General features: G+C 61.7%; 104 protein-coding genes and 3 pseudogenes. 52 read left to right on the top strand and 55 right to left on the bottom strand.

The genetic code is table 11. From position 1 onward, the window contains the following. Positions 1-240: 240 nt before the first annotated feature. From P3T25_RS24375 to P3T25_RS24360, 4 genes are all read right to left on the bottom strand, one after another. Positions 241-1,347 (bottom strand): 4-oxalomesaconate tautomerase, encoded by a 1,107-nt coding sequence (locus P3T25_RS24375; protein ID WP_429359126.1) that lies wholly within the window; start codon positions 1,345-1,347, stop codon positions 241-243. Between the two features lie 15 nt (positions 1,348-1,362). Then, entirely contained in the window at positions 1,363-2,058 is a 696-nt protein-coding gene (locus tag P3T25_RS24370) for a 4-carboxy-4-hydroxy-2-oxoadipate aldolase/oxaloacetate decarboxylase (protein WP_429359125.1), read from the bottom strand. Further along, positions 2,055-2,783 carry a PIG-L deacetylase family protein gene (locus tag P3T25_RS24365; protein WP_266259331.1) on the bottom strand — a complete coding sequence of 243 codons (729 nt, stop codon included), beginning with the start codon at positions 2,781-2,783 and terminating at the stop codon, positions 2,055-2,057. Before P3T25_RS24365 ends, P3T25_RS24370 begins: the two co-directional genes overlap by 4 nt. A 240-nt stretch (positions 2,784-3,023) precedes the next feature. Further along, positions 3,024-5,195, bottom strand: coding sequence for a tetratricopeptide repeat protein (locus tag P3T25_RS24360; RefSeq protein ID WP_429359124.1), 2,172 nt, complete (start codon positions 5,193-5,195; stop codon positions 3,024-3,026). 274 nt (positions 5,196-5,469) lie between these two features. Between P3T25_RS24360 and P3T25_RS24355 the strand changes: the two genes are divergently transcribed. The 9 genes from P3T25_RS24355 to P3T25_RS24315 all read left to right on the top strand — a co-directional run bounded on the left by P3T25_RS24355 (position 5,470) and on the right by P3T25_RS24315 (position 14,749). After that, a complete protein-coding gene (locus P3T25_RS24355) occupies positions 5,470-5,871 on the top strand; it encodes a DUF2946 domain-containing protein (RefSeq protein WP_429359123.1) in 402 nt (133 codons plus the stop codon). 83 nt (positions 5,872-5,954) lie between these two features. Continuing rightward, the gene (locus tag P3T25_RS24350) at positions 5,955-8,330 is read left to right on the top strand and encodes a TonB-dependent receptor (protein ID WP_429359122.1); all 2,376 of its coding nucleotides are present in this window, start codon (positions 5,955-5,957) and stop codon (positions 8,328-8,330) included. Between the two features lie 100 nt (positions 8,331-8,430). Beyond that, entirely contained in the window at positions 8,431-9,951 is a 1,521-nt protein-coding gene (locus tag P3T25_RS24345; protein WP_429359121.1) for a PepSY-associated TM helix domain-containing protein, read from the top strand. Positions 9,952-9,987: 36 nt separating this feature from the next. Next, complete coding sequence (locus tag P3T25_RS24340) at positions 9,988-10,437, top strand: copper chaperone PCu(A)C (protein WP_429359120.1); 450 nt, start codon at positions 9,988-9,990, stop codon at positions 10,435-10,437. Positions 10,438-10,596: 159 nt separating this feature from the next. Next, entirely contained in the window at positions 10,597-10,860 is a 264-nt protein-coding gene (locus P3T25_RS24335; RefSeq protein ID WP_429359119.1) for a BufA1 family periplasmic bufferin-type metallophore, read from the top strand. Positions 10,861-10,894: 34 nt separating this feature from the next. Then, positions 10,895-11,794 carry an MNIO family bufferin maturase gene (bufB, locus tag P3T25_RS24330; protein WP_429359118.1) on the top strand — a complete coding sequence of 300 codons (900 nt, stop codon included), beginning with the start codon at positions 10,895-10,897 and terminating at the stop codon, positions 11,792-11,794. Continuing rightward, complete coding sequence (locus P3T25_RS24325) at positions 11,778-12,665, top strand: DNA-binding domain-containing protein (RefSeq protein WP_166618146.1); 888 nt, start codon at positions 11,778-11,780, stop codon at positions 12,663-12,665. Before bufB ends, P3T25_RS24325 begins: the two co-directional genes overlap by 17 nt. 114 nt (positions 12,666-12,779) lie before the next feature. Further along, positions 12,780-13,574: a DeoR/GlpR family DNA-binding transcription regulator gene (locus P3T25_RS24320; RefSeq protein ID WP_154558481.1), complete on the top strand. Its 795-nt coding sequence runs from the start codon at positions 12,780-12,782 to the stop codon at positions 13,572-13,574. After that, positions 13,571-14,749, top strand: a complete 1,179-nt coding sequence (locus P3T25_RS24315; protein WP_429359117.1) for an MFS transporter — start codon at positions 13,571-13,573, stop codon at positions 14,747-14,749. Before P3T25_RS24320 ends, P3T25_RS24315 begins: the two co-directional genes overlap by 4 nt. Here the strand turns inward: P3T25_RS24315 and P3T25_RS24310 are convergent. The 8 genes and pseudogenes from P3T25_RS24310 to gltP all read right to left on the bottom strand — a co-directional run bounded on the left by P3T25_RS24310 (position 14,672) and on the right by gltP (position 21,565). After that, on the bottom strand, positions 14,672-15,421 hold the full coding sequence (locus P3T25_RS24310; RefSeq protein WP_429359116.1) for a sterol desaturase family protein: 750 nt from the start codon (positions 15,419-15,421) through the stop codon (positions 14,672-14,674). The two genes, P3T25_RS24315 and P3T25_RS24310, sit on opposite strands and share 78 nt — an antisense overlap. Then, complete coding sequence (locus P3T25_RS24305) at positions 15,411-15,554, bottom strand: hypothetical protein (protein WP_429359115.1); 144 nt, start codon at positions 15,552-15,554, stop codon at positions 15,411-15,413. Before P3T25_RS24305 ends, P3T25_RS24310 begins: the two co-directional genes overlap by 11 nt. 34 nt (positions 15,555-15,588) lie before the next feature. After that, positions 15,589-15,768, bottom strand: a pseudogene (locus P3T25_RS24300) (type II secretion system F family protein); the annotation flags it as partial. Continuing rightward, complete coding sequence (locus P3T25_RS24295; RefSeq protein WP_429359114.1) at positions 15,762-16,472, bottom strand: OmpA family protein; 711 nt, start codon at positions 16,470-16,472, stop codon at positions 15,762-15,764. The gene P3T25_RS24295 and the pseudogene P3T25_RS24300, both read right to left, overlap by 7 nt. A 117-nt stretch (positions 16,473-16,589) precedes the next feature. Further along, positions 16,590-17,354 (bottom strand): flagellar motor protein, encoded by a 765-nt coding sequence (locus P3T25_RS24290; RefSeq protein WP_429359113.1) that lies wholly within the window; start codon positions 17,352-17,354, stop codon positions 16,590-16,592. 70 nt (positions 17,355-17,424) lie between these two features. Next, positions 17,425-18,663 carry a Crp/Fnr family transcriptional regulator gene (locus tag P3T25_RS24285; protein ID WP_429359112.1) on the bottom strand — a complete coding sequence of 413 codons (1,239 nt, stop codon included), beginning with the start codon at positions 18,661-18,663 and terminating at the stop codon, positions 17,425-17,427. Between the two features lie 246 nt (positions 18,664-18,909). Then, the gene (locus P3T25_RS24280; protein WP_154558487.1) at positions 18,910-20,184 is read right to left on the bottom strand and encodes an aminotransferase class V-fold PLP-dependent enzyme; all 1,275 of its coding nucleotides are present in this window, start codon (positions 20,182-20,184) and stop codon (positions 18,910-18,912) included. Positions 20,185-20,239: 55 nt separating this feature from the next. Further along, on the bottom strand, positions 20,240-21,565 hold the full coding sequence (gene gltP, locus P3T25_RS24275; RefSeq protein ID WP_154558488.1) for a glutamate/aspartate:proton symporter GltP: 1,326 nt from the start codon (positions 21,563-21,565) through the stop codon (positions 20,240-20,242). Positions 21,566-21,681: 116 nt separating this feature from the next. Here gltP and P3T25_RS24270 point away from each other — a divergent pair, with 116 nt between their 5' ends. Next, entirely contained in the window at positions 21,682-22,593 is a 912-nt protein-coding gene (locus P3T25_RS24270; protein ID WP_429359111.1) for a LysR family transcriptional regulator, read from the top strand. A gap of 52 nt (positions 22,594-22,645) precedes the next feature. Here P3T25_RS24270 and P3T25_RS24265 read toward each other — a convergent pair whose 3' ends face one another. From P3T25_RS24265 to P3T25_RS24245, 5 genes are all read right to left on the bottom strand, one after another. Next, complete coding sequence (locus P3T25_RS24265) at positions 22,646-23,749, bottom strand: nucleoside hydrolase (protein ID WP_171927377.1); 1,104 nt, start codon at positions 23,747-23,749, stop codon at positions 22,646-22,648. Between the two features lie 133 nt (positions 23,750-23,882). Then, complete coding sequence (rbsK, locus tag P3T25_RS24260; RefSeq protein WP_154558583.1) at positions 23,883-24,836, bottom strand: ribokinase; 954 nt, start codon at positions 24,834-24,836, stop codon at positions 23,883-23,885. A gap of 37 nt (positions 24,837-24,873) precedes the next feature. Continuing rightward, the gene (locus tag P3T25_RS24255) at positions 24,874-25,875 is read right to left on the bottom strand and encodes an ABC transporter permease (protein ID WP_097396088.1); all 1,002 of its coding nucleotides are present in this window, start codon (positions 25,873-25,875) and stop codon (positions 24,874-24,876) included. Positions 25,876-25,878: 3 nt separating this feature from the next. Beyond that, positions 25,879-27,504, bottom strand: coding sequence for a sugar ABC transporter ATP-binding protein (locus P3T25_RS24250; protein WP_429359110.1), 1,626 nt, complete (start codon positions 27,502-27,504; stop codon positions 25,879-25,881). 72 nt (positions 27,505-27,576) lie between these two features. After that, positions 27,577-28,539, bottom strand: a complete 963-nt coding sequence (locus P3T25_RS24245) for a sugar ABC transporter substrate-binding protein (RefSeq protein WP_154558492.1) — start codon at positions 28,537-28,539, stop codon at positions 27,577-27,579. A gap of 205 nt (positions 28,540-28,744) precedes the next feature. Here P3T25_RS24245 and P3T25_RS24240 point away from each other — a divergent pair, with 205 nt between their 5' ends. The 4 genes from P3T25_RS24240 (at position 28,745) to P3T25_RS24225 (ending at position 32,642) form a co-directional block, all read left to right on the top strand. Next, on the top strand, positions 28,745-29,617 hold the full coding sequence (locus P3T25_RS24240; protein ID WP_054038995.1) for a LysR family transcriptional regulator: 873 nt from the start codon (positions 28,745-28,747) through the stop codon (positions 29,615-29,617). Positions 29,618-29,861: 244 nt separating this feature from the next. Then, complete coding sequence (locus tag P3T25_RS24235; RefSeq protein WP_429359109.1) at positions 29,862-31,151, top strand: NRAMP family divalent metal transporter; 1,290 nt, start codon at positions 29,862-29,864, stop codon at positions 31,149-31,151. Positions 31,152-31,354: 203 nt separating this feature from the next. Continuing rightward, entirely contained in the window at positions 31,355-32,074 is a 720-nt protein-coding gene (locus tag P3T25_RS24230; RefSeq protein WP_171927380.1) for a Crp/Fnr family transcriptional regulator, read from the top strand. 40 nt (positions 32,075-32,114) lie between these two features. Next, entirely contained in the window at positions 32,115-32,642 is a 528-nt protein-coding gene (locus tag P3T25_RS24225; protein WP_154558495.1) for a universal stress protein, read from the top strand. Between the two features lie 46 nt (positions 32,643-32,688). Here P3T25_RS24225 and P3T25_RS24220 read toward each other — a convergent pair whose 3' ends face one another. The 3 genes from P3T25_RS24220 to acs form a co-directional block, all read right to left on the bottom strand. Next, positions 32,689-32,928, bottom strand: coding sequence for a UDP-glucose 4-epimerase (locus P3T25_RS24220; protein WP_154558496.1), 240 nt, complete (start codon positions 32,926-32,928; stop codon positions 32,689-32,691). A gap of 81 nt (positions 32,929-33,009) precedes the next feature. After that, positions 33,010-33,609: an acetate uptake transporter gene (locus P3T25_RS24215; protein WP_154558497.1), complete on the bottom strand. Its 600-nt coding sequence runs from the start codon at positions 33,607-33,609 to the stop codon at positions 33,010-33,012. Positions 33,610-33,664: 55 nt separating this feature from the next. After that, positions 33,665-35,638: an acetate--CoA ligase gene (acs, locus tag P3T25_RS24210; protein WP_154558498.1), complete on the bottom strand. Its 1,974-nt coding sequence runs from the start codon at positions 35,636-35,638 to the stop codon at positions 33,665-33,667. A gap of 520 nt (positions 35,639-36,158) precedes the next feature. Here acs and P3T25_RS24205 point away from each other — a divergent pair. From P3T25_RS24205 to P3T25_RS24180, 6 genes are all read left to right on the top strand, one after another. Next, positions 36,159-36,509, top strand: coding sequence for a DUF4148 domain-containing protein (locus P3T25_RS24205; protein ID WP_171927381.1), 351 nt, complete (start codon positions 36,159-36,161; stop codon positions 36,507-36,509). 622 nt (positions 36,510-37,131) lie between these two features. Further along, positions 37,132-38,895 carry a S53 family peptidase gene (locus tag P3T25_RS24200; protein ID WP_429359108.1) on the top strand — a complete coding sequence of 588 codons (1,764 nt, stop codon included), beginning with the start codon at positions 37,132-37,134 and terminating at the stop codon, positions 38,893-38,895. 392 nt (positions 38,896-39,287) lie between these two features. Next, positions 39,288-41,633, top strand: a complete 2,346-nt coding sequence (locus P3T25_RS24195) for a TonB-dependent receptor (protein WP_429359107.1) — start codon at positions 39,288-39,290, stop codon at positions 41,631-41,633. Between the two features lie 27 nt (positions 41,634-41,660). Then, positions 41,661-42,314, top strand: a complete 654-nt coding sequence (locus tag P3T25_RS24190; RefSeq protein WP_171927384.1) for a MotA/TolQ/ExbB proton channel family protein — start codon at positions 41,661-41,663, stop codon at positions 42,312-42,314. Continuing rightward, complete coding sequence (locus P3T25_RS24185; protein ID WP_054039016.1) at positions 42,311-42,709, top strand: ExbD/TolR family protein; 399 nt, start codon at positions 42,311-42,313, stop codon at positions 42,707-42,709. The genes P3T25_RS24190 and P3T25_RS24185 overlap by 4 nt, the downstream gene beginning before the upstream one ends. 394 nt (positions 42,710-43,103) lie before the next feature. Then, entirely contained in the window at positions 43,104-43,454 is a 351-nt protein-coding gene (locus P3T25_RS24180; RefSeq protein WP_325099793.1) for an energy transducer TonB, read from the top strand. Between the two features lie 62 nt (positions 43,455-43,516). On the opposite strand, the gene P3T25_RS24175 is transcribed toward P3T25_RS24180, so the two are convergent. After that, on the bottom strand, positions 43,517-44,470 hold the full coding sequence (locus P3T25_RS24175; RefSeq protein ID WP_266239693.1) for a LysR substrate-binding domain-containing protein: 954 nt from the start codon (positions 44,468-44,470) through the stop codon (positions 43,517-43,519). Between the two features lie 165 nt (positions 44,471-44,635). Here P3T25_RS24175 and P3T25_RS24170 point away from each other — a divergent pair, with 165 nt between their 5' ends. From P3T25_RS24170 to P3T25_RS24150, 5 genes are all read left to right on the top strand, one after another. Then, on the top strand, positions 44,636-45,862 hold the full coding sequence (locus tag P3T25_RS24170) for a M20 aminoacylase family protein (RefSeq protein ID WP_154558505.1): 1,227 nt from the start codon (positions 44,636-44,638) through the stop codon (positions 45,860-45,862). Then, a complete protein-coding gene (locus P3T25_RS24165; protein ID WP_168435562.1) occupies positions 45,859-46,647 on the top strand; it encodes an ABC transporter substrate-binding protein in 789 nt (262 codons plus the stop codon). The genes P3T25_RS24170 and P3T25_RS24165 overlap by 4 nt, the downstream gene beginning before the upstream one ends. 32 nt (positions 46,648-46,679) lie before the next feature. Continuing rightward, entirely contained in the window at positions 46,680-47,369 is a 690-nt protein-coding gene (locus tag P3T25_RS24160) for an ABC transporter permease (protein WP_154558506.1), read from the top strand. Beyond that, positions 47,366-48,079 carry an ABC transporter permease gene (locus tag P3T25_RS24155; RefSeq protein WP_154558507.1) on the top strand — a complete coding sequence of 238 codons (714 nt, stop codon included), beginning with the start codon at positions 47,366-47,368 and terminating at the stop codon, positions 48,077-48,079. The genes P3T25_RS24160 and P3T25_RS24155 overlap by 4 nt, the downstream gene beginning before the upstream one ends. 92 nt (positions 48,080-48,171) lie before the next feature. Further along, on the top strand, positions 48,172-49,359 hold the full coding sequence (locus P3T25_RS24150) for a porin (protein WP_429359106.1): 1,188 nt from the start codon (positions 48,172-48,174) through the stop codon (positions 49,357-49,359). Between the two features lie 37 nt (positions 49,360-49,396). Here P3T25_RS24150 and P3T25_RS24145 read toward each other — a convergent pair whose 3' ends face one another. The 5 genes from P3T25_RS24145 to P3T25_RS24125 form a co-directional block, all read right to left on the bottom strand. Continuing rightward, the gene (locus P3T25_RS24145) at positions 49,397-50,248 is read right to left on the bottom strand and encodes a carbohydrate ABC transporter permease (protein WP_054039020.1); all 852 of its coding nucleotides are present in this window, start codon (positions 50,246-50,248) and stop codon (positions 49,397-49,399) included. A gap of 10 nt (positions 50,249-50,258) precedes the next feature. Further along, complete coding sequence (locus P3T25_RS24140) at positions 50,259-51,248, bottom strand: carbohydrate ABC transporter permease (RefSeq protein ID WP_429359105.1); 990 nt, start codon at positions 51,246-51,248, stop codon at positions 50,259-50,261. Between the two features lie 116 nt (positions 51,249-51,364). Next, complete coding sequence (locus P3T25_RS24135; RefSeq protein ID WP_429359104.1) at positions 51,365-52,618, bottom strand: ABC transporter substrate-binding protein; 1,254 nt, start codon at positions 52,616-52,618, stop codon at positions 51,365-51,367. A gap of 74 nt (positions 52,619-52,692) precedes the next feature. After that, the gene (locus P3T25_RS24130) at positions 52,693-54,687 is read right to left on the bottom strand and encodes a beta-galactosidase (protein WP_429359103.1); all 1,995 of its coding nucleotides are present in this window, start codon (positions 54,685-54,687) and stop codon (positions 52,693-52,695) included. A gap of 11 nt (positions 54,688-54,698) precedes the next feature. Then, complete coding sequence (locus tag P3T25_RS24125; protein WP_429359102.1) at positions 54,699-55,856, bottom strand: ABC transporter ATP-binding protein; 1,158 nt, start codon at positions 55,854-55,856, stop codon at positions 54,699-54,701. Positions 55,857-56,050: 194 nt separating this feature from the next. On the opposite strand from P3T25_RS24125, the gene P3T25_RS24120 reads away from it, so the two are divergent. Then, positions 56,051-57,085 carry a LacI family DNA-binding transcriptional regulator gene (locus P3T25_RS24120; RefSeq protein ID WP_429359101.1) on the top strand — a complete coding sequence of 345 codons (1,035 nt, stop codon included), beginning with the start codon at positions 56,051-56,053 and terminating at the stop codon, positions 57,083-57,085. A gap of 252 nt (positions 57,086-57,337) precedes the next feature. After that, complete coding sequence (locus P3T25_RS24115; protein WP_429359100.1) at positions 57,338-58,102, top strand: flagellar brake protein; 765 nt, start codon at positions 57,338-57,340, stop codon at positions 58,100-58,102. A gap of 83 nt (positions 58,103-58,185) precedes the next feature. On the opposite strand, the gene P3T25_RS24110 is transcribed toward P3T25_RS24115, so the two are convergent. Together P3T25_RS24110 and P3T25_RS24105 are read right to left on the bottom strand one after the other, a co-directional pair. After that, positions 58,186-58,752 (bottom strand): ureidoglycolate lyase, encoded by a 567-nt coding sequence (locus tag P3T25_RS24110; RefSeq protein ID WP_429359099.1) that lies wholly within the window; start codon positions 58,750-58,752, stop codon positions 58,186-58,188. A 48-nt stretch (positions 58,753-58,800) separates the two neighbouring features. Continuing rightward, positions 58,801-59,745 (bottom strand): LysR family transcriptional regulator, encoded by a 945-nt coding sequence (locus P3T25_RS24105; protein WP_154558517.1) that lies wholly within the window; start codon positions 59,743-59,745, stop codon positions 58,801-58,803. 299 nt (positions 59,746-60,044) lie between these two features. Between P3T25_RS24105 and P3T25_RS24100 the strand changes: the two genes are divergently transcribed. The 5 genes from P3T25_RS24100 to P3T25_RS24080 all read left to right on the top strand — a co-directional run bounded on the left by P3T25_RS24100 (position 60,045) and on the right by P3T25_RS24080 (position 65,863). Then, positions 60,045-61,202 (top strand): branched-chain amino acid ABC transporter substrate-binding protein, encoded by a 1,158-nt coding sequence (locus tag P3T25_RS24100; RefSeq protein WP_429359098.1) that lies wholly within the window; start codon positions 60,045-60,047, stop codon positions 61,200-61,202. A 434-nt stretch (positions 61,203-61,636) separates the two neighbouring features. Beyond that, entirely contained in the window at positions 61,637-62,641 is a 1,005-nt protein-coding gene (locus tag P3T25_RS24095; RefSeq protein WP_429359097.1) for a sugar ABC transporter substrate-binding protein, read from the top strand. Between the two features lie 161 nt (positions 62,642-62,802). After that, positions 62,803-63,789 carry an ABC transporter permease gene (locus P3T25_RS24090; protein ID WP_171927394.1) on the top strand — a complete coding sequence of 329 codons (987 nt, stop codon included), beginning with the start codon at positions 62,803-62,805 and terminating at the stop codon, positions 63,787-63,789. A gap of 19 nt (positions 63,790-63,808) precedes the next feature. Next, positions 63,809-64,606: an ATP-binding cassette domain-containing protein gene (locus tag P3T25_RS24085; RefSeq protein WP_054039035.1), complete on the top strand. Its 798-nt coding sequence runs from the start codon at positions 63,809-63,811 to the stop codon at positions 64,604-64,606. Positions 64,607-64,636: 30 nt separating this feature from the next. Beyond that, entirely contained in the window at positions 64,637-65,863 is a 1,227-nt protein-coding gene (locus P3T25_RS24080; protein WP_429359096.1) for an ROK family transcriptional regulator, read from the top strand. A gap of 10 nt (positions 65,864-65,873) precedes the next feature. Here the strand turns inward: P3T25_RS24080 and P3T25_RS24075 are convergent, their stop codons facing one another. Together P3T25_RS24075 and P3T25_RS24070 are read right to left on the bottom strand one after the other, a co-directional pair. Beyond that, positions 65,874-68,954, bottom strand: a complete 3,081-nt coding sequence (locus P3T25_RS24075) for a transglycosylase domain-containing protein (protein ID WP_429359095.1) — start codon at positions 68,952-68,954, stop codon at positions 65,874-65,876. Positions 68,955-69,133: 179 nt separating this feature from the next. Then, complete coding sequence (locus P3T25_RS24070) at positions 69,134-70,117, bottom strand: LysR family transcriptional regulator (RefSeq protein ID WP_429359094.1); 984 nt, start codon at positions 70,115-70,117, stop codon at positions 69,134-69,136. A 164-nt stretch (positions 70,118-70,281) separates the two neighbouring features. Between P3T25_RS24070 and P3T25_RS24065 the strand changes: the two genes are divergently transcribed. The 5 genes from P3T25_RS24065 to P3T25_RS24045 all read left to right on the top strand — a co-directional run bounded on the left by P3T25_RS24065 (position 70,282) and on the right by P3T25_RS24045 (position 74,885). Next, a complete protein-coding gene (locus tag P3T25_RS24065) occupies positions 70,282-71,214 on the top strand; it encodes a dihydrodipicolinate synthase family protein (protein WP_154558523.1) in 933 nt (310 codons plus the stop codon). Positions 71,215-71,402: 188 nt separating this feature from the next. Further along, positions 71,403-71,972, top strand: coding sequence for an RNA polymerase sigma factor (locus tag P3T25_RS24060; protein ID WP_097396066.1), 570 nt, complete (start codon positions 71,403-71,405; stop codon positions 71,970-71,972). After that, on the top strand, positions 71,972-72,766 hold the full coding sequence (locus P3T25_RS24055) for an anti-sigma factor (protein WP_429359093.1): 795 nt from the start codon (positions 71,972-71,974) through the stop codon (positions 72,764-72,766). The genes P3T25_RS24060 and P3T25_RS24055 overlap by 1 nt, the downstream gene beginning before the upstream one ends. 15 nt (positions 72,767-72,781) lie before the next feature. Beyond that, entirely contained in the window at positions 72,782-74,098 is a 1,317-nt protein-coding gene (locus P3T25_RS24050; protein WP_429359092.1) for an NAD(P)/FAD-dependent oxidoreductase, read from the top strand. A 106-nt stretch (positions 74,099-74,204) separates the two neighbouring features. Further along, positions 74,205-74,885 (top strand): TetR family transcriptional regulator, encoded by a 681-nt coding sequence (locus P3T25_RS24045; RefSeq protein WP_097396063.1) that lies wholly within the window; start codon positions 74,205-74,207, stop codon positions 74,883-74,885. 88 nt (positions 74,886-74,973) lie between these two features. Here P3T25_RS24045 and P3T25_RS24040 read toward each other — a convergent pair whose 3' ends face one another. From P3T25_RS24040 to aroQ, 3 genes are read right to left on the bottom strand one after another with little or no spacing between them, the layout of a single operon-like run. Then, entirely contained in the window at positions 74,974-76,344 is a 1,371-nt protein-coding gene (locus P3T25_RS24040; RefSeq protein WP_154558527.1) for an MFS transporter, read from the bottom strand. Between the two features lie 46 nt (positions 76,345-76,390). Beyond that, on the bottom strand, positions 76,391-77,296 hold the full coding sequence (locus P3T25_RS24035; RefSeq protein ID WP_429359091.1) for a shikimate dehydrogenase: 906 nt from the start codon (positions 77,294-77,296) through the stop codon (positions 76,391-76,393). After that, the gene (gene aroQ / locus P3T25_RS24030; RefSeq protein ID WP_154558529.1) at positions 77,293-77,748 is read right to left on the bottom strand and encodes a type II 3-dehydroquinate dehydratase; all 456 of its coding nucleotides are present in this window, start codon (positions 77,746-77,748) and stop codon (positions 77,293-77,295) included. The genes P3T25_RS24035 and aroQ overlap by 4 nt, the downstream gene beginning before the upstream one ends. Positions 77,749-78,068: 320 nt before the next feature. Between aroQ and P3T25_RS24025 the strand changes: the two genes are divergently transcribed. From P3T25_RS24025 to P3T25_RS24015, 3 genes are all read left to right on the top strand, one after another. After that, positions 78,069-79,952 (top strand): bifunctional sugar phosphate isomerase/epimerase/4-hydroxyphenylpyruvate dioxygenase family protein, encoded by a 1,884-nt coding sequence (locus P3T25_RS24025; protein WP_429359090.1) that lies wholly within the window; start codon positions 78,069-78,071, stop codon positions 79,950-79,952. A gap of 207 nt (positions 79,953-80,159) precedes the next feature. Continuing rightward, positions 80,160-80,492, top strand: coding sequence for a hypothetical protein (locus P3T25_RS24020; protein ID WP_097396058.1), 333 nt, complete (start codon positions 80,160-80,162; stop codon positions 80,490-80,492). 156 nt (positions 80,493-80,648) lie between these two features. After that, positions 80,649-80,909: a hypothetical protein gene (locus tag P3T25_RS24015; protein ID WP_154558531.1), complete on the top strand. Its 261-nt coding sequence runs from the start codon at positions 80,649-80,651 to the stop codon at positions 80,907-80,909. Positions 80,910-80,928: 19 nt separating this feature from the next. Here the strand turns inward: P3T25_RS24015 and P3T25_RS24010 are convergent, their stop codons facing one another. The 6 genes and pseudogenes from P3T25_RS24010 to P3T25_RS23985 form a co-directional block, all read right to left on the bottom strand. Then, complete coding sequence (locus P3T25_RS24010) at positions 80,929-81,258, bottom strand: hypothetical protein (protein ID WP_093645319.1); 330 nt, start codon at positions 81,256-81,258, stop codon at positions 80,929-80,931. Between the two features lie 12 nt (positions 81,259-81,270). Next, complete coding sequence (locus P3T25_RS24005) at positions 81,271-82,038, bottom strand: AraC family transcriptional regulator (RefSeq protein ID WP_154558532.1); 768 nt, start codon at positions 82,036-82,038, stop codon at positions 81,271-81,273. 132 nt (positions 82,039-82,170) lie between these two features. Next, entirely contained in the window at positions 82,171-83,466 is a 1,296-nt protein-coding gene (locus P3T25_RS24000) for an FAD-dependent oxidoreductase (RefSeq protein WP_429359089.1), read from the bottom strand. Positions 83,467-83,588: 122 nt separating this feature from the next. Further along, positions 83,589-83,858 (bottom strand): annotated as a pseudogene (locus P3T25_RS23995) ((2Fe-2S)-binding protein); the annotation flags it as partial. Beyond that, entirely contained in the window at positions 83,851-84,978 is a 1,128-nt protein-coding gene (locus P3T25_RS23990) for an NAD(P)/FAD-dependent oxidoreductase (protein ID WP_171927414.1), read from the bottom strand. The pseudogene P3T25_RS23995 and the gene P3T25_RS23990, both read right to left, overlap by 8 nt. Then, a complete protein-coding gene (locus tag P3T25_RS23985) occupies positions 84,975-85,931 on the bottom strand; it encodes a 4-hydroxyproline epimerase (RefSeq protein WP_429359142.1) in 957 nt (318 codons plus the stop codon). The genes P3T25_RS23990 and P3T25_RS23985 overlap by 4 nt, the downstream gene beginning before the upstream one ends. A 347-nt stretch (positions 85,932-86,278) precedes the next feature. On the opposite strand from P3T25_RS23985, the gene P3T25_RS23980 reads away from it, so the two are divergent. After that, the gene (locus P3T25_RS23980; RefSeq protein WP_168435563.1) at positions 86,279-87,184 is read left to right on the top strand and encodes a dihydrodipicolinate synthase family protein; all 906 of its coding nucleotides are present in this window, start codon (positions 86,279-86,281) and stop codon (positions 87,182-87,184) included. Between the two features lie 62 nt (positions 87,185-87,246). On the opposite strand, the gene P3T25_RS23975 is transcribed toward P3T25_RS23980, so the two are convergent. After that, positions 87,247-87,966 carry a response regulator transcription factor gene (locus P3T25_RS23975; protein WP_171927409.1) on the bottom strand — a complete coding sequence of 240 codons (720 nt, stop codon included), beginning with the start codon at positions 87,964-87,966 and terminating at the stop codon, positions 87,247-87,249. A gap of 409 nt (positions 87,967-88,375) precedes the next feature. Here P3T25_RS23975 and P3T25_RS23970 point away from each other — a divergent pair, with 409 nt between their 5' ends. Both P3T25_RS23970 and P3T25_RS23965 read left to right on the top strand, forming a co-directional pair. Further along, entirely contained in the window at positions 88,376-89,677 is a 1,302-nt protein-coding gene (locus P3T25_RS23970; RefSeq protein ID WP_429359088.1) for an MFS transporter, read from the top strand. Positions 89,678-89,820: 143 nt separating this feature from the next. Beyond that, the gene (locus tag P3T25_RS23965; RefSeq protein ID WP_429359087.1) at positions 89,821-91,413 is read left to right on the top strand and encodes an MFS transporter; all 1,593 of its coding nucleotides are present in this window, start codon (positions 89,821-89,823) and stop codon (positions 91,411-91,413) included. Between the two features lie 211 nt (positions 91,414-91,624). Here P3T25_RS23965 and P3T25_RS23960 read toward each other — a convergent pair whose 3' ends face one another. The 5 genes from P3T25_RS23960 to P3T25_RS23940 form a co-directional block, all read right to left on the bottom strand. Beyond that, the gene (locus P3T25_RS23960; protein WP_154566769.1) at positions 91,625-91,897 is read right to left on the bottom strand and encodes a hypothetical protein; all 273 of its coding nucleotides are present in this window, start codon (positions 91,895-91,897) and stop codon (positions 91,625-91,627) included. A 64-nt stretch (positions 91,898-91,961) separates the two neighbouring features. Next, the gene (locus tag P3T25_RS23955; protein WP_154566770.1) at positions 91,962-92,393 is read right to left on the bottom strand and encodes a DoxX family protein; all 432 of its coding nucleotides are present in this window, start codon (positions 92,391-92,393) and stop codon (positions 91,962-91,964) included. Between the two features lie 253 nt (positions 92,394-92,646). After that, the gene (locus P3T25_RS23950) at positions 92,647-93,111 is read right to left on the bottom strand and encodes an RbsD/FucU family protein (protein WP_168435985.1); all 465 of its coding nucleotides are present in this window, start codon (positions 93,109-93,111) and stop codon (positions 92,647-92,649) included. 133 nt (positions 93,112-93,244) lie between these two features. Then, positions 93,245-93,505, bottom strand: coding sequence for a hypothetical protein (locus tag P3T25_RS23945; RefSeq protein ID WP_429359086.1), 261 nt, complete (start codon positions 93,503-93,505; stop codon positions 93,245-93,247). A 29-nt stretch (positions 93,506-93,534) separates the two neighbouring features. Continuing rightward, complete coding sequence (locus P3T25_RS23940; protein WP_429359085.1) at positions 93,535-93,903, bottom strand: nuclear transport factor 2 family protein; 369 nt, start codon at positions 93,901-93,903, stop codon at positions 93,535-93,537. 292 nt (positions 93,904-94,195) lie between these two features. Here P3T25_RS23940 and P3T25_RS23935 point away from each other — a divergent pair, with 292 nt between their 5' ends. The 7 genes and pseudogenes from P3T25_RS23935 to flhC all read left to right on the top strand — a co-directional run bounded on the left by P3T25_RS23935 (position 94,196) and on the right by flhC (position 98,231). Next, complete coding sequence (locus P3T25_RS23935) at positions 94,196-94,567, top strand: type II toxin-antitoxin system RelE/ParE family toxin (RefSeq protein ID WP_429359141.1); 372 nt, start codon at positions 94,196-94,198, stop codon at positions 94,565-94,567. After that, positions 94,564-94,866, top strand: coding sequence for an addiction module antidote protein (locus tag P3T25_RS23930; RefSeq protein ID WP_054039070.1), 303 nt, complete (start codon positions 94,564-94,566; stop codon positions 94,864-94,866). The genes P3T25_RS23935 and P3T25_RS23930 overlap by 4 nt, the downstream gene beginning before the upstream one ends. A gap of 176 nt (positions 94,867-95,042) precedes the next feature. Further along, positions 95,043-95,921 (top strand): helix-turn-helix domain-containing protein, encoded by an 879-nt coding sequence (locus P3T25_RS23925; protein ID WP_429359084.1) that lies wholly within the window; start codon positions 95,043-95,045, stop codon positions 95,919-95,921. Between the two features lie 93 nt (positions 95,922-96,014). Then, positions 96,015-96,545, top strand: coding sequence for a GNAT family N-acetyltransferase (locus P3T25_RS23920; RefSeq protein WP_154566773.1), 531 nt, complete (start codon positions 96,015-96,017; stop codon positions 96,543-96,545). Positions 96,546-96,579: 34 nt separating this feature from the next. Continuing rightward, positions 96,580-96,803, top strand: a pseudogene (locus P3T25_RS23915) (YeeE/YedE thiosulfate transporter family protein); the annotation flags it as partial. A gap of 523 nt (positions 96,804-97,326) precedes the next feature. Next, positions 97,327-97,647 (top strand): flagellar transcriptional regulator FlhD, encoded by a 321-nt coding sequence (gene flhD / locus P3T25_RS23910; protein WP_028194930.1) that lies wholly within the window; start codon positions 97,327-97,329, stop codon positions 97,645-97,647. 14 nt (positions 97,648-97,661) lie between these two features. Then, positions 97,662-98,231 (top strand): flagellar transcriptional regulator FlhC, encoded by a 570-nt coding sequence (gene flhC, locus P3T25_RS23905; protein WP_054039111.1) that lies wholly within the window; start codon positions 97,662-97,664, stop codon positions 98,229-98,231. Between the two features lie 166 nt (positions 98,232-98,397). Here the strand turns inward: flhC and P3T25_RS23900 are convergent, their stop codons facing one another. The 10 genes from P3T25_RS23900 to P3T25_RS23855 form a co-directional block, all read right to left on the bottom strand. After that, positions 98,398-99,726: an Nramp family divalent metal transporter gene (locus tag P3T25_RS23900; RefSeq protein ID WP_429359083.1), complete on the bottom strand. Its 1,329-nt coding sequence runs from the start codon at positions 99,724-99,726 to the stop codon at positions 98,398-98,400. 60 nt (positions 99,727-99,786) lie between these two features. Further along, on the bottom strand, positions 99,787-100,989 hold the full coding sequence (locus tag P3T25_RS23895) for an acyl-CoA dehydrogenase family protein (RefSeq protein WP_429359082.1): 1,203 nt from the start codon (positions 100,987-100,989) through the stop codon (positions 99,787-99,789). Positions 100,990-101,180: 191 nt separating this feature from the next. Continuing rightward, positions 101,181-101,837: a methionine ABC transporter permease gene (locus P3T25_RS23890; RefSeq protein ID WP_429359081.1), complete on the bottom strand. Its 657-nt coding sequence runs from the start codon at positions 101,835-101,837 to the stop codon at positions 101,181-101,183. Further along, positions 101,830-102,987, bottom strand: a complete 1,158-nt coding sequence (locus P3T25_RS23885) for a methionine ABC transporter ATP-binding protein (protein ID WP_429359080.1) — start codon at positions 102,985-102,987, stop codon at positions 101,830-101,832. The genes P3T25_RS23890 and P3T25_RS23885 overlap by 8 nt, the downstream gene beginning before the upstream one ends. 13 nt (positions 102,988-103,000) lie before the next feature. Next, positions 103,001-104,407 (bottom strand): LLM class flavin-dependent oxidoreductase, encoded by a 1,407-nt coding sequence (locus tag P3T25_RS23880; RefSeq protein ID WP_429359079.1) that lies wholly within the window; start codon positions 104,405-104,407, stop codon positions 103,001-103,003. A gap of 42 nt (positions 104,408-104,449) precedes the next feature. Then, on the bottom strand, positions 104,450-105,289 hold the full coding sequence (locus tag P3T25_RS23875; protein WP_154566778.1) for a MetQ/NlpA family ABC transporter substrate-binding protein: 840 nt from the start codon (positions 105,287-105,289) through the stop codon (positions 104,450-104,452). A 383-nt stretch (positions 105,290-105,672) separates the two neighbouring features. After that, a complete protein-coding gene (locus P3T25_RS23870) occupies positions 105,673-107,286 on the bottom strand; it encodes an efflux transporter outer membrane subunit (protein WP_429359078.1) in 1,614 nt (537 codons plus the stop codon). A gap of 13 nt (positions 107,287-107,299) precedes the next feature. Then, a complete protein-coding gene (locus tag P3T25_RS23865; RefSeq protein ID WP_429359077.1) occupies positions 107,300-110,485 on the bottom strand; it encodes an efflux RND transporter permease subunit in 3,186 nt (1,061 codons plus the stop codon). 74 nt (positions 110,486-110,559) lie between these two features. Next, the gene (locus P3T25_RS23860) at positions 110,560-111,771 is read right to left on the bottom strand and encodes an efflux RND transporter periplasmic adaptor subunit (protein ID WP_154566781.1); all 1,212 of its coding nucleotides are present in this window, start codon (positions 111,769-111,771) and stop codon (positions 110,560-110,562) included. A gap of 45 nt (positions 111,772-111,816) precedes the next feature. Next, complete coding sequence (locus P3T25_RS23855) at positions 111,817-112,671, bottom strand: alpha/beta hydrolase (protein ID WP_093634909.1); 855 nt, start codon at positions 112,669-112,671, stop codon at positions 111,817-111,819. 174 nt (positions 112,672-112,845) lie between these two features. On the opposite strand from P3T25_RS23855, the gene P3T25_RS23850 reads away from it, so the two are divergent. Further along, positions 112,846-113,850, top strand: coding sequence for a LysR family transcriptional regulator (locus P3T25_RS23850; protein WP_154566782.1), 1,005 nt, complete (start codon positions 112,846-112,848; stop codon positions 113,848-113,850). A 223-nt stretch (positions 113,851-114,073) separates the two neighbouring features. Continuing rightward, positions 114,074-114,382: a DUF4148 domain-containing protein gene (locus tag P3T25_RS23845; protein WP_154566783.1), complete on the top strand. Its 309-nt coding sequence runs from the start codon at positions 114,074-114,076 to the stop codon at positions 114,380-114,382. Positions 114,383-114,767: the final 385 nt, after the last annotated feature.

The raw sequence follows: 114,767 nt of genomic DNA, 5'->3' as shown, positions 1-114,767 counted from the left end.
ACCGTGATTTCATGGAGCCTGTTTATATTTGAATATTGTATTTATAGAGCGGCACTTTATCGCGGCGACCATCCATACCTCGACATTGCGAAATATTTATTACAACGCGCATCAATTTTAAAAATAGCCGGAATTTCAATCAGCGCGAAGGCCTCTGACTTATTTATCGGGTTGAACTCCACAACCCGCAATACCGCTAACCGCGCAGAAACCAACGGAGGCGATTCGCCTGAAGTCCGCTCAGGTCCGTGCCGGCCAGACTGCCGAAGGAATGCCGACTGCTCCGTCGAATAGCCACCTCGCTGTGCGCAACAGCGCCGCGCTCAGCACTTCAGGCTGGCCGGGGCTTCCGCCGAAAACGAGTTCCACCGTAAACTCGCCTGTCGGGTGTTCCACCGACACGCGTTTTCGCATGCCGTCAGCGTCCACATCGGCCAGGCCCGCGCAGACCGTACCCGGCAGCACCGCGGCCGTGGCCACGCTCACCGCACCGAGTACACCGATCGACGCGTGGCAGCGATGCGGAATAAAGCTGCGCGTACTGATCGTGCCGCCCTGGCGAGGCGCCGCCACCAGACACATCTTCGGGACCGTGCGCGCGCCCACATCGCCGAGATTCATCATCGGTCCCACCGCAAGCCGGATCTTTTCGATGCGCGCTTTCAGTTCTTCATCCGCGTCGAGTTGCTCGCGCGTTTCGTAGCCGGTTCGCCCGAGATCGCGCGCTCGCATGAGCACGAGGGGCATGCCGTTGTCGATGCACGTCACGTCGATACCGTCGACCGTATCCTTGAGATGCCCCGTAGGCAGCAGCGTGCCGCAGGTGGAACCAGCCGTGTCCCGGAACTCGAGCGGAATCGGCGCTGCGAGGCCTGGCACGCCGTCAATGCGGGCATCGCCTTCGTAGGTGACCTGGCGTCCCGGCGTGCTGACCGTCGCCACCGCAATCTGCCCGGTGTTGACCATGTGAATCGCGACCCGTGTGCTGCCATCGCGCGCATCCACGAGACCGCGTTCGATCGCAAACGGGCCGACGCCCGCGAGAATGTTGCCGCAGTTCTGTCCGAGATCGACCCGCGCCTCGTTCACGACGACTTGTGCAAACAGATAGTCGACGTCGGCATCGTCGCGTGTGGAGGACGAGATGATCGCCACCTTGCTCGTCAACGGATCGGCGCCGCCGATACCGTCGATCTGACGCGGATCAGGCGAACCCATCACGGCAAGCAGAACACGGTCTCGCTCAGCGGGATCGGCCGGCAAATCCGACGCCATGAAATAGGCGCCTTTCGACGTGCCGCCGCGCATCATCATGCACGGAATACGCGTTTGTGCGCGACTGGGCATGACCTCGCCACTCCGTCAAAGATCTTCGGCCGAGACGACGTAGCGTAGGCCTTTTTGCGCGAGTTTCTCGCGCATCGCGTAGTAGTCGAGACCGAGCGCGCCGCCGGCCAGCGCAGCACGCGTCCTCTCTTCCTTCGCCATACGTGCTTGCGACGCCTGCGCGACACTCGCCACGGTATCGAGCGGTACGACGACCACGCCGTCATCATCCGCAACGATGACATCGCCGGGATTCACGATCTGCTGCGCGCATACCACCGGAATATTCACCGAACCGAGCGTTTCCTTGACCGTGCCTTGCGCGGATACGGCCTTCGACCAGACTGGGAATTTCATTTCCCTGAGCGAGGCGACATCGCGACATCCCGCGTCGATGATCAGTCCGCGCACGCCGCGCGCCGCGAGCGAGGTCGCCAGCAGGTCGCCGAAATAGCCGTCCTCGCAGGGCGAAGTCGGCGCCACGACGAGAACGTCACCCTCGCGGCATTGCTCGACGGCAACATGCAGCATCCAGTTGTCCGACGGCGGCACCAGCACCGTCACCGCCGACCCCGCGATAGCCGGCCCCGAGTAGATCGGCCGCATGTAGGACGCAAGCAGGCCGAGACGGCTCTGCGCCTCGTGAACGGTGGCGGCGCCCGCATGCTGCAGCACGGCCACGTCGCGCGGATCGGCGCGGCGGATAGTCGTCACCACGACGCCCCGCTTCATGCCAGATCTCCCGTCACGGCCGGCGTGATGCGCTGATAGCCTTCCGCGTATTGAATATCGCGCGTGGCCGTGATGCCGATATTGCGCTTGGCCTGCACGCCGCGTTGCAAGGCGACCCGGGTGTAGTAGTCCCACAGGTGCTCCTGGCCGGCCATGCACTCGATCGCGCGGCGTTTGGTGTCCCAGACCTCGGTGATATCGAGAAACGTATTGGGCATCCATTCGCATTGTTCCGTCTGATGCGGTTCGAACGCGTAGACGGGCGGCGCACCGACCACCTTCTGCCCGGGATTGTGACCTTCGGCCTGGGCGATGATCCGCGCTTCCTGCGCCACGTGCATAGCGAGCGGATGATCGAAGTTGTATGGGTCTTTCTGCGAATGACTCAACACGAACGCCGGCTGCAGTTCGCGGTATACATCGACAAGGCGCATCAGGGCCTCGTCCGACACGCGCAATGGGTAATCGCCGAGGTCGAAAAAATCGACTTCCGCACCGAGGATGTCCGCGGCCCGCTCGGCCTCCTCCCTGCGCGCCGCCTTGACCTTCCCGATCGTCATTTCGCCTTTGCGCCAGAGTTTGGCCGACTCTCCGCGCTCACCGAATGAGAGACACACGACCTTCGTACGGTATCCGTTTTTTTTGTGGAGAGCGATTGCGCCACCTGCTCGCCACACGAAATCGGCGCTATGCGCGCTTACCACCAACATCGCCTTGTCTGCCATTTCCAACCCGCCCGTGTTCACTATGTGATGGGCACTATTGTAGGATTCGAAGGTGACGAGGAAGCACCTAAAGGAGCGTGCAATGCTATCTAATCTGTTTATCGGTATGTATCGGAACCGCGCTGGCCCGGCATTTTTCCGCCAGAACGGGGCAGGAAGATTTCTTGACCCACATCCACCCGGACGCGCACCGTTTTTATGAAAAACTCTGCTTCGTTGCCAGTCACGAGGGTTGCAAGATCATTTTCTGGTGCTGCAGAGTTCGGTAGCCTTCTCAGCGGAAAACCGCTCCGCACACGCCCGCCGCACCCTCTCGACCGTCACGGACCAGCCTTCGCCCGCTGCCCGGCGGAACAGCCGCAGCGTGTGCGGATACCACGGCGAATCGTTGCGCTCGTGCATCCAGCGCCAGTCGATGTCTTTCTCCGGCAGCATCACCCAGCACGGTTTGCCCAGCGACGCAGCCAGATGCGCCGTGGACGTGTCCACGCAGATCACCAGATCGAGTTGCTCGATGATCGCGGCGCTGTCCGCGAAATCGTTCACCGCCGAGCCGAGTTCGAGCAGCGGTTGACCGGCCGGCGGGTTTTGCGCCTCATCCTCGCCCTGGCCTTTTTGCAGGCTGACGAAGCTCAGACCCGGCACGCTCCAGAGCGGCGCGAGCGTGGCCAACGTTGGAATCGACCGGTTTGCATCGTTATGGTGTTTCGCATTGCCTTTCCAGACCAGCCCAACCTTGCGGCCGGGCGGCAGGGTCTCGAGTATCGGCCGCCACTTTTCGACCAGCGACGGCTCAGCCGCAAGACGAACCGCGCGCGGAATCATGTCCACCGTCGTACGCAAATGCAGCGGCGCGCTCAACAGGCTCGTCCAGCAGTCGTATGTCGATGCGGCAACGCGGGCCAATGCCGTATCGTGATCGAGCACGGCATCGACGCCGTCCACCGCAGCCATCAGCCGGTGCAAGGCAGGCACGCACGCAAAGGCGATATGCGCGGCCCCTTGCGCCTTGAGCAAGGCGAAATAGCGGCTGAATTGGACCATGTCGCCGAGTCCGTCTTCCTGCCAGACCAGCAAGGACTTGCCGGCGAGCGTGTCGCCTTGCCACTGCGGACAGCTCAACATGGCGCGCGTCTTGTGATGCACGAAACCCGGCTGTTCATAGCGGCACTCATACAACCGCCAACCCTCTTCGAAGCGGCCCATACCGAGCACCAGCACAGCCAGACCGAACCTGGCGTCGCCGTAATCAGGGCGTAGAGCGAGCGCCCGCAGGTAAGCGGCTTCGGTTTCGGGCAGCCGTTTGAGTTGTGCCAGCGCGGTCCCGACGTTGTAGTGAGCTTCGGCCAGATCGGGACGGAGCACGAGCGCTTGTGCGAATGCCTCGACAGCTTCCGGCAAACGGTCGAGCTGACGAAGCACGCAGCCCAGGTTGTTGTGCGCGTGAACGATGTCGGGCCGGCAGCGAATCGCCTCGCGGTAAGCCATTTCGGCCTCGGGCAAACGCTCCAGGCTGGCTAGCGCGAGGCCGAGGTTGTAGTGCGCCTCGGCATAGTCCGGGCGAAGCGCGATTGCCTCCCGGTACGCAGCCTCAGCCTCGGGCAGACGCTTGAGATCAGCCAGCACCGCACCGAGGTTGAGGTGCGCCTCCGCGTAATCCGGGCGAATCGCCAGCGCGAGCCGGCAAGCCAACTCGGCCTCGGGTAGGCGGTACGTCGCCTTCAGCACACCGCCGAGGTTATTGAGCGCTTCAGGATACTGGGGCTTGATGGTCAGCGCCTGCCGGTACGCGGCGTCCGCCTCGGCAACGCGGCCGAGTTCCATCAGCACGTTGCCCAGGTTGTTGTGCGCCTCGGCGTGTTCCGGCAGCCCGATCAGCGCCTCGCGATAGGCCACTTCCGCCTCATGCAGGCGGCGCAGTTCGTGCAATACGATAGCCCGGTTGTAGTGCGCCTCCGCGTAGTCGGGGCGGATCGCGACCGCCTGACGATATGACGCCTCCGCCTCGTCCCTGTAGCCCATCCCGTAGAGCACGGTGCCGAGATTGTTGTGCGCGTCGGCCTGGCCGGGACGCAACGCGACCAGTTGCCGATAGACCGCCTTGGCTGCCGACAGGCGGCCGTGCGATTTGAGCAGCATGCCGAGACTGCTGTACACCTCGGCATAGTCGGGTTTTGCGCGCAGACACTGGCGCCAGTAGGTTTCCGCGTCAGACAGGTTGCCCATACCGTACCAACAGGCGCCCGCGATATTCAACGCGTCGGCCCGCGCGTCTTCCGCCACCTCGTCGTGCGGTTCGAGGATCGGCTTCACCAACGACCAGGCATCGGCGAATTGCCCGTTTTTGCAGAGCAATGCCGCCTGCTGATTGATGTCGGCTATCGAGGAGGCGCGCGTCTGCGTGGCGGTCATGAGTCGTGGTTACTGGTTGCGGCTGCGGTCGGGCCGGGTCAATCGTGTTTTGTGCACCCTGTCCGGCGTTTCGCGTTTCTGCGCGTCCGCGCGGGGGGGCGAAGCGCCGACAGGGAGAGCGGAACATTTACCACGCAGCTTAAGGGAAACGGTCAGGCTGTAACGCCCCGAAATGAGCGGGATTCGGCCTTCTAATCCAACGCTATAAACGGAATCACACGAGAAAAGACCGTGTGGCAGTGCTAGAATCGCCCGCGTCTTTACGTTCACCACCATGACTCCACGCTCCCATAACCGCATGACCGCATGGCTTGGCCTGATCGCCATGTGGCTTGTCGTGTTCGCGCCGGTCGTGAGTCAGATGCTGGTATCGAATCGCGCGAACGAACCCTTCGCGGCGCTCTGTTCGGCGCTACAGCCGGCCAATCAGAGCCTGGCGAGCCAATCCACGCAGGCCAGCCCGGCACCCGTCCATCTCAGCCATGACGACGCCTTCGGCGCATGCGGCTACTGCCACCTGCTCCAGCATCACGTCGCCCTGCCGAGCGTCGCGGCCGTCGAACCGCCGGCCGCGCTCGCGCTTGCCGGCATTGTGCCGCCCGCCCTCTCCACCCGCTTCACGCCGCTCGGCGCGTTCCCGTCCGGACGCCCAAGAGGCCCACCCGCCGTTTCCTGATCGCTGTTGTTCCTGATCGCGCATCTTGTCGCACCCGTTGAGGGGGCGCGCGATCGCCTGTTCAATGCATCAAGGAAACGTTCATGCTCAACTTCGCTCTGCGAAGGCTGCCCTTTTGCGCCCGCCGCGGCGCTCGGCGCATTCCATCCGGCCGGCGGCCGCTGTCGTCGCTGTCGTCTTTCCCAGCGCTAATTCCGGCGTTCGCGCCGGCATTTATCGCCTCCCCAGCTCACGCGGATAGCGCGCCCGCCGACGCCACGCTGCCTGCTGTTAGCGTCACCGGCAATGCCATCGCCGCCCCGCGCGCCGTCGACCCTGACCTGCCGGCCTCGGTCGAGACCGTGACGCGCGAACAGTTCGACAACTGGAACGTCGTCAACACCGAAGACGTGTTGAAGTACATGCCGAACCTTGCCGTGCGCAAGCGCTTTATCGGCGATCTGAACTCGATCATCGCCGTACGCGGCACCAGCAATACGCAGAGCGCACGCGGCCTCGTCTACGCGGACGGTCTGCTGCTCAGCAATCTGCTGGGCAACAGTTATTCGTTCCCGCCGCGCTGGTCGATGGTGTTTCCCGACGAGATCCAGCAGGTCGACGTGATCTACGGGCCGTTTTCCGCGCTCTATCCGGGCAATTCGCTAGGCGCCACGGTACTCGTCAGCACCCGCATGCCGAAGAAGTTCGAAGCCGACGCGGACGTCAAAGCCTTCACCCAGCACTTCAGCCTGTTCGGTGTGAATCAGAATTTCAACGGCAGCGAGGCGAGCGCGTCGATCGGCGATCAGATCGGGAAGTTCTCGTATCGGTTGGGCGTGAATCACCTTGAGAACACGAGCCAGCCGCTGCAATTCGCCACGCTGGCGAATGCGAGTACGCCCGCGAAGGCCGGCGACACGCCGGTGACCGGCGCTTACTTCTACAACAACCAGACCAACACGCCGACCGCGGTGCTCGGCGTGAACGGTGAAGGAATCGAACACACGGTGCAGAACCAGTTCAAGCTGAAGATGCAGTACGACTTCACGCCGACACTGCAGGCCGCCTTCACGCTCGGCTACTGGCACCAGACCTATAACAGCACGACGTCGAGTTTCCTGCGCGATGCGAACGGCAACCCGGTATACAGCGGCAAGGTCGCGATCGGCGGCTACGAGTACACGATTCCGGCTGCCGCTCTCGCCCCGAGTCTCGGCCACAGCGAGAACTGGCTATACGGGCTCACGCTGAAAACCCGCAACGCCACCGGCTGGAACGGCGAAGCGATCGCTTCGTACTACGACGTCGGCAATAGCGTGGCGCGCACCGCGAATTCGGGTGCACCGGGCAACGGCCCCGGCACGGTGATCTTTGGCGACGGTACCGGCTGGAAAACGCTCGATCTGCGCACCACCTACACACCCGTCACGCCGCAAGCGGGTCTGACGAGTCACGCGCTGAGCTTCGGCTATCACTACGACAACTATTTCCTCGACAACGAGAGCTACAACACGCTGAACTGGCGCGACGGCGCGGCGACGTCGTTTGCCAATGCATTCAAGGGCAAGACGCAGACCCAGGCGCTGTACGCCCAGGATGCATGGCACTTTCTGCCGCGCTGGAAGCTGGTCTACGGGGTACGGTACGAAGACTGGCAAGCCTATGGCGGCTCACAGGCGCTGCCTGGCAAAGCCTTCACGTACAACGACGCGAACCAGCATCATTTTTCGCCGAAAGCCTCGTTGTCGTTCGATGTCACCGACGATCTGAGCTTGCGCGCTTCCATTGGCCGCGCCTATCGGTTTCCGACGGTGGGCGAGATGTTCCAGGGGCAGATCAACGGCTCCTCGATCATCAACAACAATCCGAATCTGAAGCCCGAAGACGATCTCTCGAAGGAGTTGACCGCTGAATGGGCTCACTGGAATGGCGTGTTCCGTTTCTCGCTGTTTCAGGACGACGTGAAGAACACGATCTTCAGTCAGACCGATACGACCGTGATTCCGAACGTGACGAATTTCCAGAACATCGGCAAGGTGCGCTCGCGTGGCGTCGAAACCAGCTACTCAGGACAGGATGTATTCGTGCGCGGTCTCGATCTGCTGGCGAGCGTGGCGTACACGCAGTCGAAGATCATCGCCAATGCGCAGAACCCGGCGACCGTCGGCAAGTACTTCTATCGGATTCCGCTGTGGCGCGCGAATCTCGCGGCGACGTATCACATCGACGAACGTGCGGCGCTCACGCTCGCCGCGCGCTACTCCGGCCGCGAATACAACACGCTCACCAATACCGACACGAATCCCGATGTATTCGGCGGCACCAGTTCGTACACGGTGGCGGACGCGAAGTTCACGTTCAAGCCGACCAGGCTGAGTGAAGTCGGCATCGGCGTCGACAACCTGTTTGACGCGCGCTATTTCGTCTATCACCCGTATCCGGGCCGCACGTTCTACGTCGAAGCAAAGTTGCGTATGTGAACACGCGATTGGCATGCGCGGTTTGCGCTCGCGAGTTGCAAACCAGCGCATGCATCGCTGCGCAAACCGATCGACCCATTTTTTGCTTCAGGAGGATTGAATGTCCACCATCATCGCTCAACGCGCGACCTCGGCAACTGGCGCCGCGAACGCCGGCTATCGGACGCTCTGGCGCTGGCACTTTTACGCGGGTCTCTTTGTGATGCCGTTTCTGGTGGTGCTTGCGATCACCGGCACGCTATATTGCTTCCAGCCACAAATCGAGCCGCTGCTTTACCCGCACCGCCTGATCGTCGAACCGCAATCCACACCCAGGCTGACTGAAGACGCATTGCTTGCCAAAGCCCGCGCGGCGATGCCGGCCGATGCGCGCGCGGTGACGGCGCCTATCGCGAGCGCGTCGGACCGCAGCACGGAGTTCATCTTTCGCCTAGCCGATGGCGAAAAACAGAGCGTCTATCTGAACCCATACAGCGGCGAAGTATTGGGCACGCTGAGCGTCGAGCGTCGCTTCATGCAGGTGGACCGCATGCTTCACCGTAAGCTGCTGCTCGGCAAACCAGGCGAGTTGCTGATGGAGTTGGCCGCGTGCTGGACGCTGGTGATGATCGGCACCGGCATCGCACTTTGGTGGCCGCGCGAGAAGACCACCGCACGCGCGGCGCTGGTGCCGCGTTTCTCGCTGCAAGGACGCGCGCTTTGGAAGAATCTTCATGCCGTGATGGGTGTCTGGCTCGCGCTCGGCGCGCTCATCTTCGTGCTGAGCGGTCTGCCGTGGACAGGCTCGTGGGGTAAGCAGTTCAAGGCGCTCGCGAGCGCCGCCAATCTTGGCGCGCCGCCGGGTTCGTGGGGCGGCTTGCCGTTGCGTTCCGCGATGCCGGGGATGAGCGCCGGTGAGCATGCGGGTGTTACCGATACACGCGCTGAAACGCACACGGCTCACGGAGCGAACGGAGCCCACGCATCAAGCAATGAACACGGCGCGCACGAAGCGAACATGGACTCGATGCCGGGCATGGTGATGGACGATCTGCCGTTGCCGCTCACGCCATGGGCCATCGGCAACACGCCGGTGCCGCAATCCGCCGATGCACACGCGGCGCAAGCGCTGCCGCTCGGACGCATCGTTGCTCTCGTCGCATCGCTCGGCGTCCCGGGCGGTTACGACATCGTGCTGCCTGCATCCGCTGCAGGCGTCTACACCGTCTCGTACTTTCCCGCCGATCCGAAAGACGAGCGCACGCTGTACATCGACCAATACAGCGGCACGGTGCTGAAAGACATCCGCTACGGCGACTACGGCGCGGTGTCGAAGGCCGTGTCGTACGGCACGTCGTTGCATATGGGCCGCTATTTCGGCGTCGCCAATCAGATTCTCTGTGCCGCGATTTCGCTTGGGCTCGCGGGAATGGCCGTGACCGGCTGCGTGATGTGGTGGAAACGTCGGCCGCAACGCTCGCTCGGCGCACCCTCGCGCGAGCGCGCCGCGCCACCGATGCGTAGCTGGAAAACCGGCCTCGTTCTGCTCGGCATCGTCTTCCCATTGATGGGCGCCACGCTGCTCGCGGTGTGGCTCGCCGATCGCACGATTTTTGGCCGCGCGACGCGGCAACCTGCTTAACGCTTCATTTCCGCCGTTAAAAACAAGGAGCACATCATGAAGACATCACGCAAACTTTTACTCGCCGCGTTGCTGTGCGGATCATCCATTCAGGCCTTTGCCGGCACAGTTGCAACCGCAAGCGTATCGGACTGCTGGATCCGAGCGCTGCCGGGTGACCTGCCATCGGGTGGCTATTTCAAGGCCAGTAATACGGGTGATCAACTGGTCAATCTCGTCGGTATCAGCACTGAAGCTTTCGGCATGGCCATGCTGCATCAGACGCAAAGTCAGGGCAGCACGTCTTCGATGGCGATGGTCGAACAGGTAGCGGTGCCCGCGCACGGCTCGCTCGTCTTTGCACCGGGCAACTATCACGTGATGCTGGAGCATCCGAAACAGCCGCTCAAGATCGGCACGACGATCCCGCTGACGTTCTCGTTCAGCGACGGCGAGAAAGTCACCGCCGCCTGTGCCGTAAAAAGCGCGAGTACGATGAGCCAGTAACATGCCGGATAATCAGTGCGGCAAGCTTAAAATCGCCTTACACATGGCCCCGGCGCTGCAAATCAGGCGCACCGCATCGACCCCGAAACAGCCCATGCCGGAGCGGCGGTTGCAATGGTGCGGCGTGCGATCCACCGCCGCTTACTCAGGAGAAGCAAATTGAACTCGAAACTTAGCCGGCCGGCATTGATCGCCGCGGCCCTCGCAGGACTCGCGGCCACCGGCGTCAGCGCAGCGCATGCTGACGAGAAGGTTCAGTGTTTTGGCATCGCCAAGGCCGGTCAGAACGACTGCGCGAGCAAGACCGGTGTGCACGGCTGTGCCGGTGAGGCCAAGGTCGACAACGACAAAGGCGACTTTAAGACCGTGCCGAAAGGAACCTGCAAGAAGATGGCCGGCAAGATCGACGAACAGCATTCCTGATGCCAATGCGGCGATCCTGTGCCAGTCGAGGCCTATGATGCATCCCCTCGTCCCTTCTGCCTGCGCGCCGCCCGGCATCGGTATCGGGTTGCGCCATGCCCATTACCGCGACTTCCTCAGTGCTACGCCGGCGGTCGACTGGGTCGAGGTACACAGTGAAAACTATTTCGGCGACGGCGGCTTCGACCTGCACGTGCTCGACACCGTGCGACGCGACCTGCCCATCAGTTTGCACGGGGTCGGTCTCGGCCTTGGCTCGGCGAAGCCACTCGACGCAGTACACGTTGCGAAGCTCAAACGTCTGATCGAGCGGATCGAGCCGGCAGTTGTCTCCGAACATCTTTGCTGGGGCGCGACATCGGCCGGCCATCTGAACGATCTTTTGCCGATGCCCTTGACTGAGGCGGCGCTCGCGCTGCTCGCTTCGCGTGTCAGCGAATTGCAGGACGCGCTCGGGTGGCCGGTTTTGCTGGAAAACGTCTCCACCTACGTTCGATTCCGCGACGACCAGTACAGCGAGACGGCATTCCTTGCCGAACTCGCGTCACGCACGGGTTGCGGCGTATTGCTCGACGTGAACAACCTGTACGTGAACCAATGCAATCATGGAGAGGACGCCGTCGCGGCCATGAACGCGCTCGCGATCGGCACGATTGGCGAGATTCATCTTGCCGGTCATCGCGTGACGGACGTCGCCGTCGTCGACGATCACGGCTCGCGTGTCACCAACGAAGTCTGGGCACTCTATGAATACGCACTGCAGCGGTTCGGCACGATACCGGCGCTGATCGAGTGGGATACCGATATACCGGCGTTGAGCGTCTTGCTCGACGAAGCTGGCCGCGCCCGTGATATTCAGAACACCGTTCACGCCAGGCGATCGGCCCTCACCCCTTCGACTCAACACGACGCCGGCGATGCGCACGCCGCTTGAATCACTGCAGCGCATGTTTGCCGAATCGCTGGAGGGCGAACAGCGACCTGTGCTTTCGCAACTGCAATACACGGGACGCGGAGTCGATCACGCGCAAGGTCGCGCCGACAGCCCTGCATGCGTCGCTGAACAAACACCACGCTGCAACGGCAACGGCAATGGCGCCGAACTCGCGGACAATCTGCGCCAGCGCGTCGACCTCTATCGGAGCAGCATTCGCGCTAATCGGCGGACTGCACTCGCGAGCGCCTATCCCGTCTTGTTGGCGCTAGTCGGCGAAGACTACTTCGATGCACTGTCAGTGGCCTACGCGCAAGCACATCCGTCACAGAGCGGCGACCTCAATCGCTTCGGCGCAGCGCTACCGGCTTTCATCGAAACCTACGAACAGGCCCCCCGTTTCCGTTATTTCGCCAACCTCGCGCGTCTCGAATGGTCGCTGCATCTGGCCTACTTTGCCGCGGACGCCAACGTGCTTACGCAAGCGGAATGGGCCGCCATCCGTCCCAAAGATTTGCTCGAAGCGAAACTGGCCGTGCATCCCGCCTGCGCGCTCATCTCGTCGCGCTATGCGATCGCCGAGATCTGGACTGCGCACCAGCCGGGTGGCTCCTTTCCGGCAGATCTCGAGTCACCGACCTACGCACTGGTTGTGCGACCGCAATGGCGGCCGCAGATACTCGTTCAAAGCGCCGCCGCACATGCGGCCTTCGATGCGTTGCAACGCGGAGCGACGCTCAATGAAGCGCTCGACTCGGCATTTGCAATCGATGCCGAATTCAATTTCACGTCGCAATGGCGCGCGTGGATCGAGGCCTCGGCGATTACAGGCCTCCAGCCCGGTACGCAGACCGCCCAGCCAGCGCCTTAACGACCTGCCGAACCGTCCATTCAGAAGAATTTCGATTGCACCGTTGCTCGCTCTGCTCGTTTACGTTAAATTATGATCGATTATGATCGTTTGGCAATCGAGCAAGGTGAAGTCATGCAACGAACGCGACAGGACGCAATGGACGGGCTTCTGCCCGAGGAACGGGAGCGGCTGATTCTGGAACGGCTGCGGGCGCAGGGCCGCGTATTGGCATCCGAACTCGCTGCCGAACTCCAAACATCCGAACATACGGTCCGCCGTCACTTGCGCGAGCTGGCCGATCAGGGTCATTGCAAGCGCGTGTACGGCGGCGCCCTGCTGATCTCGCCTGCCGGCGTAGACGCCTCGGTCCGTATGCACGAAGCCTTGGATCGCAAGGCCTGTCTCGCCGTCGCCGCTGCGTCCATCGTCCGGCCCAAACAAATCATTTTGCTGGACACCGGATCGACCAACGTCGCGATTGCCGCAGCGCTTCCGGACAACGCGGATCTAACCGTCGTGACGAACTCGCCTGAGGCTTGCGCGCGCCTCCTGAACCGGCCGGGCTTCGACATCATTCTCATCGGCGGGCGCATCGCTCAGCATGCAGCCGGCGCGACCGGCGCCACCGCCTTGCTGCAGATCCAGCAGATCAAGGCCGACCTTTGCTTTCTGGGTGCATGCGCGTTCGATCCAGACGAAGGAGTCGCCGCATTCGACTCTGAAGAGGCCGAACTCAAACGGGCGATGGTGCAGGCAAGCAGCCAGGTCGCCATCGCCATGACGTCGGAAAAGCTGATGACCGCTGCGCCGTTTTCCGTTGCGCAGGCGCGCGCCGTGGACTACCTGTTCGTCGAAGCGGATGTGACGGCCGAGCGGCGCACCCAACTCGCCGCGGTGTGCGACAACGTGATGGTGGCGCGCTCATGAAAGTACTCGCTAATCCGGTCAGCACACCGCTCATGAAACCGCTCAAGGAGCGGGTGGCCACCCTCGGCGTGTTTCTCGCCAACGGATTCGGGATCGGCGCCTGGGCAGTCGAAGTGCCGCGCATCAAGGAAAGCCTGTCACTCAGCGACACTTCATTGGGGATCGCGTTATTCGCCTTTGCGCTGGGGGCCATCATCGCGATGCCGCTGGCCGGACAGTTGGCGCCGCGCTTCGGCAGCGGCCGGGCCACCGCGCTGCTCGGCGCGGCGTTTGTCGTGGCGCTGCCGCTCCCCGCCTTCGCGCCGAACCTGGCGACGCTGTGCATCGTGCTCCTCGCGCTCGGTGCGGCGAACGGCGCGCTCGACGTCTCGATGAACGGCCACGCCAGCACGATCGAAACGCAATGGAAGTCGCCCATCATGTCCTCGTTTCATGCGGCGTGGAGTGCGGGCGGCCTGCTCGGCGCGGCGACGGGCGCCATGCTCCAGAAAGGCGGCGTCGGCGTGATCGGCGGTCTCGTGCTGCCGGACGTGTTCATCGCCGTCCTCATGGCCGCCGCCGCGGTGCTCGCGTTGCGCGATCTCGGTCCGCGCGTGGCCGCGTCCTCCAGCGGCTTCGCGTTGCCCAACGCCAAAGTGATGAAACTTGCCCTGCTCGCGTTCCTTTGCATGATGGTGGAAGGCGCGGTGGCCGACTGGAGCGCGGTGTATTTGCGCGCTACCTTGAGCGAAGCGGCCAGCGTCGCGGCGGTCGGCTACTCCGCATTTGCGTTCTCGATGGCGGCTTGCCGCATCGTCGGCGACGTGTCCGTGCGGCGCTTCGGTTCGAGCAAGGTGATCGGCTTCGGCGGTCTGCTTGCGGCGGCCGGACTCGCGCTGGTGCTGAGCCTGCCGACCGTGCTCACGGCTTGCGTGGGCTTTGCCATGGTCGGCGTCGGCCTCGCGAATATCGTCCCGGTGATTTTCAGCGCGGCGGGCCGCTCGACTGTTACGCCGGCTGTCGGTGTTTCGATGGCGGCCACGGCGGGTTATGCCGGCTTCCTGGTCGGTCCGCCGTTGATCGGACTCGGTGCGGGTTTGCTCGGCTTGCGCGTGGCGCTATGCGTGCTCGTCGTGGCCACCATGATCGTCTGTTTGACGGGTGGCAAAGCGGTGCGTGGCGCGAGCGTTGGTTAGAACACGCCCGGCTTGCGAGCGCAGCGGCCAGCTCAGCGCACCCAGCAGCGAACGCGGTTGCACGCCGTCGTGCAGACCGGTGGCCGGCCATTCGTGCTTCGAGGGCACCCAGAGCGTGCCGAACAGGTGGTCCCACAGCGGCAGCAGTTGCGTGAAGTTGTGGTCGAAATGCTCGGTGCGGTTCGAGTGATGCAGGCGGTGGTATTGCGGATTGTTGACCCACGTCGTGAAGCGGCCCAGGTCGACGCGCAGGTTCATGTGCGCGAAGTAATTGCCGAACATGAAAATGACCGTCGTGACGCCAACGATCCACGGCTCGACCTTGAACAGCACGCCGACCACCGGATAGAGCAGGCAGCCCTTGAGGAGCACCTCGAACCAGTGATGCCGGAACGTCACCGTGATATTGAACTCGGCAGCACTGTGGTGCAGCGAGTGCAGCTTCCACAGCACGGGCCATGCATGCTGCAAGCGGTGAAACGCATATTCCAGCAGATCGAACGTCGACAGCACGACCACGATGGAAGCCAACGCGCCCCACCCCCGCGAAGCCAGCACGACCCAGCCGCCACCGAGCGCATTGACGAGCGCGACGCTGACCATCGCCATGAGCGGCCGCATGGCTTCCGCGAATGCCATATACAGCGCCGCGTAGACGACGTTAAAGCGCATCCCGGCGCGCGACTGCAGCAACTCGGCCGGCCAGCGCCGCGCCCACGCCCATCATCACCAGGGCGAGCGCGAAGCCGCCCAGCCAGTGCCGCCCGTGGTTCAGCAGTTCAGGAAACGGGCCCGACGCAAACATGGAATTCCCCGGTAAATGCCGTTCGCCCGATCGCTTAACCACCCGACATGGCGGTCATGGTCGGGAGCAATGGCCGCGCGACCTGGATCGCTGACGGGCCGACCGGCACGGCCAGAAGCGTCGGGAAAATGAAAAGCATCAGCGAAAAGAGCCGCTTTAATGCGATCTTCGCAGCCTGCTCTTCGGCGTGCAAGCGCCGTTTGCCACTCAATATTCCACGAGGATGGTGACGCGCCGATTCGCTGCGCGCGCTGCGGCATCGTCGCCGATGATCAGGGGGAAGTTGTCCGCCCTGCCGATGGCGGCCATTCTGTGAGGTTCGATGCCCTTGTCGGCGAAGAATCGAACCACGGCGCCGGCCCGTGCCGACGACAGCTCCCAGTTGGATTCATATTTCGCTGTCGATATCGGCACATTGTCCGTGTGCCCCTCGACGAGGATGTTGTTCTTCGAGCGATAGCGCAGCACCCCCGCGATCTGATCCAGAACATCGAACGACTCCGGCAACAAGCGCGCGTCGCCCGAGTTGAAGAGAATTTTCGCGTTGATGGCGATTTCCACGCCTTGGGAGGCATTCGAAATCGTGATCTGCCGATTGTCCTGAAGCGGCGCCAGCAACGAAAGAAGCTGCCGTCTCGCGGCTTCCGGCGCGCCGGGCACGTCGACCTGCCCGTGGGTACTGCCGGTGGCCGCCTCCGTTTTCACCTCGCGGTGCTCGAGCATCCTGACTTCGAGCTCCCGGTTTTTCGCCAACTGCAGCGCGTAAAGCGCGAGGAACAGCACCATCAGCGTGGTGATGAGGTCCGCGTAGGAAATCAACCAGCGCCCGGACTGCGCCTCGCCATCGCCGTCGTCATCGTCGCGGTGGTAGCCCGTCTTGTCCGCCGCAAGGCGCTTGTTACCCGAGGAGATCGTCATGCTCGAAACGTCTGCTTCCGAATTGCGTTTGAATGAGCGCCTCGCGCGCTATCGCCAACCGGTCGAGGCCGGCTATCCCGAGCGAGTTATCCCGAGTTATCCCAGGGCAACCCCAGGTTATCCCAGCAACTCAGCCGATCGTTCGCGGACGTCGCCCGCGAGCCGGGTTTCGATCGTATGGGGCGACTCCTTGCGCGAAATCGCGAGCAAGCCATCGAGGTACAAACGTCTGAACCGCAATTCGCTATCCACCTGTGCCCTGATCTTTCCGTACAGGGGCAGAAAAACCAGATTCGCCAACGCGAGACCGTACAGCGTCGCAACAAATGCGACCGCAATACCTTGCCCGAGTTGTGCCGGCTCGAGCATATGGCCCGTGACCTGAATCAAACCGAGCACCGCCCCCAGAATGCCGAACGTCGGCGCATAACCGCCAGCCTGCTGCCATATCTGCGCGGCCGCCATATGGTTGCGCTCATAGGCATCCAGTTCCCGTTGCAAGGCGTCTTCGAGCACCGCCGTCGACACCCCGTTGGCCAGAAGCTCCAGGCCTCGTTTGGCAAACGGGTTAATCCCGGCCGCCTCGATCGACTCGAACACGAGCATGCCGTTCAGCTTCGCCTGATCGCCCCACTCGAGCAGGACCGACAAGCTTTGCCGGTCGACCTGCCGCGCTTTCACGAACGCGAGCCGCAGTTGCTTCATGCCGTCATAAAACCTCGCCCACGTGTTCTGGATCATCACCGCGCCGAAGGTGCCGCCCAATACGATGACGAACGCCTCCAACTGAAACAGCGAGGTGAAGTGACCACCCTCGAGCGAAAATCCGGCCACGATAGCCGTCACGCCGAACAGGGCGCCAAATAGCGTCAAAAGATCCATACATCCTCTCGAACGGCTGCTCCAATGATCGGACCGGACCTGAAAGCGTCCGTGGTCCGACCACCAGGCGTCAGGCATCCACGTTGGAAAGCGGCGCGGCAGCCGGCGATTTGATCGCGCGCACGGTCTCGATGAAGCGTTCCTCGATTTCCGCGATCTCGAGCGGATCGATCTTGATCTCACGACGCATGACCCACGACACCTCCTTCTTGCGCGCCTCGGTCATCACCGAGAACAGGCGATCGGAAATCGGCTCGCCGGTCACGGCGGAAAGCAGTTTCGCGAGGTCATAGGTGTCGAAAGCGCTGATGGCTTCGAACAAGGTTCGCTGGTCGACGAACTCCAGATCGGCCAGCGACTTCAGCTCGCTTGCACCACGGGGAGCACGCCGGGAAAAATACGTGATGCCCTTTTCCTCGACGTAATTCAACACCTTGGTCTTGCGGAACGCGAAGATGTCTTCGGCGATTTCCGCATGCGAGAGCTTGTTGAGAATCAGATTCTTGTCGACGCCGATCAGGGCTTCAAGGTCGGCCAGTTCGATCAGTTCCAATTCGCTGTTGATCGACACGTCGAGATCGTGGTCCGCCACCTGCTGGGCCCGTTCCGTGATCCGTACAGGATCGAAGGTCACGAGCTGCCGGCCGGCTGCGCCGTCCTGCGCCGAATAGCGCGCCGACAGGGTGCTCACGCGATCGGAGCGGCCTGGTTCGAGCGTGACGAGGTTGAGTTTTTCCATGCGCCTGAGCATGGCCATCACATGCGGACGGGAATGACCGGCAATCGCATGACACTTCTTGATGACTTCGGGCAGCGGCACCGAACACTCCTCCCCCTGACCGCGACGCGCGCGTCCATCCACCCGGTCTGCGCTCTCAATACCCGCCATCAGCGACAGAACATGCGCGTACGAAAGAACCCCTGGCAGAAAATCGGCATGCGTGTTGGTGGCGAGGACATCGTCCTTCTTCTTCACGCGTCGAATCATGGTGCGCACGATATGGCGCAGCAGCGGCGATACGCGCTCGAGTTCCTCTTCCACTACGTTTGCCGCGATGACCGTCAATTGACAGAAGCTGATGGCTTTCGCAGTGTGCGCGCGTGGTTCGGCCGGCAACAACGAGGCCTCGCCAAAAAACTCGCCCTTGCCGAGCGTGGCGAGAATGACCTTCTTTTCGTCGCACTGAGTGGAGATTTCGACTTTGCCGTCTGCGATCACGTAGATGACGGCGTCGCCTGCGAAGCCTTCGGAATAGATGACTTCGCCCGGAGCCGCTGCGCGCGACCATGGCGATCGTTGCTGATTCAAAATTCAATCCCCCGTAGAGCTATTGCCTCGCACATCCCGCGTCTTCATGAGGCACGGGTAGGTGCGATGGTCCTGACTTATTTGACTGGATAACGACATGCAAAACGCAAATCTTTAACCCTCTCAATCGTCAGACATAATCGTGCAAATAGCGCAAACGTTTGGCAGGTCGTGAGACTACGTAAGGGATAGGTCTTCGTGGCGGGGTTCGTCCCCGGTGCGATGCACGCGGCCCGGCCCCGCGCCTTACAGTGTCGTCAGCGCTTCTGTAATAGAAAGAAAGCGTTCGACGTCGCTGGGTGCATGACAGTGCAGCGGCGAAATTCGCACCGCGCCCGCCAGATTGAACGACTTCAGCATACGGCCAGAGTACAGACTCGAGGCGATCCGCTCGTAGACGATCACGCCGCGCTTCTCGTACTCGCGCACTGCATCGGTCGGGTTCAGATTCGCGAAGCCGATACCCAGGATCAGGTCGCGCTTCGTGAGATCGGCATGATCCCAGAACACCTCCACGCCATCGAGTCGTCGCAAACCGCGCCGCCTACCCTGGCCGTCGAGCAGCGCCGCCAGTAGCGCGCGCTCATGCAACTCGATGCGCTTCATCCCCTCCACGAAAAGCTCGCGGCGCGTATCGGCATCGCTGAACTGGCCACCGATCCACGTCACGTACTCGACGATCTCGGTCACGACCGCGAACTGCGCGGGCGCCGGACTGCCGAGTTCCCAAACGCCTTCCTGCTTTGCATCGAGGCGATGATGCGGCAGAGCGGCCGCACGCGGCGACAGCCACGAAATGCCGGAGCCGCGGCAACCAAAAAACTTGTAGGGCGCGAAATTGATGCCGTCGACCGGCGTCTTCTGCAGGTCGATGACACCGTGCGGCGCGTGCTGGACCGCATCCACGACGATGAAGAGTCCGGGCTTCTTTTCGCGCGCCCGCTCGACGAGTGCCGCAATGTCGAACTTGGCGCCGGAAATATTCGACGCGTACATCACGCTGAGCAGCGCCGTGTCCGCGTCGATCAACGACAGAATCGCATCCACGTCTACCCCGCCCGTCTCCGGATTGCTGGGCGCGACACGCAACGACTTGCCCGTGCGTTGCGCGTAGTACGTCATCGCATCGAAAGAAGAAGGATGTTCGAGGATCGTCGTGACGGCGTTGGTGCCCGGCACGTTCTCCATGATCGCGCGCACCATGTCGAACATCGCACCCGACGCGGTCAACGATGGGTAGATGCTGCCGTCCTTCGCGTTGAGGATCGTGCGGATGTCCGCCTCGCCGCGCGCCTGAACGTCCTGAAGATGGCGGGCGCGCGCGTGAATGCGCTCCGGGCAATCGGGCAGCGCATCGATTCGCGCGAACGCGTCGACGGCCGACTTGAGGCGGAACGAGCCACCCGCGTTGTCGAAGAAGAGTCGCTCGCTCCCGTCGATGTCGTGGTCGACATGGTGGAAACGCGCCTTGATCTCCTGCATCAACGACTCGGAGAAGAACTCGCCTTGATTACTGCTCATCTGGATGCTCCTGATCTTTCTGCTCAATGATTTTCGTGCTACGAACCGTGCGCGCTCATGCGTCAAGCGACGCGAGATACGCTTTGCCCTTCTCCGCGTCGTACTGGCGCTCCCATTTGGCGATGACGAGCGGCGCAAGCGCGTTGCCCACCACGTTCAGCGCGGTACGTCCCATATCCATCACGCGGTCCACGCCGGCGATGAACGCGAGTCCTTCGAGCGGCAGCCCCGCGCTCGCAAGCGTCGCGAGAAGAATCACGAACATGAAGCCCGGCACGCCGGCTGCGCCCTTGGACGTCACGACCATCGTCAACACTAGAACCATCTGTTCCTGCCAGCCCAGATGAATGCCATACAACTGCGCGACGAACAGCGTGCCGATGCCGAGATAGATCGATGCACCGTCCAGATTGAACGTGTAGCCGGTCGGCACGACGAAGGTCGTGATGCTCTTCGGCACACCGTAGTCCTCCATCTTCTTCATCAACTGCGGCAGCACGGTTGCCGAGCTGCAGGTCGAGAACGCGATGATCAGTTCGTCCTTGATAACCCGCAGCAACGTGAAGATACGAAAGCCGAACAGCCGGGCGGTGATGCCGAGCACGACAAGCACAAACAGCACGATCGCGAGATACGTGACGGCCACCAGCTTGAGCAACGGCAACAATGAACCGAAGCCGAAACTCGCCACGGTCACCGCGATCAGCGCGCACACGCCGATCGGCGCGTAATGCATCACCATGTTCGTCACCTTGAACATGGCTTCCGCGACGCCCTTGAGCATGGCGATTACCGGCTTACGGAATTCTTCCGGGACCGATTGCAGACCGAGGCCGAATAATACCGAGAAGAAGATCACCGGCAGCAGGTCGCCTTTGGCCATCGAAGCGAGGATATTGTCCGGAATTACGCCAAGCACGAGCGTCATCAGGCCATGATGACCCTGCACCTGCTGCGTTGCCTGCTGATAACGGGAAATGTCGGCATGGCCGAGCTGCGACATGTCGGTGCCGACGCCCGGCTGCAGCACGTTGCCGAGAATGAGCCCGAGCAGGATCGCGATCGTCGTGATCACCTCGAAATACACAAGTGTCTTCAGGCCGATGCGCCCGAACGATTTGCCATCGCCGACACCGGCGATCCCGACCACCATGCTCGTGAAGACGATCGGCACCACGATCATCTTGATCAGCTTGATGAAGATGTCGCCGGCGGGCTGCAACAGCCCCGAAATGGTCGCGTCCCGCATTTCCGGAAAGTGGTTCAACACGAGTCCCGTGGCGACACCGATGACGAGACCGATCAGGATCTGCCATGCGAGTCCGACACGCGGTTTGCGCTCGATATGATTGACAGGCGGGCTTTCGACGACGGTATCCATGCTCTCTCCAGATTGGGGACGGGGCGATGGAGGAACCTTAAGCAGCCGAAATAAGTAAAAAAAGCGATTTTTTTGTATGAGAAACTATCGCTTTATTTCATGTAAAGGCCGGCGCGATGCTGACGTTCAAGCAGATGGAAGCGCTCTACTGGATCGTGCAACTGGGTTCGTTCGAGGCCGCTTCGAGCCGCCTCAACACCACGCAGTCGGCCGTTTCGAAGCGGATTCAGGAACTCGAACGCGCCTTCGACCTGACGGTATTCGACCGCGCGCACCGCAGCGCGCGGCTGACCGAGAAAGGCGCCGAGTTCTTCGCCTACGCCAAGGAATTGCTCGAACGGCGCGACCAGATCGTCGAGCTGATCAGCTCAAAGGAGGCGCTGGTTCGGCAGGTCCGCATCGGCGTGACGGAGTTGACCGCCCTGACGTGGCTGCCCCGGCTGATCGGCGCGATCCAGGCGGCGTATCCGAAGGTCGTGGTCGAAGCCGAGGTGGATTTGAACGCGACGCTGCGCGACCGGCTCGCCGACGACACGATCGACATCATCGTCGTGCCGCAAATCCACAGCACCGAGTCTTTCGTCATGACGCGGGTCGGCGAAGTGGAGAACGCGTGGATGTGTGCGCCGGCACTGGCGCCGAAGCAGGCCGCCATTCCGCTAACCGAGATTGTGCAGTACCCGCTGATCCTGCAGGGCGGTCTGTCGGGAACAGGCTTTATCTATAGCCGCTTCCTGCAGGAGCACGGAGTCAGCATGCAAAGAGTTCTCGCGAGCAACAGTCTGATCGCGCAGATCGGACTGACGCTCTCGGGCCTCGGCATCAGCTATCTGCCGAAGGCGTGCCTGAACCACATGGTCACACGCGGCGCGCTCGGCATGATCCAGACGCGACCGGCGCTGCCGCCTGTCTCGTACGTCGCGATGCATCGCGCGGAGCAACCGCACTCGCTGAATGCCGAAATCGCACGGCTCGCCGCGCAGTGCTGCGATTTCAGCTCGAACCTGCTCGATCCGGGCCGGGTCTGAGCGGGACCTTGGCCCTGCGTTGCGAATAATCCGCCGCGCATGGCCTTCCTCGTCAAGGCAAGGTAATCGGCACAGGACGCGTGAGCAAATCGACGTAGAGGCTGAAGAAACGATTGTTGTCGAACTGCGTGACGTACGTGATCTTGTTCGGTGACGCGCCCGCTGCGGGTTGATCGGAGTAGACCGTCACATGTCCCTGATCCTCGCCGCTAGTCGTGTCGATATCGAGGTAGGCGCTCTTCGTCTGCGTGGCGTAGGTCGGGTCCGTGAAATAAGCGATCGTCAGCGTGTCGAACAGATGGGTGTTGTCGCCGAACGAACCGGCGTTGACGATCCCATACGCCTTGGTCACCGCGGTCTGCTTGTTCGGGTTGTTGACGATCTGATCGAAGATGCTCTGCGTGAGCGGCACCGTATTCGTAACGTCGAGCGGAATGACGGCCTGAGGGATCGTCGTTTGAAGAACCGTACGCACGGCAAGCGGATCAAACCACCAGTTGAGTTCCCCCACCGCGTTCGCATTGCCCGGTACCGCCATCGCGCCGCCCATGTAGACGATCTGCTTGATCAGCGGCACGATCTCCGGCGCCTTCTTGATGGCCGTGGCGAGATTGGTGGGCGGCCCGACCTCGAGAATGGTGACCTGATTCGGATAGCGCTTGATGGTCTGGATCATGAAGTCCGCAGCGCTTTGCGTCTGCAGTTTCGTCGACGCCGCGAAGCCGTCCGGCGGCGCCACAAGCTGGGACTGCTGGGTCGGTTCCGGCCGCATCCATGCGCCGAAATAGCCTTGCGGATTGGCGGCCTGCTGCGCACGAATGCTCGCCACATCGTATTGCAATGGATAGTCGGCGCCGCCGTAGACACCCACCACATTCTGCACACCCATGCGCTCCACCGCCTTCAGCGCATCCGCTTCTTCCTGGAGCAACCAGTCGTTGCCGGTCACAACGGTCAGCCCGAGCAGGTTGACCTTGCCTTGCCCCATCAACTGCGTGGTCATGGCGAACAGCTGGCCGTCGTCGCCCATCGTGTTGAAGTCCGAATCGATGATGACCTTCGGCGCGTTGGCGAGCGGGTCGGTGGTCGTCACGCTGCCTCCGCATGCGGCGAGCAGCAGCGTCATCATCAGGATGCCTACATATTGTGATTTCATGTTTCGTCCATTTATTCCAGTAGAGATCGCGATCAAACCAGGGGAACACCATCCGGAGATGGTGCCGGTCATTCAACGTAAAGCTACCCAGAGTTGCAGGTCGGACTGCCTCATGTCACAACAGGCATCCGTTTCAGGCTGCGCTTTCGACTTCCGCGCGAGTCGGGATCGACGGCTGTGCACCAGCGCGCGTGACCGAAATCGAAGCCGCGCGTTGCGCGAGGCTGATTGCGCCTTCCAGCGGCTGCCGGGCAGCGAGTTGCGCGGCAAAGACGCCGATAAAGGTGTCGCCGGCCGCGGTCGTATCGACAGCCCTCACTTGCGGCGCGGGAAAATGCATGCCTTCGCCGCCTTCCGGCAACAGGTAAGCACCTTGTGCGCCGAGCGTGACGATCACGTTGCGGGCGCCGCCGCGTTGCAACTCCAGCGCCGCCCTTCTCGCGCCGCTTTGCGATTCGACCGGCAAGCCGGCGAGTATCGCGGCCTCGACCTCGTTCGGCACGAGGTAGTCGACGAGCGGCAGCCATTCCGTGGGCAGCGGGCCAGTTGCCGGCGCCGGATTCAGTACGGTGATCTTGCCGAGGCGCCGGGCGAGCGCGAGTGTTGCGTGGACAGAATCCCAAGGCGTTTCCAGTTGGCAGACCACGACGTCGCTGGCCTTGATCGCCGCTTCGTGGCGCGCGACGCCTTCAGGCGTGACTTCACCGTTACTGCCCGCAACCACCACGATCGTGTTCTGGCCGTCGTCCGACACCGTCACCATGGCGACGCCGGTGGGCTGCACGGCGTCGACCTCGACACCCGCGCAATCGATCCCTTCAGCTTCCAGATCCTTGACCCGCTGTGCGCCGTTCGCATCCTTCCCCACGCGGCCAACCATCGCGACGCGTGCGCCGATGCGGGCGGCCGCCACGGCCTGGTTGCCGCCCTTGCCGCCGGCAACCTGCGAGAACTCCTGTCCGCTGATCGTCTCGCCGGGCCGCGGCAAATGCGGTGCACGGGCGACGAGGTCGGTATTGATGCTGCCCACCACGAGCACGCGGCCCGGCTTCACTTCTTTCGACACGTTCACTCTCCTGCTGACCATCCACGAAGGGTCGCTGACGGTCACAAATGGTCAATATTTATGCGGCGCGACGTCGGCTTCTATACGTATCCAGCACGACGGCCACGACAATCACGGCCCCCGTGATGATGCGTTTGGTCGGCTCGGTCGCGCCGATCTGGGCAAGACCGGCGGCCAGCACCGAGATGATCAACACGCCAAAGAAGGTGCTGATCACCGAGCCACGTCCGCCCATCAGGCTCGTTCCGCCGATCACGACGGCCGCGATCACCTGCAATTCGATGCCCGCGCCGGCATTCGGGTCCGCAGCCTCGAGCCGCGAAATCTGAAACAGGGACGCGAGGCCGGCCAGCAAGCCCATCATCGCGAATACGGCAATCTTGTACGGCCGTGGGTTGACGCCCGCGAGGCGCACCGCTTCCTCGTTCGTGCCGATGCCGACCAGATAACGCCCGAAGACCGTGCGGGTCAGCACCAACTGCGCGACGACCATCACGACGATGGCAATCAGGAACGCGGGAGAAATGCCGAACGCAATCGGGTTGGACAGGAAATCGAACGCATCGCCGATGTAGGCCGTGCGGGAGTTGGTCAACTGGTACGCGAGACCGCGGGCCGCCTCGAGCACGCCGAGCGACACGATGAACGACGGAATCCGCCAGGCCACGGTAATCGCGCCGGTCACGCAGCCCGTCAAGGCCGCCCCCGCCATGCCGAGCAAAGCGGCAGGCAGCGCCGGCCAGTGCCACTGCAAGGCCGCCACGCTCGTGAGCGCCGCGCCGAGTGCCAGCACGGAGCCGACCGACAGGTCGATCCCGGCGATGATGAGCACAAAGGTCATGCCGACCGACATCACGACCAGATCGGGAATCTGGTTCGCAATCGTGCTGAACGTGTCGTAGCTCAGGAAGTGCGAGCTCAGCAGCGAGAACAGGACGATCATCCCGAGCAGCGCGCCGAGCAGGCCAAGGTAGTTCGAGAATCCAAGGCGCGTGCCGATCGGCTTCGCGTCCTTGGGCGGTTCGTTCTGCACGGTAGGCAGGCTGGTTGGTGCAGTCATGCTTCAATACTCCACAGATTTTTGATCGGGCGCCGCTGGGTCGGGCGCTTTTGCGTCGGGTTCGATCGGATCGTGCAACAGCTCGTCGCGTTTCGTATAACCCGCGAACGCCGCTGCGAGCAGCGCGTCCTGGGTCCAGCTTCCGCGTTCGAACATGCCCGTCATCCGTCCCGCCGACATCACCCCGATCCGGTCGCAAATCGACATCAATTCGCGCAGATCGCTCGACACCACCACCAACGCGCGGCCTTCCCGCGCGAGCGCCCCCATCAGGGCGTAGATATCGAACTTCGCTCCGACGTCGATGCCCCGTGTGGGCTCGTCGAACAGCAACGCCGTGCAATCGCGCGCGAGCCAGCGGCCGATCACCACCTTCTGCTGGTTGCCGCCGGAGAGTTCCGACACCGGCTGCGACGGCCCCGAGCTGCGAATGCTCATGGCGTCGATCTGTTTGCGCGCCAGCGCCGCCTCGCGACGGGCGTCCACCACGCCGTTCTTCGACACCGAGCGCAAATGGCCAAGCGAGATATTGGCGGCGATAGGTTGCGTCAGCAGGAGGCCCTCGCCTTTGCGGTCCTCCGTAATCAACGCGATGCCGTTCTTCACGGCGTCTGACGGCGAAGATACCGTCACGGGCTGCAGCGGGCCACCGCCATACGCGATCGACACCGTACCGGCATCCGCGCGATCGGCCCCGTAGACGAGCCGCATCAATTCCGTGCGACCCGCGCCAATCAGACCGCTGATGCCGAAAATCTCGCCTGCTTTCACTTCGAAGGACACGTCGCGCACGACCGGCTCGCGGGTCATGCCCGTGACCTTGAGCGCCACGTCGCCAATGCGCCGCTCGCCGAGGTCGATCCGTTCGCCGATATCACGCCCAACCATCAGCGTAACCAGACGGTCGGCCGAGAGGTTCGCCATCTCGTCGACATGCACGAGCCGCCCGTCGCGCAGCACGGCAGCGCGCCGCGCGATACGCTTCAATTCTTCCAGTCTGTGCGAGATGTACACCAGCGCCACGCCCCGCGCTTTGAGCCGTTCGACCTGCTCGAACAGCAGGTCCACCTCGCGGGCGGTCAACATCGCCGTGGGTTCGTCGAGGATCAGCACGCGGCAATCGCCGATCAGATTGCGCGCGATCTCGACCATTTGCTGATGCCCGATGCCCAGCGTACCCACCAGCGTGTCAGGGTGGATCGCGTCGAGCCCGACTTGCGCCATGGCATGCCGCGCGTCCTCGCGCAATTTGGCGCGATCGATCCAGCCGAACATGCCGCGCTGCGGCAAACGATTCAGGAACAGGTTCTCCGCCACCGAGAGGGTCGGCAGCAGGTTCAACTCCTGCATGACCATGCGCACGCCGAGCGCCTCGGCGTCCTTGCGGCTGCCCGGCGTGTAAGCTGCGCCGCCAAGCGTCATCGAACCGGTGGTCGGCGTAACGAGACCGCCGACGATCTTGGACAAGGTGCTCTTGCCCGCGCCGTTTTCGCCGGTCAGCGCCAGCACCTCGCCCGCGTACAGATCCAGCGAGATATCAGCGAGCACCGGCCCGGCGTAGGTCTTGCCGATGCCGTGAACAGTCAGCACGGGCGGGGCAACGGCCAAGGATAGGTTGGGAGTGGACATCAGATTGATAAAGCCAGACAAAGATCAGGCGGGGTGGCCCGCAAACGACGCGGGCCACGTGTTACGCCAATCTTACTTGGTGACCAGATCGACAGGCGTTTCGACGACGCCCGACAATTCCGACTGCTTCTTGTGTTCAGCGATTGCCTTCAGAGCCGTATCGATACCGAACACGGCCTGCCTGGCGGCGTACTGATTGGCAGTGGCAAGAACACGGCCGTCGGCGAGCATCGGCTTGATCGCGTTGATGTCGTCGTAGCCCACCACCTGCACCTTGCCGGCTTTGCCAGCCGCGCGCACGGCCGATACCGCGCCGATCGCCATGTTGTCGTTACCGCACAGCAGCGCCTTGACGTCCGGGTTCGCATTGAGAATCTGGCTCGCGACGGCGTTGCCCTTGTCGATTTCCCACTCACCCGATTGCAGCGAGACGACCTTCATGCCGCCCGTCGCCATGGCCTGCTTGAAGCCGGCCGTGCGTTGCTGAGCGTTGGTAGTGGTCGAGACGCCTTCGATAATGGCGACGTTGTCGCCCGACTTCAGGCGCTTGGCCAGGTAGTCGCCCACCTTCTGTGCGCCCTTGGCGTTATCCGGGCCGACGAACGGGATGTTCAGGTCTTTCGACTTGAGCACGTCCGGGTCCAGCTTATTGTCGATATTGACCACGATGATGCCGGCATCGACCGCTTTCTTCAGAACCGGCACCAGCGCCTTGGAATCGGCCGGTGCGATCACGAGTGCGTCGACCTTCGACACGATCATCTGTTCGACGATCCGAATCTGGTTACCCGTATCCGTTTCGTCCTTGATGCCGTTCGTGACGAGATCGAATTTCGTGGGGTTCTGCTTCTGATAGTCTTTCGCGCCCGTTTCCATGGTCAGGAAAAACTCGTTCGCCAACGACTTCATCACCAGCGCGACTTTCGGCTTGTGGGCGGCCTGAGCAAACGCTGCGCCCGGCAGAATCGACACTGCGAGGAAAGCTGCGCTGGCTACGATAGCGCGACGCCGCGCCGGTTGGAAATGACGAATCATTGATGTCTCCGTATCGCTCGTTCGGTCTACGTAGTGACTGATAGCCGTTGAGTCGTGTGATGGGCAGGTTCGCCACACTTGCCGCCAAAGTCAATGAAGCCCTCGGGTTTCTTTGCCAGATGCTGGGACGAGTATGGCCAGGTCCAATGCTATCCTCGCGATCCCCGTTATGCTATGCCTAATTTCAAAATCGAGCGTTTCAAAAATGGAACACGTAGACTGGGACGACCTGCGGATTCTGGTGGCGATCGCGCGCGGCGGCACGATGCGAGCCGCCGCGACGGCATGCGATCTGAGTCCGCCCACCCTGTCGCGCCGTCTGACCGAGCTTGAACGGCGGCTGGGCGAGCCGCTTATCGACCGGGTTCCGTCGGGCTGTACGGTGACGGCATTCGGCGCGCGCGTGCTGGCCTGGGCCGAGCAGATGGAGGACCTGGCCCACCAGATCGAGCGTGCCGCGGACGTGACCGGCGGCGCAGCGGCTCACGGCACGGTGCGGATCAACGCCGTCGAATGGCCGTCTTACATTTTGCTTAAACTGCTCGGTTCGTTCCAGGACCGGCTGCCCGGCCTCGCCATCGAGGTGCTGACCTCACGGCGGCCGTATAGCCTTGCCCGCCGCGAAGCGGACATCGCGCTGTGGTCCGAATGCCCTGATGAGGGCGATCTATATGTGCGGCGCATCGGCCGGATCCGCTTCGGGCTGTTCGGTTCGCGCGACTATTATCTGCGTCACAAGGCAGCAATTACGAGGAAGGAGTGGGACAAGCTGTCGTTCGTCGGTTATGACGACCGGCAGCCCGATCACCCGGCCACGCAATGGCTGAAAACCCTGCCCGGCGCGCCTGCGCCTTCGCTTCGGAGCAGCTACGGCATGGGCGTATTCGACGGCGTGCTGGGCGGCTCCGGCCTCGGCGTGCTCGCCCAGCTTGCGGGCGACACCACGAGCGATCTCGTTTGCATCGAGAAACATATCAAGGCGCTCGACCAGGATGTGTGGATGGTGCTGCATCCCGCCCTACGCGATAGCGAGCGCATCCGCACGGTGGCCAACCTCATTGCCGAGATTTTTCGTTAGGGCTAGCGTCACCGGGCACATACAGAGTGGGCAGCTGGGTAGCGTGGTACGACACCGTACCGACTGCATCGGCGAATCGGCGCACCCTCGACTCGACACGCCGCATATCAGCAAAAGCAGCGCGCTGGCTGCCCGTGTCACTCCGGCCGCCATGCGCATGAAGGCGTGTTAGCGACCGAACCGGCGGCCCCGCAACCATCCGACAGACGGAGGCGGCCGCGCCCGCCACCAGGAGCTCCCGGCCATGGACACGCTAACCCGCGATCCGGTCAAGCAGCCGACTCGCCCGAAACTGCTTCAGGTGATGGGGCCCGGCCTTATCACCGGCGCCTCCGACGACGACCCGAGCGGCATCGCCACCTATTCGCAGGTCGGCGCGCAATTCGGCTATGGCCTCGCGTGGACCCTGCTGTTCAGCTACCCGCTGATGGCCGCGATCCAGGAAATCAGCGCGCGCATCGGGCGCGTGACCGGCTGCGGCATCGCCGGCAATTTGCGGCGGCACTATCCGCGCTGGCTGTCCACCAGCGTCGTCAGTCTGCTGCTGATTGTGAACATCATCAATCTGGGCGCGGACCTCGGCGCAATGGGCGCGGCGCTCAAGCTGTTGATCTCGGGCCCCGCGCTGCTCTATGTCTGCGGTTTCGGCCTGCTCTCGGTAGCGCTCGAAGTATTTACACGTTACTCGCGCTATGTGTCGATACTCAAATGGCTGTGCCTGTCGCTCTTCAGCTACGTGATCTGCGCATTCGTCGTCAACGTGCCGTGGACCCAGGTGGGCTTGGCGGTGATCTGGCCGCCGCTCTCGGCCAAGCCGGATTACATCGTCGCCATTGTTGCGGTCATGGGTACGACGATCAGCCCTTATCTGTTTTTCTGGCAGGCCGAACAGGAAGTCGAAGACGAACTGGAACGGCCCGGCGCCCATCCGCTCACTCACGCACCGTGGGAAGCCCCCGCCGAGTTCACGCGGATTCGTATCGACACCTATCTCGGCATGGCGCTGTCGAATACCATCGCGTTCTTCATCGTCGTGACCACAGCGGCGACGTTGCATGCTCACGGGCTCAACGATATCCAGACTTCCGCCCAGGCGGCGGAAGCGCTGCGAGCGGTGGCGGGACCGTTCACGTTCGTCATTTTCGCGGCCGGCATTATCGGCACCGGTTTGTTGACGTTGCCGGTACTGGCCGGCTCGGGTGCGTACGCGGTGGGCGAACTGTTCGCATGGCGGGTCGGCCTGGCCCGCCTGCCGCTGCAGGCGAAGGCGTTCTATGGCGTGATCGCCGCGGCGACAGCCATCGGCGTCGGTTTGAATTTCACCTCGATCGACCCGGTCAAGGCGCTCTTCTGGAGTGCCGTGCTCAATGGGGTGGTCGCCGTGCCGGTCATGATCGTCATGATGCATCTGTCGATGCGTACCGGCATCATGTCGCGCTTCACGTTACCGCTGACGCTGCGCGTCCTTGGCTGGATTGCGACCGGTGTGATGGCGGCTACGGTCATCGCGATGGCTTTCAGCTGGGTTGCATGAGCCATGGTTCAAGGCGTGAACGCCACCGTACAGACGCGCATCACGAAGCGTGCCAGAATGGTTGCTGGCCCTGTATGCACCAGCGATTTCCAAACCGCTTTCCAGTCGATTTCGCAACCGCCCCGCCAGGAAGGCCTGAAAACTTTTCAGATCAGTTCTGCGAATACGAAGTCGTTTTTCGGCGGGACACTGTGGGGTGGTTCATGTTGACCACACATCAACCGAAAGATAACCATCTGCTTTCTGTGCTACCGAAAGCCGAGTGGGAACGCATCGCACCGCATCTCATCGCGCTCGATATGCCGCTCGGGGAGGTCGTCTACGAGTCGGGTGACCGGCTCGACCATGTCTACTTCCCCACTACCGCGATCGTCTCTCTGCTCTATGTGATGGAAGACGGCTCCTCGGCCGAGATCGCGATTGTCGGTAATGAGGGATTGATCGGCATCGCGCTCTTCATGGGCGGCGAAACGACGCCCAGCCGCGCGGTCGTGCAAAGCGCCGGAAAGGCATACCGGCTCGACGCGCGCATTCTGAAAGAAGAATTTCATCGTGCCGGCCCAGTGCAACGCTTGCTGCTGCGTTACACGCAGGCACTCATCACGCAGATGGCGCAAACGGCCGTGTGCAACCGGCATCATACGATCGATCAGCAACTGTGCCGCTGGCTGCTGTTGAGTATCGACCGCTTGCCGTCAAATGAACTCACGATGACCCAGGAGTTGATTGCCAATATGCTCGGTGTACGCCGATCGGGTGTCACCGAAGCGGCCATGAAGCTGCAGGACGCGGGCTTGATCCGCTACAGCTATGGTCATATCGAGGTGATCGACCGGTCGGGCCTGGAGGAGCGCGTGTGCGAATGCTACGGCGTGGTGAGGCGGGAATTCGACCGTCTGCTGCCCGATCTGAGAGCCGTTTAAGTGACGCGGCAACTCTTTGAACAAACTCTTCGAGGCTGATATGTATAAACGCATTCTGGTTGCGATCGACGGCAGCGACACATCCGAGCACGCATTCGACACCGCTTTGCAACTCGCAAGCGAGAGCGGCGCGCAATTGCAGCCGCTCTATGTCGTCGACAATCCGCTGATGGCGTACGACGCCTCCGGCTACGATCCGACGATTCTGCGTGACGCGTTCGTGGAAGAAGGCCAGCGACTGTTAGCGGACGCACTCGCCCGAATGAAACACGAGAACGTGGCCGGCACACCACGGATGGTCGACGTCGCGCCGATCGGCGAGGATATTTCGGAGCGCATCCGCATCACGGCCAACGAATTCAATGCGGACCTGCTGGTGCTCGGCACGCACGGCCGTCGCGGCTTCAAGCGTCTGTTTCTCGGCAGCGTCGCCGAACGCGTGGTGCGCAGTGCGTGCTGTCCGGTATTGCTGGTGCCGAGCCGCCAGGCGCAAACCACGCACGTGGAGTCGGCCAAACCGGGGCATGCTGACGTGGCCGCTGTGATGTATGAGATGCCGTCGCTCTAGAGCCGGGGCGCTCGACGTCGCGTCGATGGTGGGAAATGTGGTGCGGTCAGGCAGCGCAAATCGTATTCGAGGTAGTGAGGTCCACCCACGACATGCCTTGCTTCAGGCCATCCAGCACGGCCTCCTGCTGCGTGCTGAAGGTTCTGTCGTGCGTGAATTCACGCACGACCACACCATCCGGCGCGGCAACGCTCGTGCCGATCAGACAGCCAAATTCAGTGCCGCTTTCGCGTGCACAAGCCGTGACCGTCCAGCCGTCGCCGTCCACTTTTCCCGACAGGTTCATAACGTTTTGCCTTGTGCCTGCTTAACGCAACGTGGTGAGTGTTCGACGCTCGCGGTTTGCGCGCGCCGCCCAACTGGTCTATCAGAGCGCCACAGCATGCCGGCTAAGCACCCGGGGATCGCCGACCGGCAAAACCACCCGCCCGTGCACCTCGTTGATCACGTCCGCTGCGGACAGATAGAACGCCAGCGCCGCGGTGATGAGCCCCATATAGCCGCCCGCCATCCGCACCAGGCCTGAACCCGTCCACTCTCCTCCAGCCAGCAGGCCGAAGGTGATCCAGAGCGCCAGAAAGATGAACTGCAGCGCGCGAGGCGAGCGAAAGGTGGCCAGCCACATATAAAACGTGAAGACGCCCCAAAGAAACAGATACCAGCCGACGAACGCGGGCGGCACCTTGTCGTGTAAAAAGAGCACGAACAGTGCAAACGACCACCAGAACGCGCCATAACTTAGAAAGGCCGTCGCGCCGAAGGTATTGCCGCGCGGCAACTCCATCATCCCGGCAATGGCCTGCGCGGTCCCGCCGTAAGCGAGCGCGCAGGCGAGCACGAGACCCATCGACTCGCCCGAAAACCAGCCGGCGTTGATCATGCTGAGCAGCCACGTTGTCAATGCAAAACCGGCGAGACCCAGTGGCGCGGGGTTCGCAAGTGTGGTTCGAATCGGTACGCTGGCCATGGCCTGCTCCTGAAGATAAAAAGCGTTCCGGCAATCTCGCGGCTTTCGCGAACCATCACCCGAGCTGATCGAGAATCGCCGGATTTTCCAGCGTGGATACGTCCTGGGTAATTTCTTCGCCGGCCGCCAGCGAGCGCAACAAGCGGCGCATGATCTTGCCCGAGCGCGTTTTCGGCAGATTCTCGCCGAAGCGGATTTCCTTGGGCTTCGCGATCGGCCCGATCTCCTTGCCGACCCAGTTGCGCAATTCGGTCGCGATTCTGATCGCCTGGTCGCCGGTTGGCCGCTCGCCCTTCAACACCACGAACGCGACGACGACTTCGCCAGTCGTCTCGTCGGCACGGCCGACGACCGCGGCTTCCGCCACCAGCGGGTTCGCGACGAGCGCCGACTCGATCTCCATCGTGCCGAGCCGGTGGCCCGACACGTTGAGCACATCGTCGATACGGCCGGTAATCGTGAAGTAGCCGGTGTCCTCGTCACGCACCGCGCCGTCGCCGGCGAGGTACAGCTTGCCGCCGAGATCTTCGGGGAAGTAACTCGTCTTATAGCGCTCCGGATCGCCCCAGACGCCGCGCAGCATCGACGGCCATGGCCGTTTGACGACGAGAATGCCGCCCTGCCCGTTCGGCACGTCCTGCCCGGTTTCGTCGACGACCGCGGCCATGATGCCAGGCAGCGGAAGCGTGCACGAACCTGGCACCAGTGGCGTGGCGCCCGGCATCGGCGCAATCATGTGGCCACCCGTTTCCGTTTGCCACCAGGTGTCGATGACAGGGCAATGGCTATGGCCGACGTGCTCGTAGAACCACGTCCACGCGGCCGGGTTGATCGGTTCGCCGACTGTGCCGAGCAGGCGCAAAGTCGACAGGTCGTAACGGTCCGGATGAACTTTGGGATCGGATTCGGCAAGCTTGATGAGCGAACGGATCGCGGTCGGCGCGGTGTAGAACACCGTCACGCGGTGTTTCGCGATCATCTCCCAGAAGCGGCCGGCGTTCGGATAGGTGGGCACGCCTTCGAACACGACCTGGGTCGCGCCGATCGCAGTCGGGCCGTACGCGATATAGCTGTGGCCAGTGATCCAGCCGATGTCGGCGGTACACCAGAATACGTCGCTGCGCTTCGCGTCGAAGGTCCACTTCATGGTCTGCGCGGCCCACATCAGGAAGCCGCCGGTGCTGTGCTGCACACCCTTGGGCACCCCCGTCGAACCGGACGTATACAGAATGAAGAGCGGATGTTCGGCGCCGACCCATTCGGGCTCGCACGTGTCTGCTGCGGCTTCTGTGAGCTCGTGCATCCACAGGTCGCGTCCTTCGTGCCACGCAACCTTGCCGCCCGTGCGCCGATAGACGATAACGCTTTTCACCGCTTCGCAGCCGCCCATCGCAAGGGCCTCGTCCGCGATGCTCTTTAACGGCAGCGCTTTGCCGCCGCGCATCTGTTCATCACAGGTGACCAGCGCGATCGCACCCACGTTGACGATCCGTTCATTGAGCGACTTCGACGAAAAACCGCCAAACACGACGGAATGCGTCGCGCCGATGCGCGCGCACGCCTGCATCGCCACGATGCCTTCGATCGACATCGGCATGTAGATCACCACGCGATCGCCTTTCGTCACGCCGCGCGTTCGCAAAGCGTTGGCAAAGCGACTCACTCGTTCGAGCAACTGCCGGTAGGTGACGTGCGTGACGGTGCCGTCGTCTGCTTCGAAGATCACCGCAACATGCTCACCGTTACCGGCTTCGACGTGGCGGTCGAGGCAGTTGTAGGACGCATTGAGGGTGCCGTCGTTGAACCATTCATAGAACGGCGCGCGCGATTCATCGAGAACCGTAGAAAACGGCTTTTTCCACTCGAGCGTCTCGCGCGCGAGACGCGCCCAGAACCCTGCGTAATCGCGCTCAGCTTCAGCGACCAACGCGCGGTAGGCATCCATGCCGGAGATCGCGGCGTAAGCCGTCACGCTGGCGTGAGGAAGGAAGGCTTGCGGCTCCTCCAGAATCGAATCGCTGGTTGACATTTTGTGTCCCTTGCACGCTTTCGTGCGTGCTTGATAGATGTGTTGCGCTCGTGGCGGCGCCCCTGCTGCGCCGGGCGTGACATGGCATTCCGCGTGATCGGCTCGATCAAGCGGTTGGCCGCTCCGGGCGAAATGGGGATGGCGCACAAATCGGTCAGGGAAGCCTTGTCACGCGAAACTGTTTCGGTCGGCGGTGACGGAGAAATGCAGGGGGCTTGCAATGACGGTGCTCGCGTAGGAGGGGGAAGTCGGTACGGTGGCGTACAAGGTTTTGTCGGAGCCTTCAGGCAAATGTAAGTTTTGTACCATTCCCCCGGGGCTGCAGAAAAAATTTGGAATAAGCAGCCAAGCGGTGTGTTTGCCCTTACGTGGACGGCAGCAAACAGACGGTCTACGAGCGAAAGCAGAAACGCTTCCGCGCAGCTTCGGCAGCACGTGGACCACATAGGTGGACAAGTAAAGACGTAGTTCTCAATCACATAGATCGTTAGATTCAATCAACCTCAATTAGGCATCCAAAATGAAACTCAATCTTGCAATGACCCTTTCGATGATCCTCCTTGCATCGGCCGGCGCAGTCACTCAGGCATCGGCGCAGGAAAAGACCCGCGCGGAAGTGCGCCAGGAACTGGTTCAGGCAGAAGCTAACGGCTCGCGCCTCGTGACCGACACGTCATACCCCGAGATCAACCCGATCTTCGCGCAGCAGGCCGCGCGCCTGAAGATGAACACGAGTGGCGAGGGTCCGGCGATGTCTGGTTCGACGGCGGCTGGCCAACGCTCGTCCAACACGCCCGCTCGTTCAGCAGGCGCGGCGATGCCGGCGTGTGTCGGCCCCGTAAGCTTCTGCACGCCGTACTTCGGCAGCTGACCGTTGACCGTGCACTTTTGGAAGTGGTTCGGGCTTCAACGAATGGCTGGCTGGCTGTCGAATGCCTATGCCGGGGGCGAGCGGACGGTGGCGTTATAAGGCGTCCGTCCGCTCTAACAACTCGGTCACAGGTCGCATTATTTTTTGATTCCCCCTTTGACGATACAGCCCAATTAATTCCAATCGAACAGACATGCCTTTTAATTGCAAATTCTTCAAATCCTGGCACATCACTATCGAATTAGCATAAAGAAATGATTTTGTAATTAATGACGAAGCAGTGGCGTCATTAAATCAATTAGAGTCCCGCCTCCATTGCAACGCGCCATGCACTTAGGTGTTGTCGAACAATCAACGACTACATAACTTACTGATAAAAATAATATTTTCAAGTAAACACCCTCGTTCATTCGTGACTTCTTCTCCCTCTCAACTATCTATTCTGATAGGTACCGATAATCTGTAATGAACGGTAATTTGGCGGCGCTCATCGATTTAACTGAGTGCCCCTATTAACCATTCAGAACAGCGCTTCCAGACGAAATTCCTATTTATTTGACTCGACCGGAAACAGCCACCGGAAGATTCGGCGTCTCGTTGCGCTGTTATCTCAGGAGGCCACATGAAGTCGTCAACCGCAAAACAGACGGTCCTATGTCTAAACCGTTGCGCGGTCGTTGCTTTGCCTCTCGCTATTGCTTCGTTCGCCGCATTCGGCGCATCACCTGCGTCCACGCTGTGGGCGCCCACCGACACGAAGGCGTTTGTCACGCCCTCCCAGGTCGAGGCGCGCAGTGCCACGCCTTTGCTCGAACTCGCCGCCGGCGAGACCGCACATATCGTGGTCAGTCTCAAGCTTCGCGATGAGGCACAACTGAAGCAACTCGCGCAGGCAGTCAACCAGCCGGGCAACGCGCAGTTCGGCAAATTCCTCAAGCATCAGCAATTTCTCTCTCAGTACGCGCCGACCGAAGCGCAAGTGCAGGCCGTCGTCACGCATTTGCGAAAGAACGGCTTCGTCAATATTCACGTCGCGCCGAACCGCCTGCTGATTTCCGCCGATGGCAGCGCCGGCGCCGTCAAAGCGGCCTTCAACACCCCGCTGGTTCGCTACCAACTGAACGGCAAGGCCGGCTACGCGAACACGGCGCCGGCACAAGTGCCGCAGGATCTCGGCGAAATAGTCGGTTCGGTGCTCGGCTTGCAGAACGTCGCGCGTGCCCATTCGATGCTGAAGGTCGGCGAGCGTTCCGCCGCGAAGACGCTGGCCACCGGTACGGCCAAGGGCCACAATCCGACCGAGTTCCCAACGATCTACGACGCCAGCAGCGCACCCACCGCGGCGAACACGACAGTCGGCATCATCACGATCGGCGGCGTCTCGCAGACGCTCCAGGATCTCCAGCAGTTCACCAGCGCGAATGGCCTGGCGGCCGTCAACACGCAGACGATCCAGACCGGGTCGTCGAATGGCGACTACAGCGACGATCAGGAAGGCCAGGGTGAATGGGACCTCGACAGCCAGTCGATTGTCGGTTCCGCAGGCGGCGCGGTGCAGCAACTGCTGTTCTATATGGCCGATCAAAGCGCGTCCGGCAACACCGGCCTCACGCAAGCGTTCAATCAGGCAGTGTCCGATAACGTCGCGAAGGTGATCAACGTATCGCTCGGCTGGTGCGAAGTCGATGCCAACGCGGACGGCACGCTGCAGGCCGAAGACCGCATCTTCGCGACAGCGGCGGCACAGGGGCAGACCTTCTCGGTCTCGTCCGGGGATGAGGGCGTGTACGAGTGCAACAACCGCGGCTACCCTGACGGCAGCACCTATTCGGTATCGTGGCCGGCCTCGTCGCCTAACGTGATCGCCGTCGGCGGCACGACGCTTTACACGACTTCGGCAGGCGCCTACTCGAGCGAAACTGTCTGGAACGAAGGGCTCGACAGCAACGGCAAGCTCTGGGCGACCGGCGGCGGCTACAGCGTGTACGAGGCGAAGCCGTCGTGGCAGTCGGTGGTGAGCGGCACGCCGGGCCGGCGTCTGCTGCCCGACATCTCCTTCGACGCTGCGCAGAGCACGGGCGCACTGATTTACAACTACGGTCAGTTGCAGCAGATCGGCGGGACGAGCCTCGCTTCGCCGATTTTCGTCGGGCTGTGGGCGCGTTTGCAGACTGCGAATTCGAATAGTCTGGGCTTCCCCGCAGCCAGCTTTTACAGCGCCATTAGCTCGACGCCTTCGCTGGTGCACGACGTGAGATCGGGTAACAACGGCTACGGCGGCTATGGCTACAAGGCGGCCACCGGTTGGGACTATCCGACCGGCTGGGGAAGCCTCGATATCGCGAAACTGTCTGCTTATATCAAGAGCAACGGCTTTGGGCACTGAGTCTGCAGGCCAATTGATGTGAACGCCTGAACGCTCGCCGATGACTTCGTGACACGCGGGTCATCGGCGGCGACGGGCAAACCATTTGTCGAAATCGCCGCGCGCGAGCATCCCTCCCCTCGCGCCGAACGATTGCGGCGGTCCGAATCCGGGCCGCCGCTCACGCGTAAAACGCCCCTCCTCGATTTCCCCAATCGCTCGCCGTGCCCTCCCTCGGGTTGTCATTTTTGTTTTGCAATGTAATGATATAACATTCCTCACCACGGATGACGGCAAGGTGCCCGCTTGATCGGAACCAGTCAGCGCACGCCTCGTCATCCGTATCGCACGCAGGAAGAACGTCAACAAGACAGAAAACACATCCACCCAGCGCCCACCCTGAATAAATCAAGATGAAAAACCGCACGCGTGTCTCCCATGCAGCCCTGCTGCTGTTCGCTATCGCCGCTCATGCCCACGCCGCGTCCGACGAAGGTTCGGTGACGGGCGCCGTCACCGACGCAGCGGGCAAGCCCGTCCGGAACGCCACCGTGAGCGTTCAGAACGCAAGCGGCGCCGCAGTCAATGAGGCAAAGACGGATGCAGACGGCCGTTTCGCGATCGGCCATGTGACACCGGGGACTTATGCGATCGTCGTTACGGCACCGGGATTTGCGAGCGGCAGCAGCATGGCGACCACGACTGCGGGTACAGAAAGCGCAGTAAGCGTCAAACTCGCTCAAAGCGACACACTCGACGTTCAGGTAAATGCAAAGCGTCTCGATCGGGCCCGCAACGGATTGTTGCCAGAAACCGGCAGCAGCGTGTACCGCTTCAGCCAGGCCGATATCAATGCGCTGCCCGCAGGGCAAGACACGCCGCTGAACCAGGTGTTGCTACAAGCGCCCGGCGTGGCGAGCGACTCGTACGGGCAACTGCACGTGCGCGGTGATCATGCGAACCTGCAATACCGCATCAACGGCATCATCATTCCCGAGCCGATCAGCGGTTTCGGCCAGGCACTCGACACCCGCATCATCGACCAGGTGAACCTGCTCACCGGCGCGTTACCGGCCCAATACGGCTACCGCACGGCAGGCGTGGTGGACATCCGCACGAAGACGGGCGATGCCGGCAACGGTGGGTCCATCGACGTGTTCGGCGGCAGCCATCAGACGATCAAGACCAGCGCGGATGTATTCGGCAATCAGGGGCCGTTCAGCTACTATTTCAGCGGCTCGCTCGGCATGAACAACCTCGGGATCGAGAATCCCACTGCCAGTGCCAACGCGATTCACGATCACACCCGTCAGGGCGATGCGTTCGGCTACATGTCGTACATCATCAACCCGCTCACCCGCGTGAGCGTGATGTTCGGCACGACAAGCAACCAGTTCGAGATTCCCAACACCCCCGGCTTGCCGACCAACTTCACACTCAACGGCAGCAACACGTTCGATTCGAGCCAACTGAACGAAACGCAATCGGAGTTGAACAACTTCGCCGTGGTGGCCCTCCAGGGCACCAATGGAGGCGCACTCGACTATCAGGTTGCCTTGTTTACCCGCTACACGCGGACGCAATTCAATCCCGATCCGGTCGGCGATCTGCTCTTTAACGGCGTGGCGTCGCAAGATTTTCACAGCAACTCGGCCAATGGCGCACAGGTGGACACGACCTGGCGGCTGAACGACAGGCATACGGTCCGGGCGGGCCTCTTCTTTCAGCAAGAACACGCCGTGTTCAACGACAGCGTCAACGTATTCGCGACGGACAGCAACGGCAACCAGCTTTCCGATCAGCCCTTCAATATTCAGGACTCCAGCAGCAAGACCGGTTATCTGTACAGCGCCTACGTACAGGACGAGTGGAAAATCACGGACAAGCTCACGCTGAACTATGGTCTGCGCTACGACAAGATGGACGAATATGTCAGCGCAAGCCAGCTTAGCCCCCGCATCGGACTTGTCTATACGCTGACGCCGGCCACGACCCTCCATGCCGGTTACGCGCGCTATTTCACGCCGCCTGCGTTCGAGCTGGTGTCCGGCTCGACCATCAGCCGTTTCAATGGCACGACCAACCAGAGTCCATCGAACCAGAACGATCAGGTGCAACCGGAACGCAGCCATTATTTCGATCTCGGTGTGACCCAGCGTCTTGGATCGAACGTGACGGTCGGGCTCGACGCTTACTACAAGAAGTCGGCGAACCTGCTCGATGAAGGACAGTTCGGCTCCGCGCTCATCTTCACGCCGTTCAACTACAGGGAGGGGCGCGTGTATGGGGTCGAGTTCACGGCCAACTACAAACAGGACAACGTATCCGCGTACATGAATCTCGCGTGGAGCCGCGCGCAAGGCACGCAGATCGATTCAGCGCAGTTCAATTTCGACCCGGCAGAACTCGCCTATATCAACAATCACTGGGTCTATCTGGATCACGACCAACGCATCACTGCATCGTTCGGTGGGACCTACGATCTCGGCAGAACGACTTTCACATTCGACGGACTCGTAGGAAGCGGTTTGCGCAGCGGCTTTGCGAACACGGATCGGCTGCCGCTCTATGCGCAAGTCAATCTTGGGGTGATACAGCACTTCAATCAGCCTCTCATCGGCAAATTCGATGCACGCCTCGTCGTGATCAACGCGTTCAACCGCGTCTATGAGTTGCGCGACGGGTCAGGTATCGGCGTCGGCGCACCGCAGTACGGTCCGCATTTCGCCGTCTATGCCGGCGTCACCAAGCATTTCTGATTCTGTTCAGCTACGAAGAGGTAAAGCATGCAAGATTGGACAAGCGTTCTAGCGGCAGTGCGCATAGGCGGATGGGTCATCTATCCGCTGACGATACTCGCCATTCTGGCAGCCGCCATTGCCCTCGACCGGGCCTATGTGTTTCTGCGTTTCGGCCGGTTGTCGGGCACGCTGCGTGGCACACACGACATTGCGGCGGACGGCTCGGCCCTCGATTGGCCCGGCAGATTGAAGGATGTCTCCAGTCAGAACGCATTCAGACGCATGAGCGCGCCGTGGGCGCCCGATCCTTCTGTACCGCTGTGGCTACGCGAGGCCAAGGCGCAATCGGTTGCCGCGCAAATCGAACGCGACATGAGCAAAGGTTTCTGGGTGTTGGAGACCATCGTGACGGCGGCGCCTTTGCTGGGTCTGTTGGGCACCATCGTCGGCATGATGCATTCGTTCCAGTTGTTCGGCGGCGATGGCCTCGTCGATCCGGGTGGCGTGACCGGCGGCGTGGCCCAGTCTCTGGTGGCAACCGCGATTGGCCTCGTCGTCGCCTTGTTCGCGCTTTTTGCGTTCAACTATTTTTCCCGCCGGCTCGAACGACTCATGGATGAACTCGAGTCGTTCGCGAATGCGCGGCTCAGCGAAATCCGTCTTGCCGTTGCCGATACGTCCGCGGGAGCACAGCCGTGAAGTTCAAGCGCTCGCGCGCGGCGAAGCGCGGTCGCATCGAAATCATTCCGATGATCGATGTGATGTTCTTTCTTCTGGCGACCTTCATGCTCGCATCGCTCGCGATGCAGCGGCTCGACGCGCTCAAGGTCAACCTCCCTGCCGGCAGCGCGCAAAAGATGGCGGCCCATGAACCCCTGACTATTTCAGTGGACAGCAGCAATGAGGTATTCGTGAATCATCAGTCCGTCCATCTCGATCAGGTCGAGCCGGCGGTAAAACGCCTGCTGCAAGCGGACGGCAATGTTGTGATCGCCGCTGACGACGCGGCAGGCCACGGCGTGGTCGTTCAGGCGATGCTGGCCGCGCGCCGCGCGGGTGCTGAGCGGTTTTTGATCGCCGTGCGTCGTGAGTAGCAGGATGCGCCTTGCGGACACTGTGGACGATTCTCCGCGGATACGGATTGCGCTAGCGGTGCTGGTCGCGCTGGTCGTATGGATCGGGTTCCTGTTTCAGTTGGGGCAATGGTTGGGTACAACCCCGTCTGTGCATGCGCCTGATAAGCCACTCGAGATGCGGGTGGTGGAACTCGATCCTCCGAATGTTCCGGTTGCGAATCCTTCTGCGGCTCCGGCTACTCATGCTATGCCCGCTCCGATCGCACCGGCGAAGCCAAGACAAGCTGCAGATCCGCACTCTCACGTGTCAGCACAAGCACGCACGACGACGCCTGCGCCATCGAAGCCGGACGTGCGCTCGGTGCACAGCGTTGCGCCGGCTCAGTCGACGCCCGCGGCGGAAGAGCCGAAAGTGGCGAACGAACCGCCAGCGCGTGCTGCGGGCCCTTCTGCCGAGGAAAAAGCAAACGCCACGCCATCGGCCACATCGTCCGCCGAAGCAACCGCGCACGCCATTGCTCAACCGTTGCCGGAACTCCCCGACGATTTACGTGACCAGGCATATCAAACCGTCGCCACGGCTCGCTTCGCCATTCACGTTGACGGCTCAGTCGATGTCGAACTCGTCAAGCCGACCGCCAACCCGCGCCTCAATCAGATCCTGCTCGAAACGCTCCGTAGATGGCGGTTCTTTCCGGCGATGCAGGCTGGACATCCAGTCGAAAGCCGGCAGGATATCCGTGTGCATTTCAACGTAAATTAGGGCGCTGAAAGTTGTTCGCCAAGGCTGGTAATGATCGCATCACGAGTGCAGTTCCTTGATGCTCAAACGAGCAGGGTCAACGTCTCAAACAACACAAGGTCTTCTTTCTTCGCCGACCGTGCGTGCTTGCGGATCACTTGCAGGAGACAGTCGATAAAGCAACGAGCCGCGCCGCCGAGCGTGCTATTGCGGCGCGTGACAATGCTCAGTTGTCGCGTATCGAATTGTTCTTTCAGCGCTAGAGCCATCAGTTGGCCTTGAAACAATGGCGTTGTCTGAAGAACGGTTGGACACCACGTGCACATATCGGCACGTTCAACCAGCATCTGAAGTGTTCCTAACGAATGAGCCCGCACAATGCGGTTCGCTTCGATCTGCGCACCGTGGCGCGTGAACAGGTAGTCGATTAGCGCGTCCTGGCCGTCAGGCGCGAAATTCAGTGCCCAGTCCTGATCGAGTAAATCGTGAATCGAACGGCAGTGCTGACGCGGATGTCCTCGGCGAACCATCACGGCCGTCTCGTAATTCAACACCGGTTCGCAGGAAAACTCCTGGCTGGCATTAGACGGATGCAACTGCCCGATTACGAAGTCCATATCGCCGGCGCGCAGAAGCGGTTGCGCAACAGCCATCAGGCTTTCGAACAGTTCCAGCTGAATATCGGGCATTCGCTTGCGAAACAGCAATACCGTCTCGGCCAGAAACGTCAACGTGATCCACGGCGTCACGCCAACACTCAGCCGTCCCTCCGCCCGGCCGCGCAATCTTGCCAGGTCGTTCTGCGCGTGCTCCAACTGATTAAGGACCAGTCGCGCGTGCGTCAGCAGCGCCTTGCCATATTCGGTAAAGCTGATTCCTTCAGGCGCGCGTATCAGCAGCGGCAATTGCTCAGTGGCTTCGAGTTCGCGCAGCGAACGCGTGACAGCGGCCTGAGAAATCCCCAACGACCGCGCCGCCGCCCTGATGCTGCCCGCTTCGGCACTGGCGACTAACGCCTGCAATTGATGAATCTTCACGAAACCACCCCGACAACAAATGGTTGTCAGCATAACAAAACTGCGGCTTCACCCCCGAAATTTAGCTAAATAGCATTCCGACCAGTGCAGACAGTTGCAACGCCCGAAGCCCGAACAGCTAGGCTGTGACAGCCGGGGCTGCCCGCTCTTCAAAGGACTTCATCGATGGTTCAAGACTTCGTTTTGCCCGGCATCGCAGCCATTCAAGAGGAAATGATCGGCTTGCGTCACCGTATTCATGCCAATCCGGAACTCGGTCTGCAGGAGGTCGCAACCAGCGAGCTGGTCGCCGAATGCCTAAGCAAGTGGGGCTATCAGGTCACGCGTGCCGTAGGTAAAACCGGCGTAGTGGGCACGTTAAAGATCGGACACGGGCCGTCCCTCGGACTGCGCGCCGATATGGACGCACTTCCGATCAGCGAGACGACGGGCTTGCCCTATGCCAGCCGGAACGACGGCGTCATGCACGCATGTGGCCACGATGGGCATACAGCCACGTTGTTGGCTGCAGCAAAGTACCTCGCCGAAACACGCGCCTTCTCAGGCACGCTCAACCTGATTTTCCAGCCTGCAGAAGAAGGTCTCGGCGGCGCGCAAAAAATGATGGAAGACGGCCTCTTCGAACGCTTTCCGTGCGACGCCGTATTCGCGCTCCACAACGTCCCCGGCTATGCGGCAGGGCATCTGGGCTTCTTCAGCGGCGCATTCATGGCTTCTGCCGACACCGTCACCGTGCGCGTGGTGGGTCGTGGAGGACACGGCGCCGTGCCCGACAAGGCTATCGATCCGATCGTCGTATGCGCTTCGATCGTGACGGCGCTGCAAAGTATCGTGTCCCGTAACGTAAGCCCGCGCGATCTGGCCATCATCAGCGTCGGTTCGATTCATGCGGGCGTCGCGTCGAATGTGATCCCGTCATCGGCGCAGATGCTGCTGACCGTCCGGGCGCTTGCGCCGGACGTGCGCGACCTGCTCGAACGCCGGATTCACGAACTCGTGCACGGGCAGGCGGCAAGTTTCGGCGCGCATGCGGAAATCGACTACTTCCGTTGTCATCCAGTGCTGATCAATCACGCCAGGGAAACGGACTTCGCGCGCCAGGTGGCGGCGGACTGGTTCGGCACCCAGTCCATCATCGACGACCTCGAACCCTTCACAGCCAGCGAAGACTTCGCATGCATGCTTGAAAAATGCCCCGGCAGCTACCTCGTGATCGGCAATGGAGACGGCGAACGCAGTTGCGCGCTACATCACTCCGGCTATGACTTCAACGACGGCTGCCTGGCAGTGGGCGCCACCTATTGGGTCAAGCTGACCGAACGCTTTCTGGCAAAACCTGTTCGCATGGAACATAAGCAGTACAACAACGACGTTGAGGAGAAACACACGTGAAGAAGACACTTGCAGCGATCTCATTTGCTTTGATGGCGCTGTCAGGCAGCGCCAGTGCCGCCGATTGGTCCGGCAAGGAAATCAGGCTGGCGGTGGACCCAACCTACCCGCCACTGGAGTTCAAGACGCCGGACGGAAAGCTGACCGGCTTTGGCGTGGATATCGCAAATGCGCTCTGTGCCGAACTTCACGCCCGCTGCGTATGGGTCGAAACCAGCTTCGACGGAATGATCCCCGGATTGCTGGCGAGAAAGTTCGATGCGATCTCCTCTTCGATGACCATCACACCCAAGCGCATGCAGCAGATCGCGTTCACGAACAAGATCTCCAACGCGCCGGCACGACTGGTCGTCAAGCGCACCTCCGATCTACTGCCGACCGCCGCCTCGCTAAAGGGGAAGCGTGTCGGCGTCGAACAGGGTTCGAGCCAGGAGGATTACGCCAAAGCGGAGTGGCAACCGGCTGGCGTGCAGATCGTCGCCTACCAGAACCAGGATCAGGTTTACACGGACCTGATCTCGGGACGGCTCGATGCGGCATTTCAGGCATCGATCGAAGCGAACGACGGTTTTCTCAAGAAACCGGAGGGCAAGGACTATAAGTTTGCCGGCCCGGCGTTGGACGATCCAAAGTATTTCGGTCTAGGCGACGGTCTTGGCCTTCGCAAGGAGGACGTCGCGCTGCGTGACGCATTCAATCAGGCACTAGCTGCCGTGCTGGCAAACGGGACCTACGCACGAATCAACCGGAAGTACTTCGACTTCGATATCTACGGCGCAAAGTGAGCCGGTCTGAGCCAGCCACTACAGGAGACAAAATGATACTCGGAGGCTTCGGGCCGGCTCTCGTGGCCGGCACCTGCGAAACGATCAAGCTTGCGCTGCTGTCGCTACTTGTTTCGTTCGCGCTGGGACTCTGCGGTGCGGCGGCCAGGCTGTCCAGCCGCCGTTACGTCGTGCGGCTCGGTGTCGCATACACGACCTTGATCAGGGCGGTGCCGGATCTCGTGCTGATGCTGCTGCTTTTCTATAGCATCCAGATCGTGTTGAACCACATCACGGACGCGTTTGGTTTCAACCAGAGGGATATCGATCCGTTCTCGGCCGGTGTCGTCACAATCGGTTTCATCTACGGTGCGTATTTCACCGAGACATTCCGCGGCGCATTCATGGGCGTGCCGAGGGGACAACTGGAAGCGGGCATGGCGTTCGGCATGTCCAACTGGCAGGTGTTCACTCGGATCATGTTTCCGCAAATGATGCGACTTGCGTTGCCGGGTATCGGCAACAACTGGCAGGTTATCGTCAAGGCGACCGCACTGGTGTCGATCATCGGACTGTCAGATGTCGTCAAGGCCTCGCAGGATGCCGGCAAGTCGACACAGAACTTCTTTCTGTTCACGATCGTGGCCGGTGCAATCTATCTGGCAATAACAACGCTATCCAATGTGGTGTTGTGGCGGCTCGAAGTACGGTATTCCGCGGGTGTGAGGCGCGTGGCGACATGATCGATATTGTCCGGCAGTACTGGCAAAACTACCTGTACACCGATGGCTTTCAGTTCACCGGGCTCGCGGTCACGTTGTGGCTTCTGGTGGCATCGCTCGGACTGGGATTTATGTCGGCGTTGCCGCTCGCGGTGGCCCGCGCATCGCGCAACCGGTTCCTGTCGACACCGGTCTGGCTGTTCACCTACGTGTTTCGGGGAACACCACTCTACGTCCAGTTGCTGATCTGCTATACGGGACTGTACAGCTTGCATGTCGTGCATTCGCATGCGCTGCTCGACGCATTCTTTCGTGATGCGATGAACTGCACACTGCTGGCATTCGCGCTGAACGAGTGCGCCTACGCAACGGAAATCTTTGCGGGATCGATCAAGGCGACGGCCTATGGAGAAATCGAAGCAGCGATCGCAGTCGGCATGTCCAGATTTACCGTCTACCGGCGAATCATTCTGCCTTCGGCGCTGCGGCGCGCGTTACCCATGTACGGCAACGAAGCGATTCTGATGCTGCATTCCACCACACTCGCGTTCACCGCGACGATTCCAGACATTCTGAAAGTGACTCGTGATGTCAATTCGGCAACGTACGCGTCGTTCGAGGCATTTGGAATTGCAGCACTTTTGTACGCAATGATCGCTTTCGCCCTGGTCTGGATGTTTCGTCAACTGGAGCGACGCCTTTTGGCGTATCTGAAACCAAGAAGTGGTTGACGGCGCGTTGCCGCTCTATTTGCCATTCCGGCAAATCGTTGATTTGGCCAACGACAATCGAGTAGAAAAAAATATACGCTAAGGATGACGAATTGAACAAAACAATTATTTGTATTGCGATAACGTCGGCATTTGCAACGTCGGCATTCGCGCAGAGTAGTGTAACGCTGTATGGCGTCATCGATGAGGGGCTCGACTTCACGAATAACGTTGGCGCAAGCCACGTGTACGAAATGGCAAGCGGCTACGCACAAGGTAGTCGCTGGGGACTGAAAGGTGCCGAAGATCTGGGTGGCGGGTTCAAAACGCTTTTTCAGATCGAAAGCGGCTTCAACGTCAACAACGGCAAGCTCGCGCAAGGTGGCCTGGGGTTTGGACGCCAGGCATATGTCGGTATCGAGAGCGAACGGTACGGGGCAGTTACCCTTGGCCGCCAATACGATTCGGTGGTCGACTATCTTGCGCTGACGACAGCCAACGGCAATTGGGGAGGCTATCTGCTATCCCACCCGTTCGACAACGACAACACAGATAACACGTTCCGCGTGAACAACACGGTCAAGTATGCGAGCCCGGATGTTGCCGGCCTCCAGTTTGGCGGCACGTATAGTTTCAGCAACGGTACTGGCTTCGCCAACAACCGGCAATTGAGCGTTGGCGCGCAGTACACCTACGGCGGGCTGTTGATCGCCGCCGCTTATTTGAATGCAGACAATCCTGGATCGACATCCGGTGGCGCGATTGCCGGTTCGAGTTCGACCGTCGCCGCAGACGCGAACTTTCAATCGGAGCGTTTGCGCGTCTTTGGCGCAGGGATCAACTACACATTGGGCCCGGCGACGCTTGGTTTCGTCTATACCAACACAAACATCAGCAATCCAGCCACGAATGTCGCCTACCTCAGCACACAGGAAAGCATCGAACCGACTAGCGGGGCACTGGCAGGCGGCACGTTGACCAGCTTGAAGTATCAGAATTTCGAACTGAACGGAAAATATCAGTTCACGCCGGCGTTCTCCGTGGGAGCACAATACGTCTACACGCTGGAGAACTACGATGCAACGACAGGTAGTGTGCGACCGAAGATTCATACAGTCGGCTTGATGGCGGACTACAACCTGTCAAAGCGCACCGATATCTACCTCCAGGGCGCGTTTCAGAAGATCACCGGCGACGCGACCGGATCGGCGCTGGATCAGGCATACGTGCCCGGTGCACAGGACCTGTCGTCGTCATCGAGTCAGATTGTTGTCCGCGCGGCGATCCGGCATACGTTCTAACCCGGATCCTGATGGGCGCGTTTTTTCTAACGCGCCCTCACCCCTTCGTCGCCCCAAACGTCAACCCCGCGACGAAATGCTTCTGCATCGCGAAGAACATCGCGACCGAAGGCAACGCGGCAAGAATCGACCCCGCCGAAACCAGATTCCAGGCCGTCGTCCACTGCCCTTTCAACGCCGCGACGCCTACGGTAATCGGCGCCGCGTCGTCACCTTGTGTCAGACATAGCGCCCAGAAGTAGTCATTCCACACGAACGTGAACACGAGAATCGCCAATGCCGCCAGCGCGGGACGGATCAACGGCAATACGATCTTGAAGAACACGGTCCACTCATTGGCGCCCTCGATCCGCGCCGCCTCGACCAGCTCAAACGGCAACTGCTTGATGAAGTTCCGCAGAAACAGCGCGCAAAATCCAGTCTGAAACGACACATGGAACAGAATCAGCGCACTCACCGTATTGAACAAACCGAGTTGCAACGACAGATCCCGCACCGGGATCATCAACACCTGCACCGGCACGAAATTGCCCGCGACAAACGTCGCAAACAACGTCGAATTTCCGCGAAACCTATAAATAGCCAGCGCGAATCCCGCCATCGCCGCAAGCGCAATCGAGCCCACCACAGCGGGCACCGTAATCAGCACGCTGTTCCAGAAGTAATGCAGCATCGGCGAGGTCGTCAACGCCTCGCGATAGTTATCGAACATCGCGAAGTGCTTCGGCCAGCCCCAATAGTTGCCCTCGCTCAGTTCTTCCGTCGAACGCACCGAGGTCACGAGCACCGCGATCATCGGCAGCAGCCAGATCAGCAGCGCGAGCGGCAACGTCAGTTTGTACGCGCGGCGCGTCACCGGCTTCCATTTGTCGATTGGGATCGGAAACATGATCGGCTCCTTATTGCTCGGTGCGCAGCATGCGGCGCAGGTGATAAACGATGTACACCAGCATGATGGCGAACAGCACGACCGCCACCGCCGCGGAATAGCCGATGCGGTAGTACTTGATTGCCTGGTCGTACATGTAGTACGCGAGCACGGTCGAACTTTCGAACGGTCCGCCGCTCGTCATCACCGAAATCAGATCGAAGCTGCGCAACGCGCCGATCACCGTGACGACGATCGCCATGAACGTGGTCGGCCGCAATTGCGGCAGGATCACGTGCCACAGCATCGACCAGCCGCGCGCGCCCTCCATGCGCGCCGCCTCGATCTGCTCGGCGTTCAGCGACGTCAGACCGGTTAGATAAAGAATCATGCAATACGCGGTTTGCGGCCATAGCGCGGCGAACACGATCCCGAGGGTCGCGTAACGCGGGTCGCCGAGTACCGGCACGCCGTGCCCGAGAATCACCGCGAGCAAGCCGAAGGTCGGGTCGTAGAACCACGAAAAGATCAAGCCGACCACCACGCCCGACAACACGAACGGCGCAAAGAACAGCGATTTGACAATGCGGATGCCGGCCACGGCCTGGTTCAGATAGAGCGCGACGGCGAGCCCCATCGGCGGCGCAAGCAGGAACAGCAGCAGCCAGATGAGATTATTCTTCAGCGCCGTGTAGAACGTCGGCGTATGGAACAACTCGATATAGTTTGCGAGGCCGACGAAAGATGGGTCGGTCATCCCATCCCAGTTGAAAAAACTCAGGCGCACTGTCGAGATGATCGGCCACACGACGTAGATCGCCACCATCACGCAGGCCGGCGCGAGAAATAGGAAAGCGGCTCGCCGCTGCCGGCCCGCGGTCGGCGAAGGACGGCGCCGGCGCGCCGCGCCAGGCGGCCCGCCGCGCAATGCACCGCCCGAAGCCGATGCGGGCAAGCCCGGACCGCCCGGTTCGGCAGGACCGCCGACAGTGTGACGGGTGACGGAATGCGACACGATCATTCTCCTGTCGACCAGAATTGGTGCAAAGCACGTACCCTGGTCTCATGCAACATAGTTGCCAATCTGATTCAACGAGTAGCGGCCCAGACCAAGGCCCAAGCCCGGGCCACCACCGCTCACTTCTTATAGATCCGCTTACGCGTCTGCTCGAGTTGCGCGAGCACGTCGTCGAGCTTCGACGGATCGGAGATGAATTGCTGCATCCCCTTCATCCCTTCATCGGCCATTTCCTTCGTCATGTCGCGATCGTAGAACTGCGCAATGCCGCCCTTCGTATTCGCGAGAATCTGGAAGCCAATCTTCGAAATCGGATCCTCAGGTTCCGGCGATTTGCTGTTCGCCGACAAGGAGCCGAGACCGGTCGCCAGCTTCGCGCCATTTTCCGGCGTCTGGACGAACGCCAGGAAGGCATGCGCATCCGCCTTGTTCTTCGCCTTCGACGGAATATGCAGCGATTCGACTGGACCGTCTTCGGCGGTCGGCACGTTTGCGTCGATGATCGGGAACTGGAAGTAGCCCATTTCCGGCTTGACGTTCGGCGGGAAGCCACCGGTGATGAAGGTGCCCATCAGCATCATCGCGGCCTTGCCCTGGAACAGGAACGGCTGCACCGCATCCAGATCGTAGGAAAGCGAATTGTCGATGAAATAGCCGGCGTCGATCAGTTGCTTCCACGTCGTGTAGACCTTCTTCACCCGCGGATCGGTATACGCGATGTCGCCCGCCATCAGTTTCTGATGGAACGCGTTGCCGTTCAGGCGCAGGTCGAGATAATCGAACCAGCCGGCGAGCGTCCATGAATCACGGCCAGCCACGGCAATCGGCGTAATGCCCGCCGCTTTCAGCTTCTTGCAGTCGTCGAGAAACTGGTCCCACGTTTTCGGTTCACCGGCAATGCCGACCTTCTGGAACAGGTCCTTGCGATAGAACATACCCCACGAGTAATACACAGTTGGGGCGGCGTACTGCTTGCCCTTATACGACGACGCTTCCTTCGTCGACGCATACATGTCGTTCCAGCCATTCTTCGCCCAGTCGCCGCTCAGATCGTCGAACAGGCCGCGCTGCGCGTAATACGCCATCCGCTCGCCGTCATGCCAGTTGACGATATCGGGCGCGACGGTGGAGAGCCAACCGGGCAACTGAACTTTGTACGCTTCTTCATCGACGAACGACACTTTCACGTCGGTACCGGGATGCGTTTTCTTGAAGTCGTCGATGATCGACTGCCAGACTGCCCGTTGACTCGCGCCCTTGAACGCGATGTTGACCGCGAGCGTGCCGGCCTGCGCCGTGCTGACGACGGACACGCCTGCGGCGGCCGCAGCCAGCGCGAGTGCCAGCAGAATCTTGCGAGGTTTCAGTGCCATGTTGCTGTCTCCTTTATGCCTTGATTTTGCGTCGTTGTTGTTACTGCATGGAATCCTTCGTTCAGCGCTATCGATCAGTTGCCCGATCGATAGACGGCCACACCCTGCGGTTCGATGGCGCGTGAGCCGATCACGAAAGCGTCGTCGGCGACATCGGCAAGCGTGTGCGTCTGATCGCCGTAGTTCAACACGTAGGTCAGCGCGCCACGGCGGCTGAAACGGACGGTGTCGCCGAGCGATATCGTTTCGACGCCCGCTTCTTCGGCGATCTGCTTCAGAAGGCGAACGGTAAGCGCATCGTCGAACAGGCTCGCGAGGTAATGAAACGCGCCGCTTTTCACGTAAGCAGGATGGCCGTCAGCGAAACGGGCACGCACGTCGAGCGAATCCACTGTATCGCTGTCGCTGTCGATGAAATCGCGCCAGTGGCGCGCAACGCCGTCCTCTGCGGTCGCTTCCTGGTTATCCACGAGCAGCACAGCTTCGGTCACATTCGGCCGCATCGATTCGACTCGCCACACACGCAGCGGCAATACAGAAGCGAGCGCGCCCGGCGGCAGATTCGCCGGAATCTGCACGTCTGCCGTCTTCGAACCGGTGCGGGGACCCAGCACGACTTGCGCGCCCGAGCTCGCCAGCCGGGCGGCAAAATCCGCAGGCACAACCGGCAGCGGCGGCACGACGATCAAACGATAGCCGTCGAGGGCTGCATCGACCGGCACGATATCGACATCCAGTCCAAGCGAGCGCAGCGCCGAGTAATACTCGAACGCGAAGCGCGGATAGTGAAAGTCCGCGCCCTGCGGATGAATCTCGAAGAGCCACTTCGCTTCGTAGTCGTAGACGAGCGCAACCTTCGAGCGGATCGCAGCGTTGGCGTCGGCGTTCGCGGCGAGCACCGCGCGAATCTCGTCGGCAACCTGCGCCGCTTCGTTGCCGCCCACATCGAGCCGGTTGTCGGGCGTATTCAAACCCGCATGCATCTGCTCCTGCGCAAACGGCGCCTGGCGCCAACGGAAATACGACACGCAGCCCGCGCCGTGCGCGAACGCCTCCCAACTCCATAGCCGCACCATGCCGGGCAGCGGCGCCGGATTCCACTGTGCCCAGTTCACAGGACCGGGCTGCTGCTCCATCACCCAGAACGGCAGCTTCGACATACCGCGGTACACGTCATGATTGAACGAGGCGAAGTCGGGATGCCCGCTGCGCAACCAGCGCGCTTTCACGTCCGGCGCAAACCACTGCTCTTCGAGCGCGCCGAGCGGATAGCTGTCCCACGCGGCAATGTCGAGATCGGCCGCCACCTTGTAGTGATCGAACTCGGTAAAGAGCTGCATGAAGTTGTGCGCGACCGGCCGTCCCGGCGAATGCGCGCGAATGATCTCGACCTGCATGCGGTTGTAGCGCGCCACTTCGTCGGAGGCGAAGCGCCGGTAATCGAGCCGGTGCGACGGATGCGCTTCGGTGACGGTCGCCACCGGCGCGTCGATCTCGTCGAAGCTGCGGTACTCCATGCTCCAGAACACCGTCCCCCACGCACGGTTCAGCGCATCGATCGTTTGATAGCGCGCCTTGAGCCACTCGCGAAAGCGCCCCACTGCAGCCGGCGAATAGCTGACCACCGTGTGATGACAACCGAATTCGTTATCGGTCTGCCAGTAGGCAACGGCCGGATGCTTGCCGTAACGCTCGGCAACCGCCGTGCAGATTCGCTGCGATGCTGTGAAATACGAAGGCGAGGAGAAATCGTAATGACGGCGTGAGCCGAAAGCGCGCGGACGGCCGTCCGCACCGATCGGCAGAATGTCCGGATGACGGTCGATCAGCCACTTGGGCGGCGTCGCGGTGGGCGTGCACATGACGACCTGCAGACCGGCCGCGCCGAGTACATCGACCGCGCGATCGAGCCAGCCCCAGTCGTACTCGCCAGGCGTTGGCTCCATCCGGCTCCACGCAAATTCGGCGATTCGCACCTGCTCGATGCCAAGCGCTTTCATCCGGCGAGCGTCGTCTTCCCACATCGACTCCGGCCAGTGTTCCGGGTAATAACAGACTCCAAGGCGCATCTGAATGTCCTCTATGCGTAGTGTTCGACGGATTCGAGCGAAGCGGCGGCAAAGCCGTCTTCGGTAAACAAATGGCAGGCGCGGCTGGGTACGCGCAAGCTCGCGCGGTCGCCCGGCGCGAGGCGTGTGTCGCCGGGCGCCTTGGCGATCAGCGTGGCGCCGCCGGGCTGATCGAGGTGGACGTAGCTGTGCTCGCCGAGTTGTTCGACGAGGGATACGGTGCGGCTCAGAACGGCGTCCTGCGGGTTTTCAGAAGCAGCCGCGTCGATGAATTCCAGGTGTTCGGGGCGCACGCCGAGCGTGACGGGTTGCGCCGCCTGGAGTCCTTCGCCGCTGACGGGCACGCGCACGTTTTCGTCAGTGTGATCGAGCGTAACAACCACGCCCTGCGGATCGACCGACGCCACCCGCCCCGGCAAAAAATTCATCCGCGGTGAACCGATGAAACCGGCTACGAACCGGCTCTTCGGCCGGTGATACAACTCGAGCGGCGCGCCGATCTGCGCGATGCTGCCGTAGCGCTCTGTGTCCTTACCCGCATGCAGCAGCACGATTTTGTCGGCGAGCGTCATCGCTTCGATCTGGTCGTGCGTGACATACACCACGCTGGCTTTGGCGAACTGCTTATGCAGTCGCGCGATTTCGATGCGGGTCTGGCCGCGCAGCGTCGCGTCGAGATTAGAGAGCGGTTCGTCGAACAGAAACACGCCCGGCTCGCGCACGATGGCCCGGCCAATCGCCACACGTTGCCGCTGACCGCCGGACAGTGCTTTGGGCCGGCGCTCGAGCAGCGCTTCAAGTTGAAGGATGCGCGCGGCTTCTCGCACCTTGCGGTCGATTTCGTCCTTGGGGGTTTTGGCCAGTTTGAGGCCGAAGGCCATGTTCTCGAACACGGTCATATGCGGAAACAGCGCATAGCTCTGGAACACCATCGCCACACCGCGCTGCGCGGCCGGGACGTCGTTGACGAGACGGCCGGCAATCGACAGGTCGCCGTCGGTCACGTCTTCGAGGCCGGCAATCATCCGCAGCAAGGTGGATTTGCCGCAGCCGGACGGACCGAGAAACACGCAGAACTCATTCTCGCCGATCTCCAGATCGACATCGCGGATCACCAGCGCGCCGTCGCCATACGCCTTCTGCACGCCTCTCAACGAAATGCTCGCCATCGCATCGACTCCGTGATTTAATCGGCTCGACGTCGGAGATTAAGCGCTTAATCAGCAGGGCCAAAAAAAATCGATCGCTACCGATCGCTGGGGCCTTACCTGTCTCCGATATCGTTTTGTCTGTGCGGCAAATGGTGCCGCGCCTTGGGCTTTGATGCAAATGTCGGACACCCATCCCAAATATTGAAAATGCTATGACAACCCTTAGCGAAGTCGCGCGTCACGCCGGCGTCACCCCTGCCACGGTGTCGAACGTGCTGCGCAATCGCGGCCGGGTCGGCGCGAGCACCCGGCAGCGGGTGCTGGACGCCGTCGACGCGCTCGGCTACCGCCCGCATCTGGCCGCCCGCGCGCTCGCCGAGGGCCGCGCGCCGACGCTGGCGTTGATGGTGTCGAGCATTGCCAATCCGTTCTATCCGGAGTTCGCGCTCGCGGTCGAACACGCGGCGCGCAGCAGCGGCCACTTCGTGATCATCTGCAATACGAACGAAGATCCCCTGGCAGGCCGGGCCTATCTTGACCAGATCGCAGGGACGCTTTCCGAAGGCGTGCTCGTCACCAATGCGAACCTGGACTTTGCAGACCTTCATACGACCGAATCGCGCGGCACGCCCGTGGTGCTGTGCATGTGGGAGCGGCCGAATGAACCGCCGGGGCTGCCATGTGTAGCGGTCGATTTTCGTCTGGCAGGCGAATTGGCCGGCGCGCATCTGCTGGCGCTCGGCCATCGGCGGATCGGCGCGATTGTCGGCAGCAAGGCCTCGGGCATTCACGCAGCGCGTTACGAAGGTTTTGTCGATGCGCTGCATGCGGCCAGCGCGCCGAAAGGACGGGTCAAGCATGCCCCCGATACGATACAAGGCGGCTACGCCGCGGCGCGGGCGCTGCTGGAAGCCGATCCGAAACTCACCGCGATCTTCGCGACCAACGATCTGCCGGCGCTCGGCGCGATGCACGCCGCCGCCGATCTTGGCCTGAACGTGCCGGGTGATCTGTCCGTGATCGGCATTACCGATATTCAACTGGCACGCGAATCGCGGCCCGCGTTGACGACAGTCGCCGTGCCGACTGTCGAAGTCGCCGACCTGGCGGTGTCGCTGCTGCGCGAGTTGATTGAATCGTCGTATGGGCAAGCAGGTCGTCAACCAGCGGCAAGCGTGCCGATGCGAATTTCCTCGGCGCCGAAGCTGGTTGTGCGTGCGTCGACGGGGGCGCCGCGCCCGAGGTAACGTGGCCGTAACAACATCGAGGACGTTACGTAGCGAACCCTGACTACGGCCGCCCTCACCTCTCAGGCCACCGTCCGCAAACGCCCGTATCAAGCGGTTCCACGGCAAAAATACCGTTTCAATCAGTCCATCCATGCAGTTGGCACGGTCCCTGCAATAAAGCAGGAAAAGGCCGAGCGCCGGCATGACTCACATGCCGCCTGCGCTCCCCCAACCGGCCAGGCCAGGGCCATAACAAGCATGGATACTCAAATGACTGCCGATCTTCTGCTGGACGCCGATCTCGCCGAACAACCCACCAACGCAGACTCGACCTTCGCGCAGCGCCATCCCTTGCAAATCGCAGTCTGCCTGCGCAAGCTGATGGCCGGACAGGACTTCGTGACGGTGGAATTCAACGGCCGCCAGATCGTTACGCAAGTACTTGATGTCGATTCGCGCAATGCCCGCTTTATCTTCGACGCCGGCGGTACGCAACTGGACAATTACGCGCTGCCGTCTGCGCGCCAGTTGATCTTTCGCAGTTTGCCGGGTGGCATCCGCACGGAGTTCACGACGCTCCACGCAGACCCGATCATGTTCGAAGGACGCCCGGCTTTCGAGGCAGCCTTCCCTTCGCTCCTGTACTACGTTCAACGCCGCGAATTCTTCCGCGTGCAAACGCCCGTGCTGGATCCGTACATCGCTAGCGGGCCGTATGTGGACGGCGGTTCGTTCCGGCTGGAACTGCAAGATCTGTCATTGGGCGGCGTGGCGTTGAAAACCGCCGATGCGCGTTTCGGCGCGCTGGAAAGCGGCACCGTATTGCGCGACGTCACGCTGCAACTCGGCAGCTTCGGCACGCTGCGGCTTGATCTGGAAATTGTCGCGCCACGGCAATTGACTACGCCGAAGGGCGACCTGCGCTTCGTGATCGGCTGCAAGTTCGTACAGACGCCGGGACTGGCCGAGCGAACCTTGCAGCGTATCGTTACGCAACTCGAAACGAAGCGTCAAAGGCTCACGCCGCGCGGGTGAGTTCCTTCCGGTAAGCCCCTTCAGGCACGAACCGCGTTGGAATCGCGCCGGGTTCCAAACCAGATTGCTGAACCTCGGCACCTTCACTGACGCGTCGACGCCTGTATGAGACCGGGCGCGCCGACAAGCTGGTACGGCGGAATCTGCCGAATCGCGCTTTCACCCGCAGGAGCGCCTGTGAGCAGATGGACTGCAAGGTCGAACGTCGTCGAGCGGCGCGTAAGCATGAGGCAGGTCACTTCGTTCTGCAATGCACGCGTGGCGTGCCAGCAGCGCGGCCGCATGCAGATCCCCTCCCCGACGGGCACCTTGAAAGCTGCCAATGATTCAAGGTTAGGGTGCCCGTCCGGTGTACTCGTCGCGACAATCTGAACGAGAGGTCCGGTTAGCGGCACCACGGCCTGCTCAGTGAGCCAATGCGCTTCGAGCTTCATCACCTCAGCTTCGCAATCGCGGTATCTGACCCACAGAATCTCAGGATCTCCGGACAGTCCGGCATCGAACAGATGCTCACGCCAGAAATCGGAAGACGGGCTCGCAAACGAAGGCGCAGCGCTATCCGCCGGAAACGGCTTGCCTAACATCCATCCATAGGGTTCGAAAGCGCCGGCAGTAAGCGGTTGAATGGTCAGAGGCGTGGCAGTCGGCATCTCGGTTCAGGTCTTTGATAATCTTAGAAAAACATCACGGGGTGCCACTCAATGAGGCGGCAGCGCTTCGTCGGTGTCTGGAAAGAGCGCGATATCCGGACCGTTCTCCAGGCTGAACTCTCGCATGACCTTTTGCGCCAGATGCGTGATCGACTCGCACAGCAAACTGTCCGGACTGCGCCGGAAGGATGCGAAAAGCGGGAGTTCCGGGACTCGATGCGTCACTTTCAGCAGTTGCAGATGACCGGACTCCAGCTCGCGGGTCACGAAAGCTGTCGGCAGAACCGCAATACCGAAACCGTCGAGTACGAGCCTGATAATCGCCGCGACCGAAGACACGCAGTTGATTTGCACGCGAGGCTCGCCGGCCGCTGCAAACAGGCCGGCTACAAAAACATGCGGCGACGAATGACGGGCAAAGCTCACAATCGGAAAGCTCGCCAGTTCAGCTTCCGATAGTGCTTCAGCCGACAGATTCAGCGACGGACTCGCCACCCATCGCATCGGCAATGCGCCGAGCGAAACATTTTCCGCGTCGGCACCTGCGACCGCCGTGCTCAAAAAAGCGATATCCACGTTGCCATTGACCAGTTGCACGGACAGATTCGTCGAGGTGTCGCAGGTCAGCTCAATCGTCAGGTTCGGATATTCGTCCCGCACTCGCCGCAGTAACTCGGGAAGCCACGTATGCACGACGGACTCCATCACGCCGACCCGCAACAACCCGCTCACATGCGAGCGGTCGCTTACGCTTGCGAGCATGTCGTTCGTGAGTTTCAGAATCTGCTCAGCGAAGGCCAGCGCTTTGGTCCCTTCCTGGGTCAGCTTGACGTCGCGCGGTCCCCGATCGAATAGACGCACGCCGAATTCCTGCTCGAGCGCAGATATCCGACTGGAAATTGCGGCCTGTGTCGCGTGCAAGCGCTCCGCTGTCAGGCGGAAATTGCGCAGCTTTGCAAGCCATACAAACGTTTCTAGAAAACGGACATTCATCGGACACCTTGAACAGTCGACGGACGCACAACCAGGTTCCACGTATTGCGTCCGCGCTAACGGACCGCTTAAGTGCATTGGCAGAGTTTAGCGCCGCAAAATCAGGCCCGTGACAACAAAAACTGGCCACCTGGGCCAACTTTCTGTTGTGACCGCGACGGCTCAACGCACAAGAGGCGGCCTATCGGGAAAGCCCTGGGGGCAATCAGATTTATCTATCGCCGGTCAATAAAATAAGTCGTTGGACGGAGGAATTTGGCGTTCGAATACTCATTGAACCGAAAACCAAGGAGCCGCCCATGTCACCCTCGTACAGTAAATTGAACCGGACGCTGCAAACGACCGCCGCTGCGCTGCTGCTGAGCGCAGGCAGCGCGAGCTTCGCCGCGGAGCCGGCCGTGATCCTGATTGGTCATGCCGCGCCCTTGACAGGGCAGCTCGCGCATATGGGCAAGGACAGCGAAAATGCGGCGCGGCTCGCAATCGACGAGATCAACAGCCAGCATCCGGTGATCGACGGCAAGGCGGTCCGTCTGCAACTCGACGCTCAGGACGACGCTGCCGACCCACGCACAGGGACTCAAGTTGCCCAGAAGCTCGTTGACGATGGTGTGGTAGCCGTAGTCGGCGATATCAACTCTGGGGTTTCGATCCCGGCATCGAAGATCTACAGCGAAGCCAGTCTGGTGCAGATCTCGCAAGGCTCGACCAATCCCACCTATACGCTGCAGGGATTCAAAACGGCCTTCCGCGTCGTCGCGACCGACGCACTGCAAGGTCCGGCACTGGCTCGCTACGCAATCGACTCAATGCACGCGAAGCGAATTGCAATCGTGGACGACTCAACCGCATACGGCCAGGGTCTCGCGCAAGAATTTGAAAAAGCGGCAACAGCACGAGGCGCCGTTATCGTGACCCACGAAGCGACAACCGACAAAGCTGTCGACTTCCGGGCGATTCTGACGAAGATCAAAGGTCTGAAACCCGACGCAATCATGTATGGCGGCTCGGACGCAACGGCCGGCCCGCTGGCAAAACAGGCGGCTAACCTCGGCATCACCGCCAAGGTGCTGGGGGGTGACGGTGCCTGCACGGATAACATGACGCAACTTGCCGGCAGCGCAATTGGCAACGTGACGTGTTCAGAAGCCGGACTTGCCTTGTCAAAAATGCCAAAGGGTCAAGACTTCGACAAGCGATACGTGGCGCGCTTCAGAACACCGATAAACGCCTACGCCCCGTTCACGTACGACGCCGTCTACGTTATTTACGACGCAATGAAGCGGGCGAACTCGACCGACCGATCGAAAATTCTCGCAGCGATGCCTGCCACCAGCTATGACGGCGTGATCGGACACATTGCGTTTGACCCGCACGGCGACCTGCGGGACGCCGCGATCACGATCTACCAGTTCAAGGACAACAAGAAGACCGTGATGGATGTCATCAGAATGTGATCCGGCTGAAAGGGACGGACATTGCGTACATGGCGTTACGCTCAGCCACCACTGATTACCCTTCGCGACGGCAGCCCATCCCGTCGCGAAAGGTCACTTAATACTTCAATTCGCTTACAAGCGAGCCAGGACTTTCCCGAAGTTCCGGTGCTCGACCTTGCATCGCACCATCCCCGCAAAGCCCCGTCACGTAAGGCTCGCCACCCTGTCGGCCGCTTCAGCGCGTCGACGTCCTCTCCGATCGTTTCCTTGACTAGCGTCCCCACGCCTGCTCTACTAAATCAACCAAAGTGATTTAAGTGGTCGATTTCGAACAGCCTCGGAATCGCATCAGGTTCGAAACCAGATCGCAAACAGGCAGCAAGCGCGCAGCGTTCGCGTGTGCAATCGCCCGCAGTTCACAACGTCGTTGCCAATAACCGGAGGAGCGTCCCATGAATCTGAATTCCCGCAGGCATCCTGTAGCCAGGAAAATCGTATCGATGTGCGTCGCGGCATCGGCCGTGTGGTGTGTGAGCGCGAGCCAGGCGGCTGATCAGCCTGTCGTCGGCCTCATCACCAAGACCGACACCAATCCGTTCTTCGTGAAGATGAAACAGGGCGCCGAAGCAGCGGCATCGAAAGACGGCGCCAAGTTGCTCACCGCCGCCGGCAAGTTCGACGGCGATAACGCGAGCCAGGTCACCGCCATCGAAAACATGATGACGGCCGGCGCGAAAGCGATTCTGATCACGCCGAGCGACACCAAGGCAATCGTGCCGAGCATCAAGAAAGCGCGCGCCGCCGGTGTGATGGTGGTCGCGCTCGACACGCCGACCGATCCGCAAGATGCCACGGACGCCCTCTTCGCCACCGACAATTTCAAAGCCGGCGTGCTGATCGGCAAGTACGCGAAAGCCGCCATGAACGGCAAGCCCGCGAAGATCGCCACGCTCGACCTCGCTCCCGGCGTCTCGGTCGGCGTGCTGCGTCATAACGGCTTCCTGGAAGGCTTCGGCGTGAAGGAAGGCGATCCGTCGATCGTTTGCAGTCAGGACACCCGCGGCGATCAGTCGAAGGGCCAGACGGCGATGGAAAACTGCCTGCAGAAATCGCCGGATATCAACGTGGTCTACACGATCAACGAACCGGCGGCAGCGGGTGCGTATCGCGCGCTCAAGGCAGCGGGCAAGGACAAGAGCGTGATGATCGTTTCCATCGACGGCGGCTGCGAAGGCGTACGTAATGTGAAGGCCGGTGAGATTGCCGCGACCTCGCAGCAGTATCCGCTGAAGATGGCCTCGCTCGGCGTGACGGCGGGTGTCGAGTATGCGAAGACCGGCAAGAAGGTCTCCGGCTATCAGGACACGGGCGTGACGCTGGTCACCGACAAGGCGATGCCCGGCGTCGACAGCAAGGATACAAAGTACGGCCTCGACAACTGCTGGGGCAACAAGTAACACGCACTGAACAGCGGCCCACTTTGCTGGGCCGCTCACGGATTGCCAGCCATTGAACCGCCGACCGCGGGATACCCCGCGGATCGCCGCCCGCCAGATGGCCGGCCTCCGAATTTACCACGTGGCCTGCCCGCCACGTTTATGCATCGAGGACACCTATCATGTCGACACCTTCCGCGCCCGCCGGCCACCCGCGCACCTTCACCGACCGTTTGCCGTCGCTCGCTGAAATCGGACCGCTGATCGCCCTGCTGCTGGCCTGCGGCTTCTTCATTTCGCAGAGCAACCGGTTCCTGTCGTTCCAGAACCTCTCGCTGATCCTGCAGCAGACGATGGTGGTCGCCGTCATCGCCATCGGCCAGACGCTGATCGTGCTGACAGGCGGGATCGATCTGTCGTGCGGGATGGTGATGGCGTTCGGCTCGATCATCATGACCAAATTCGCGGTCACGCTCGGCGTGCCGCCCGTTCTCGCGATTCTGTGCGGCATCGCCGCGAGCGCGTTGTTCGGCGCGCTCAATGGCGTGCTGATCACGCGGATCAAACTGCCTGCCTTCATCGTCACGCTCGGTACGCTGAACATCGCATTCGCGCTCACGCAGATCTATTCGAACGCGGAAAGCGTCTCGAACCTGCCGGACGCGATCATGTTCCTCGGCAACACGTTCAAACTCGGCCCCGCCGATGTCACCTACGGCACAGTGCTGACGTTGCTGATGTATGGGGCGACGTGGTTCGTCTTGCGCGACACCGTGCCCGGCCGGCATCTGTACGCGCTCGGCAATAACCCCGAAGCCGCGCGCCTGATGGGCCTCTCGTCGCAGAAGATCTTGCTCACGGTGTATTCGCTGGCCGGTGCGATCTACGGTATTGCCGCGCTGTTGTCGGTATCGCGCACCGGCGTCGGCGATCCGCAGGCGGGGCAAACCGAGAACCTCGACAGTATTACGGCGGTGGTGCTGGGTGGCACGAGTCTGTTCGGCGGACGTGGCTCGATTAGCGGAACCCTGCTCGGCGCGCTGATCGTCGGCGTATTTCGTAATGGCCTGACGCTAATCGGTGTCTCTTCGGTCTACCAGGTGTTGATCACCGGCATGCTGGTGATTCTCGCGGTCGCCGCGGACAAACTTTCCCATCGTCGCGGTTGAACGCCCAAAGGAACCTGTCATGTCGACACCTACTTCCGCTTCTGCCGTGATGCCCGTTCTGCAGGCGCGCGGACTTGTCAAACGCTACGGCAACGTCACCGCGCTCGACGGCTGCGATTTCGAAGTGCTGCCCGGCGAGATTCTCGCTGTGATCGGCGACAACGGCGCGGGCAAATCGTCGTTGATCAAGGCGCTTTCCGGCGCCACCATCCCCGATGAAGGCGAAATCCTGCTCGACGGCAAGCCGGTCAAATTCCGCAGCCCTCTGGATGCGCGCGCTCAAGGCATCGAAACCGTGTACCAGGAACTCGCGGTGGCGCCCGCCATGAGCATCGCCGAAAACCTGTTTCTCGCCCGCGAGCTCGTCAAGCCGGGCTGGCGCGGTTCGATCTTCAAGATGATCGACAAGCGCCGCATGCTCGACGAAGCCACCGCGCACATGAAGGATTTGCAGATCGGCATCCGCTCGATGCGCCAGGCGGTCGAAACCTTATCCGGCGGCCAGCGTCAAGGCGTGGCTGTCGCGCGCAGCGCGGCGTTCGCACGGCATGTGGTGATTCTCGACGAGCCCACCGCCGCACTTGGCGTCAAGGAGGGCAACATGGTGCTCGAATTGATCCGGCGCGTGCGCGATCGCGGCCTGCCGGTGATCCTGATCAGCCACAACATGCCGCACGTGTTCGAAGTCGCGGATCGTATTCATATCCAGCGGCTCGGCAGGCGTGCCGCGGTGGTCAACACCAAAGACATCCACATGTCGGAGGCCGTGGCGATCATGACGGGCGCGAAGCAAGCGGACGTCAAGGCGATTGCATGATGCATGCATCCCGCTGAGGGGCACACGACGATGGAAACCACCGGTACACGTTCGCCTCTCAAACGCACGGTCGGCTCGAACCAGGTCGGCATGCGGCAGTTCAACGAACGGATCGTTCTACAGGCGATCCGTTTGCATGGGCCACTGCCGAAAGCCGACGTGGGCCGTCTCACGCGTCTGTCGATGCAGACCGTTTCGATGATCGTCGACCGTCTGATCGACGACGGCCTGCTCGAAAAGCAGGCGCGCGTGCGCGGTCGAATCGGTCAGCCTTCGGTGCCGATCGCACTGCGTGCGGACGGCGCGTACACCATCGGCATCAAGGTGGGCAGACGCAGTCTCGACGTGCTGGCGATGGATTTCGCGGGCCACGTGGTGTGCCGCGATGTATTCGACTATGCCTATCCCGATCCGCGCACGCTGTTCCCCGCGCTCGAAAGCAAACTGGCGCGCGTGAATCAGACGCTCGGCGCGAAGGCGAACAAAGTGGTTGGCGTGGGCGTGGCTGCGCCGTTGTGGCTCGGCGGCTGGCGCGACTTTCTCGGCGCCCCGCAGGACGCGCTGGAAGCGTGGCACGAGATCGACTTGCGCAGTCGCATCGCGACGATGACAGGCTTGCCCGTCGAGTTCGCCAAAGACACCACCGCGGCCTGCGCGGCCGAACTCGTGATGGGCCAGGGCCGCGGGATTCACAATTTTCTCTATTTGTTCGTCGGGACGTTTATCGGCGGCGGTCTGGTGATCGACGGCCGTTTGCATGCCGGACCACACGACAATGCGGGCGCAGTCGGCTCGATACCGCTGAGGGACGGCAGCGCGCGCAAACCCGCGCGGCAACTGCTGCACGCAGCATCGGGTTTCGTTCTGGAAAGGCTATTGAGCGATGCAGGCGTGCCGCCCGCCGCCGCGCACGACCATCGCGCGTTGTCGCCTGAACTGTGGCGGCAAACCGAACAATGGCTCGACACCGCGTGTCCTGCGATCGCCAATGCATTGACCAATGCGGCTGCCTTGCTCGACCTGGAAGCGGTGGTGATCGACGGCGAACTCGACCGGCAACTGGTCCGCGAAATCATCCGCCGAACCGAGCGCGTACTCGATCGCTTCGAATGGGAAGGCATGGTGCGTCCGCAACTACTGGAAGGCACCATCGGCGCCGATGCGCGGGCGATGGGCGGCGCAATTCTGCCGCTATACGCGCATTTCGCGCCCGTGCACGAGCTTTTCCTTAAGCCGGCGACGGACGCCGGCTATTAGGCGCCGTTGCTCATTGCGCGGCGACTTTCGCTATCGCAGCCGTTTTAGCAGGCGGATTTTGCAGCAACGGCTGCAGCGCCGGCGCCAACGACTTCAGCAACTGCACCGAGAGCGCACTCGTGAACTCGTAATGGGCCGCATACGGCTCATGCACGTAGGCGGTCAGCGTGCCGTAGAAGCGGTCTCCCATCACAAACACGAAGGTTGCGCTGCGGTTCACCTTGCGCGACTCGATCAGGCGTGCGCCTTTGGCCCACACATTGAAGCGCTGATCGCCAGTGCCGGTCTTGCCGTAAATTTCGAGTGTTTGACCATCGGGGAACGTCATGCCCTGCGCGAGACGCTTAGCCGTACCGCCCAATACGACATCACGCAACAGTCCCCTGACCACCCCGGCGATCTCCGGCGACAACTGCTGCTGCGGCGCCACCGCCGCGCGCTGGAAATGCGTTTCGTACGGCGTGTTTTTCGCGAAGTCGAGTTGCGTGAGGCTTTCGGTCGGCACCTTGTTGCCGTTGTTGGCAATCACGCCTATCAGTTGCGCGAGCGCAGCCGGCCGGTCGCCGGACGCACCGATCGCTGCCGCAAACGACGGCGTGAGCGTCGCGAACGGATAGCCGAGCGCCTGCCACGATTTACCGATCGCATCGTAGGCGCGCAGTTCGACCATCCGCTTGATGCGGCGATCCTGGGTGGCGTGATAGCGGGTCTTGAAGAGCCACGAATAAGTCGACAGGCGCACGTCGCGGCTCGCGTTCTGTATCTGGTCGAGCGTTGCGTCGGGATGGGCGCGCAGATAGTTGAGGGTCCACAGTTCCAGCGGATGCACGCTCGAAATGTAGCCACGATCGTTCAGATTGAAGCGGTCGATCCCATATTTGTCATACAGGTTCGCGAGATCCTCATCGTCCAGGATTGAGGCAGCCGGCGTGTTCTTCAGCGCCGCACGCATCTTCGCGTTGAACCACCCATTCGATTCGTCCGGCGCGACACTGCGCAACACCGTCGCTACTTTAGGCGGCGATTTACGCACGCCGAGCAGCAGCAAGGCCAGTTGCTGCTCGGGCGCCTTGCCGTGGTACTTCGTGTAGAAACGATTCATATACACGCGGCTTTCCTGATCGGCGAAACGCGTGAGATACATCTTGCGAATCGCCGGATCACCCAGCCATTGCGATGACGGTCCGGTGGTCTGCACCATCTCGTAGTGGACGATATCGCGCATCAGCCGCACGAACACCAGATTCACCGAATGCTGGAATGCGCGGTGCACGGTGAGAATGCGGCTGTTGTCGTCGGATTCGAAGTTGTTGAAGGTCTGCGCGCCGCCGCCCGTGTAAAACGTTTCACCCGGACTTGCCGAGTATTTGCGTTCCACGGCCGCGTCGAGCATGGCTTGCAGCGAGCGGTCCGAGGTATGCGCCAGATAGTCCAGCGCCCAGCGCGTGAGCTGATCGTTCGGATCGTGCTTCACGGCTTTCAGCTCCGTCGTGCTCAGCGGGGCATAACGCGCATGCAGATCGGAGACGATCTGCAAATACGTCACCACGGTACGCATTTTCGCGGTCGAACCGAGATTCAGCCGCGCGCCGGAATTGATGTCGAATGGCTGGTTCACGCTATCGGTTTGCACCCGCACCAGGTTCGCGCCGTCACGCCGTTCGAACAGCGTGAAGCTATAGGCGATTCTCGACGGGTCGTCGGAGGCGCGCAGCATTTCATAGCCGACGAGCCCCGCGGCCTTTGCACCGTCGCGCGTCGCGGCAGCGGCAAGACGTTCACTCACGGCCTGCTGCACGGCGTTGTTGAGCGTGCCCGTTGCCTGCAGATCCAGCCGGTCGAGTTCATAGAAACTCGGAATGCCGAGTGCCGTCAACAGGTGCGAACGCATCGACGTCACGGCCTTGCGCGACACGAACGAGTCGGCGTTCTGCGTTTTTTCCGCTACGCGGCGCAGATCCACTTGCGCGGACAGCGCGGCATCGCGCAGCGGGATCGAAATAACACCACCGGTCGCCAGCAAGCGCAGATAACTATCCGTCAGACGGTCAAGTTCGGCATAGCCGTGGTGCAGGAAATACGACGGTGCACGCTGCGCGATCATCAGCGAGAGCACCTGGCGAAACGCCACGCCCTGCTCCGCGAGATTCTCTTCTGCCGACGGCGCTTTGAGAATGCGGTTGACGTCGTTGAAATCGCGCCCGTACCAGGCGGCCAGACCGTCGCCGATGCCATTGATCTCACCAATACCCGGTTGCGCGGCAAGCGGCACCGAGTTGAGATAATGGACGACGATCTGCTGGCGCGCGGGCATGGTCTGCGGACCATTCAGATAGGCTCGTACCGAGGCGGAAGCGATTTGCCGCAATTTCTCCGGCGGCGTTGCCGTGCGCCCACCCGTCGAGTGGCGGAACTTCTCGATCTGCGTAGCGAGCGTGCTGCCGCCAGGCGTCGACTGATGCCGGTTGAACACGCGCGCGCCCTGGTCGACGAGCGCGTGGCTAAAGCGTCCCCAGTCGATCGCCGGATTACGGTTCGGCTGATCCGGATCGAGCAGATAGCGGTCTTCGATAAACAGCAGCGAATTGACGATCAGCGGCGGGATCGAATCGAAGCTGTCATAAATGCGGCCCGGATACTGTGCACCAAAGAGCGGCGTGCCAGTACCGTCGAAGAGTTGCAGCCCCGCCTGATCTTTTTCGGCGTAGGGAATAAATAGACCGCTATCGGCCAGCGACAGCATTCGCTCGGAATCGCGCGACTGTGCGCTGATTTCAAACCCGCGTTCGAGCAAGCGCTGCTGGAACGACGGCAGCAACGCGTAGCCGAGGCGGCTGTCGTAAGGGCCCTTGTCTGCTTGAGGGAACCGGATGGAATGACTTTGACCGTTCTCGACGGAAAAACCCACGTCGCGCGTGAGTTCGGAGAGATAGCGTGCCTGCAGTCGAGACGTTTCGATCTCGATCTGGACAAAGCGGGCCGCCAAAGCCAGCGCGAGCAGGAATGCCGCTGCCAGCCCCCATTTGAGCCACTTCCTGACAGGCGCCATGCCTGTCGCGCGAAGCGGTAACCGAATCAGTGGCCGATTCATGGCTGCTCTCCCCGAGCGTGCACCATTCTCTTGATTCTGGCGCACCTTCAATCAAGTGTAGCGCGGAACGCGAGTATGCAATCGGTTCGGATTTACCCCACAGTGTCGCCGCCGCAACACCTTCTCGCCGGGCATGGCAAAGCACTAACCGCCATGAGATATTGAAGGTCTTTCGCGCGTCAAAAGAAAGCCGATTCAGACTTTTTTTGTGCCGACGCCGCTTGCCCTTCCATCTGGTCCGTCCGTCCACGCAGTAACTCGATGAATTGCTCAGCCGGCGGCGACAGCACGCCGCCTTTGCGCGTCACAATACCGAAGGTTTGTGAAGGCGACTTCAGTTTGACCGGCACGAAGCGCAACATTTTCTGCCGCACGAACAACTCCGCGATCGCGGTCGGTAACAACGAAACCAGATCGGCACTGCTTTGCAGTAATGCGACTGTCACGAAAGTGGAGGCAGTCGAGATCGGGTTGTCTGGCATCTCAAGCCCCGCCAGATCCATCTCCCGTTCGAGCAACGCGTGCAAGGGCATATGCGACGGATACATCACCCAGCGGTGACCGGCCAGGTCACGCAGTTTCACTTCTTTCCTCGGCAATGGCGGATGGCCATAACCCACCACGACGGATAACGGCTCGTCCCCAAGCGGACGGTAGTGATATTTCGACGGATCGGCGGCAACCGCCGCACGGCCGATCACCAGATCGAGCCGGCCTTCGTCGAGTTGCAGGAGCATGCGCGCGCTGGTGTCTTCCATCACTTCGATCGACAGGCCCGGCTGCCCGGCATGCAGATCGTTCAGCGCCGGCACGACGCACTCGGGAATCGCGCCCATGATCGCGCCGATCGCGAGCCGCCCGCCGCGCCCCGAGCGTATCTCGGCGACGTCCTGGCAGAGCGCGGTAAGGTCCGTCGCCACGAGCCGCGCGTAGCGGATCACGCAGTGGCCAAGCTGGTTCGGAATCATGCCGCTCTTCGAGCGCTCGAAAAGCGGCGCCTCAAGCATCGACTCCAGCTCCTGTAACGCCTTGCTAGCGGCCGATTGCGTCATCGACATCGCGCCGGCGGCTTTGTGCAACGACTTATGGTCGTCGAGCGCGATCAGCAATTGCAACTGCTTCATGCGCAGTCTCGACAGCAGGACGTTCAGGGTGTCTTTCATGAATTGCCGGGCAGTCGCGGGGTGAGTCGCCAGGTGAGTCGCAAAAGCGATCACAAGATGGAAACAATTCAATATACCCGCCACGCACCCCGCCGTATAGTCAGCGACGGAGACATTCAAAGACCCACGCCTCATCACCTCACCTCGGCACAACGCACATCACCATGACCCATACCCACAACCCTGCTCCCATGCGCGGCGTGTTCCCCGTCGCGCCCACCATCTTCGACGAGGCCGGCGGTCTCGACCTGGAAGGCCAGAAACGCTGCATCGATTTCATGATCGACGCGGGCTCCAACGGCCTGTGCATTCTGGCGAACTTCTCCGAACAGTTCGCGCTGTCCGACGACGAGCGCAACACGCTGATGCACGTGGTGCTCGAACACGTCGCCGGCCGCGTGCCGGTGATCGTCACGACCACGCATTTCAGCTCGTACCAGTGCGCTGAACGCAGCCGCAGTGCGCAGGCTGCGGGCGCCGCGATGGTGATGATCATGCCGCCGTATCACGGCGCGACGATCCGCATCGGCGAGCGCGGCATCTATGAGTTCTATCGCACGGTGTCCGATGCAATCGGGATTCCGATCATGATCCAGGACGCGCCGGTCAGCGGTACGGCGTTATCCGCGCCGTTTCTTGCCCGCATGGCGCGTGAACTGCAGAACGTGTCGTACTTCAAGATCGAAGTGCCACAGGCTGCGAACAAGCTGCGCGAGTTGATCGAACTGGGCGGCGACGCCGTGGTAGGTCCATGGGACGGCGAAGAAGCGATCACGCTGATGGCCGATCTCGATGCGGGCGCAACCGGTTCGATGACCGGCGGCGGCTACGCGGACGGCATCCGCCTGATCGTCGACGCCTATGCAGCGGGCGACACCGAAGCGGCCGCCGCCCACTATCAGGAATGGCTGCCGCTCATCAACTATGAAAACCGCCAGGGTGGCCTCGCATCGTGCAAGGCCTTGATGAAAGAAGGCGGTGTGATTCGATCGGACGCAGTGCGCCATCCGCTACCGCCGATGCATCCGGCCACACGCGCAGGCTTGCTGAAAGTCGCACGGCGGCTCGATCCGCTGGTATTGCGCTGGGGCGTCTAAGGTCGATCCAAAGCTGTCCAAAGCAAAACAATAAGCGCCCAGGCGCAACCCTCGGACGCAATCCCCGGGTCCTGCATCCACATACGCGGCCATACGCCCGGCGGATGCAGCACACGGGGAAAAAACCACATATAAGGTCGGAAGGAAATTGAGTAACATAGGCCCGCAAGCTCACCACACCACTTTCCATGACCGCCGATCCTCGAGAACTGACGCCGGAAACCCTCGCCGAGTTGCTCGAACGCATTGCCAAAGAGGATGCTTCGGCACTACGCGAGCTATATGATCTCGCCGCTCCGAAACTGTTCGGTCTCGCGCTCCGTATATTGAGCAGGCACGAGTGGGCCGAAGAAGTATTGCAGGACAGCTTCGTCAACATCTGGCGCTTTGCGGGCGATTATCGGCGGGCCCTTTCCGCCCCCATGACGTGGATGTCGGCAATCGTCCGGAACCGTGCACTCGATCACCTGCGGCGGGTCAACAAGCAGGAAACCGAATGGAGCGATGCGTTGGACGATCTTGTGGCAACCGGCGATCCGGATCCCGAAGCGCTGACCGCGGTCAGCCTGCAGGCACGTCTGCTGGCCGGCTGTATGCAGCAACTGGAACCGGCGCAGCGTCAGGCGGTTGCTCTCGCCTACCTGCGTGACCAGAGCCATAGCGAGATCGCTGAAGCGCTGACGGTGCCGCTCGGCACCATAAAATCCTGGATCCGGCGCGGCCTTGCCAAGCTGAAGACCTGCCTGGGAGGTGAGTGATGAATCTCCATCGCTATCCTCAACTGGTCGATATGCTGGCCGCCGAGTACGCGCTCGGCACACTGCGTGGCGGCGCCCGGCGACGCTTCCAACGCTACGCGGATCACGATGTGGTGATTCGTCGGGCCATCGAAGAATGGCAGCGGCGGATCTCGCCGTTGGCCGAACTCGCGGAGCCGCGTATGCCGCCGGCCGCCGTCTGGGATGCCATCGAGCGGCGGCTCGGTCTGGCGTCGGCTCGTGAGGCTGCGCGTGAGGCGGCACGACCGCGCACCGTGGTCGAAAAACCCGCTCGTCCGTCCGGCAGCATCTTCGAGAACCTCGCGTTCTGGCGCGGCTGGGCGATCGGCGTAACAGGGTTCGCCGTAATCGCCGCGGTGGTTGCCATGCGTTCGCTGTTGCCGTCCGGCGTGACGCCATCCACGGCGCCGACCGTCGCGCAACAGCCGGAAGCGGCCGTCTCGCATGTCGCGGTGCTGAACGACAAGGACGCGCATCCGGTTATGCTGGTCGCGTGGGATGAAGCCCGCTCCACCATGACGCTGCATCCGCTCGGCAAAGTCGACCTGCCGGCCGGCCGGGCGATGGAGTTGTGGGGCATTCCGGCCAATGGCCATCCGGTGTCGCTCGGCATGCTGCCGGACAGCGCCAACGGCAAGGTTACGGCCGGTCAGCAGAAGCCGGAGAGCTACGCGGCGCTGGCGGTCTCCATAGAAGCGCCGGGCGGCTCGCCCGACCACAATGCACCGACGGGTCCGGTGGTGTTCAGCGGCAAGCTGCTGCCGCTGTCCTGATCTACTCTTAGCCCTATGCAAAGCTTTTACGAAGCCACCATCACCCGCGCTGCCGGGCACTCATCCGCTTACGCGCCGCTAACCGGCCGGCGGAACGTCAACGTCTGCATCATGGGCGGCGGCCTCGCGGGCTTGTCCACGGCATTGGGACTCGCCGAGCGGGGCATCACCGACGTCGCCGTGCTCGAAGCCGAGCAGGTGGGTTTCGGCGCCTCCGGCCGCAACGGCGGCTTCGTGTTCGGCGGCTACAGCCTCGATTGCGCGGATCTGCTCAAAACCCTCGGGCCGGCCCGTGCCCGCGAACTCTATGCACTGACAACCGACGCCGTCGATCTGATGAGGCAACGTATCCAGCGCTACCGCATCGATTGCGACGTGACCGATGCCGGCGTGATCCTCGCCAACTGGTTCGACGAACCTGCAAGGCTCGACACGCAGCGGCGTCTGATGCGCGATTCGTTCGGTGTCGAGTGGGAACCCGTGGCGCCCGCGGAGCTCGCTTCACAATTGAAAACGAGCCGTTATCACGGCGGCCTGTTCGAGCGCAATGCGTTCCACTTCCATCCGCTGAAATATGTGCTCGGTGTCGCGGGCGCCGCGGCCAACGCGGGCGTGCAGATTCACGAGAAATCGCCCGTTGTGCGCTTGCAGCGCAGCGGCGCCCGGCGCGACGGCGCCGGCTTCGTGGTGCATACGCCGCAGGGCGCGCTCGAAGCACGCCACGTGGTGATGGCCGGTGGCGGCTATGCGCGCAACGTCTATGCGCAGGTCGAACGCGCGGTGCTGCCAATCGCTACCTACGTGATGGCCACCGAACCGCTCGGCGCCCGCCTGAAAGACGCGATGGACACCCGCGCCGCCGTCTACGACACCCGCTTCGCCTTCGACTATTACCGTCCACTGCCCGACACACGCATCCTGTGGGGTGGCCGCATCTCGGTACGCGACCGCGCGCCCGACGACATCGCGCGGCTCTTGCGGCGTGATCTGTTGAAGGTCTATCCGCAGTTGCACGACGTGCGCATCGAGCACGCCTGGGGCGGACTGATGAGCTACGCGCGGCACAAGATGCCGCAAATCGGCCGCAGCACGGACGGCGTCTGGTACGCGGTCGGTTTCGGCGGCCACGGCATGGCGCCCACCACCGTCTCGGGCGAATTGCTGGCGGCGGCCATCTCCGGCGAACGGCCGGTGCCCGAGGCATTCGCGGCTTTCGGCCTGACGCGCACCTACGGCGCGCTCGGTCTCGCGGCCGCGCAACTCACCTACACCGCGATGCAGACGCGCGACGCGCTCGCCGCCCGGCGCGCCTCGACCCGGCCGACGCGGTGACGCTATTCGCTAGCGGGCTCAATACGCCGCCGCTTATGCCCGAGACCCGCTCCGGAGGCTGGTTTCAGCATGCTAGAATGCGCCGTCATCGCCGCTCGAATACACAATGAAAAAGGGAAGCAAGGCCGCCGAGCCTGATACCAACGGCATCGCGTCCGACACCCGACGCAAGTACGATCCGGAACAGACGAAGCGCAACATCCTCGACGTCGCGACGCAGGAGTTCTCCGCGATGGGGTTGACCGGTGCGCGCGTCGACGCGATCGCGGAGCGTACGAACACCACCAAGCGCATGCTGTACTACTACTTCGGCAGCAAGGAAGGGTTGTACCAGGCCGTGCTGGAAAAAGTGTACGGCGACATTCGCGCGCTCGAACAGGATCTGCACGTCAGCGAACTCGATCCGATCGAGGGCATGCGCGCGTTGGTCGAGTTTACATTTGACTATCACGACCGCCAGCGCGATTTTGTCCGCCTCGTGACGATCGAGAACATTCATGGTGCGAAGTACGTCGAGCAGGTGAAGAGCTTCAAAGGCCGCAACGTCACCGTCATTCATACCATCGAAGATCTGCTCTCGCGCGGCATCGCGGCAGGACTGTTTCGCAGCGACGTCGATGCGATCGACCTGCACCTGATGATCAGTTCACTGTGCTTTCACCGCGTCGGCAATCGCCATACCTTCGGTACGGCGTTCGGCCGCGATCCGTCGCACCCGCGCTTGCGCGCGCGTCATCGCGCGATGATTGTCGACGCCGTGCTGCGTTTCGTGCGCAAGGAAGACTGAGGCAAGCCTGAAACGAAAAAGCGGGACCTGGTGCTAGCCAGGTCCCGCTTTTTTACTCAATGAAAGCCGTTCGAACGATACGTGCTGTTCAGTCCACCAGCACGATCCGCTTGATATCGCCGACGATAAAGATGTACGACAGCGCGCCGATCAAAGCGATCGCGCCGATGAACACAAGCGCGCCGACAAACGAACCGGTTGCCGCGACGATGAAACCCACCACCAGCGGCGTCACAATGCCGGCCAGATTGGCCGCAAAGTTGAAGATGCCGCCAGTCACGCCAAGCAGGCCATCCGGCGCAATGTCCGACACCAGCGTCCAGCCCAGCGCCGCCATCCCCTGCGCGAAAAACGCCACCGACAGAATCGCGATCACCGCCACATTGCTCTCGACATAGTTGGCGAGAATGATCGTCGAGGCGAGCAGCAAACCAGCGATGATCGGCAGTTTGCGCGCCACGTTCGGCGACTTGCCGCGCCGCAGCAGCCAATCGGAGAAGATGCCGCCGAACATCACGCCGATCGACGCGGCAATGAACGGCATGATCGCGAAGAAGCCGATCTTCAGCCATGCCATATGCCGTTCGGTGGCGAGATACGTCGGGAACCAGGTGAGGAAAAACACGAGTGTCGAGTTACCGGCGAACTGACCAAGGCAGATGCCGGCCAATTGACGATGCTTGAGCAGGCGTCCGATGGTGCGCCATTCGAAGCCGCTCTTCTCCGATGCAGCCGGTGCGCCGGAAACATCGGCGTCCTTTTTGCTGTGCGTCAGACCGCCGCCTGCTTCGATATAGTCGAGTTCCGCCTGATTGACGGACGGATGATCGTGCGGCTCGCGATAGAACAACCACCAGATCACACCGAACACAAGACCCACGCCGCCCACCACGTAGAACAGCGAACGCCAGCCGAACGCGCCCATCAACATGAACAGAAACGGGCTGAAAAACGCGAGGCCGATATATTCGCCGACCGTGTAGGTGCCGGTCGCCATCGCGCGTTCGCTCTGCGGAAACCATGTGGCCACCACGCGGCTATTGGTCGGAAAGCATGGCGCTTCCGAGACGCCGAGGCCGAGCCGGAACACGAACAACGCGCCGATACCATGCACGAGCCCTTGCGCGAGGGTGCACAGCGACCAGAACGTCATCGACAGGAAATACGTGAGCTTGCTGCCGAAACGGTCGAGAAACAGGCCGCCCGGAATCTGCGAAGCCACGTAGCTCCACGAGAACACGGAGAACAGCAAGCCCATGAGCGCGGCGTTGATGCCGAGTTCCTTGGTCAGCTGCGGTGCCGCGATACCGAGCACCGTGCGGTCCAGATAGTTGATCATTGTGCCGACCGCTAGCAGCGAGAGAATCTGATAGCGGGCTTTCGAGCGGCGCGCGGTGCTTACCGTGGCAGCCGTTTGGCGGGTTACCTCGGCGGGCGTGGAATGAATGGGTTGTGGCATGGCGTCTCTGTCTCCTCGGTCGGGTTACGTACCGGATATGTATGGCTTATGTACTACTGGCCTGGCGTTGCAACAAGGACTGGAAATGCGTGTACACGCGCTCGGCGTCAGGTTCCAGACCCGTGAAGATGCGCATCGCGTCGACCGCCTGATATACCGCCATCCCGCCGCCGCTCAGCGTGCGGCAGCCGAGTTCTTCGGCGGCCTGCAGCAGCGCGGTGCGGATCGGGAAATAGACGATGTCCGCCACCCACAAATCGCGGCGCAGCAATTCGACCGGCAATGGCAAGCCCGGCAATTTCGCCATGCCGGTGGGCGTCGCGTGAATCAGGCCGTTAGCGGCGGCGAGCGATTCTGCGAGCGAGCTGCCGGCGCTGACGGTAGAGGCGGGGAAACGCTTCTGCAATTCCGCAGCGAGCGATGCGGCGCGCTCGGCGTCCACGTCGAATAGCGTGAGCGTTTGCGCACCCATGGTCAACGCGGCATGCGCGACCGCTGCGCCCGCGCCGCCCGCGCCCAGTTGCACGACGCGCGCGAGCGATACGTCCGGCAAGCCGCGTTGAAACGCACGCGCGAAACCGGACCAATCAGTGTTGTGGCCGATACGTTTGCCGTTCTTGAATAGAACCGTATTGACCGCGCCGAGTGCGCGCGCGTCGTCGGAGAGTTCGTCAAGCAGAGGAATGACGGCCTGCTTGCAGGGATAGGTAATGTTCAGTCCGTTGTAGCCCATGCGTTCGGCGGCGGCGAGCAAATCGGCGAGCGCCGTGATGTCCAGCTTCAGCGCCTCCAGATCGATGCGCCGATACACATAGTGCAGACCCAGTTTGCTGCCCTCTTCCTCATGCATCGCGGGGCTAAGCGATCCGCCGATGCCCGAACCGATCAGACCGACGAGAAACGATTGCGGGCTCGCCTGAGCGTTTGCCTGTGTGTTCGCTTGTGCGTTCATTTGGCCGCCCTATTCTTAAGGATGACCGCCATCCGCTCCAGAGCGAGCACATAGCCCTGCGTGCCGCAACCAACGATGATCGCCTCGGCCACCGCCGACACGTACGAGTGATGCCGGAACGCTTCGCGGCGATGCACGTTCGAAATATGCACCTCGATGACGGGCTTTTCGATCGCAGAGAGCGCGTCGGCAATCGCCACCGAGGTATGCGTGTAAGCCGCCGGATTGATCACGATGCCATCAACCTTGCTGCGCGCCGCATGCAGCCAGTCGATGAGTTGGTGTTCCGCATTCGATTGGCAGAAATCGACCGACAGATCCAGCCGCTCGCCCGCGTCGCGGCAGAGCTGCGCGACGTCGTCGAGCGTTTCCGAACCATAGATGGCCGGCTCACGCGTGCCGAGCAGGTTGAGATTCGGTCCGTTGAGGACCAGCACTGAGGCAAAACTCATGACGACTACTCCTGCAAAAGTAAGGCATAAAGCGGGCCACAGCACGCGCCGCGGCTCTACAACGTAAGCGCAGTGTGCGCGCATTGCCCGCAATCGTCATTCGGGGTTTATACGAATTTGTACCATCTAGTTAGTTTGTATAGACTGTCGGGAAATTCCGCTAATATGGGCACTTCTGGCCTGCGCCCTGCTGGTTGACGGTAACTAGCTAGACCATTTTTCGCATTGCAGCATAGCGAACCGCAAGACATGCGGACGCCGTACAGCGGCCGCTTGGCGCTGCCCCAATAGCCGTTTCATTGTTTTTGCAGGAGCCGTTCATGCAACGTTCGATTGCCACCGTGTCGATCAGCGGGACCCTCGTCGAAAAGCTGACCGCAATCCAGGCGGCGGGCTTCGAAGGCGTCGAAATCTTCGAGAACGACCTGCTGTATTTCGACGGCTCACCCGCCGACGTGCGGCGCATCGCCGAGGATCTTGGCCTGAAGATCATGCTGTTCCAGCCTTTCCGCGATTTCGACGGAGTAAGCCCGGAGCGCCTCGAACGCAATCTGGATCGGGCGAAGCGGAAGTTCGACGTGATGCACGAACTGGGTACGGACCGGATTCTGGTGTGCAGCAACGTCTCGCCCGACACCATCGGCGACGATTCGCTCATGACCGACCAGCTCGGTGCGCTGGCCCGCGCGGCCGAAGCGGCCGGCGTGATTGCCGGCTATGAGGCGCTCGCGTGGGGCAAGCACGTCAAGACCTACCGCCACGCGTGGAAACTCGTCAACGCGGTCAATCATCCGAATCTGGGGCTTGTGCTCGACAGCTTTCATACGCTGTCGCTGAACGATACGGTGGACGCGATCGCCGATATTCCGGGCGATCGCATCGCCTTCGTGCAGATTGCCGATGCGCCGAAGCTCGCCATGGACGTGCTCGAATGGAGTCGCCACTACCGCTGCTTCCCAGGTCAGGGCGATTTCGATCTGGCAGGCTTCACCGCGCAGGTCGTGAAAACAGGCTATACAGGGCCGCTTTCGCTCGAAATTTTCAACGACGGTTTTCGCGCCGCGCCGACCGCCATCACCGCGGCGGACGGCCATCGCTCATTGCTGTTCCTCGAGGAACAGACGCGGGCACTGCTTGAATCCACCCAGCAGCCGGTCGGCGAACTCTATCGATCGCCCGCTGCGCCCGCGCACGTCGGCTATCAGTTTCTCGAGTTCGCCGTCGACCACACTACCCGCGCGCATCTCGTCGACTGGCTCGGCAAGCTGCGCTTCCGTCAGGCCGGCCAGCATCGTTCGAAAGATGTGACGCTGTTTCAGCATGGCGCGGCGTCGATCGTGCTGAATGCCGAACCGGATTCATTCGCCAATGCTTTCTTCCAGCAGCATGGTTTATCGCTGTGCGCGTCGGCGTTTCGCGTGGATGACGCCAATCAGGCGTTCGAGCGCGCCGCCGGGTTCGGCTACGCCCCGTTCTCGGGTCAGATCGGCCCGAACGAACGCGTCCTGCCGGCCGTGCAGGCGCCCGACGGGAGCCTGAACTATTTCGTCGACGAGACACCCGACCAGCCCACTCTGTTCGAAGCCGATTTCGTGCTCACCGACGTCAACGGTCCGACCGAAGTGGGGCCACTCACGCGCATCGACCATGTCTGCCTGTCTGTGCCGGCGCCTTCGCTGGATACGTGGGTCCTGTTTCTGCGGACCGCGCTCGGCTTTCAGGCCGAGCCTGGCGTACTGGTGCCCGACCCGTACGGGCTGGTGCGCAGCCGTGCGCTGCGCAGTCATGACGGTTCGGTGCGAATCGTACTGAACGCCTCGGTGGATCACCACACGGCAGTAGCCGAGGCCTTGCACACCTATCACGGCTCCGGCCTGAATCACGTCGCGTTCAGCACCGGCGATATTTTCAGCGCGGTTCCCGAATTCGTCGCCGACGGTCTGCCGGTGTTGCGCATTCCGCGCAATTACTACGACGACCTCGCCGCCCGCTATGCGCTGCCGGACGAGACCCTCGAGGCGCTGCGCGCGCACAACATTCTGTACGACCGCGACGAACGCGGTGGTGAGTTCTTCCACGCTTACACGGAACAACTGGATCAGCGCTTTTTCCTGGAGATTGTCGAACGGCGTGGCGGCTACGACGGTTATGGCGCGGCCAATGCGGCCGTGCGGCTCGCGGCGCAGGCTCAGCGCCGCAAGTAGGAGTTTGCGGCCGGTAATGCCGGTGGGCGATGGTTTGCGGTTTGCGGCCGGCGAATTCAGACAGATCGGGCACGGCCCATGCTGCATCGGCTCAAGCGGGCGCGCCGCACCGATATAATGGCGGTTGATCCGCGCCCCGCGCCGCGCGCACTCTGCCCAGTGCTGGTGTGGCGCGTACCGTCAGCCGAATGAAACGCCAGGAGAGATATGAAGAAGTTTGCCGTAGTCCTGTCAGTTCCCCTGCTTCTCAGCGCTTGCGCGTACTTCCAGAAGAATCCGGATGCCGGCGAGCCCGTTACGGACACCACCACGCAGCGCTCGGTCAACGACGTAGTCGCCTGCCTGACGCAAGTGGCGACCAGTCACAACGCCGCGTTCAAATCGACCGAGATCCCTCAGGGCCAGATGCTCGATTTCGGCGATTCGAATATCGTCAAGGTGCGCAGCGACAACGGCGCGACGACTTATCGCTTCTACGCGGGCAAACGCCACGTGAACAATCTGTGGATTGAATCGGCGAGCAAAACCTGCGCGCCGTAAGGTAAGCACGGGTAACAATCGGCCAGGTGTAACGGTCGGTAACTTGTGCCGGCGCAATCATAGTGTCACGGTGTTACATCACAATAGTGTCTTAAGAATCGTTTAAGACTTCATCCGCATGATCCGTCCGACACTATCCCGCACAAGGTGCGCTTCATGAACCAACCCGATCACAACACGAACGACACGCCCGCACCGGCGAAGCGGCCCACGATTCTGCGTCGCTTGCTGAGCCACCACGAACTGGCAACGCTGCTGCTGTTGCTGCACGCGCCGATCGACGCATCCGCGAAACCCGAGATTCCGCAGCTTCACGAAGCCGGCCTGATCGAAACGGTCTCCGGCGACGCAGGCGACTCGCATATCCGTCTGACGCCCGAAGGCAACGCAGTGTTGCGCGGACTCGGCGTGAAATAAGGCGCGTTTTACATTTTACTTACGCCTGCCACACGCCGTACCCCGCCTCGCGTAGTCCAATCGCCAATTCCACTTCCATATCCTGTGCGCCGCGGTAAGGCATCGGATTGTAAACTTCATACAATTCAGGCATGAGGCGCAGGCCGTAATCACGCACATAGCGATTTGCCTGAATGCCGGCCTTGTGCCGGTCGAATCTCAGATCCGGGTCCAATCCCGTCATTCCCACGTACACGCACGGCTTGTCGAACCGGTAATCCGGATTCGCGCGGCGAAAGCGTGCCTCGTTCCAGACGGTGTCGTCCAACGCGACGACGTAGACGTAGTAATGATGCTTGCGACGAACCATGTGTGCGGCGGCTCAGCTTCGCGAGGTTCCGTGCAGCAGCATCCGGTACTCGGTCGGCGTGACGCCGACGGTCGCCTTGAATTGACGCGTAAAGGCGCTGTGATCGGTGTAGCCGCAGAGTGCGGCGACGTCGGTGACCTTGTCGTGTGAAACCAGCAATGCGGTGGCGGCGTCCAGCCGCGTTTTCAGCAGCACCTGGCGCGGCGTCAAATGAAACACTTTGTGAAAGTAGCGCTCCAGTTGCGCCACCGACATATCCGCCATTGCAGCAAGCTGCTTCAGATTCAGCGGCTGCACATAGTTTTCCTGAATGGACTGCACCACTTCAGCCAGCCGGCTGTACGCGGGATGACTGCTTTCGTCCGCTTTCAGGTCGCGGGAGATGCCGGCGAGGCCGACTACCTTACCCGCCGCATCGCGCAACGGCTGCTTGCAGGTCAGGCACCAACCCGGCTGACGGCCGGGATACAGATGCAACTCCAACTGATCGATCATCTGGCTGCCGACGTTGATGATCGCTTTGTCCTGGGCGGTGTAGATACGACCGAAACGGTGCGGGAAGACGTCCTCGGCGGTCTTGCCGAGCAGCGCGGACTTTTCCTTGAAGCCACAGCGCGAAGCCAGCGTGCGATTGACCAGCGCATAGCGGGCATGCGCGTCCTTGACGAAAAACACGACGTCCGGCATCGCATCGAACACGGGCTCGAGCAGCGTGAAATGCGACAGCATGCCGGACAGCGTTGCGTCGTCCGGTTCGAGCGGATGAGCCAGCGTGTTCATCGTGCGGGTTCCGTGGTCGGTGCGGTTGTACGTTGGGTGCGTTCACCCGCGCAACTACACGGGTTGGCACTTGCGGTCGATTATAGGGCCACGCGCTACTGAAAATATCCAGGGGACGAATGGATGGCGGGGTCATTCAGCACGTGACTGCTCCTCGCTGATTGCCATCAACGTGCTGATTTGCGCCGGACTGAAGGGCGGGCGCGGCGCGGCAGGTTGCCAGCCTAAGTACAGCGAAGCCGCGGCGCCGCAGATACGGCCCTGGCATGCGCCCATCCCGCAGCGGGTATGCAGCTTGGCCTCGCGCCAATCCGGATAGGCGCGCACCTCGCCGAGGCTGACGTCTTCGCAACGGCAGAGCAGCGTGGCGTCGTCGGGTGGCGTGCGCGCGGCGGCCTGCAAGGCAAAGGCCGCTTCGACGCGCCTCGCGAAACGCCGCCATCGGGCTCGTTGCGCAAGCAGTGCGGCGGCGTTTGCTGGGCTGCCGCTTGCCGAGCCGCCGCTCGCGGACAGCCCAGCAATCTCGCCTTCCACACCCGCCAGTTCCGCGCCGCCGACGCCCGTACATTCGCCTGCCGCCAGCACGCCGTCGACCGAAGTCCGCTGTTCACCGTCGACGACGATCTCGCCCGCTTCGTTGATCGCACAGCCGAGCGCTTGCGCAAGCGTGATGTTCGGCACGAGTCCATAGCCGCAGGCGATGCGGTCGCAGTCGAGCGTCGACTCCTGCTGGCCGCGCCGGATCGTCACGCGCTCGACACGGCCATCGCCATGCGCTTGCCGGACGATGCTGCCGGTCCAGTAACGCACGCTCGCGAAGCCGCGCGTCATGGCAACGGCTTGCCGCAACTTCGCCGGCTCGCTCAACAATGAGACTCCGAATCGGGCGACCTCAAGCGCCGGGGCCTGCTCCACGACCGCCAGCACCCGCGCCCCCGCTGCACGTGCGGTGGCAAGCGCCGCGATCAGCAAGGGACCGCTGCCTGCAATCACGATCCGTTCGTCGCGTACCGGCATGCCCCCTTTGATGAGTGCCTGCAGCGCGCCTGCACCGGTCACACCGGGCAACGTCCACCCTGCGAATGGCAGTAGCCGCTCGCGCGCGCCGGTTGCGAGGATCAATCGATCGTAGCTGATCGACACACCACCATGCTCAGCCGACTCGAGCAGCAAACCTCGCGGACGCAAAGGCGCGATCACGCGGGCCGACGGCAAAAGGGTTACATTGGTTTGCGTCTTCAAGGCGCCGAGCAGGCCTTGTAACGGCACTTGCGGCGGATGGCCGGGACCTTGCCGCCAGATTTGACCGCCGGCGCGCGGATTGTCGTCGAGCACCGCGACTGAGGCGCCCTCGCGTGCCGCTGCCTGCGCGGCGTTCAACCCGGCTGGACCGGCGCCTACCACGACGATGTCGAAGTGCTGCTTCATCGTTTGTCCGTGGTGGTGGGGGCGTTGGTCCCGCTGGTCGCGGTGGCGACGTTGGTCGCGTTGGTCGCGTTGGTCGCGTTGGTCGCGTTGGTCGCGTTGGTCGCGTTGGTCGCGTTGACAGCATTGGCCGCAGCCGCGGCAGTGCAAACCACCTGCCCATCGCGGCAAAGCGTCTGGCATGCCAACGCATGCGCCCGGCCGTCGATCGTGACGCGGCACTCCTGGCACACGCCCATCCCGCACAACGCGGCGCGCGGCTGGCCGCTGACCGACGTCCGCGTGCCGCCCGCGCCCGCCATGACAAGCGCCGCGGCCACGATCGTGCCCGCGTCGACCTCGACGCTTCTACCGTCGATCGTCAAGTGAAGGCGTGTTGCATCGGCGTCAGTCATGGACCACCTTCTGCGTAAAACGGACCGGCAAGTACGGCTCGGTGGGAATCGGCGCGGTGTTCCCGGTGATCAGCGCGGCAAGCAACTTTGCAGTGCCCAGCGAAGTCGTCACGCCCAGTCCCTCGTGTCCGACCGCAAGCCACACGCCGGGTACAAAATCACCCGCCGGACCGATCAACGGCAGACCATCCGGCGACGCTGCACGAAAGCCGGTCCACGCGCGGATCCCATTGAGCGTCGGCAGGACCGGCAGATAGTGCGCCGCGCGCTGCAGCATCTGGGCGAGCACCGGCATGTCGACGGCGGGATCGGTTGTATCGAACTGGCGCGACGAGCCGATCAGCAACTGGCCTGTAGGCCGCGGCTGCGCATTGAATGCCACCGAGGTGCCGGCCGCGTGATGTGCGCTCTTGATGTAGCCCAGTTCGAGCAGTTGATGGCGAATGAGTCCGGGATAACGGTCGGTGATCAGCAAATGACCTTTCTTCGGTTGCAACGGCAGCGACCGCAGCAGTTGCTGAGCGCCCAGACCATTGGCCACGATCACATGCGCGGCGCTGATGCGCTCTCCGTTGGCCAGCGTCACGCCACGCGCGCTGATCTCGGCGACCTGCGTTCCGAGCCGCACACGGATATTCTCGACTCCTGAAGATTGCGTCAGCAGCCACTCGGCAACCGTGGGCGCATACACGATGCTGTCGTGCTCGATCCGCAAGCCGCCCGCCATCGATGCCGCCAGCACCGGCTCGCACGCCCGCAACGCAGCCGCGTCGAGCAGTTGAGCGGAGACGCCCTGCGCTTCGAAGGCTGCATGCATGATTCGGGCGGCTTGCCATTCCTCATCGTCGGCGGCAACCCATAAAGTACCGCAGCGCGCGAACGCATCGCGCGTGCGCAGGTGCGGCGCGAGCGCCAGCCACAAGTCGCGCGAATAGCGGCTCAGCGCGAACTCCGCGGGCGAGTCGTTCATCACGACGATGTGGCCCATGCCCGCCGCCGTCGCGCCGCCGCCGATGCCCTGCGCGTCGAGTACCTCAACGCGCATGCCGAGCGCGGCCAGCTCCGCCGCGCAAGCCGCGCCGACAATACCGGCCCCGACGATCAACACGTCCGCTGTCATGCCGTGCGGATGCCCCATGCGAACGGGTCGCGCTCGTCGAAACACAAACGCCCTTCGGCCATGATGTGCGCGTGGCCGGTGATGGTCGGAATCACCGAGACGCCATCGCCGGCGTGACGATAGCTCGCCTCGAATACGCTGCCGATGATGCTCTCCTGCCGCCACACCGCGCCTTCGGCCAGCTTGCCGTCGGCGGCGAGGCAGGCGATCTTCGCGCTCGTGCCGGTACCGCACGGCGAGCGGTCATACGCGTTGCCGGGACAAAGGACGAAGCTGCGGCTGTCGATGCCGTCTCGCGAGCCGGGTCCGAAGAGTTCGATGTGGTCGATCAAGGCGCCGTCCGCACCGGCGATGCGCTGCGCGATCAGCGCATCGCGAATTACGGCACTGAACGCGCTCAGCTCGGCGATACGCGCCGCCTCCAGCGAGTGCCCATGGTCGGCGACGAGAAAGAACCAGTTGCCGCCCCAGCCGATGTCGCCAGTCAACATGCCGTAGCCCGGCACGTCCACCTGCACGCCTTGCCGGTAGCGAAAAGCCGGCACGTTGCGCACGGCCACACTGCCGTCCTCGTTGAGCGTCGCTTCGACGACGCCGACCGGCGTCTCGATCCGATGAAGCCCCGGCCCGATCCGCCCCATGTGCGCGAGCGAGACAACGAGACCGATCGTGCCGTGCCCGCACATGCCAAGATAGCCCACGTTGTTGAAAAAGATCACGCCGGCCGCGCACGCGGGGTCGTCCGGCTCGCACAGCAGCGCGCCGACCACCACGTCCGAGCCGCGTGGTTCGGTGACGATGCCAGCGCGCCAGTCGTCGAATTGCGTGCGAAACACGTCGAGACGCTGCGCCAGCGTGCCGCCGCCGAGTGCCGGGCCACCCGACACCACCAGGCGGGTCGGTTCACCGCCGGTGTGCGAGTCGATGATGTCTAGGGTTTTCATGATGCACATGGTAGGAATGCCGGGCGCCGGAGTCTTGGCGCGCATAATCGTGGATTGTGACGATTTCAGCATAGCTCATCTGTCCATCCACGCATGCGTCGGCTATTGAAATCAGGTGGGCGCCGCGTCTGCACAACCTCTATCGAGCGAGGTCAAGAACGCATGTGAGGCCCAGTCAACATGCTTTCGACGTATTTTGCGTCCTATGCTGAAATAGCTGATCCGCTTGGCCTTGCCGGGCATACAAGCACAGCCACTATGCTGAAATCGTCATCCGCCACGCGTGAATCGCGCAAGACGGCAGCATTTTCCCTGCTTACACTGCGCTTCGACTCAACACACTCAGGAGAGCAGTCGTGGCGCATATCTGGGAAGGCGTATTGCCCGCAGTTACCACCAAATTTCACGCGGATTTCAGCATAGACCGCGAATGGACCGGCAAGAATATCGAGGCGCAGATCGACGCGGGTGTGGACGGCATCATCGTGTGCGGATCACTCGGCGAAGCATCGACGCTCTCGCTGGACGAGAAGCTGCAAGTGCTCGACATCGCCGTCGAGGCCTCGCGCGGCCGTGTGCCCGTTCTGCTGACGATCGCCGAGAACAGCACGCTCGACGCATGCCGTCAGGCCGAAGCCGGCAGCCGGCATGGCGCGGCCGGTTTCATGGTGCTACCCGGGCTGCGCTATCTGTCCGACCGGCGCGAAACGCTGCACCATTTTCGCAGCGTCGCCGATGCGAGCGCGCTGCCGCTGATGATCTATAACAATCCGCTGGCCTATGGCGTCGACATGACGCCCGACATGTTCGCGGAAATCGCCGACGAAAAGAAGATCGTCGCAATCAAGGAATCATGCGGTGACGTGCGGCGCGTGACCGATCTGATCAACGTGGTCGGCGACCGCTTCGCGATTCTGTGCGGGGTCGACAACCTCGCGATGGAAGCGATATTGATGGGTGCGCATGGCTGGGTGGCCGGTCTCGTGTGCGCGTTTCCGCGCGAGACGGTGGTGATTTACAAGTTGCTGAAGGCGGGCCGTCTTGAAGAAGCGCGCGCGATCTATCGCTGGTTCGCGCCGCTGCTCGCGCTCGACGTCTCGTCGAAGCTGGTGCAGAACATCAAGCTGGCCGAGACGATCGTCGGGCTCGGTACGGAGCCGGTGCGGCCGCCGCGTCTGCCGTTGGCCGGAGACGAACGCAAGGCAGTCGAAGCGTTGATCCGCCGGGCGATTGAAAACCGGCCGACGCTGCCGCAGGTTTGAGTTGCGGCAAATTGATCCGTAGCCGCTTCCGGCCGCGGCGCGGCCGATGATGTGCCGGTTTGTCAGGCCGCCTGCTTTTCCGCGGCCGCTTCACCTTGCCGCAGATGCAGCAGCCGATAGCCGCTCTTGTAAACGGGTTGCAGCCGGAAGTCGTTTTGCGGCTCGATCTCGAGCAGCAGGCGCAGACGCGACACATGACTGTCGATCGTGCGGGTGAATTCGCGGAACTCACGGCCCCACACCATCGCGAAGATATGGTCGCGCGACATTACGCGGCCAATATTGGAAAAGAACAGCGACGCCAACCGGTATTGCGTGCCCGATAGCGGCACCGGCTGACCGCGCAGCATGACGAGCTGGCGATGCGTGTCGAAATGGTAGGGGCCGACATCGAAGCTCGCGGCGCTGAACCGATCCGGATAGGCGCGACGCAGCAACGCCGCAACGCGCTCGCGGAACTCGCCCGGGCGCAACGGCAGCCCGACATAGTCGTCTGCCCCGCTGGCAAAGGCACGCACCACGCTATCCTCCGACGTCTCGGTCGAAGCGAACAGGACCGGCAGGCGGTCGCCGCCGACCGCGCGCACCGACCTCAGGACTTCGGCGCCGGACAGGCGCGTGCCTTGCCAGTCCAGCACCAGCAGATCCACGGTGGAACGGGCGAGCGCTTTCGACATGCTCAGACCGTCGTCATAGACCATACAGGTATGGCCGGCACTCATAAGAATCTTTTCGATCGACTGACGCATGACGGGGTCACGCTGAAGGATGGCAATGCGCATGGGATGACTCTTAACTGATAGCTCGGACGCGATTCTCAGAGGGACGCCCACTCCTTCACATAGGAGCAATCCTAATTTGCATACCAATCGCCCGACTCCCACACGTGGGCACGGCATTCCTACACCCAACCGCTGCGGCTCGCACAACGCGCAGCCCTCATGGTCCTGCCTGCCGTCGAAAAGGCGCGTCTCGGGGAACTTTTCCCAATCTAATTAAGCACTTCCCGAAGCGACCGGCTTTCATCCTGTAAAATCGCCGCCCTGGCCCCAGTCGTCATCGCGCTTGCCCTATCCGGGCCGGCGCGCCGGTGTCCCGTGCTCTACCCAGCGCTTGCCACACTTCTCGCCCGACGACCGCCGTATTTCCACGCGCTACGTGTGGTTTCCAATTCAAGACAAGACACGAGCAATGCAAGCGACAAATCTGGGTGGAGCGCAGGCTGTCACCCCACGCCCTCTTGGGCGAAGCGATTACAAGACGCTCGGTCTCGCCGCGCTCGGCGGGGCGCTGGAGTTTTACGACTTCATCATCTTCGTATTCTTTGCGCCGGCGATCGGCCAGTTGTTCTTCCCCGCCGCGATGCCCGACTGGCTGCGTCAGGTGCAGACCTTCGGCATCTTCGCGGCGGGCTATCTGGCCCGGCCGCTCGGCGGCATCATCATGGCGCACTTCGGCGACCTGTTCGGCCGCAAGCGCATGTTCACGCTGAGCGTGCTGCTGATGTCGGTGCCGACGCTGATGATGGGCCTGCTGCCCACCTACGCCAGCATCGGCGTAATGGCGCCGGTATTGCTGCTGCTGTTCCGCGTGATGCAAGGCGCGGCGGTCGGCGGCGAAGTGCCGGGCGCATGGGTGTTCGTTTCCGAGCACGTGCCGCAGCGGCACATCGGCTATGCGTGCGGCACACTGACAGCCGGCCTCACGGCAGGCATCCTGCTCGGCTCGCTGATTGCCTCGGCGGTGAACCGCAACTTCGCACCGGCGGAAATCTCCGCCTACGCATGGCGCATCCCGTTCCTGGTGGGTGGCGTGTTCGGCATGTTCTCGGTTTATCTGCGCCGCTGGCTGCATGAGACGCCGGTGTTCGCCGAGCTCAAGCAACGCAAGGCGATAGCCGCGGAAGTGCCGCTCAAGGCCGTGCTGCGCGACCACGGACGCGCCGTGATCGTGTCGATGCTGCTCACGTGGATGCTGTCCGCTGCGATCGTCGTGGTGATTCTGATGACGCCGACGCTGCTGCAGAAGCAGTTTCATATCGCGCCGGCCACCGCGTTGCTGGCGAACTGCGTGGCGACGCTGTGCCTGACGATCGGCTGCGTGATGGCGGGTTCGATCGCCGGCCGCATCGGCGCGGGGCGCACGATTTTCATCGGCGGCCTCGCGCTGGCTGTGACGTACTACGTGATGTTCCAGCAGCTTGCCGTCGATACGTCGGCGCTGGTGCCGCTGTATGCGGTGGCCGGCCTGTTCGTCGGTGTGATCGGCGCGATTCCGTTCGTGCTGGTGAAGGCGTTCCCGCCGGTCGTGCGATTCTCGGGCATCTCGTTCTCGTATAACGTTGCCTACGCAGTGTTCGGCGGCCTCACGCCGATCGCCGTTTCGCTGATGATGAAGTCGAACCCGATGGCCGCGCCGCTGTATGTCGGCGCGATCTGCATTGTCGGGGCATTGACGACGCTGTTTATCAAAGACGCGCCACAAGTGCGCTAGTCGAGCTGTTTCGCAACGGCGCACCGCGTGGTGCGCCGTTGTTTGCATCGGCTCCACGCCCCGCCTTTACGGCAATTCCGGTGACATCGACACTTCACGTCGGACCGAAACATCGTGCGCTGCATCAGCCTACGATGTGTCTCATGAACTCTTCCAATACCCGCCCATCGCCCGCCCTCGGCCGCATTCTCGCGACCGTCAGCGTCAGCGTCGGCTTCGTCGTCACGCAACTCGACGTGACCATCGTCAACATCGCGTTGCCGAAGATCGGTGCGGACCTGCATGCGAATGTCGCGGGCCTGCAATGGGTCGTCGATGCGTACACACTCGCGTTCGCCGTGCTGATGCTTTCGGCGGGCGCGCTCGGGGACCGGCTCGGCACACGGCGCATGTACGCGGCCGGCATCGTGCTCTTTGCACTCGCGTCGCTCGCCTGCGGATTGGCGCTCGATGCCACCATGCTGGTCGTGGCGCGCGCTGTGCAGGGCATCGGTGCGGCCGCCATGCTGCCGAACTCGCTGGCGCTGCTCAATCAGTCATACGGCCGCGATCCGAAGCTCCGTGCGCGCGCAGTCGGACTGTGGACCGCCGCGGGCGCGATTTCGATCGCGGCCGGACCGGTGGTCGGTGGCGTGCTGATCGCGGCATTCGGCTGGCGCAGTATCTTTCTCGTCAATCTGCCGATTTGCGTAGCCGGTTTGCTGGCGACCTGGTTCTGGGTGCCTCGCCCTGAATCCGCACAGAAAAGCGCGCAACGAGCGGCCGCGACTGCGGTTCCCGCTCCGGCCACGACTGGGCGTGAGACGGCGATGAGGACAGGCACTGGGGCTGGAGCTTGGAATGCGGCTGCTGCTGCGACTAAAGGTACAGCATCGGCATCGGATAAAACCGAAGCAATCACACGCGGTATCGATCTGAGCGGTCAGACACTTGCGATCGTCGCGCTCACCGCCTTCGTCGCCGCTGTGATCGAACTGCGGCCGCTCGGGCTAAGCCATCCTCTGGTAGCCGGCGGGTTCATACTCGCGCTCATCGCGACCGGCGCTTTTATCGCAGTGGAATCGCGCGTCGCGGCACCCATGCTGCCGCTCTCGCTATTCAGCAAGCGGACCTTCAATGCCGCGGTGCTGTTCGGCATCTGCGTGAATCTGACGTACTACGGCATGGTGTTCGTGTTAAGCCTGTATTTGCAGCGCGTACGCGGCTATACCCCGCTGCAGGCGGGCCTCGCGTTCCTGCCGTTGACGGGCGGTTTTCTGCTCTCGAACGTGGCAAGCGGCTGGGTCGTCGGACGCTTTGGCGTACGTGTGCCGATGATCGCCGGCGCAATCACTGCGGGGCTCGGCTACGGCCTGCTGCATTTCGTCGATGCGTCTACGCCGCTCGTCGGTTTGCTGCTGCCGTTCCTGCTGATTCCCTCGGGGATGGGCCTCGCGGTTCCGGCGATGACGACCGCCGTGCTGGCCTCCGTCGAAGCGAAGCGCGCGGGCACTGCGTCCGCTGTGCTGAATACGGCCCGGCAAGCAGGTGGCGCAGTGGGTGTAGCCGCTTTTGGCGCGTTGGCGAGCGGTGCGGCTGCCACGCAGATCGTTTCGGGGATGCAGGCCGCGACGGCCATCTCGGTCGGTCTACTGGTGCTCGGTGGAGTAATGGGTTGCCTCGTGCATCCGGAGCCGCACGCGTCGGCCTCGAAACCCTACAAGACTGGTCCTGGGCAAGTTGGTGAACCGCGTTGAGTGTCTCATCGCTTTGCCCGGCGCGAGCCGGCGAATTGGCAAATCGATGAATCGGCAAACCCGCAAACTGGCGAGTCGCACTTAGCGTCTCGCCGCTTCACCGGAAGCGCAAAAAAATGACCCCCGCGATGCTTACACACCGCAGGAGTCTTCTTTCCGCGCTTATACGGCGCCAGCAGGCGCGCTACAACGCGCACTGCCGCCGCGTGACTTACAGCGGCGCTTCCTGAATCACGCCCGTGTCGATCGCGCGCTCGATCAGCCCTTCGTTTTGCGCCTTGGTGATCGCGTCGGCGATCAATTTTTCCGGCTGTTCGATTTCGGCCTTGATCGTGCCAATAAGACCGGATGCATCCAGAACCACCAATGTTTTCGCCGAATCGGCAAGGCTGATGATGACGCGATGCGGCGTAGGCCCTTCGCCGAGACTTGCGCACAACTGCGTGACCTTGCCGCCAATGGTTTGCTCAAAACTTTGAATCATTATTTGCTCCCTTGATTACAGCCACAATCAAAAGCGACCTGCACAGACTACCTCAATTGCGTGATCAGAGATTCAGCCCGCCGCGTGGCGAGCGCGCGCCGTCGATACTGATTCGGCCCGCTCCGGTCACGAACAGCAGCAGGAAACCACCAGCGATACCGATGTTTTTCCAGAAGTGAATCACCATATCGCGTTGCAAAGCGGGATCGGTAACATTCCAGAAATCGTGGCCCAGCACCGCGGCCGCCACGGTATAGACGGCCAGGACGAGCGCGAGCGGCCGGATCTTGAAGCCGACGATCAGCAGCAGGCCACCGAGCGCCTCGACCGCTGTTGCAATCGGTGCGGCGACCTGGACGAGCGGCACACCCTTCGAATTCAGATAGCCGACAAAACCCGCATAGCCCAGCAGTTTCATCACACCGCCCCATAAAAACAGCACGGCAAGGGCAACACGCGCGATGAGGATGACGCCGGAATCGACGGGACGCGTCATGAGGGGCTCCTGTAAATGAATAAGCAGCAGACCCGGCCAGACGGCCGCAGTTCCCCACTTTGCACCTGAGAATAGGTGCGCTGCCCGCCTTTTCCAAGCGTGGGCCGGCACGAACAGCGTAATCCGCGCCGTCTCAAGGGAAGGAAAAAGGTGTCCCAGCGCCCAGCACGTGCCCGATCGTGCACGCCACGGACTGTATCGCCGCCGCGCCTAAGCGCGGGGATAAGATGGGTGTCGTCGCCGTCGTGAAGTGCTATTGCTGCGGCGCATCCGGCGCGAGCAAAACACCCTTCGTAAAGACGAAGCAGCCGTAACCGCGCTCTTCGCCGGTAGCGATCACGCAATAGGCCTTGCGCGCCCGCTCATAGAAAGCGAAACGTTCGACCGAAGCAAATGGCACCTCGCGCCCTTCCGCCGCGTTGATTTCGATCTGCACTTCGCGCTGAACGGCTGGAATCGTATTCGGCTCGCCGACCACTTCCATCCGCGACGCAGGGCGCTCGATGAATGTATCCAGCGGCATCACCGACAGAATCGCGCGAATGGCACGCGGTGCGTTCACGCCATCGAGGCGCAGTAGCTTGCCCAACACCGTCTCCTGCGCGACGGACGCGCCCGGAAAGTTGGCGTCGCAAACCACCAGTTCGTCGCCATGCCCCATCGAGCGTAGCGCATGCAGCACATCGGCATTCAGCAGCGGGTCCAGATTCTTCAGCACGGTGTCTCCTTGAGGTTCGATTGGCGGCCAGCTACCCGGGTTCGAGCGGATTGCCCTTGTGGCTGCCCTTGTGGCGCGTCGCGATCGATTGTAGCAAGACCGTGGCGCACGGTCCGTTGCCGGCGACTCACCGTCAATCCGCCTTTCTACACGATGCGGCGAGCGGCATTCCGCGACACCGCCACCGCAACCATCCGACCAAGGCGAGCAGCACGAGACCCGCGCCACCCAGCACCGGCTCGCGCCAGGCCAGCAACGCAGTGAAGGTGAACGCGCGCGCGCCGGCCAGCAGAGCGAAGCCGGCGATCGCACTGGAGAGCGCGTCGACAACGCCCGACAGGCGCGCGACCGTGAGGACAGTACCGGGAGCCGTGGCGGCAACGGACTCATGCATGATCGTCTCCGTGAAAAAACTGCATGTGGTCAGGTAGCGGCAGGGACCTGGTCGAGGAAACCGGTCACCGCCTGCAGGCGACCGTGCGTGTCGAGCACGCCGAAGTCGGATCCCTTGACGATCGCCTCACCGGCCGGCGTGGTGAGTGCCCACGAAAAACGCAGGCGGTTGGCGAAACCGTCGACTTCCGTCGTGCGGCGAAACGTGTGATGCGGGAAGCGTTCATGCACCGCACGGATCATCGCGTCGATGCCGTCATGGCCCGCGCCTGCCAGCAGCGGATCGCGATAGTCGGCATCGGCAGTCCATGTCGCGGCGATCAGTTCGCGGCGGCGCACTGCATCGGTTTCATTCCATGCGTCGAAGTAACGGTCGATCAGATCGGTATGCGCATTCATCTCAGACTCCTTGATTGGCATGACTGAGCACTACGCTCGGCAGACACGGTGTATGCGGCGGGCTCGGAGTGAAGATTGACGGCTCGAGCGCAGCGCGTCGATTACGTGGGAGGTAAGCATCGGGATGCACCAGCGTGAAGAACCGCGCTTTTTTGCCCACCGGATTGGCCATTCGGCCGAATCGTCACCGGCTGCGTCAGCCGCTAACCTCATGGCGGTTTGGGGGCCGCGCAGTGTCGACTCGCGGCATGTGACGAACTGAATGGGCGCGGACACAAGCCGCTTTTTTAATATGGTTTTCACACTTGCAAGACCGTATCCAACAGGATACACTCATCAACAAATCGGTTCACCGCCTGTGTACACGGTCAAGCGCACCGAGGAATTCGACCACTGGCTTGCCGGCCTCTCAGACTTGAGGGCGAGAGCCAAAATCCTGGTGCGGGTCCGGCGTGCTGAGCGAGGTCATTTCGGCGACGTCAAGCTGCTGGAAGACGGTGTGTCCGAGATGCGCATCGATTGCGGGCCCGGCTATCGGGTCTACTTCGCGCGCGAAGGGCGCATGGTGTTTCTGCTGCTCTGCGGTGGCGATAAATCCACGCAGCCAGCCGACATCAGGCATGCCAAATCAATGTGGGCAGAGATCAGAAAGGAACTGTCATGAGCAAAGTCAAAACCGCACGGTTCGACGCATCGCATTACCTCGATAGCGAAGAGATGATCGCCGAGTATCTCAACGCAGCGCTGGAAGAAGGCGACGCCGACCTCCTCCTCGCCGCGATCGCCGACATCGCAAAAGCACGCGGCATTGCGAAGGTCGCGGCGGACGCTGGACTCGGGCGCGAAAGCCTCTATAAAACACTCGCGCCCGGCTCCAAACCGCGCATGGACACGGTGTTCAAACTGCTGCGCGCGCTGGGCGTCAAACTCAACGCCGTGCCGGAAGGCGTGGCGCCCGCCTGATTCGCGCCTGGCGTGTTGTCGCTTGGGGTAACGCCCTGAATGCGCTGCATATTCGTAGGTGCTCCTACGCTCTCTCGGATATTCCAGGGTATTGCCGGGCATTCCTGGGCATTCCCGGGTATTCCATTACCTGTCAGGTAATGGATCGCTAACGCGCTTTGGCTATCATCGGCAACATGAACACACTCTCTCTTGCACAAACCATCCCGTCGAACAGGTCGACGGCAAGCCGCACGGTCGGCGATCTGCTGCGCGAATGGCGGCAGCGGCGAAGAATGAGCCAGTTGCTGCTCGCCGCTGAAGCCGATATTTCAACGCGGCATCTGAGCTTCGTCGAATCGGGCCGCGCGGTGCCCAGCCGGGAAATGGTCATGCACCTCGCCGAGCGGCTCGACGTGCCACTGCGCGCGCGCAATGCGCTGCTGATTGCGGCGGGTTATGCACCGCTGTTCCGCGAACGCCCTTTGACGGACCCGCAGTTAGCCGCCGCACGCGAGGCAGTTGAGTTGGTGCTCAAAGGTCACGAGCCGTATCCGGCTCTCGCGATCGACCGTCACTGGACCATCATTGCCGCGAACAATGCGCTTGCGCCGCTGCTTGCAGGCGCAAGCCCGGCGCTTCTGAAACCGCCGGTCAATGCGATGAGACTGAGCTTGCATCCGGAGGGCATCGCAGCGTCGATCGTCAACTGGCATGCCTGGCGCGCGCACGCGCTGTCCCGACTCCAGCGCCAGATCGACGTGAGCGGCGACGACACGTTGAGCGCACTGCGCGACGAACTCGCTGCATACCCCGCTCCGCCCGGCGCGGAAGCGGCCGACCACGACGACACCGCGGGTAGTCAGATCGCCGTGCCGTTGCGTTTGCGCACACCGATCGGCGTGCTGTCGTTCTTCAGCACGACCACGGTATTCGGCACACCGGTAGATGTCACACTATCGGAGCTTGCTATTGAAGCGTTCTTTCCCGCCGATCAGGAAACCGCGGCGGCGTTGCGCGAGTTTGCCGCGAGCCAACGTGCCGAAGGCCAAAAAACTGAAGCCGTGAAGCCATAGCAGCACCGCTGAACCGCAGAAACCCGAAGAGCAGCATCGAAAGCAGAGTTGTTCCCGCTTGCAGCACCATTCAAACCACACGGAGAGACACACTTGATCAACAGCGCCCTATTGGTCCGCCAACTCGGTCCGGCCGACCGCGACGCCTACTTTGAGCTTCGCCTGCGCGGACTGAAGGCGCATCCGGAGTCGTTCGGGCAAAGCTACGAGGAAGCGGTGGCCAAGGGTGCGGCGCGGCACGACGCGATGTTGCAGGGCACGCGCGCAGCCGAAGGCGACTTTTTGCTCGGTGCTTATGAATCGGCCAATGCCCCCTTAATCGGCGTGGTCGGATTGCTGCGTAACCAGAGCGACAAGGAACGGCACAAGGCTTCCGTCGTCGGTATGTATGTCGCGCCGGAAGCTGCGGGTCGCGGAGTCGGGCGCGCCTTGCTTAATGAGTTGCTGGCGCGAGCGGCACAGGTAGAAGGTCTACGGCAAATCCAGTTGATGGTGAGTAGCCGCAACGAGGCGGCGCGCAAACTCTATGAGTCGCTTGGCTTTCGCAAATATGGTTGCGAGGTCGACGCCTTGAACGTCGGCGGGGTGTTTCACGATGCCGATCTGATGGCGCGCTTCATGTAACAGCTATTGGGCGCCAATCCTGCTCCCGGGGCGCCCGGTCCGCTCGCTGGTCGCGGCAGTAGTCGGCGGCCTGATGCTGGGCTACGGAGCCCGTCTGGCCTACGGTTGTAACATCGGCGCCTATTTCAGCGGCATCATGTCAGGCAGCTTGCACGGTTGGCTGTGACTGGTCGCCGCTTACGCCGGCAACGACTCGCCACCCGCCTGCGCCCGGCGTTCGGCCTCGAAGTCGAACGGATCCGCGCAAACGGTTGCTAGAAGTTACAAATGCGCCCCGTTTGTAACTAGGGCTGCACCAACCTGTTACACATCTGATTTGTCCCCACAGCAGCGCCAATGAGCGGTATTTATTACTTTCAATTGAGCTCGCTTTCTATTTCCTTTCTGATTCAGTCCTGATTTTTCGGTTCTCGACTGGGTACACGCCATTGCTCAGATGAACAACGCTAAGGCCCACCACACAAGGGTTTTCATGGATCAGACAAAATTCCAAGGCAACAAAAAACCTGCTAAGCATCGTCTATTACAGGACTGTGAAAGACTTACCGAAATTTGATGTATCTTTTTGAGATATTTTTTTGAGAAGGGATTGATTTCTTGTTTTGCCCTTCATACAATTCGTCCCAAGCTGTTACGAAATGTAACGCTATGTATCAAAAAGTCGCGAGCTGTATCAGGTAGTGACATGTAGCCGGAGGACAACGTTTCCGGTGAGGCACAAAAGACATAACGGCAAAAAAAAAAGCCGACATAGTAATTCGGGGCTTCGGAAACACAGAAAATGGACCGTAGCAGCGAGACGCTGGATTCAATCCGCGAGATCAACTTGTCTTACATCATGCTCGCGCAACGTATGTTGCGTGAGGACAAACCGGTCGGCATGTTCCGACTGGGACTGTCGTCGGAACTAGCTGATTTGCTTGCCGGGCTGTCGCTCGCGCAGATCGTCAAGCTGGCCGCTTCCGATCAGCTTTTGTGCTTCTTCCGCTTCAACGACCACTCGATGTTGTCGGCGTTGACGCAAACGACGAAGCATGCGGCAGTTGCACCGACTCATGCGGCGATCCTGCTTGCAGGCCAGCCTGCTGAGCAATTTGCTTAATCGAGGTGACCGCGATGCTCAAGCGTAGCCTGACGGAAGACGCACAAGAAGTATTCCGTGCCATCGCGCTGATTGAACTCGGCGCGCGCATGCAGGTACTCGAAAGCGAGTTGACGCTTTCGCGCGACCGCATGATCCGCCTGTACCGCGAGGTCAAAGGTGTGTCGCCGCCCAAGGGTATGCTGCCTTTCTCGGCGGACTGGTACATGACGTGGCTGGCGAACATCCACGCGTCGTTGTTCTACAACACGTACCTGTTCCTGAAGAACGAAGCGCGTTGCTCGCACCTGGATGCGCTGACCAAGGGGTATCGGCTGTATCTGGAACATTGCCAGCACAGCGACTCCGAACCGGTGCTGGATCTCACGCGGGCATGGACGCTGGTGCGTTTCTTCGACGCCGACATCCTGCAGTTGACCAAATGCTGCCGTTGCACCGGCAAGTTCGTCGCGCACAAGCACGATCTGCAGCACAACGTGGTGTGTGGCGCCTGCCAGCCGCCATCGCGCGCCGGCAAGACCAAAAAGGCCGCCGCCGCTCGTCAGGAAGCGCTCGAAGCAGCGCAGATTGCACAAGCCGCCTGAGTTAAGTGGAATCGATGAGGGCCGGTCCAGCCTGATTCGAACCGAAGCACCTTGGAAAAAGTCCGCCATCCCGCGGACTTTTTTTATGTGGTTCTCGCCCGGACACGGGACACCTCACATCTAACACCCGACGCCAGGCGCTACCCCGCTACCTCCCGCTGCCGTATTAGTCCACCAGTCCCACCGTCTGCACCACCAGCCACAGGTTCGCCGCGCTGATCACCACGAACAGCGACCAGGCGAGAAACCGCGTCGGAAGTCTGTTGGCAAATTCGCCCATCAGCGAACGATCGTTGGTCATGCGAATCAGCGGATAGAGCGCGAACGGCAGTTGCAGGCTCAACACGACCTGGCTTGCGACCAGCAGCTTGCCGACTGCGCCGTTGCCCATCATCTGCACGCCGATCAGCGCCGGAATCAAGGCGAGCGCCCGCGTAATGAAGCGCCGTTGCCAGCACGGAATTTTCAGCTTCAGGAAGCCTTCCATGATGACCTGCCCGGCCACCGTGCCGGTGAAGGTCGAACTTTGCCCCGACGCCAGCAGCGTGATCGCGAACAGCACCGCTGCGAAACCGGTGCCGACGATCGGCGCCAGCAGTTTGTACGCGTCTTCGATTTCGGTGACCTGATTGTGGCCGGTCGCGTGGAACGCGGCGGCCGCGAGAATCAGGATCGCCATGTTGATCAGCAGCGCAATTATCAGCGAGACGATCGTATCGATGCGCGACATGCCGATCGCCGACCGGATGCTGGCCGAATCGCGTTTAACCGCGCGGGTCTGCACGATCGACGAATGCAGATAGAGGTTGTGCGGCATCACAGTCGCCCCGAGAATGCCGATCGCCAGATACATCGGCTCGCGGCTGCCGAGTGCCTGCCACGAAGGAATCAGTCCTTGCGCGACGGACGGCCAATGCGGCTTCACCAGTGCCAACTCGATGATGTAGCCGACGCCGATCGTCGCGATCAACCCGAGCATGATCGCTTCAAGGTCGCGGAAATTCTTGCCCTTCAGGCCAAGCACGATCAGCGTATCGAACGCGGTCAGCAACACGCCGGTGGTCAGCGAACATTTGAAGAGCAGATGGAAAGCCAGCGCGCCGCCGAGCACTTCGGCCAGATCGCAGGCCACGATCGACAGTTCGGCAAGCAGCCACTGAAAGCGCGCGACACCTGGTGAGTAACGCAGCCGAGACAATTCCGCGAGGTCCCGCCCGGTGGCGATGCCGAGGCGCATGCTCAGACATTGCAGCGCCATCGCCGCAAGACTCGACAACATGACGACGAACAGCAGGCTGTAGCCGTAACGCGAGCCCGCTTCGATATCGGTGGCCCAGTTGCCGGGGTCCATGTAGCCGATCGAAATCAGCAGGCCAGGCCCCGCGAATTGCAGGATTTTTTTCCAGAACGGCGCGCCTTGCGTAACGGCGACCGTGCCTTGCACCTCGGATGGGCAAAACGGCGCCGTTGCGGTGGTCGGTAATTTGAACTGCAAGCCAGTGGTCTCTTGAAGGGGATAAACCGCGACGCCTCATGCAGGCTGCCGCGAACCGCCTCAAGTGTACAAAGAAACTTCCGGCAATGTCCCGCTTAACGCATAACGGCCGACGTCGCGTACGCGATAGTCGAGTGGATCGTGCAGCGTATGCACGCGAGCGTTGCGCCAGAATCGGTCGAGCGCGAGCGGCGCGTGTGTGGCACGCGCGCCGCAGGCATCGAACAGTTTTTCGCTGACGTCGAGCGCGGCGCGGTGCGCGACGATTTTCGCCTCCGAGGTGGCGAGCGCCACCTGCGCACGGGTTTCGGCGTCCAGAGACGGGCCTTGTTGCCATGCGTCCTCGAGCGCGTAGGCGGCACGCACAGCCAGCGCTTCCGCGCTCACCGCCTGCAGACGCATCTCACCGAAGCGCTGGATCAGGTAGGGATCGTCGGTGGCTTTTTCGACGCCCGAGGATATCCACGGTTTGCCGTACTGTGTGACGTACGCGCGTGCTTCTTCGAGCGCGCCCTGCGCGATGCCGACGAACAGATTGATCAGCACCTGCTGCGAAATCAGCGTGCGCAGGCTCGCGTATGAGGTGTCGGCCCGCTCCAGCACCTCGTGCGGTTCAACCTTGACTTGCACAAAGGAGACGCTGCCGCTATCGGTTTGCCGCTGACCGATCGGATTCCAGTCTTCGTGAACGGTAATGCCTTCACGCGTGGTCGGCACCACCGCGAACACCGCTTTGCCGGTAACCGGATCGTGCCCGGAAACCGTCATCATGTGCGAGCCGCGCGTGCCCGAACAAAATCCTTTCTGCCCATCTAAAAGATAGCCACCGTCGCTGGTTGCGCTTGCAACGAGTCGCGTGTCGAGCGGATTGACCGCATTACCCCACCACCAGCGCTCTTCCACGGTGCCGCCCAGATAGCGGGCACGTTGTTCCGGGTTGCCCCATACATTGACGCTGACCACCTGCAGGCACGTGAAGCCAAGCAGATGCGCGAGCGCACTGTCGACTCGCGCGATCTGGCGGATCGTCTCGTAGATCTCGGGCCAGCGCGTGCCGGAACCGCCGAATTCACGCGGTACGGCGAGCGTGAGCAGTCCCGCGTCGGCAATCCATTGTTTTTCCCGCGCGGCGTGGCCGCCGTCGCGATCGCGCTGAGCCGCGCTGGCACGCAACGCGTCGAGCAAGCCGGTAAGATTGCGCACCACAGGCGCAGCGCCGGTTTGCAGCGGTTGCAGTGCCTCGGGATGTCGAGGTTCGTTCATGCAATGTCCACGTGAAGAAGTTTGGCGAGCGACACGCTGCTTATCCGCGCGGCCGGTTTGCATTCGATCGGGTGAGCCGGAGTCTCGCTGCGCCCAGCGTCGTAAATAGCATGATAGACGGTGACGTCGCCGCTGAAAACGTGGGCCGCAAGCGCGTATTCGTTATGCAAATAGCGGTCGAAAGGCGACGATCATGCGCGTTGCGCAAGCCGTCGCACGAAACGATCGCCGACGAACTGCACCGCCGTCACGATCACGATCAGCAACACGATCACCGTCACCATCACGGTAGTATCGAAACGCTGATAGCCGTAGCGGATCGCCAGATCGCCGAGACCACCGGCGCCCACCGCGCCCGCCATGGCCGAGGAACCGATCATCGCCACCACGGTGATCGTGAAACCGCCGAGAATGCCCGGCAGCGCTTCAGGCAGCAGCACATGCCAGATGATATGCCGGCGCTGCGCGCCCATTGCCTGCGCGGCTTCGATCAAACCGCGGTCCACTTCGCGCAAGCTCACTTCGGCCACGCGCGCAAAAAAAGGAATCGCCGCGATACTGAGCGGCACGATGGCAGCCCATACACCGATTGTCGTGCCGATCAGCAAACGTGTGAGCGGCAACAGCGCGACCAGCAAAATGATGAAAGGCGTGGAGCGGAACGCATTGACGAGCGCGCCGAGCGTGCTGTTCACCACACACTTTTCAAAGATGCCGCCGCGCGTTGTGGTGACCAGCACCAGCGCGAGCGGAATGCCGACCAGCGCCGCGACGAAGGCAGATACGCCGACCATGACGATGGTGTCGCGAATGGCATCGGCGAGTTCCGAGAGCCAGAGATCAGACATAGCCCAGCACCTCGACATGATTGGCATAGTGCCGCGCACGTTCGAGCAGCGTCGCGATCTGCGTTTGCACCGTGCCGTCCGCGTTCGCGCGCACTTCTGCCGACACCACCAGACGCCCTTGCGCATGCCCCTGAATCCGGTCGATGCCGCCATGCACGAAACTCACGCGGCCACCTTCAATGCTCAATGCAGACGTCAACCCACCCAGGTCAGGCTCACGTGCATCGCTGCCGGTGAAGCGCACGTCGAGCAGAATCTGCGCATCCGCGTGCGCGATCTCGTGCAACGGTTTGACGCGCGCGGCGAGATCCGCAGGCAGATCATGCACCAGGGTCCGCAGCAACGCGCGCGTCGCATCGTGCTGCGGGTCGCCGAATACGCGCCACACCGGACCCGTCTCCACCACTTCACCACGCTCGATCACGGCCACCGTATCGCAGACCTCGCGAATGACCTGCATCTCGTGTGTAATCAGCACGATGGTCAGGTTGAGGCGCTGATTGATATCGCGCAGCAACGCGAGAATGGCTTGCGTCGTTTCAGGATCGAGCGCGGACGTTGCTTCGTCGCAAAGCAGAATGTCCGGGGCGGTCACAAGGGCGCGCGCGATCCCGACTCGCTGTTTCTGACCGCCGGACAAACTCGCCGGATAGGCGTCGCGCTTGGTCGATAGGCCGACTAGTTCGAGCAAGGCGTCGACCTTTTTGTCGATCGCCGCTTTAGCCGCACCAGCGATTTTTAACGGCAACGCAATGTTTTCGTGCACCGTTTTAGCGGAGAGCAAATTGAAATGCTGGAACACCATGCCGATACGCCGCCGCAGCGTGACCAGCCCGCGTTCGTCGAGCTCGCCGACACTCACGTCATTCACGCGCACGGCGCCGGAACTCGGCTTTTCCAGACCATTGACGAGCCGCAGCAGGGTCGATTTACCTGCGCCGCTTCGCCCGATGATGCCGAACACTTCACCGCGCGCCACCTTCAGCGTGACGTTCGCCAGCGCCGCAGTCGACACACCGCGCGTGTTGGCGAACACCTTGCCCACGTCGTCGAATACGACGACTTCTTGCGCGGCATCGGCCGCATCAAGATTCAAGGCGACGGACGGTGCGTCTTCAATGAATTGCGGCACGTCGAAAAGATGAGCCATGGCTTCGTTCCTCTCAGGCGTCCACGGTGGATCGCGCGCCGGTTTGCGCGCGACGGCGATGCTGCGCGCCGGCATGCACCTCAGGCAATCGCGCTCGCCCACCGCCAAATAGCTTTTCGCGCAACGTCGGCGCCGAGTCGTAATCTTCCTTGTAAACGCCGCGATTCTGCAATTCCGGCACCACCAGATCGACGAAGTCTTCGAACGATTCGGGCATGACGGTGCGCGTCAGATTGAATCCGTCGACGCCGGCCTCTTCAATCCACGACACCAGCTCGTCCGCGATCTGCTGCGGCGACCCGACTACGGGCTTTGCGCGGCCGCCGAGCGTCATCTGTTCGAGCACCTTGCGTTTGGTCCATACGCCGCTCACGCTCTTCTTCGAAATCGCTTCAACGGCAGATTGCATCGATTCGGTCTTCACATACGAAATCGGTTCATCCAGTTCGTACTGCGAGAAGTCGATGCCGGTCGAACTGGAGAAATGCGCGATACCGCCCTCGGCGCTCGCATAACGCCGGTACTCTTCGAATTTCTCCTGCGCGGCGCGTTCTGTTTCGCCGACTACAACGGTGATGCCGGCAAAGATCTTGATATCGTCCGGCGCGCGGCCGAAGCTGACCGCCCGTGCACGAATGTCGTCGACAATGGAACGCGTGAGCTGCTTGTTCTGGCCACCGACAAACACGCATTCCGCGTGACGCGCCGCGAAATCGACGCCCCGGCTCGACGAACCCGCCTGATACAGCACCGGCGTGCGTTGCGGCGATGGCTCGCTCAAATGAATGGCGTCGATCGAATAGTACGGACCGTCGTGTTTCACGCGATGCACCTTGTCAGGGTGCGAGAAGATGCGTGCCTCGCGATCGCGCACTACCGCGTCGTCCTCCCAGCTATGCTCCCATAGCTTGTAGACCACGTCCATGTAATCGTCCGCGCGGTCGTAACGGTCGTCGTGGCTGATCTGTTGTGCGAGACCCATGCCGCGCGCGGCACTGTCCAGATAGCCCGTCACGATGTTCCAGCCCACCCGACCCTTAGTCAAATGATCCAGCGTCGACATGCGGCGCGCGAACAGGTACGGCGGCTCGTAAGTCAGATTCGACGTGACGCCGAAGCCGATATGCTTCGTCACGTGTGCCATCGCGGGCACAATCAGCGATGGATCGTTGATCGGAATCTGCACCGATTCACGCAACGAGGTTTCCGGACCGCCCTGATAAACGTCGTATACGCCGACGATATCCGCGAGAAAGATCCCGTCGAACTTGCCGCGCTCGAGCGTTTGCGCGAGGCTCGTCCAGTAGTCGAGGTCGGTGTAGTGCGCCGAACGGTCGCGCGGATGCGTCCACAAACCATGATTGATGTGACCGACCGCATTCATGTTGAACGCGTTCAGCAGGATCTTTTTCTTCGCCATCGTGCGGCTCCTTGCTGGTTGCAACGTTGCTAGCGGCGTGCCTTACCAGGCGACGGCGTAGAGGCTGCCGAAGGCTTTGTCGAGCGCAGCGCGCACAGCGGGCGAATGCTGATAGATCGAGATGAACTTGCGGATACGCGGATCATTTGCGCTTTCCGGACGCACGACCCACTGGATCGCGTAGTTCTTGTTTTCCAGGCCGTCGAACAACAATGCGCTGTTCGGATCGGTAGTGCCCGCGAGCTTGATGAAGCTCGGGTAGCCTTGCGCGAGATCGACGTCGTCGAGCGAACGGGCCAATTGCGAGGCTTCGAGCTGAACGATCTTCAGGTGCTTCGGGTTGTCGATGATGTCTAGCGTCGTGGCGCGATAATCGATGCCCGGCGTCAGTTTGATGAGACCGGCGCGTTGCAGCAACAACAGACCACGACCGCCGTTGACCGGATCGTTAGCGATGGCAACGGTGGCGCCGTCTTTCAATTCATCGAAGCGTTTGATCTTTTTCGAATACAGGCCGATCTTCATGATCGTGCCCGGGGCGATTGCGACGAAGTTATAACCACCCTGCTTCTTTGCGTTCTCGAGAAACGGGATGTGCTGGAAATAGTTGACGTCGATATCCTTGTTGGCGAGCGCCGCGTTCGGCGTATTCCAGTCGGTAAACTCGATGATCTTCACGTCAAGCCCTTGCTCCTTCGCTTCGCGCGCGGCGACTTTGAGCGCCTCGATTTGCGGGCTGGTGGCGATGCCGATTTTCAGCGTGGGCGTGTCTGCCGCGAACGCGGGCGAAGCGGACAACGCCAGCGCGAGGCCGAACGCGCCGAGGAACGTCAGCGTCCGCGCCTTGAAAAAACGCCGTGCAGTGGTCAGAGAAATGCGCATGGTGAACTCGTTAGGATAGGGGCGTGGTGTGTTTCGAGGCGAGCCGATTCCACGACATGCGGGCAGGCGTGCCGGAATCGGTCGGACAACAGAAATCTGCAGCGCGCGGTTTAACCGGCGTGCGGCAGCGATAGAACGCGTGAGCGGGTCAGCGCGGACAGCGGCAGGTCGGACAGGTCATCGCCTCTCTCCAGATGAGGTGCGAATCATCATAGACGGCGGGAAACCGGTGGTCTACGAACGGATTTTCGGAAGGAAAGCGGGAAAAATGATTTGGGGCTCGCCCCATGGAGCTGGCGCAACACGTCACCAAAGAAAAAACGCCGGGCCACGCTTTAGCGCAACCCGGCGTTCTTCACCAGCCAACAAACTAAAAACAGACCTTAGCGCTTCGCCACCTGCTCCGCCGACGCAGAAGCAGAAGTAGCAATCGGACCCGAAGCCGGCGCAACCGCCCCCACCGTCTCGTCGCCCGCAGGCTTCACATCACCCCAGCCGCCACCCAGCGCGCGAATCAGGTTAACCGTCGCCACCGCCTGCGTGCCCGACAGATGGCTCGCCTGTAGTTGCGATGTCAGCACCTGCCGCTCGCCGTCGATCACATCCAGATAGCTGACCGCGCCTTCCGTGTACTGCGTGCGCGACAGATGCGCCGCGCGTTGCGAGGCCACGACCGCATCGTTCTGCTCGCGCATCTGATCGTCGAGCAAACGCAGATCGGCCAGGTTGTCCTCGGCCTCACGGAACGCCACCAGCACCTGTTGACGATACTGCGCGACATCTTCGTCGTACTTCGAGCGAGCTTGCGCGAGGTTTGCCTTGCGGCGGCCACCGTCGAACAAAGGCAACGTTAGCGCGGTACCGGCGAATGGCCCGAGAATAAACGCGCGGCTCGACCACTTGAACAGATCGCCCAGCGTCGCCGATTCAAAACCAGCCGCACCCGTGATATCGAGCTTCGGGAAGAACGCCGACTTCGCCAGACCGACCCGCGCATTCGCCGCCATCATCGCCCGCTCCGCCGCCGAAATGTCCGGCCGACGTTCGAGCAGCGCCGAAGGCAAACCTGGCGGCACGCGCACCGTCACCGGCACGAGCGGTGCCTCCGCGAACGAGAAATCGGCCGGCGGCTTGCCGAGCAGAATCGCCAGACTGTGCTCGGAGGCCGCGCGCTGACGCGCCACGCCCACTGCATCGGCACGCGCACTCGCCAGTTCGTTGCGAGAACGCGAAACATCCAGCTCACCGATATCGCCTTCCCTGAAACGGCGCTCGACCAGCTTCAGCGTGTCCTCGCGCAACGCCACGGTACGGCGGTACAGATCCTGATCCGTGTCGAGCTCGCGCAACTGGAAGTAGTTCTGCGCAACGTCGGCTTGCAACGACAACTGTACCGACCGGAACAATGCTTCACTTTGCTGCTCGTCCGCACGCGAGGCATTCACGTTCGAACCGACTCGCCCGAACAGATCGGTTTCATACGATGCGCCAACCTGCGCACGCCAGATCGTGCCGTTCGTCCCGCCCGCGCTATCCGGCTGAAACTGCGAGGCCGCCGATGCCCGTTCACGCGTCGGGCCGAAGCCCGCGTCGAACTTCGGGAACCAGTCCGACTTCGCCGCCTGCGTCACCGCACGCGCCTGTTGCACGCGTGCCGCAGCCGCCTTCAAGTCCTGATTCGCTGCAGCCGCCTGTTCTTCCAGCGCGTTCAACTGCGGGTCGCCGAAAATCGCCCACCATTCGCCGCGATGCGCGTCGTCGGCGGGCTGAGCCTGCTTCCAGGTGCCCGTGTCCTGCGGCGATGCGGCGGACGTAGCCGATGCAGCCGAAGCACCGGACGCAGCCGATGCAGCAGTCGGCGTTTCCTTGAACGCAGCCGGCGTATCCACATCTGGCCGCTTATACGTGGGCTCCACGGAGCAAGCCGCGAGCAACGCCAGCAGCAAACCGCTGGCAGCCGCTCTGCCCCATCCGCTTAAAGATTCAAAACGCTTCATTATTATTTTCTCCTCAGGCGTCCGTTACCGGCGCACCAAGGTGCGGCGCGTCTTTCTGCGCGACGTGAATCGTCCCGCCCGCCAGCGTACGCAGCACCACATAGAACACAGGGGTCAGCATCAGGCCGAACAGCGTCACGCCGAGCATGCCGAAGAACACCGCGATACCCATCGCATGACGCATCTCCGAACCCGCTCCGCTCGAGAGCACCAGCGGCACCACGCCCATGATGAAAGCGATCGACGTCATCAGAATCGGACGCAGACGCAAGCGGCTCGCCTCGATTGCTGCAGCCAGCGGTGTACGCCCGTCATGTTCGAGTTCGCGAGCGAACTCGACGATCAGAATCGCGTTCTTCGCCGACAGCCCCACCAGCACCATCAAACCGATCTGCGTGAAGATGTTGTTGTCGCCACCGGTGAGCCACACACCGGTTAGCGCGGACAGCACGCTCATCGGCACGATCAGGATCACGGCGAGCGGCAGCGTCAGGCTTTCATACAACGCGGCCAGCACGAGGAACACGAGCAGCACGCTGATCGGGAACACCCACAGGCCCGCATTGCCGGCGATGATCTGCTGATACGTCAGGTCGGTCCATTCGAGCTTCACGCCGTGCGGCAAGGTTTCCGCTGCCACGCGTTCGGCCGCGGCTTGCGCCTGGCCCGACGAGAAGCCCGGCGCCGGACCACCGTTGATATCGGCAGCTGTATAGCCGTTGTAGCGCACCACCATTTCCGGACCATACGTCGGCGTCACCGTCACCAGCGACGACAACGGCACCATGTCACCGGCAGCATTGCGCGTCTTCAATTGCAGGATGTCGTCAGCACGTTGACGGAACGGCGCGTCAGCCTGCACCCGCACCTGATACACACGGCCGAAGCGGTTGAAGTCGTTCACATACAGCGAGCCCAGATAGATCTGCATCGTGTTGAACACGTCCGTGACCGGCACGCCGAGTTGCTTGGCTTTCACGCGATCCAGGTCGACGTTCAATTGCGGCACGTTGATCTGATAGCTCGAGAACGTCGGTCCGAGTTCAGGCGTTTGCGCTGCCTTCTTCACGAATGCCTCCGCTGCCTTGTTCAGTTCCGCGTAACCCACCGCGCCGTGATCCTCCAACTGCATCTTGAAACCGCCCAGCGTACCCAAACCAAGCACAGGTGGTGGCGGGAACACCGCGACGAACGAATCCTTGATCGCGCCGTACTGGTGGTTCAACGCACCGGCAATCGCACCGGCCGAGAGTTTCTTGTCGCCACGTTCCTTGAAAGGCTTCAACGTGACGAACACGATGCCCGCGCTCGAACTATTGGTGAAGCCGTTCACCGACAGGCCCGGGAACGCCACCGCGCTTTCCACGCCCGGCTGCTTCAAGGCAACCGCGCTCATGTCGCGGATCACCTTTTCCGTGCGATCCAGCGATGCGCCGTTCGGCAGTTGCGCAAACGCAATCAGGTATTCCTTGTCCTGCGCCGGCACGAAACCGCCCGGCACGACGCGCGAGATCAGCACCGTTGCGCCCAGCAGGATCGCGTAGACCGCGAGCATCGCACCTTTACGGCCCAGCACGCCTCTCACGCCACGGCCGTACTCCGTCGAGCCGCGATGGAACACCTTGTTGAAGCCCTTGAAGAAGCGACCCAGCACGCGGTTCATCACACGCGTCAGGAAGTCCTCCTTGGCGCCGTGGCCACGCAACAGCATCGCGGACAAAGCCGGCGACAAAGTCAGCGAGTTGAACGCCGAGATCACCGTCGAGATCGCGATGGTCATCGCGAACTGCTTGTAGAACTGGCCCGTCAGGCCGGTCATGAAAGCAAGCGGCACGAACACGGCAACCAGCGTCAGCGCGATGGCGATAATCGGCCCGCTCACTTCCTGCATGGCCTTATAAGTCGCATCGCGCGCACTGAGCCCGCTTTCGATGTTCCGCTCGACGTTCTCCACCACCACGATCGCATCGTCCACCACGATCCCGATGGCCAGCACCATCCCGAACAACGACAACGCATTGATCGAGAAGCCGAACGCCAGCAGCAGCGAGAACGTACCCACGATCGACACCGGTACCGCAATCAACGGAATGATCGACGCCCGCCACGTCTGCAGGAACACGATCACCACGATCACCACCAGCGCGATCGCTTCGAGCAGCGTGTGAATCACCGCCTCGATACTCGAGCGCACGAACTGCGTCGGGTCATAGACGATCTTGTATTCGACGCCTGCCGGCATGTCTTCCGCCAGCTCCTTCATTGCGGAACGGACCTGGTCGGAAATCGCGAGCGAGTTCGCACCCGGCGCCTGGTTGATAGCGAGCGCCACAGCAGGCTTGTTGTCGAGCAGCGAACGCAGGCCGTATTCCGACGCCGCGAGTTCGACACGTGCGATATCACGCAGATACGTCACGCCGCCATCCGGCGCGGTTTTGACGATGATGTCGCCGAATTCGCCCTCAGTCTTCAAACGGCCACGCGCATTCACCGACAACTGCAGTTGCGTGCCCGGCACCGAAGGCGATGCGCCGATCACACCGGCTGCCACCTGAATGTTCTGCTCGCGGATCGCGTTGACCACTTCGGTCGCGGTCAAACCACGCTGTGCGACTTTCTGCGGATCGAGCCAGACGCGCATCGCGTAGTCGCCCGAACCCCACAACTGCACTTCGCCGACGCCCTGAATCCGCGCCAAGCGGTCCTTGACGTTGAGCAACGCGTAGTTGCGCAGGTACGTCATGTCGTAGCGATTGTTCGGCGAGATCAGGTGGACCACCATCGTCAGCGTCGGCGAGCTCTTGATGGTCGTGATGCCAAGCCGTTGCACGTCTTCCGGCAGGCGCGGCAGCGCCTGGTTGACGCGATTCTGCACAAGTTGCGTCGCCAGGTCCGGATTGGTGCCGAGCTTGAAGGTCACCGTCAGCGTGAGATTGCCGTCGCTATTGGCTTGCGACTGCATGTACAGCATGTTCTCGACGCCGTTGATCTGCTCTTCAAGCGGCGCCGCAACGGCCTCCGCGATCACTTTCGGATTGGCGCCCGGATATTGCGCGTGCACCACCACCGAAGGCGGCACGACTTCCGGGTACTCCGAAATCGGCAGCTTGAAGAGCGAAATGATGCCCCCCAGCAGGATCAATACCGATAACACACCGGCAAAGATCGGTCGATCGATGAAGAATTTGGATATGTTCATGGGAAGCTCTTAACGTTGGAGCATGCGCCCGCTACGGCCAGTCAACATGACTGGGCAAGCGCGGCGCACGGGGCTCACGAATTCTTGTCCGCTGCTTTTGCCCGCGTCTGCGCAAGCGGCGCGCTGTTCGGATCCTGATCGGTGGTCATCGGCACCATGTGAGCGCGCACTGCATCGCCCGGACGCACCCGCTGGACACCGTTCACGACGATCCGGTCGGTTGCCTGCAAACCGCCCTTGACGACGCGCAGGTTGCCCTGCATGCCGCCCACTGCGATTTCCCGGTACACGACGTGGTTGCTCTGGTCGACCACCAGCACGAACTTCTTGTCCTGATCGGTGCCCACTGCGGCGTCGTCGATCAGCAGTGCCGGATGCGGCTCGCTGCCGCCGACCTTCACGCGCGCATAGAGACCAGGGATCAATGCACCGTCCTGGTTATCGAAGCGCGCACGCACCCGGATCGTGCCGGACGACGTATCCAGCCGGTTGTCGACGGATTCGATCGTGCCGCTGCGCGAGTAGCCGCTTTCATCCGCCAGCCCGAGGTCCACCGGCACCTTGCTGCCATCCTTTGCGCGGCTCAGGTACTGCAGGTAGGTCTGTTCGTCAACGTCGAACGATGCGTAGATCGGCGAAACCGACACCAGCGTGGTCAACGGCGCCGAGCTTGCGCCCGCCGACACCACGTTGCCCACCGTGATTTCCGCGCGCGAGACGCGGCCCGACACCGGCGCGACGATCTTCGTGTAGCCGAGATTGATACGCGCGGTTTCGACGGCGGCTTGCGCGGCCTTCAGGTTGGCGCTCGCTTCGCGCGCGGCGTTCTGCTTCTCGTCGTAGTCGCGCTTGGCGATCGCGTTGTCGGCGATCAGGCGTTGCGCGCGCTCCCAGTCGCTTTGCGTATAGCCCGTACGCGCTTGCGCCGCCGCGACCTGTGCTTCGGTACGATCGACTTCAGCCGCGTACGGACGCGGATCGATCACGAACAGCGTGTCGCCCTTCTTCACGAGGGCGCCGTCCTTGAAGTTGACGGACACGATCGTGCCCGGCACTTGCGAACGGACGTCCACTTTTTCGACCGCTTCGAGGCGGCCGGAATAGCTTTGCCAGTCGGTGATGGTCTTTTGCACCACGGTGGCCACATCGACTTCCGGCACGATGGTCGGCGCAGCAGGCGAGCTCGCGTCGACGCGGATCGCGCCGAACGTGCCCAGCCCGGCCACCACGATGACGGCTAGCACGGCAATCGCCACACGGCGACGGGAAAGAGGAAGGATAGTCATGAGAAGCTCCCGGTATCGTTGATTAAAGTTTTGCTTATTGGTGTCTCAGCGATGGGCGCGCGCATCGAAGCGCCACTGAAAAAATCGCACCGCTTCCTGCAAGGCGGGCGGATGGTCGGCCAACGCGGCGTGCGAGACGCTGGGATAGCGGACCACCTGGGTCAGCACACCCGCGTCGATCAGACCGCTCGCGTATTTCTCCGCTTCCACATGCAGCACGTCGTTTTGCGCCGTCGCGATCAGCGTGGCCGGCAGGCCCGCGAGGCGCGACGATTCGAGCGGCGCGGCATACGGATGCATGCGCTGCGACGCTTGCGGCAGATACGCGCGATAACACGCCGCGCATTCCTTCGCGGTGATATCTGAGCCGAGGCGCTTTTCGTCGCCGAGGCGCGTCAGGCTTGGATCGAGCATCGGTCCGAACAGCGCTTGCGCCGCAATCCGCACGTCGCCGCGATCACGCGCGATGAAAGCGAGGCAGTTGGCCAACTGCCCGCCGGCATCGTGGCCCGCCACGCCGACCTTCTTGCTATTCCCGCCAAACGCGCGTGCTCGTGTCTGCACCCACAGTGCCGCGCGATGTGCGTCTTCAGGCGCCGCCGGAAACGGAAACTGCGGCGCCAGCGAATAACCGACCGAAACGACCAGAGCCGGTAAGTGTTCTGCGAAATAACGGGCGGCGAAGTCCGCCTGATCGATCGAGCCCTTGGTAAAACCGCCACCGTGGAAATAAAGCAGTACCGGCAGTGCGGTTTTCTGTGCCTGGCGGTACAAACGCAACGTAATGTCCTGTGCGTGCCCTTCGATCTGCACGTCAGTGACGTCGAGAGCCGTGCTGTCAGCCTGTGCCGGGCCGCTGCCGGCGGGCACAAACGAGTACGGCGGTTTAAATGCATCCATGTCGAGCCGCGCAATGCGCATAGAACTTCAATGGTGCGAATTGTGGGTTCGGCAGACTCGTAAATAAATGCCTATAATCCGGCAACACAATTCGGCGCCCCTGAACAATCGAACGCGATTGCTCTGCGGACTCGATTCCTGCTCAGTGCGCCCGCCCCTTTTAGGAGGTTTGCAATGGACCGGCTTCAGGCCATGCAAGTGTTCACGCGCGTCGTCGACACCAACAGCTTTACCCGCGCGGCGGAAACGCTCGACCTGCCACGCGCATCAGTTACCACCATCATTCAGAACCTCGAAGCGTTCCTCGGCACGCGGCTGATGCACCGGACCACGCGGCGTTTGTCGCTGACGCCGGACGGCGCGGCGTATTACGAACGCTGCGTGCGCATCCTCGCGGACGTCGAAGAGACCGAGGCCAGCTTCCAGAGCGGCAATAAAAAGCCGCACGGTAAGCTGCGCATCGACATGCCGGGATCGATCGGGCGTTTGCTGGTGATCCCTTCGCTGTGTGAATTCCACACGCGTTACCCGGACATCGACCTGCAGCTCGGATTGACGGACCGGCCCGTCGATCTGTTGCAGGAAGGCGTGGATTGCGTGGTGCGGGTGGGCGCGCTACAGGATTCCTCGCTGGTGGCGCGCCGTATCGGTTTGTTCGAGGGCGTGACATGCGCGGCCCCCAGCTACATCGAGCGAGCGGGCATGCCGACTTCGCTCGAAGACCTCGAAAATCACAAAGCAGTCAATTATTTTTCGAGCCGCACGGGGCGCACGATCGATTGGGCCTTCATGGTTGATGGCAAAGAAGTCGAAGTGAAAATGAAGAGCATTGTGTCGGTGAACGACGCCGATGCTTACGTAACGTGCGGTCTGGAAGGCTTCGGCCTGTTTCAGCCGGCGCTCTTCATGGTGCTGCCGCATCTGCGATCGGGTCAGCTGGTTGAAGTGCTGCCGGAGCTGAAGCCTTTGCCGATGCCGATTTCCGCAGTCTATCCGCACAGTCGGCATCTGTCGCCTAAAGTCCGTGTTTTCGTAGACTGGATTGCCGAGCTGTTCGACCGCTGCCCGTTGCTCAGCGGACGCGGCAGTCTCGACGCGATGTGCACGAAGCGTACTTTCGAAGAACGCGAATCTGCTCCGATACTCGACACGCCGGTGATAACGGAGTGGGTTGCCTGATTCGTGCGAGTTGAAGTACAGATTATGGAAAAGTGAATTTCAACCGCGGCTCTAATGCCGCGGTTGCCCTGCAGTAACCGGATAACGCGTACGCCGTCGCGATTGTTCTAGATTCGCGACAATTCATTTCGCGAAAGTGCGATTTATCCGCATCACGTCGAAGTCTACATTTCACCCTGTCGCAGCGCCTCTCGTGCTGCAAACGAATCGACAGGAGTGAATCATGAAGCGCAATCTCTTAGCAGGTCTGGCTCTTTCGCTGCTTGCCAGCGCACCGGTGTTTGCTCAAAGCAACGGTGGGGGCATTGGGCATGCGGGCACTTACCAAACGTTGCCCGCGCCGACTACCGTCGGCAAAACGCGTGCTGAAGTTAACGCTGAGCTGGTCGCGGCGTATCGCGATGGTTCGTTGCCTGCGTTGAATCGTACGTCGTACCCGAATAAAGGTCTGATTGGTCAGACGCAGGCTGCGCGCATTGCATTGCAGGAAGGGACTGGTGGCGACGTTACGCGCGTCGCCAACGGGCAGTAAGGCGAATGCGCCGCGATGATTCGGTTTCCAAAAGAAATTTTCATCGCGGTGGGTTGTTTGCACTCTTTACGAAGGAGCATGTTATGACACCGTCTGAACTTGATGATTGGGATGTAGATGTGGGGGCGTGGACGCCTTATCGGGCGCCGCAGCGGTAAAGGTTTGGTTTTTGTTTTTGCCTTCGCGGCGCTTTTTGTCAGTGCTCTAGGGGCTTTGGCCTTTCCTTGATTTGTTAGGGAAGGTCTGCACAACCCGTTTCCTGCACGTCGCGCGGTTTGCTGCCCGCGTTCTAGTGGCGGCGAAGATGCTGGGACCTCGATCACAGTTTTATTCGAACCGCGGCAACGTGCGTTTGCCGAAACTCATGGCGTCTGCGCCCGCATGT

Origin of the sequence: Paraburkholderia sp. GAS32 (assembly GCF_050434225.1) — a bacterium.
Lineage (GTDB): Bacteria > Pseudomonadota > Gammaproteobacteria > Burkholderiales > Burkholderiaceae > Paraburkholderia > Paraburkholderia madseniana.
This window is presented reverse-complemented; position numbering and strand designations above follow the sequence as displayed.

Excerpts from the sequence above, each read along its gene's own strand:
- P3T25_RS24375 (WP_429359126.1), bottom strand. The coding sequence starts at position 1,347 with ATGCCCAGTCGCGCACAAACGCGTATTCCGTGCATGATGATGCGCGGC.
- P3T25_RS24370 (WP_429359125.1), bottom strand. The coding sequence starts at position 2,058 with ATGAAGCGGGGCGTCGTGGTGACGACTATCCGCCGCGCCGATCCGCGC.
- P3T25_RS24365 (WP_266259331.1), bottom strand. The coding sequence starts at position 2,783 with ATGGCAGACAAGGCGATGTTGGTGGTAAGCGCGCATAGCGCCGATTTC.
- P3T25_RS24360 (WP_429359124.1), bottom strand. The coding sequence starts at position 5,195 with ATGACCGCCACGCAGACGCGCGCCTCCTCGATAGCCGACATCAATCAG.
- P3T25_RS24355 (WP_429359123.1), top strand. The coding sequence starts at position 5,470 with ATGACTCCACGCTCCCATAACCGCATGACCGCATGGCTTGGCCTGATC.
- P3T25_RS24350 (WP_429359122.1), top strand. The coding sequence starts at position 5,955 with ATGCTCAACTTCGCTCTGCGAAGGCTGCCCTTTTGCGCCCGCCGCGGC.
- P3T25_RS24345 (WP_429359121.1), top strand. The coding sequence starts at position 8,431 with ATGTCCACCATCATCGCTCAACGCGCGACCTCGGCAACTGGCGCCGCG.
- P3T25_RS24340 (WP_429359120.1), top strand. The coding sequence starts at position 9,988 with ATGAAGACATCACGCAAACTTTTACTCGCCGCGTTGCTGTGCGGATCA.
- bufB (WP_429359118.1), top strand. The coding sequence starts at position 10,895 with ATGATGCATCCCCTCGTCCCTTCTGCCTGCGCGCCGCCCGGCATCGGT.
- P3T25_RS24325 (WP_166618146.1), top strand. The coding sequence starts at position 11,778 with ATGCGCACGCCGCTTGAATCACTGCAGCGCATGTTTGCCGAATCGCTG.
- P3T25_RS24320 (WP_154558481.1), top strand. The coding sequence starts at position 12,780 with ATGCAACGAACGCGACAGGACGCAATGGACGGGCTTCTGCCCGAGGAA.
- P3T25_RS24315 (WP_429359117.1), top strand. The coding sequence starts at position 13,571 with ATGAAAGTACTCGCTAATCCGGTCAGCACACCGCTCATGAAACCGCTC.
- P3T25_RS24310 (WP_429359116.1), bottom strand. The coding sequence starts at position 15,421 with ATGCGCTTTAACGTCGTCTACGCGGCGCTGTATATGGCATTCGCGGAA.
- P3T25_RS24305 (WP_429359115.1), bottom strand. The coding sequence starts at position 15,554 with ATGTTTGCGTCGGGCCCGTTTCCTGAACTGCTGAACCACGGGCGGCAC.
- P3T25_RS24295 (WP_429359114.1), bottom strand. The coding sequence starts at position 16,472 with ATGACGATCTCCTCGGGTAACAAGCGCCTTGCGGCGGACAAGACGGGC.
- P3T25_RS24290 (WP_429359113.1), bottom strand. The coding sequence starts at position 17,354 with ATGGATCTTTTGACGCTATTTGGCGCCCTGTTCGGCGTGACGGCTATC.
- P3T25_RS24280 (WP_154558487.1), bottom strand. The coding sequence starts at position 20,184 with ATGAGCAGTAATCAAGGCGAGTTCTTCTCCGAGTCGTTGATGCAGGAG.
- gltP (WP_154558488.1), bottom strand. The coding sequence starts at position 21,565 with ATGGATACCGTCGTCGAAAGCCCGCCTGTCAATCATATCGAGCGCAAA.
- P3T25_RS24270 (WP_429359111.1), top strand. The coding sequence starts at position 21,682 with ATGCTGACGTTCAAGCAGATGGAAGCGCTCTACTGGATCGTGCAACTG.
- P3T25_RS24265 (WP_171927377.1), bottom strand. The coding sequence starts at position 23,749 with ATGAAATCACAATATGTAGGCATCCTGATGATGACGCTGCTGCTCGCC.
- rbsK (WP_154558583.1), bottom strand. The coding sequence starts at position 24,836 with ATGGTCAGCAGGAGAGTGAACGTGTCGAAAGAAGTGAAGCCGGGCCGC.
- P3T25_RS24255 (WP_097396088.1), bottom strand. The coding sequence starts at position 25,875 with ATGACTGCACCAACCAGCCTGCCTACCGTGCAGAACGAACCGCCCAAG.
- P3T25_RS24250 (WP_429359110.1), bottom strand. The coding sequence starts at position 27,504 with ATGTCCACTCCCAACCTATCCTTGGCCGTTGCCCCGCCCGTGCTGACT.
- P3T25_RS24245 (WP_154558492.1), bottom strand. The coding sequence starts at position 28,539 with ATGATTCGTCATTTCCAACCGGCGCGGCGTCGCGCTATCGTAGCCAGC.
- P3T25_RS24240 (WP_054038995.1), top strand. The coding sequence starts at position 28,745 with ATGGAACACGTAGACTGGGACGACCTGCGGATTCTGGTGGCGATCGCG.
- P3T25_RS24235 (WP_429359109.1), top strand. The coding sequence starts at position 29,862 with ATGGACACGCTAACCCGCGATCCGGTCAAGCAGCCGACTCGCCCGAAA.
- P3T25_RS24230 (WP_171927380.1), top strand. The coding sequence starts at position 31,355 with ATGTTGACCACACATCAACCGAAAGATAACCATCTGCTTTCTGTGCTA.
- P3T25_RS24225 (WP_154558495.1), top strand. The coding sequence starts at position 32,115 with ATGTATAAACGCATTCTGGTTGCGATCGACGGCAGCGACACATCCGAG.
- P3T25_RS24220 (WP_154558496.1), bottom strand. The coding sequence starts at position 32,928 with ATGAACCTGTCGGGAAAAGTGGACGGCGACGGCTGGACGGTCACGGCT.
- P3T25_RS24215 (WP_154558497.1), bottom strand. The coding sequence starts at position 33,609 with ATGGCCAGCGTACCGATTCGAACCACACTTGCGAACCCCGCGCCACTG.
- acs (WP_154558498.1), bottom strand. The coding sequence starts at position 35,638 with ATGTCAACCAGCGATTCGATTCTGGAGGAGCCGCAAGCCTTCCTTCCT.
- P3T25_RS24205 (WP_171927381.1), top strand. The coding sequence starts at position 36,159 with ATGAAACTCAATCTTGCAATGACCCTTTCGATGATCCTCCTTGCATCG.
- P3T25_RS24200 (WP_429359108.1), top strand. The coding sequence starts at position 37,132 with ATGAAGTCGTCAACCGCAAAACAGACGGTCCTATGTCTAAACCGTTGC.
- P3T25_RS24195 (WP_429359107.1), top strand. The coding sequence starts at position 39,288 with ATGAAAAACCGCACGCGTGTCTCCCATGCAGCCCTGCTGCTGTTCGCT.
- P3T25_RS24190 (WP_171927384.1), top strand. The coding sequence starts at position 41,661 with ATGCAAGATTGGACAAGCGTTCTAGCGGCAGTGCGCATAGGCGGATGG.
- P3T25_RS24170 (WP_154558505.1), top strand. The coding sequence starts at position 44,636 with ATGGTTCAAGACTTCGTTTTGCCCGGCATCGCAGCCATTCAAGAGGAA.
- P3T25_RS24160 (WP_154558506.1), top strand. The coding sequence starts at position 46,680 with ATGATACTCGGAGGCTTCGGGCCGGCTCTCGTGGCCGGCACCTGCGAA.
- P3T25_RS24155 (WP_154558507.1), top strand. The coding sequence starts at position 47,366 with ATGATCGATATTGTCCGGCAGTACTGGCAAAACTACCTGTACACCGAT.
- P3T25_RS24145 (WP_054039020.1), bottom strand. The coding sequence starts at position 50,248 with ATGTTTCCGATCCCAATCGACAAATGGAAGCCGGTGACGCGCCGCGCG.
- P3T25_RS24140 (WP_429359105.1), bottom strand. The coding sequence starts at position 51,248 with ATGATCGTGTCGCATTCCGTCACCCGTCACACTGTCGGCGGTCCTGCC.
- P3T25_RS24135 (WP_429359104.1), bottom strand. The coding sequence starts at position 52,618 with ATGGCACTGAAACCTCGCAAGATTCTGCTGGCACTCGCGCTGGCTGCG.
- P3T25_RS24130 (WP_429359103.1), bottom strand. The coding sequence starts at position 54,687 with ATGCGCCTTGGAGTCTGTTATTACCCGGAACACTGGCCGGAGTCGATG.
- P3T25_RS24125 (WP_429359102.1), bottom strand. The coding sequence starts at position 55,856 with ATGGCGAGCATTTCGTTGAGAGGCGTGCAGAAGGCGTATGGCGACGGC.
- P3T25_RS24120 (WP_429359101.1), top strand. The coding sequence starts at position 56,051 with ATGACAACCCTTAGCGAAGTCGCGCGTCACGCCGGCGTCACCCCTGCC.
- P3T25_RS24115 (WP_429359100.1), top strand. The coding sequence starts at position 57,338 with ATGACTGCCGATCTTCTGCTGGACGCCGATCTCGCCGAACAACCCACC.
- P3T25_RS24110 (WP_429359099.1), bottom strand. The coding sequence starts at position 58,752 with ATGCCGACTGCCACGCCTCTGACCATTCAACCGCTTACTGCCGGCGCT.
- P3T25_RS24105 (WP_154558517.1), bottom strand. The coding sequence starts at position 59,745 with ATGAATGTCCGTTTTCTAGAAACGTTTGTATGGCTTGCAAAGCTGCGC.
- P3T25_RS24100 (WP_429359098.1), top strand. The coding sequence starts at position 60,045 with ATGTCACCCTCGTACAGTAAATTGAACCGGACGCTGCAAACGACCGCC.
- P3T25_RS24095 (WP_429359097.1), top strand. The coding sequence starts at position 61,637 with ATGAATCTGAATTCCCGCAGGCATCCTGTAGCCAGGAAAATCGTATCG.
- P3T25_RS24090 (WP_171927394.1), top strand. The coding sequence starts at position 62,803 with ATGTCGACACCTTCCGCGCCCGCCGGCCACCCGCGCACCTTCACCGAC.
- P3T25_RS24085 (WP_054039035.1), top strand. The coding sequence starts at position 63,809 with ATGTCGACACCTACTTCCGCTTCTGCCGTGATGCCCGTTCTGCAGGCG.
- P3T25_RS24080 (WP_429359096.1), top strand. The coding sequence starts at position 64,637 with ATGGAAACCACCGGTACACGTTCGCCTCTCAAACGCACGGTCGGCTCG.
- P3T25_RS24075 (WP_429359095.1), bottom strand. The coding sequence starts at position 68,954 with ATGAATCGGCCACTGATTCGGTTACCGCTTCGCGCGACAGGCATGGCG.
- P3T25_RS24070 (WP_429359094.1), bottom strand. The coding sequence starts at position 70,117 with ATGAAAGACACCCTGAACGTCCTGCTGTCGAGACTGCGCATGAAGCAG.
- P3T25_RS24065 (WP_154558523.1), top strand. The coding sequence starts at position 70,282 with ATGACCCATACCCACAACCCTGCTCCCATGCGCGGCGTGTTCCCCGTC.
- P3T25_RS24060 (WP_097396066.1), top strand. The coding sequence starts at position 71,403 with ATGACCGCCGATCCTCGAGAACTGACGCCGGAAACCCTCGCCGAGTTG.
- P3T25_RS24055 (WP_429359093.1), top strand. The coding sequence starts at position 71,972 with ATGAATCTCCATCGCTATCCTCAACTGGTCGATATGCTGGCCGCCGAG.
- P3T25_RS24050 (WP_429359092.1), top strand. The coding sequence starts at position 72,782 with ATGCAAAGCTTTTACGAAGCCACCATCACCCGCGCTGCCGGGCACTCA.
- P3T25_RS24045 (WP_097396063.1), top strand. The coding sequence starts at position 74,205 with ATGAAAAAGGGAAGCAAGGCCGCCGAGCCTGATACCAACGGCATCGCG.
- P3T25_RS24040 (WP_154558527.1), bottom strand. The coding sequence starts at position 76,344 with ATGCCACAACCCATTCATTCCACGCCCGCCGAGGTAACCCGCCAAACG.
- P3T25_RS24035 (WP_429359091.1), bottom strand. The coding sequence starts at position 77,296 with ATGAACGCACAAGCGAACACACAGGCAAACGCTCAGGCGAGCCCGCAA.
- aroQ (WP_154558529.1), bottom strand. The coding sequence starts at position 77,748 with ATGAGTTTTGCCTCAGTGCTGGTCCTCAACGGACCGAATCTCAACCTG.
- P3T25_RS24025 (WP_429359090.1), top strand. The coding sequence starts at position 78,069 with ATGCAACGTTCGATTGCCACCGTGTCGATCAGCGGGACCCTCGTCGAA.
- P3T25_RS24020 (WP_097396058.1), top strand. The coding sequence starts at position 80,160 with ATGAAGAAGTTTGCCGTAGTCCTGTCAGTTCCCCTGCTTCTCAGCGCT.
- P3T25_RS24015 (WP_154558531.1), top strand. The coding sequence starts at position 80,649 with ATGAACCAACCCGATCACAACACGAACGACACGCCCGCACCGGCGAAG.
- P3T25_RS24010 (WP_093645319.1), bottom strand. The coding sequence starts at position 81,258 with ATGGTTCGTCGCAAGCATCATTACTACGTCTACGTCGTCGCGTTGGAC.
- P3T25_RS24005 (WP_154558532.1), bottom strand. The coding sequence starts at position 82,038 with ATGAACACGCTGGCTCATCCGCTCGAACCGGACGACGCAACGCTGTCC.
- P3T25_RS24000 (WP_429359089.1), bottom strand. The coding sequence starts at position 83,466 with ATGAAGCAGCACTTCGACATCGTCGTGGTAGGCGCCGGTCCAGCCGGG.
- P3T25_RS23990 (WP_171927414.1), bottom strand. The coding sequence starts at position 84,978 with ATGACAGCGGACGTGTTGATCGTCGGGGCCGGTATTGTCGGCGCGGCT.
- P3T25_RS23985 (WP_429359142.1), bottom strand. The coding sequence starts at position 85,931 with ATGTGCATCATGAAAACCCTAGACATCATCGACTCGCACACCGGCGGT.
- P3T25_RS23975 (WP_171927409.1), bottom strand. The coding sequence starts at position 87,966 with ATGCGCATTGCCATCCTTCAGCGTGACCCCGTCATGCGTCAGTCGATC.
- P3T25_RS23970 (WP_429359088.1), top strand. The coding sequence starts at position 88,376 with ATGCAAGCGACAAATCTGGGTGGAGCGCAGGCTGTCACCCCACGCCCT.
- P3T25_RS23965 (WP_429359087.1), top strand. The coding sequence starts at position 89,821 with ATGAACTCTTCCAATACCCGCCCATCGCCCGCCCTCGGCCGCATTCTC.
- P3T25_RS23960 (WP_154566769.1), bottom strand. The coding sequence starts at position 91,897 with ATGATTCAAAGTTTTGAGCAAACCATTGGCGGCAAGGTCACGCAGTTG.
- P3T25_RS23955 (WP_154566770.1), bottom strand. The coding sequence starts at position 92,393 with ATGACGCGTCCCGTCGATTCCGGCGTCATCCTCATCGCGCGTGTTGCC.
- P3T25_RS23945 (WP_429359086.1), bottom strand. The coding sequence starts at position 93,505 with ATGCATGAGTCCGTTGCCGCCACGGCTCCCGGTACTGTCCTCACGGTC.
- P3T25_RS23940 (WP_429359085.1), bottom strand. The coding sequence starts at position 93,903 with ATGAATGCGCATACCGATCTGATCGACCGTTACTTCGACGCATGGAAT.
- P3T25_RS23935 (WP_429359141.1), top strand. The coding sequence starts at position 94,196 with ATGGTTTTCACACTTGCAAGACCGTATCCAACAGGATACACTCATCAA.
- P3T25_RS23930 (WP_054039070.1), top strand. The coding sequence starts at position 94,564 with ATGAGCAAAGTCAAAACCGCACGGTTCGACGCATCGCATTACCTCGAT.
- P3T25_RS23925 (WP_429359084.1), top strand. The coding sequence starts at position 95,043 with ATGAACACACTCTCTCTTGCACAAACCATCCCGTCGAACAGGTCGACG.
- flhD (WP_028194930.1), top strand. The coding sequence starts at position 97,327 with ATGGACCGTAGCAGCGAGACGCTGGATTCAATCCGCGAGATCAACTTG.
- flhC (WP_054039111.1), top strand. The coding sequence starts at position 97,662 with ATGCTCAAGCGTAGCCTGACGGAAGACGCACAAGAAGTATTCCGTGCC.
- P3T25_RS23895 (WP_429359082.1), bottom strand. The coding sequence starts at position 100,989 with ATGAACGAACCTCGACATCCCGAGGCACTGCAACCGCTGCAAACCGGC.
- P3T25_RS23890 (WP_429359081.1), bottom strand. The coding sequence starts at position 101,837 with ATGTCTGATCTCTGGCTCTCGGAACTCGCCGATGCCATTCGCGACACC.
- P3T25_RS23885 (WP_429359080.1), bottom strand. The coding sequence starts at position 102,987 with ATGGCTCATCTTTTCGACGTGCCGCAATTCATTGAAGACGCACCGTCC.
- P3T25_RS23880 (WP_429359079.1), bottom strand. The coding sequence starts at position 104,407 with ATGGCGAAGAAAAAGATCCTGCTGAACGCGTTCAACATGAATGCGGTC.
- P3T25_RS23875 (WP_154566778.1), bottom strand. The coding sequence starts at position 105,289 with ATGCGCATTTCTCTGACCACTGCACGGCGTTTTTTCAAGGCGCGGACG.
- P3T25_RS23870 (WP_429359078.1), bottom strand. The coding sequence starts at position 107,286 with ATGAAGCGTTTTGAATCTTTAAGCGGATGGGGCAGAGCGGCTGCCAGC.
- P3T25_RS23865 (WP_429359077.1), bottom strand. The coding sequence starts at position 110,485 with ATGAACATATCCAAATTCTTCATCGATCGACCGATCTTTGCCGGTGTG.
- P3T25_RS23860 (WP_154566781.1), bottom strand. The coding sequence starts at position 111,771 with ATGACTATCCTTCCTCTTTCCCGTCGCCGTGTGGCGATTGCCGTGCTA.
- P3T25_RS23855 (WP_093634909.1), bottom strand. The coding sequence starts at position 112,671 with ATGGATGCATTTAAACCGCCGTACTCGTTTGTGCCCGCCGGCAGCGGC.
- P3T25_RS23850 (WP_154566782.1), top strand. The coding sequence starts at position 112,846 with ATGGACCGGCTTCAGGCCATGCAAGTGTTCACGCGCGTCGTCGACACC.
- P3T25_RS23845 (WP_154566783.1), top strand. The coding sequence starts at position 114,074 with ATGAAGCGCAATCTCTTAGCAGGTCTGGCTCTTTCGCTGCTTGCCAGC.